Below are 114066 nucleotides of genomic sequence, written 5' to 3'. Positions count from 1 at the left end.
CTTCGTCTCGATCGCGGCGACCTTCCCCGGCTCGCTCTGGGCCATCGCCCAGGCCCGCGGCTTCGAGGTCTTCCTGCTCGTACTCGCCGTTGGCATCCTCGTCATGGCGCTCGTCGTCTACGTCGAGCAGTCCCAGCGACGCATCCCGGTGCAGTACGCCAAGCGCATGGTCGGTCGTCGCACGTACGGCGGCACCAACACGTACATCCCGATCAAGGTCAACCAGGCCGGTGTCGTCCCCGTCATCTTCGCCTCGTCGCTGCTGTACATCCCTGCGCTCATCGCGCAGTTCAACCAGCCGCAGCCGGGCCAGGACGTTCCGGCGTGGGTCACCTGGATCCAGCAGTACCTCGTCACGGGCGACCACCCGCTCTACATGGCGCTGTACTTCCTGCTCATCGTCGGGTTCACCTACTTCTACGTCGCGATCACGTTCAACCCCGTCGAGGTCGCCGACAACATGAAGAAGTACGGCGGCTTCATCCCGGGCATCCGCGCGGGTCGTCCCACCGCCGAGTACCTCGACTTCGTGCTCACCCGCATCACTGCTCCGGGCTCGATCTACCTGGGTCTCATCGCGCTCATCCCGCTCGTCGCGCTGTCGACGGTCGGAGCGAACCAGAACTTCCCGTTCGGCGGCGCCTCGATCCTCATCATCGTCGGTGTGGGTCTGGCTACGGTCAAGGACATCGACGCGCAGCTCCAGCAGCGGCACTACGAAGGGCTCCTCCGTTGAGCGGCGCGACGCAGCACCGCCAGCACGACCCCGCCGAAGAGGCGCCGGTCCAGCCCGCGCGCCTCGTGCTGGTCGGGCCGCAGGGTTCCGGCAAAGGCACGCAGGCCGCGCGCATCGCCGAGATGTTCGGCATCGCCGCCATCTCGACCGGCGACGTCTTCCGCGAGAACATCAAGAATGAGACCGAGCTGGGTCGTCAGGTCAAGACGGTCATCGAGGCAGGCGACCTGGTCTCGGACGCCCTCACCTTCGAGGTCGTGCGCGACCGGCTCGGCCAGCACGACGCCGCGACCGGATTCCTGCTCGACGGGTTCCCGCGCAACCTCGGTCAGCTCGGCATGCTCGATGAGTACCTCGAGACACGCGATGAGCCCCTCACCGCCGTCCTCGAGCTCGGTGTGCCACGTGCGGTGAGCGTCGATCGCCTGCGCCGGCGCGCTCTTGAGCAGGGCCGCACCGACGACACCGAAGAGGTCATCGAGAACCGTCTGGCGATCTACGAGCGCGAGACGGCGCCGATCCTCGAGGTCTACCGCGACCGGGGGATCGTCGACTCGATCGACGGCGTCGGCTCTCTCGACGAGGTGACCGAGCGCGTCATCCGCGCGCTCCGCGCCCGCGGTATCGTCCCCGCTGCTTCCTGACGTGCTCCGCCGCTCCATTTACAAGACCCCCGCCCAGCTGCGGGCGATGATCGAGCCCGGTCGCATCACCGCTGCCGCGCTTGAGGCCGTGCGCGGCCTGGTTGCGCCCGGCGTCACGACGGCAGAGCTCGACGCCGCGGCATCCGCTGTTATCACGCAGCGTGGCGCGGAATCGAACTTCCAGATGGTGCGCGGCTACCGCCACACGATCTGCGCCTCGGTCAACGAAGAGGTCGTGCACGGCATCCCGGGCGAGCGCGTGCTCGAACCGGGGGATATCCTCTCGGTCGACGCCGGCGCACAGTTCCGAGGCTGGAACGGCGATTCGGCGTTCAGCGTCGTGCTGCCCGACCCCTCCCGACCCGACGTCGTCGCCGAACGGCAGCGGCTGTCCGACGTGACGCAGGGCTCGCTCTGGGCCGGCATCGCCACGCTGGCGACGGCGAAGCACCTCGCCGAGATCGGCGCAGCGATCGAGGAGTACATCGAGGCGAACGCCCCCGAGGGCGGGTACGGGATCCTGCGCGACTACGTCGGTCACGGAATCGGCCGAAAGATGCATGAGTCCCCATCGGTCTTCAACTACCGCGTCGCCGACCCCGGGCCCGAGGTGCGCCCCGGGCTCGTGCTCGCCATCGAACCCATGGTCGTCATCGGCGACCAGGAGACCTTCATCGAAGACGATGGCTGGACCGTTTCGACAAGCGACGGCACCGCCGGCTCGCACTGGGAACACAGCGTCGCCGTCCACGATGGCGGCATCTGGGTGCTCACCGCACCCGACGGCGGCGCGGAGGGTCTCGCGCCGTTCGGCATCGTCCCCCGACCCATCGGCTGAGGCCGGAGAGGAAGTCATGGCACAGGCACGCAAGGTCAACCCGTTCGCGATCTGGATCAGCATCGGCGTCGTCGTGGCGCTCATCCTCGTGACGGTGCTCGTGGTCTGGATGAACAACACCGCCACCGCCCCCGGGCCCCGCCCCGAGAGCTCGGGAGTCAACTCCGAGACCGGTGCGATCCAGGTCGGCTCCGGATCGGACGAGCTCGACGTGTGGTTCGACTTCTACTGCTCGCACTGCCAGAGCTTCGAGGAGGCCTACGGATCGACGATCGACGACCTGCTCGAAGAGGGCACGATCACCGCGAACCTCTTCCCCGTCGCCCTCCCGAACCTCAACGCTGCGTCGGGCACCGACTTCTCGGAGCGCTCCGCCAACGCGATGTACTGCGTCGCAGAAGCCGCCCCCGAGGCGTCCTACCCGTTCATGCAGGCCATCTTCGACGCGCGGCCCTCGGGCGCCGGGCTCACCGACGAGGAGCTCATCGCGACGGCCGAGAAGGTCGGCGCGACCGGCATCGACACGTGCGTCCAGGAGCGCGAGTACGTCGACTTCGTCGCGGAGCAGACGAACGAGATCCCCGAGAGCCCGACCGGCGGCGCCGGTACCCCGACGGTCGTCCTCAACGGCGACTACGTCACCCTGTCTGGCGACCCCGAGGCCGACCTGGTCGCACCGCTGCGTTGATCGGAGTCGCCTCGCCGGGTTTGCCGCGCGGTCCTCTATCACGTATGCTTGAGTGTTGGTGCCTTGCGCCGCCATTGGCGTGTCGGTAACCACAATCCCATCCATCCGCAGACCGACCGGTCTGCAGCGAGTGTTAGCGAGCGTATGGCGAAGAAAGACGGTGTCATCGAGATCGAGGGCGTCATCTCCGAGGCCCTGCCCAATGCGATGTTTCGCGTTGAGCTGAGCAACGGACACAAGGTGCTCGCAACGATCTCGGGCAAGATGCGGCAGAACTACATCCGCATCATCCCGGAGGACCGTGTCGTCGTGGAGCTTTCGCCCTACGACCTCACGCGTGGTCGGATCGTTTACCGCTACCGCTAGACCGGTCGAGAAGTAACGAGCGGGTGCCGCGGCTTTGTGCCGCACATCTGTCTCGAAGACAGCGAAACAGGAAATCATGAAGGTCAATCCCTCCGTCAAGCCCATCTGCGAGCACTGCAAGGTCATCCGTCGCCACGGCCGCGTCATGGTCATCTGCAAGTCCAACCCGCGCCACAAGCAGCGCCAGGGCTGACAACTCAATACGTAGGACGCCTGGTCCCGAGACGTCGCTCTGCCGGCTGCTCGAGCGCAGGAACACACAAACGGCAGGATCAGAACCCGCAAGGGGGACACCTCGGGCGGAGGCCCGGGCACCGATCCTGCTCCACACCTCCACTTACTCCTTAGGAGAGCCGCATGGCACGTCTTGCCGGCGTTGACATTCCGCGCGATAAGCGCGTGGTGATCGCCCTTACATACATCTACGGCGTCGGCCGTACCCGCTCGAACGAGATTCTCGCTGCGACGGGTATCGACGAGAACATCCGCGTCAAGGACCTGAGTGACGAGCAGCTCGTCGCCCTCCGCGACTACATCGAGGGCACCTACAAGGTCGAGGGTGACCTCCGCCGTGAGGTGGCCGCCGACATCCGCCGCAAGGTCGAGATCGGCTCCTACGAGGGTCTGCGTCACCGCCGCGGCCTCCCGGTGCGCGGTCAGCGCACGAAGACCAACGCGCGTACCCGCAAGGGCCCCAAGCGCACCGTCGCCGGCAAGAAGAAGGCGCGCTAAGCGCGCGGCCCCTAGGTTCAGGAGAACACGCACATGGCACAGGCCAAGTCCGCCGCGCGCAAGCCGCGCCGCAAGGAGAAGAAGAACATCGCGCTGGGCCACGCCCACATCAAGTCGACGTTCAACAACACGATCGTCTCGATCACCGACCCCTCGGGCGCCGTCATCAGCTGGGCGTCCTCGGGTGGCGTGGGCTTCAAGGGCTCGCGCAAGTCGACCCCCTACGCCGCCGGCATGGCCGCAGAGGCTGCTGCCCGCCAGGCGCAGGAGCACGGCGTCAAGAAGGTCGACGTCTTCGTGAAGGGCCCCGGCTCAGGTCGCGAGACGGCTATCCGTTCGCTCACCGCCGCAGGCCTCGAGGTCGGTTCGATTCAGGACGTCACGCCCCAGGCGCACAACGGCTGCCGCCCGCCCAAGCGCCGCCGCGTCTGATCAGCTTCGCGCCCCGCGCGTGGTCTGCTCGCACCGTGCCCGTTGTCGAGTAGGCCGCGCGTTGGCCGCTTCGAGTCATCGGATGCCTGGGCCCCAGACATCCCCAGAGTAGAACTCAACACCTCACACACCGCACGTGTCATATAGCGGGCACGTGATCGAAAGGAACACATAGTGCTTATTGCACAGCGTCCCACCCTGACCGAGGAGAAGATCGGGGAGTTCCGCAGCCGCTTCATCATCGAGCCGTTGGAGCCCGGCTTCGGTTACACGATCGGCAACGCGCTGCGTCGCAGCCTCCTCTCGTCGATTCCCGGCGCCGCCGTCACGTCGATCCGCATCGACGGCGTGCTGCACGAGTTCAGCACCATCCCCGGGGTCAAGGAGGATGTCACCGAGATCATCCTCAACATCAAGCAGCTCGTCGTCTCGAGCGAGCGCGACGAGCCCATCACCGCTTACCTGCGCAAGACGGGTGCCGGTGAGGTCACGGCCGCCGACATCTCCGCCCCTGCAGGTGTCGAGGTGCACAACCCCGAGCTGGTCATCGCGACGCTCAACGACACGGCCAAGTTCGAGCTCGAGCTCACGATCGAGCGCGGCCGTGGATACGTTTCGGCGACGCAGAACCGCAACGAGTACGCCGAGGCCGGCCAGATTCCGGTCGACTCGATCTACTCGCCCGTGCTGAAGGTCTCGTACCGCGTCGACGCGACGCGTGCCGGGGAGCGCACGGACTTCGACAAGCTCGTCTTGGACGTCGAGGCCAAGCCGTCGATCGCCCCGCGTGACGCGGTCGCCTCGGCAGGTCGCACGCTGACCGAGCTGTTCGGCCTCGCCCGCGAGCTGAACGTCGAGGCTGAGGGCATCGAGATCGGCCCCGCGCCGGTGGAGACCGTCCTCTCGAACGAGCTGTCCATGCCGATCGAGGACCTCGATCTGTCTGTCCGCTCGTACAACTGCCTCAAGCGCGAGGGCATCAACACGGTGTCCGAGCTCGTCGCCCTGTCGGAGACGCAGCTCATGAACATCCGCAACTTCGGCCAGAAGTCGGTTGATGAGGTGCGCGACAAGCTCGTCTCACTCGGCCTGTCGCTCAAGGACTCGGTTCCCGGGTTCGACGGTGCGCACTTCTACGGCGGCTACGACGACGAAACCGTCTGATCGATCGACTTTCACCCTGGAGTAACTGAGAATGCCTAAGCCCACGAAGGGACCCCGCCTCGGAGGCGGACCCGCACACGAGCGCCTGCTGCTTGCGAACCTCGCCGCCGCGCTGTACACGCACAAGTCGATCAAGACGACCGAGACCAAGGCCAAGCGTCTTCGTCCGCTCGCTGAGCGTCTGATCACGTTCGCCAAGCGCGGCGACCTGCACGCCCGCCGTCGGGTGCTGTCGGTCATCGGTGACAAAGAGGTCGTGCACGTCCTCTTCGCCGAGATCGCGCCGCTGGTCGCTGACCGTGAGGGTGGCTACACCCGCATCACGAAGGTCGGCAACCGCAAGGGCGACAACGCGCCCATGGCCGTGATCGAGCTCGTCCTCGAGCCCGTCACGAAGAAGCCGAAGTCGGCGAAGAAGTCGGCCGCTGCGTCGTCCGCTGCTGAGGAGCCCGCCGTCGAGGCTGAGGCCACCGAAGCCGAGGTCGTCGACGAGGCGCCCGCCGAAGACGCCGCCGCCGAGGCCGGAGCGGAGTCGCCCGAAGAGGGCGCCGCGGCCGAAGCTGCTGCCGAAGACGCCGTCGAGGCTGACAAGGCCTGAGTCGACGACATCGCATCCCGAGACCCGTACGCCCCTGTGGGCGTGCGGGTCTCGGCGTTTCACGGGCGGATGCCGCAGCCCGGAGCCAGTTGTCGTGTCAGTCTGCGCGGACGCGGGGCAGCGGCGAGGCCGCGAGGTCGTCGTAGAGACGCTGCTTGATCGAGTAGCGGCGTTCGGCGCGCTCCTGCAGCGCGCGCTCGATCGTGTCGACAGCGACGTCGGCGAAGATCCGGCTGCCTTCGGCCCCGGGGTGCACGTTGTCGCCCGCGAGCAAGTCCGTCCGGTCGGCGATGGCCGCTGACCAATCCGCAACGACGACGTTGGAGCGCCCCACGGCGAAGGCCGCGAGGTCTTCGTTGACCCCGGGTATCCAGTCGCGGGGGGCGTAGGCGTTGACGAGCACGACGAGTCGGTCCTCGCCGGCTGTGTCGACCATGGCTTCGAGTGAGGACTGGTCGACGGGGCCGTTGGTGCCGAGCGCGATGACGACGTACGGACGCAGCGCGTCGGTCGCGGCGAGCGTGTCCAGGATGCCGGGCCCGGCCCACGCGGAGCGAGAGACCGCGGCGTCGATGTGGATTCCCGGCAGTCGTTCCAGCAGTGCCGGAGCTGAGGCGAGCATGACGGAGTCGCCGACGGCGGTCACCTGATCGCCGGTGACGGCCACCGGCGCGACGGTGGGCTGCGGCTCCGCCGTCAGAGGCGCAACCGGTCGGGGAGTCGCGCGTGGCGGGGTGCTCGACCCGTCGGCCGGCGCGGAGCTGGGTGTCGCCTGAGCACGTTCGAGGGCCTCGGCTCCCGCGGCGACGACGTCTTCGCCGGTGGCAGTGAGGGGCGAGACGGCGATCGCCGCGCCTGTGCCTCCGACGACCAGTGTGCCGGCCACGATCGTCACGACCGCCCCGAGACGTGCCGTGGTCGTGCCGCGCAGTCGGGCGAGCAGCATCCGGAACGACCCGCGGAACCCGTGCCGGCGCACCGGCGTCTCGACGAAGCGGTACGACAGTTCGCTCGTCACGAGCGTCAGGGCGAGGGCGCCGACGCCCAGCCAGGGTGAGAAGCCCGCGTCGGGAGCGGTGCCCTGCACCGCGGCGACGACGAGAACGAGAAGCGGCCAGTGCCACAGGTAGATGCCGTAGGAGCGGTCGCCGATCCAGCGCAGCACCGGCTGGTCGAGGGCGGGCCCGAAGACCGACCCCGGCCAGATGCCCGCCGCGATGGCCACGACGCTCAGAGCGCTTGCCGTGAGCAGGGCGCCCGGGAAGGTCGCGGTCGTCATCGTCGGGGGAACGACGGCGAGCACGCCGATCCCCACGAGCGCCGCCCCGCCCAGAACGGCAGTCACGATGGCGACGCGGCTGGGTGTGCGACGGTCGGCGATCCGGGGGTCGACGACCTTCCACCCGCCCGCCAGCACGACGTCAGCCGGCGTCTGCCTCTTGCGGTGCACGATCCCGAACAGGCCGAAGGCGAGCGCGACGCCCAGGAGGATGCCGAACGCGTGCGTGTCGGTTCCGAAGTATCCGCGGGTGATGCCGCCGGTCGAGGCGACGACGCCCATCCATGTCGCCGAGGCGGCCGCGAGGAAGAGGACGGCGGCGATGCGCCCCCAGGAGCGGGGTATGAGCAGGAACAGGGGCAGCAGGATCGGCCACAGCACGTAGAACTGCTCTTCGACGGCAAGCGACCAGAAGTTGCGGAACAGTTCGGGCGCTGCGGCGCTGAAGTAACCGTCGCCCCCGGCGATCGACAGCCAGTTGTAACTGAACGTGAAGGCCCCGAGCACCTGGGTGCCGAGGCGCACGAGCACGTCGCCGCCGATGAGCCATGCGGCGGAGGCGCACACGGTCACGACGAGGGTCAGAGCGGGCAGCAGGCGTCGCGCGCGTCGCCGCCAGAAGGCTCCCAGTCGGATGCGTCCCTCCGCGGCGTGCTCTCGCAGCAGCAGCGTCGTGATGAGGAATCCGCTGATGACGAAGAACACGTCGACGCCGATGAAACCGCCCGGCAGAAGGTGCGGGGGGAAGAGGTGATAAACCACGACGAGACCCACAGCGACGGCTCGAAGACCATCAAGACCCGCATAGCGGGTGGCGGTGGTTGCGGGCGCAGTGAACGTCATGACTTCTTCCGAGCGAGACAGATCAGTCTACGTCCGGCGGCAGACAGTCGACCGGGAGAACGGGGTGCGTCACTAGGCTGATCACGTGCGGATACGCCTGGACCTCGCCTATGACGGCACACACTTCCGCGGGTGGGCGCGGCAGCCGGGCCTGCGCACGGTGCAGGGCACGCTCGAAGACGGCCTCGCCCGCATCCTCGGCGGCGAACCCCGCCTCGTCGTCGCCGGCCGCACCGATGCCGGTGTCCACGCCAGGGCCCAGGTCGCTCACCTCGATCTCGACGACGCGCAGCGCGCGCGGCTCGAGGTGAGACGGGCATCGACGACACCCGTCGAGGCGCTCGCCGCGCGCATCACGGGTGTCATGGGTGCATACTCCGACGTCGCTGTGCACCGATCGACGCTCGCGCCCGCGGGGTTCGACGCGCGGTTCTCTGCCGTCTGGCGACGCTACGAGTACCGCATCGCCGATCGGGTCGCCGGGTACGACCCGATCGAACGGCTGCGCACGACGAGCGTGCGACCCGCGCTAGATGTGCAGCGGATGGATGCCGCGGCCCGATCTCTCATCGGGCTCCATGATTTCGCCGCCTACTGCAAGCCGCGCGACGAGTCCACGACGATCCGAACGCTGCTCGACTTCACCTGGCGGCGCGATGACGGCGGCGTGCTCATCGCGCACGTGCGGGCCGATGCGTTCTGTCACAGCATGGTGCGTGCGCTGGTGGGCGCGTGCGTCGCGGTCGGTGAAGGACGTCTCGACGTCGAGGATGTCGCGGCGATCCGCGACGCCGGTGCGCGGGTGCCCGAGGTCAAGGTGCTTGCGGCGCGGGGGCTCACGCTGACCGGGGTGGGGTATCCCGACGACGAGCTGCTGGCTTCTCGTGCCGAGCAGACTCGCGCGCGTCGCGACCGCGCATGAGCGCTCGATAGACTGACCAGACGTCGGCTGCTGGGAGCCATCCGCCGAATCGGAGACACATGAACGCCGCCGCTCGTGTAGCGCTTGCCAGCCTCAGCATCGCCGCCATCGGCGCCCTGTCCGCATGCGGACCCGCGCCTTGGCAACCCGGTGCTTCTGCGACACCCACGTCGACGGCTACGGTCCCGCCCCCGGTGCCGAACGATCTGTCCACGGGCGCGACCCAGCGCGACCTCACAGCAGGCCCCGTCACGGCGACCGTGGACTACTGGTCGACGCTGTCGATGGACCGCTGGTCCGCCGGTGCCGTGAAGCCGGTCAGCCTGAGCATGGTCACGACGGTGACACCCGCCGACGGTCAGAAGGTCTACCTCCAGCGCGCCCAGATGCTCGCCATCCCGGGTGCGGCGGGTGCAACCTTCGATCCGCTCGAGCCCCAGGTCGACGCCGCGACGGTCTCTCCGGGTTACCTCGTTCTGTCGCCGTACAGCTATTCGCAGACTTTCAACGTGGGCCCGACACCGGCTGAAGCGACGTTCGTCACCCTGCAGTTCACGTATGACTTCCTGGTGCAGACGACACCGACCTCGACCGAGTATGCGAAGCAGACCGTGACGGACGTCGTCACCGTCGCGCTGACGGATTGAGGATTCGGTCGGTGACGGTCGCGCCGACCCGTTCCCATCGGTCACCGCCTGCGTGCCCCGCCACGATCGCCGCTTCTCGGGCCATGTACGCCAGGGCATCGAACTCGAAACCCAGAATCGACGTCGGTGCCCATCCGATGCTCGCCGACGGCTGAATGGGCAGTCGCCCGCCGACATCGATCAGGGTGATCCGCTCGAGCAGCGCTTTGAGGATCTCGCGCACCGAAGCGTCGCCCCCGGGAACGAGAGCGGCGGCTACCCCGGGTGCGGGGGAGCTCAGGATCGCGTCGGTCGGCAACACCCCCCGCATCTCCTGCATCAGCTGAGCTGTCAGGTGCGTCACGGTGAATGGATCTGTGGCTCGGCGGATGTCGGAGAGGTCATCGAACTGGACGGAGATCAGCGACACGAAGCCGGAAACGCGCGACGCAGTGAGCAGGCGCTCTCGGGCGGCGATCTGAAACGCGGTCCAACCACCGGGAGTGGTCGCCCTCCGGGCACGAACTGCCTGGCGCAGCGAGATGCCGACGACGGCGATCGCCGCGCAGACGACGTACCCCAGCATTCCGATCGACGACACGAGTCGTGTCACGCCGAGCTCGGATGCCGCCTCTGCGGGGGCCAGCAGCCCCACGGCGAACACCGCGATGCCGAGCACGAGGAATGCGAGCGAAACGGCTGCCAGCGGGATCAGGGCCCGGTCGCGGCGTCTGGCGCGCGAGCGACTCCAGACCACGAAGAAAGCCCCGGCGAACAACGCTGCGACCAGGAACACGCAGTAGTACGCGAAGGTGTAGGCGTCGTCGGGCACGAGAACCAGGATCAGGGCGGATGCGGATGCGACGACGGCGCCCGTCCACGCGTGATCGCGGCGACCCCAATAGGAGAGGAACCCGGAGAGCAGGAAGGCCGGTGCTCCGATCAGCGCACCCAGTCCCAGGCGCCGCAGGGTCTCTTCGTCGGTCGCTTCGCCCGCGGCAGTGGCGAAGGTCGACGCCATGGCGAGGGTGAAGGCGAAGGCCCACAGGATCGTGGTCCGACCCGGCCGAAGGAGGAACGTGATGCCGATGGACGCGATCACCGCCAGTGTCGTCAAAGCGGCGAGGGTGATCGAGATCGTCCCCTTGATCGTCTCGGCGTCGATCATCGCGGGGTCCCTTCGTTCTCGACGGTCGCCGCGCGCCTGAGCGGCAGCCGTACCTCGATCGTGGTGCCCGCGCCGAGCTCGCTCGCGATCGTGAGAGTCCCGCTGTGCGCGGCCAGGATCTCCTTCGTGATGTTCAGCCCGAGACCCGTGCCCCGTGCGTGCCCCTGGGCAGGCTCGGTACGAAAGTACGGGGTGGCGATACGGGGAATGTCCTGCTCGGAGATCCCGATGCCGGTATCGCTCACGACGAGCACGGCGCTGGACCCGTCGATGCGGGCTTCGGCCTGCACCTGCCCGCCCGCAGGGGTGTATTTGATGGCATTGCTGATCAGGTTGTCGATCACCTGCCGCAGGCGGAAGCTGTCGCCGTGGACAGACGGCGCGTGCTCCGCTTCAAGGTGCAGCGCCACCTCCTGCGCCAGCGCCGCCGGCCGGAAGGATTCTGCCGACTCCCACAGGATCTGACGAAGGTCCACCTCTTCGAAGGGTGCTCGTGAAGAGAGCGTCGGCTGCGAGGTGCGGAGCATGCTCGACGTCATCGCGAGCATCCGCTCGCTCGCTCCCAGCATCGTCTCGAATCGTTCCCGGATCGCGGGGGTGAGCTCGTCGCTCTCGAGCGCGAGATCCGCAGTGGAGATCATGACGGTGAGCGGATGCTTGAGCTCGTGCGACGCGATCGCTGTGAGGCGGTCTCGTTCGCGCTGAGATTGCGTGATGGCCGTGATGTCGGTCACGACCAAGAGCATCGTCGTTCCCTCCGACGCCGTCTTGTTCAAGCGCTTCGACGTGATCGACAGGGCACGCCACTCGGTCTGTGCCGTGTACAACCACACGCGATCGTCGTTGAAGGTCTCGCCCCGTTGGGCGCGGGCGAACGGCCGCTGCGAAGGCGCGATCGGCATTCCTCGGAGGTCGTCGTACTCCACGGATTTCGCGGGCAGCTCGAGGTCGAAAGGGTCGAGGCCGTAGAGCTGCGCGTAGGTGTCGTTGACGGCGACGACGCCGCCGGCGAGGGAGAGGCGGGCGATTCCGGTGTCGATGCCGTTGAGGATCTCGGTCGTCTTCCGCTCCTGCTCGGACCGTCGTTCGACCGTGCGGTGCAGTCGCGTCGCCTGTCGCTGCAGAAGCCTGCGCAGCGCACGTGATTTCCGCGCGGCCAGACGAGCGGTGATCCCGATGAACGAGAGCGAGACGATGACGATGACCAGGCGCAAGAACGTGCCGACCCCGGGATAGAGAGCGGCGTCGATCACCAGGAGGACCGTGATCGTGGCAAGCGTGCCGACCAGTTCCCGCGTGGCGAAGTGCGTCGCCACCCACATCACGGGCAGAACCCAGAAGTAGCTGAAGCGGAGCTGTGTTCCGCTGGCGATCAGGCCGACCGCGACCACGTCCAACAGGGGAACGAGGACCACGTGTCGACGCGACAGTCGCGGCCAGGGAGCGACGAGTGTTGCCATCGTGATGAAGATCACGGCGAACACCCCCGCGCCGAGGGCGCTCTGCGAGAAGAGCTCCGGTTGCAGCGCGATCACGAGCACCGACGTGAGCACGACCGCTGCCGCGAGGACGAGCTGGTTCAACCAGATCGAACGCGTACGCGAGTCCGGCGGAGGGAGGTGATCGTCCAGCGCGCCGGCGTCGCGACGCGGCCCCGGGGAAACCTTGCGCGAATCTTGCGCTGACGGAGTGGCATTCTCAGCGGCCGCTTGCGGACCGTTCGACAGAGTGTTCTTCATCGCCTCACGCACCCCTGACAGGACCCGCATCATGGACCAGCGCTTCTCCGCACACGAGACAGCCATCGAACTCGCGTCGCCTCGCGCTGCCGGCTTCGCCGACGACTTCGAAGCGGTCCTCGACGTCTCGACCATCCATCGGTCGACCATCGGATGCGTCATCCCCGCGTACAACGAAGAAGAGTCGATCGAAGCCGTCATCCGATCGCTCCTCGACCAGACCCGGGTGCCCGACGTCATCCACGTCGTGGTCAACAACACCTCCGACGCCACGGTTCGGATCGCGTCGAAACTCGCCGGGCCCCACGAAGTGGTGACCGAGCTCGGTGAGCAGTTCACCGAGGTGTTCGTCCACGACATCGGCAAGAACCCCGACAAGAAGGTCGGCGCCCTGAACTACGGCTACACGCTCGTCGAAGGCTACGACTACCTGCTCGGCGTCGACGGTGACACCGTCGCCGATGCGCGGGCTGTGGAGTATCTCGAAGCCGAAGCGACGTCGGACACCCGCATCGGCGGGATCTCCGCCATCTACTCGATCGACGATGCGCCCATCAAGGGACCCGTCGCGAAGTTCCTCATCACGGGGCAGCGCTCGCAGTTCGCCGCCTTCAACCTGCACAACCTGCTTCGCGGTCGCAACATGGCGGTGCTGGGCGGACAGTTCTCGATCTTCTCGACCCATGCGCTGCGCGATGTCATGGAAGAGAACCACCAGTCGACGCCCTGGGTGAAGGACAGCGAGGTCGAAGACTCGCTGCTGTCGCTTCAGATCAAGAGCGCTGGATACCTGACGAAGATCAGTCCGTACGCCCGAGCCGATGTGGGTGGCATGACGACCCTGCGCGCCCTGGACGCGCAGCAGGTCAAGTGGACCTACGGCGCCATCGAGCTCATGTGGCCGGGGCAGCGGGGAGATACGAAGGGCCAGCCGTTCCACCCCAACCTGCGTGTGCGGTGGCTGGAGAACTTCGGAATGCTCTCGAACCTGTTCGTGCGGGTGGCCTTCGTGACGCTGCTGGCCGGTTCTCTGTCGATCAGTGCTTTCGTGTTCTCGCCGTGGTGGCTCATCCCGATCGGGATGGCGATGCTGCTGAACCTGCGCATGGCGCTGACGATGAAGAACCGCAATGCCCGCGACATCCTGTTCGCCGTCACTCTGATCCCGGCCGAGCTCTACATGTGGCTCCGCTTGAGCTACTTCGCGCGATCGTGGACCCGTTTCCTCTCGCGCAAGAAGGTCGACAACTGGGCGATGCAGGCCAAGGCGGAGCGTGGATCCGGCATCGGGCACTGGACTCCGCTCGTGGTCGTGGTCGGTGTCCTCATCGCGCTCGCCATGGTGTGGACCCTGCTCGACCCGATGGTGCAGTCCACGATCCTCTGGATCGGCTGGCCGATCGTCGGGTTCGTGACCATCGTGCAGACCCTGTCGATGTTCTTCAAGATGCTTCGTCGCCAGCACGGCTTCAAGGTCTGACGAAGAGGATTCCCTGAGGGCGAGGCCGGGGGGCATCGGGTGTGCTCGGCGTGGGGACCGGGCACGACGATGAGGCCTCGCCCTCAGGGAGCAGACGGAGATCGATCGGGGCGCTCCGGGGGGAACGGAGTGTCCCGATCGGAGTGTCATAGCGCGCCGCTCTCCGCGGTCAGTCGGTATCCGACACCTCGCACCGTCTCGATGTATCTCGGATTCACAGGATTGTCGCCCAGCTTGCGGCGAAGGTTCGTCATATGAGCCTCGACCGCACGCTTGTCCGCATCCCCGACGAAATAGCTCGTGACGTACGACTCGCCGCGCAGGACGAGGGTCAGGTCAGCCTTGCTGCGCACCCGGCGCTTGGACTCGAGCAGGGTCGCCAACAGGTCGAACTCGGTGCGGGTGAGCTCGAGTTCGTCACCGCGCACGGTCACGATCCGGTTCTCGGGGTGCAGCCTCAGATCGCGGTGCACCATCCACTCCTGCACGCTCGCATCCGCATCCGCCGGCGATGACGTGAGGTGCACGACATCGCCGCCGGTGTGCGGCGTGGCCGAGGCCGCGGAACTGCGGGACCGCGCGGCGGAGTCGAACGGGACAGAACGATCGACGTCGGGCTCACGCCGGGTCGGGATGCTGGCCGTCGCCGGACGCGCGCCCGGGAACGATGGCCCGACGCTTCCCTGAGACGGCTGCACGGGGGTCATGGGCGACGAAGGCCGCGCGCTGCGTCGCATCATCGCTTCGATCCGGGCACGGAGCTCGCGAGGGCGGAAAGGCTTGAGCAGGTAGTCATCGGCCCCCGCCCCGAGACCGGTCACCACGTCAGCCTCGTCGGAGAGCCCCGTCAGCATGATGATGTAGGTGTCCGATTGCGCCCGGATCCGGCGTGCCGCCTCGAAGCCGTCGATGCCCGGCATGTTCACATCGAGCGTGGTGAGCATGGGCTTATACGTCAGAACGGCACGCACGCCATCCAGGCCGTTTCCCACCGAGACGGTCGAGAACCCGGCGGCCTCGAGCACTTCCGAGATGATGCGTCGGATTTCGGGGTCATCCTCGATGATGACCGCGGTTTTCGGGGAATCGGCTGGGGCGATCATGTGCAGGTGCCTTCTCGAAGGGATGACGAAACCTGCGCGGCGCCTGACCCCAGCGGTCGTCCGCGCTTCGCGAGAGTATCGCGAGAGTATGGGCGGGGCAAAACCGGGGCGCTGGGCATCGCTTACCCGGGGAGCGCCCGACGGGTCAGGTCGATCGCCGCCTGCGGCCACCATTCGCCCGCGGGCGGCCCGCCGTTGCACGTGCCGTCGCTCTCGCCCGGCGGCTTCACCCACAGGTTCGTGTCGACGACAGCGTCGGAGATCGTCCCTCCTCGCTCGCCGATCAGCCTGCCCCCCGGATTGCACCATTCGCCGGTGGATCCCGCTCCGTTGCGCGACGTGTCGATGATGGCGTGCATGCCGTCGAGTTCATCCGCCAGCGCATGCGCGTACGCGATCTCGTCGGCCGTCGCGTTGTAGTTGGAGACGTTCGTCGCGAAGCCCCGCACGCTGTCGGTGCGCCCGATCCGATCGATGAGCGATGCCATTTCGCTCACCGGAAGCCACGAGGAGTGTCCGCCGTCGAGGTAGAGCCATGTGCTGTCGCCCGACAGGACCGCTGCGGCATCTGTCAACTGTTCGACGCGATCGTCGACATTGCCGCATTCGGGGGCGAGTGCCAGGCTGTCGGGTTCGAGGATCACGATCGGGCTGACATCTGCGGCATCGCGCAGAGCCTCGCCGATGGTGCGCGTCCACTCCGCGTATTCGGCGGGGGCGAGGCCGCCGGCGGAATGGCTGCCGCAATCACGGCCGGGGAGACCGTAGACGACGACCGCCAGTCGGGCCGACTGCTCGCGTGCCTCTCGCGCGAGGTCGGCGATGGTCGCGCCGACCCGGTCGCGCGGTTCGGCTTCGGGGGTCAGCCAGTACGCCGTCGGCTGCTCGCTCAGGTATGTCGCTGCGCCGTGCTCGGTCGAGCCCTCGGCGGTGACGGATGCGGCATGGTGCGCTTTCGAGAGGCTCGATGCGACCACCTCGGTGCCGGATCGAGGAGCGCTGGGAGCGGCCGATGCCCCTGCTCGCACCAGCGCGATGAGCAGCACCGCGGCGATGATGAGTCCCGCCACACCGAGACCGACCGCCGGCAGGAGGCGGGCGCGCTCACGAGGCGGTGTCGATGGGCTCACGGGGGGACTCTAGCGAAAAGGTCTGACGACCTCCGTGCGAATCTTCATGCCGCACTCAGGCGTCGGCCGTAGGCTGGGAATGTCATGAAGGTGATTTCGTACAACCTGCGTAAGCACCGCGCGGCGGGCGAGCTTGCGCATCTCGTCGAGCTGCACGGTGCCGATGTGATGTGTCTTCAAGAAGTCGACACGACAGACATTCCCGACACGGTCGGCGGTCTGCGCCTGGCGGACGCGACGGCCCGCAACCGTCTCGGTCTCGCCGTCTACTACAGCGAGAACACCTACCGTGCGCTCGAGGTGCGTTCGCTCGCGCTCAAGAAGTCGCTGCACGACCGCGTGCTCAAGCCGGCGGAAGAGCGGATGCTGGGCGTCAGGCTGCACGACATCGACGACGGCCGCGAGATCATCGTCGCGTCGTTCCACGCCGCGCCTCTCACGGCGCTCAACTCGTTGCGCCGTCACCAGATCCGAGCGGCGCTGACCGAACTCGGTCAGCTCGGCGCCGGGCTGCCTGCGCTGATGGTGGGGGACTTCAACTACCCCGTGTTCAAAGAGAATCTCGGTCAGCAGGTGCGCGAGCAGGGCTACGAGCTGACCCTCAGCGACTCGCGCACGTATACGCGCTACCGCTTCTTCCGTGGTCACTACGACTTCGCGACGTCGATCGGCTTCGAGATCGAGCACGTGCGCACGTTGCCGCAGGGTCTCAGCGACCACCTGCCGATCCTCGTGACAGCCAGGGTCGCCGAGCAGCAGCGTCGCGCCGACGTGGCCTGAGCGGGTTTCGCGCCCGAATCAGTCGGCGAACCGGCGTCGACGCGCGACGGCCGCGATCGCGAGCGTCGCGCCGGCTGCGACGAGTGCGCCGCCGCCGACCCACAAGCCGACCACGGCGCCGCTGCCGAGCCCCGTGCCGGCGAGGTCGTCTCCGGGCGGAGCGATCGAGACGGCTGTTGTGCCGCCTGCTGAGGATGCGGAGATCGCTGCGATGCGGTAGACGCCCGATGCGTTCGCGGGCAGTGTGACCGTGACGGCGCCCAGCGACCCGTCCGTCTCGGACCGAGCGAATCCGCTCGCTGTCGAGATGCCGAGGCGGACCATGCCGATTCGCGCTGCCGAGCCGTTCGCGCCCCTGACGGTGACGGTCACCCGCTCGTCGCTCGAGAACGTCGACGCCGCGCATCGAATCTCGATCTCGGATCCCGCCGACGCTGTCGCCGGCGCCGCGGTGCACGCATCCGAAGGAGGGTAGATCGTCCCGGCCTGCGCAGAGAGAGGAACCCCGACGACGAGCGCTCCGGCAAGAGCGACGATTGCTGGCATCCGTCGGATGCGGTTCGTCATGGTGTTCCTTGGGATCGCTGCTCCTTGCGTGGGGTCCTGTGCACCGAGTCTACGGTGACTCACAGGAGGCCAGTGCAGTGGTCGACGGACTCAGTGTCGGAGTCGTCCGGACCTCGAGATCCGGGGCGGACGGTGCCACGGGACGCGCACGAATCGTGACCGAGGCCGATTCGCCCGGCGCGAGCTCGGCGGTGAAGCTGAGAACCCGACGGCCTTCATGCATCCCGCCCGCGAAACCCTCGCCCGTGGAGGACTGCGCATCAACGAGCTCGAAGCCCTCGGGGAGGTACGCGTAGCCGACTGTCCGCGCGCTGCCCGGAGGGACCCCGTAGATGCCGCGGCCCGTGATGTAGCCCGGCAGCGAGGCCGCATCCGAGGGAGCATCGTTCTGCAAGCTGATCGTGAGGGTCGCATCGCCCATGGCTCCCTGCGCGCTGAGCGCGCAGGATTCCCAGGCGACGTCGATCGCGGAGGTCAGGTAGTAGTCCATCTTCGAGCCGGTGCCGTCGTTGAGGTAGACCCCGAAGCGCGCGGTCTCTCGATCGCTCGCGGGGAGCCCGCCTGCCAGTGTCGTGTCCGCCAGCAGCGACTGGTCCTCTTCGTGCGTGCTCCACAGCATCAGTCGGTGCTCGTCGGCGGCGCGCGTCAGCGCCGCGACGAGAGCAGCGGGATCGACATCGCTGCTCACCAGCGCCGCGAAGACCGCCGCCGCGGCATCCGCGAAGTACGCGTCCTGTGCGGCGGGCTCCTCGAAGCGCAGGTAGACCTCGTTGAGGAGCACACTCACGGCGTTGTCGGCGGTGAGCAGGTCGCCGGAACCCACCGTGACGGGGCCGGTCGCCTCGAGGATGTACGCCAGGGCCACGGGGTCGATCGACAGCACCCCGTCCACCTCCTGACCGTGCTGCCGCAGCCACATCTCGCCGGCGAGCTCTCCCGAGATGCTGAAGTCGGGGACTTGCGTCACGTTCTGCAGCCACAGTCCGGGACGGTTGCCGTAGACGGCGGTGACCTCCTCGCCGAGAGGAAGGACCGGCTCGTCATAACGGGGGAAGCTGCTCGTCGAATCCTGCGCACTGAGCGTCATCGTTCCGCCGTCGGTGCGGATCACAGCCATCGCGCCGGGGACGCCGCCGAGGGAGCGCCATTCGGCGTTGTTCTGGAAGAGGACGAGATAGTCCCGGGGGCCGTCGGCGCCGAGCATCGCAGGGAGCAGAGTCGTGACCGTTGCAATGGTGTCGGCGGCGATGAGGCTTTCATCGAACAGCTCGCCCACCTGGGTCACGGCATCGCGCAACGGCGCCAGCAGAAGGGAGCGTTCGATGCCCTCGACATCGGCCGCCGAGACGGCGAGCTCCCGCGCGGCGGTCGCGGCGGCCTCCTCGATCTCGGTGAAGCTTGCGAGATCGATGGTCCCCTCTTGCGGCCGCAGCGCATCGATCGAGAAGGAACCGGCGACGGCGACAAGGGGGGCGAGGGCGTGGCTCGCCACGTCGTCGGCTGACTGGGAGATCGTCGATACCGCGGAAAGCTGCGGGCCGATCCAGGGCAGGCCTTCGGCCAGGCGCCACACCGGATCGGACGTGAGCGAACGGGCCGCGGACGTCTCGGCGGAGATCTCGGTGATCATCGCTGCTGCGGCCTGCGGATCGTGCAGCTGAGCGCGCGCCTGCTTGGCGGCGTCCTGAACGGCGTTGAGGTGCCCGTAGGCGAGAACGCCACGCACGGCGATCCATGCAGAGGTCAGGACGACCATGATCAGCAGAACGCCGAGCGCCCAGGCGAACGTTTTGCCCGCAACGTGCATGGGCCGGGTTTTCGCAGACTCGGTCACCCATCCACCATATGCGGTGGGCTGGAGCCGAACCGTGAACGTGTTCGAGGGGACCAGGTCGAGGACCTCGGGTATCGTCGGTTGGAGCCTCGCCGACGATCGGCAGGTTGAGGAGTTGGTTGCTTGGGGGCGACCGGAGTTTCTTTCACGATCCCTTCCGATCTTCGAATCGGGAGGAGAGGACAGGACATTCTGTGACATCACCCCCACGTGTCTCTGTGGTCATCCCGACGATCGGGCGCCCAGAGCTGGCATCAGCGATCCACTCGGTGAGGGCGCAGGTCGGCGTCGAGACCCAGATCGTCGTCGTTGCCGACCTGGCGGAAGACGCGGCCGTGGCCGCCGGTGTGCTCGCGGCTGCCGGAGATGCCGAGGTCGTCTTCACGGGCGGCGGCAGACGCGGCGCGCACGGGCGGAACGTCGGTATCCAGGCGGCGACGTCGGAGTGGATCGCGTTCCTCGATGACGACGATCTGTGGCTCGAGGACAAGCTCGTCACGATGGTCGACGCTGCGGCCGCAACCGGCGCCACCGTGATCTCGTCGCGAGTGGACCAGCAGATGACGACGACGGGCGCGACGGTGGCCTCCGGCATTCCGGTGGGGCTGCTCCAAGCCGACCAGGATCCTGCTGAGTATCTGTTCCGCAAGCGCAGACCGGGTTCGGGGCGGGCGTCTCTGTTCACATCGACGCTCCTCGTCGCGCGCGAGCTCGCTGTTTCCGTGCCGTGGGATGCGTCGCTTTCGCGGCATCAGGACTGGGACTGGATCCTCCGCCTCTCGGAGCACCCGCAGTATCGGTTCCATCACGTTCCCGAGACGCTCACGATCATCAGGGTCGGGAGTTCTTCGTCGATCTCCGCGGGGAGCGATTGGGAGGCTTCGTTCGCCTGGGCCGAGCGTTCCCTCAGCGGACGGGACCCGCGTGTGTACGTCGACTTCCTGTTCGGTCAGACCCTGAGGTACGCGCTGCAGGCCCGTTCGGTGGGCGGGGTCCGGCGGGTCGTCGGTGAGGCGTGGCGAGTGAAAAGACTGCCGTCGGTCGGCCCCGTCATGATCGGCGCGGCCGGGATACTCGGACGCCGAGGAGTCGAGCGAGCGATGGCCAGCGTCCGATGACCTCGCAGACCGGATCCCGGCAGACGCGGAGCGTGAACATCGTCGCTTCCCATATCGCGCCGCGTCTGGGAATCGAGAAGGCGCTCATGGAACTGCGTCAGCTGCTGTCCGAATCGGGGTGGGAGACGAAGCTCATCTGTCTCGGAGGCGGCGCGCAGGACTTCGCCCTGGCACCGGATGCGATCGTCTGCGGCCCGCCTCTGCGCGGAGCGGCCCGATTCAATCTGCTCCGTGTGGTGAAGGCGCGCGCGCACGTGATCGAAGGTGCACCGACGATCCTCGTCGGGCTCTGGGCTGCGCTTCCGTACCTGTTCCTCGGGCGAGGGCGCGGACGCGTGATCGTGTGGGAGCACTCCCTCATGCGCCAGCAGCTGACGACGAATCGTTCCCTCCGCCTGCTCGCGCCGATCGCTGCTGTCCTCTACCGGCGCGCGGACGTCGTCGTCGCCGTCAGCGAACCGCTGGCAGACGACCTGCGGTCGGTGTTGCGCCTGAGCCGCGTGTCGGTGATTCCGAATGTCCTCGACTCCTCGCCGGAGCCTGAGCCTGAGAGCCGCTCCGCGCCGGGCGCTTCGACGCCCGGGAAGAGACTCTTCATGGCGGGGAGTCTTTCGACGACGAAGAACCAGCGTCTCGCGATCGAGGCGCTCGCCCTTCTCGCCGACCCCGACATGAAGCTCGTTATCGCCGGCGACGGCGCGACGCGTCGGGACCTCGAGGACCTCGCCGCCGCGCGAGGCGTCCGATCCCAGGTCGACTTTCTGGGGCACGTCTCACCGGATCGCGTCGCAGCGGAGTTCGCGCGCGCCGATCTACTCATCCACACCGCCGTGGGGGAGACCTTCGGTTACGTGTACTTCGAAGCCGCGAGCGCGGGCGTGCCGGTCGTCGCGGTGAGGAACCCCGTCGCCGAGCAGTTGGTTCCGGAGTACATCCCCGGTCGGGTCACCTCGGCGGATCCGCAGGCTATCGCGTACGCGATCAGGCGGTCTCTCGACGAGGAGCTGAGCGAGACCGAGATGTCGACGGCTGACCGGAAACGACAGACGAAGTTCGGGCGCGCGGCGACGGCCGTCGCGTGGAGCGAAACGGTCGGAGCCGCCTAGGTGCAGCAGATCGTCCTCACCCTCATCGTGCTCGCCGGGGCCGTCTGTGCGGTCGCGTGTGGGCGCACACTGTGGAGAGAGGCTCGGGGGGCGCCCACCGGCGTGCTCATGCTCGCGGCCACTCTGGTGATGCTCACGCTCTACGAAACGGGGTTGATCGGCAAGGGGTCGACCACTCAGTTCGCGATCATCGCCGTGGGCGCGACGATCGGCCTCGTAGGGCTTCTGCACGGAAGATCCCGGGCGACGCGCGCGATCAAGGGGGACTTCCTCCTTCCCGCACTCGTCACGTTCGTCCTCTTCTTCGCCAACGCCGTCGCCAACCCCACGCAGTCGATGCTCGAGATCTTCGCGCGGCTCGCCCCTCTGATGTTCTGGCTCCTCGTCGGCGTCGTCCTGTCGACCACTCCTGTCCCGGTCTCCGCGGTGGGCGCGGCGATGGGACTCAGTCTCGCCGTCGCGGCGGTGGCCTCCGCGTTCTCTGTGTCCTGGCGGGGATGCGATCAGTTCAAATGCGGGTTCTTCGGCGCCATCTTCCGGGGGCCCTTCCCCTCGGAGAACTACCTCGCGCAGATCGCCGGGCTCGCCGCGATCGCCGCGTTCGCCATCGGGGCCGCGCGGCTTCGCATCCTGATCCTGGGGCTTTCGGCCCTGGTGCTGCTGGCGGCGACGTCGCGCACAGCCATCGTCGCGCTCCTCGCGTCGCTCGTCGTCGGGTGGATTCTCGTCAAGGCGCGCCCGGCGGTACGTCGCGGCTCCGTGCTCGTGATCGTGGTCGCCGGCGCCCTCGCAAGCGTCTGGATCGTCTCGTCCGCGGCGCCGGATTCGTTCAGCAACCGAGGGTGGATCTGGATGCGGTCGATCCAGGCGGTGGGAGACGACGTGCTGTTGGGCGTCGGGATCGATCGCTGGGCGCAGCTGCAGGGCGTCGGCGCGCTTCCGGTCAACAACTTCCCGCACAACCAGCTGGTCCTGCTGTTCTTCGCGGGGGGTCTGGTCGCCTGCGCGGCGTACCTGTTCATGATCTGGCGCATCACCCGGCATACGGTGTCGCATCCCGCGACCGCGGCGGCCGGCTTCGCTCTGGTCGCCTACGTGCTCGTCGGAGGCATCACCGAGGTGATGTGGAATCCCGCCACGATCGACGGGCACTGCGTGCCGATCCTCTTGGTGTTGGCGCTCCGAGCGGCGTCGCTGGCCGGCCCGGATCAGGCGAACGATCGCGACCTTCACACACTTGACGCATCGCACACCAGGAGAACCCGCCGTTGACAACCACCGCACCCACAGACCCGCTCGTTTCCGTCATCCTGCCGGTCCACAACGCAGGAGCGCACCTCGACCAGACGTTCGCCGCGCTCGGAGCGCTGACCTACGCAGAGATCGAGATCATCTTGGTCGACGATGCGTCCGAGGACGACTCCCGGACCCGCATCGAGGGTTTCGTCGCGGATGAACCTCGGGCACGCCTTCTGCCGCTCGAGGACAACGTCGGCGCCGCGCAAGCACGCAATCTCGGACTGGAGCTCGCCCGAGGCGCGTACGTCTGGTTCGTGGACTGGGACGATCAGTGGTCGCCGACCATCCTGCGTCGTCTCGTGGACGAGGCCGTCGCCGAGGATGCGGATGTCGTGATCTGCACCGGCGTGTGGCGTTTGGCGTCGGGCCTCGACGTCGGGGTGACCGACGGGGTGCCGTACCGGGCCGCCGTCGATGGCGCGGCCGCGATGGACCTGCTGTTGGCGGATCGCATCAAGGGGTATCTGTGGAACAAGCTGATCCGGCGGACCGTCCTCCCTCCCGCCCCGTTTCCGCGCATCACGACGCAAGAGGATCTGTGTGCCGTCGCAGCGCTCCTGCCGCGCGCACGGAAGGTCGTGTGCCTGCCGGACCGTCTGTACTTTCACGTCGTCCGCGAGGGGTCGCTGTCGAATTCGCGTGACCCCGCACTCGAGAACTTCGACACGTCCCGCGCCGCGGTCCACCGCGCGGCCGCAGCCCTGCCGGCGACGCCGCGGCGCCGTCGCCTTCTTCGTCACTGGGACGTCGCCTGGTATGTGAGCCGCGCCGGCACGGCGCTGCGGCTCTCGGATGCGCAGAGCGCCGGCCGTGCACTGGATGACCTCCGGCGGCACGTGAGTCTGGCAGACATCGCCGACAGCGTGCGGATCGCTCCTCGCACCGCGCTGAAAGCGCTGACGATGAAGCTCATGGGGCGCAGCTACGTGCGGCTGCGCGCTCTTGTGGTGCGCGCTCGCACGGCGGTCCGCTCTCGGCGCTCGAGCTCGTCTGCGCGTCCGTCGGCCCCGCAAGCGCGCGTGCTCATCCGCACCCTGCCGCTCCGGCGGGGGAACTACGGCGGCATCCTGCAGGCTTTCGCGCTGCAGAAGGCGGTCCGCGGTCTCGGGTTCGCTGCGACGACCGATGTGTCGGAGAAGATGCCGCTCGGATCCACCGCGAAGAAGCATGTCCTGCGGATCCTGACCGTGGTCACCCGGCGCCCGGTCGGATTCGATGCGCGGAGCAGAATCTTGAACTCCCGCATCGAAGGGTTCATCACGCGGCACCTCTCGACGACGCGTCTCTATACTTTCGGTCGCTGGGTTCCGCGGCGGCGTTCGAACGCCTATCTGGCGATGATCACGGGCAGCGACCAGGTGTGGCGGACCGAGTACGGCGATGTGGAGTCGTACCTCTTCGACTGCCTTGCGGAGCATTCCCCCGTGCGGCGGATCGCGTTCGCCGCATCGTTCGGAACATCTGACCCCCATCTGGGCTCGCCGAAGGCGAAGGCACTGGCGGGGCGCTTCGATGCCATCTCCGTCCGCGAAGATGCGGCCGTCGCCATCTGTGAGCGCATGTGGGGCGTCCCGTCGGTCCGGATGCCGGATCCGACGTTCCTTCTGGACCGAGCCGACTACGAGCACCTCGTGGACCTTGCGCGACCAGAAGAGAAGACCGGGCCGGGCGTCTTCGTCTACGTTCTCGACACGTCCCCGAGCGTCCGTCAGTTGCTCGAGGAGCTTCCTTCCGTGCTCGGGAAGCCCGTTCGGACACTCGCGGTGCCCTCTGCCAAGGGCGCAGCGGGAAGCGGATTGGCTCCCCGCCCGTCCATCGAACAGTGGATAGCGTCGATACGGGATGCGGACGCGGTGATCACCGATTCGTTCCACGGAACGGTGTTCGCCCTGATCTTCAACCGTCCTTTCGTTGCGGTGGGCAACGTGGAGCGTGGGATGGCGCGGTTCGAGTCTCTGCTTGGTCGGTTCGGTCTCGAAAGCCAACTCGTGCAGACGGGGGATGACGCTGCGGCACACGCCCAGCGTGTGGCCGACGCGTTGCGGGGTGACCTGGACTGGCAGATGGTCAATGAGATGGTCGCCGACGAGCGCGAGCGCGGCCTGAGCTTTCTGCGATCCGAGTTGGGCAGCACGCGGACGTGAGAGCTGCCGTGGTCAGTTTCGGCGCAGAGCCGTGCGAACGAGACCCCAGGAACCACGCATCTCCCTGACGCCACCCGGGGTCAGGGCGATCGCCGCCCCGTAGACGATCGTCGAGATCACCGCACCGGTGAGGACGGCGAGGCCTGCGGCTTCGATGCTCAGCGCGTCGAGGAGCAGTGTCGTCACCGCGAAGCCGATGCCGCCCGCGAGCAGGAGACGACCTCCGTTGAGCCCGAACCGGACCGGGTCCTGACCTGCCGTGCGCCAGAGCCAGATCAGGTTGATCGGCCACGTGATCGCGCGGCCGAGCGCATACGCCCACGCGACGGCTTCCACGCTGATGAAGGCCGCGCCCACGATCAGCATGACCTGAAGGGGCTTCGTGACGGCGTTGCTCAGGAAGAGCTGACGCGACTGCTGATGCACGATGTACGCCCAGTAGTTCGGCTGGCTGAGCGCACGGAAAGCGCCTCCGACCGCCAGGATCTGGATGAGCGGAATCGTCAAGGACCATTGATCGCCCAGCAGCAACGGGATGAGCCAGGGCGCCGTCACCGCGGTGATCAGGAGCAGCCAGATCGAGAGCGCGCAGACCGCGGTCTGGAGTCTCATCAGTGCGGCAGAGGGGTTGCGCCCTTCTTCGATCGCCCGGTTGATCGTGGGGACCACGACGTTCGTGAGCGGACTGAACACCGCAGTGATCGGCAGCATGAAGAGCTGGAAGGCTCTGTTGTACTGGCCCAGGGGTGGGGCGCCCCACACCGCGCCGATCATCAGCGTGTCGGCATTGTCGGCCGCGAAGGTGAGAACCTGCGCTCCGCCGAAGTGCGCTCCGGACTTGACGAGGCGGAGCGAGTCGCTTCCTCGCCGTGGCCGGCTCGGCAACCAGCGGGTGAGGATGCCGCTGCCGAGGAGGAGGATGAGCGACTGGCCGACGAGTTGCGCGACGAGGGCCCAATAGCCCCACCCGGCGAGGGCACCCGTGATGCCGAGAGCCAAGCCCGCGAAGCGGGCGAAGACGTTGTTCCCCGCGAGCGCAGTGAAGCGCATCGAGCGGGCGAGGCGCACCTGGTACTGGGACTGCAGTCCGTTCAGCACCAGCACGCCGGCCATGACGGGCACGATGGAGGCGAGGCGCGGCTCGTCGTAGAGAGCCACGATCAGCGGCGTCGACAGCGCGAGGACGATCGCGACGATGAAGCTGAGCGCTCCGGTGATCCAGAACACATTCGAGGCCTGCTGGTTGCTCAGCTCGCGAGACTGGAGCGCGGCGGTGGGCATGCCGAAGTCGCGCAGCAGTTCGCCGATCCCGACGAAGATCGCGACCATGGCGATCAGCCCGAAGTCCCCAGGGGACAGCAGTCGCGAGAGAATGATCGTTCCCACGAACTGAACACCCATTGTGGCGACCTGGCCGGCGATCGTCGCTCCCGCACCGCGGGCGCCCCGGCTCAGCGTGTCATCGGTCATCGGGGCCCGAGCTTTCGACGGGTGCGAACGTGGCCTGCCTCACGCATCGCCGCGCAGTCCCAGGGAACGACCGCCGTCGACGGCGAGTTCCTGGCCCGTGATGAAGTCCGCCGCCGAGCTCGCGAAGAACGCGACGGCCTCCGCGACGTCTTCCGAGCGGCCGATCCTGTCGAGCACGTTGGTGCCGCGAAGACGATCCAGCTCGTTGAGGGTGGGCTCGCCGCGCTGGACGATGCCAGGGGACACGGTGTTGATCGTCACCCCGTGGGCGCCGAGCTCGATGGCCGCCGACTTGGTGTAGCCGACGAGGCCCGCCTTCGACGCGCCGTACTCCGCGAAGTTCGCCTTGCCGTGCGATCCCAGGACCGAGCCGACGTTGATGATCTTCCCGGAGTGGGCGGCGACCATCTTCGCGGCGGCTGCTCTGGTGCACGCGATGGCGGAACGGAGATTGCTGGACAGGACGCCGTCCACGACCTCCATCGACTGCTCCCACACGGGCTTGTTGGCGCCCCGGGCGCTTCCACCGGCGCAGTTGACGAGGATGTCGATTCGATCGAGAGCGCCGAAGAACGCATCGATCTGCACGATGTCGTCCAGATCGACCACGGCGGGATGGCACACCCCGCCCAATGCGCCGATCTCTTCGGTGACGGCGCTGAGTTTGTCCGCGTTCCGGCCGAGTGCGTAGATCTCGGCGCCGTCCGCAGCGAGCCGGATGGCGATGGCGCGGCCCACAGCTCCGCTGGCGCCGGTGACGACGGCAACGCGTCCGTCGAAGCGCAGAGCCTTCGACACCACGGTCACTTCATACGGCCGAGACATCCGCACTCGCGTCAGGCGATCGCGCACGGGTCCGAGCAGCCGCGACTTCCAGCGACGTCGTGTACTCATCGGCGCACTCCCTTTCCGGATGCTGCTCTGCCGGGCAGGTGCCCGATCCCGTCCTTCGCGTTCATCGCATGACTCCGAGCTTGCGCAGCACTCTTCGCGCGAATCGGATGGCGCGACGGTGCAGGGTATTGCTTCCGGGGCCTTCCGAGATGGTCGTGTAGTAGCCCTTGAGCTGGCGGATGTCGGACACTTTCTCGGTGAAGACCTCGAGAACGCGGGGGCCGGGTGTCGCGGGGTCTGTCAGCCAGGCGATTCCGTCCGGAAGGTGCTCCGCTGTTCCGACCGCGTTGTAGCCGATCGCCAGCGATTCGACCCATCCCTGCGCCGTGGCGGAGTGGCCTGCGGTGACATGCTTCTGCGCCGCGACGGTGTAGCTCGACGGCAGCGGGGAGTGCATGATCGCGCCCCCCTCGTTGTTCAGGAGGACGATGCGCAGGTTCGGGGGGAGGTCCCTGATCCAGAGGGAGTTCATGTCGTAGAAGAAGGTGAGGTCGCCGATGATCAGGTAGGTCGGGCGATCCGTCGACGCCGCGTAGCCGATCGCTGTCGACATGCACCCGTCGATCCCATTGACCCCACGGTTGCAGAACACATCGACAGAGGTATCCACGTCGTAGAGCTGCGCCATCCGGATCGGCGCGCTGTTGGCGATGTGGAGCGCGCTGTTCGCAGGCAGTGCGCGCAGCACGGCGCCGATCACCGCCAGCTCGCCGTGCGGAGGAGCCGGTGCCGGCACCGAGCTCGCCGCGCGAAGAACCTTGCCGGCGTACGGTGCCGCCGTGTGGACGCCCCCGTCGACGTCGACCAGTGACCGCAGGAATCGGCCGGGTTCGGTGGGGAACACATCGCTGAGGCGACGGAACGGGTCAGAGACGGTTCCGTCGGGATCGATCCGCCAGTGCTCGAACTCCGCTCCGTCGAGATAGTTCTTGAGCTCGTCCTTGAAGACGATGTTCCCTCCCAAGGTCAGAACAACGTCGGGTTTGAGCGCCCCGGGTCTGGACTCTTTGCTCTTCAGGAAGGCGAGAGGCAGCTCGACGCGGCGTGATTGATGGAGGTTGGAGAGATGGTCTGCCAGGACCACGCAGTCGAACGTGTCGAGGAAGGCTTCGAGGGCGTCCAACGTGTCCGCGGACGGCCTCGGTCCCTGACCCCAGACCAGCATCACGCGCTGGGAGCGGAGCCGTCGGGCTGCCTCGCCCCAGTCGGGTCCGTCGCCCTCGATCGGGTGCCGGGTGATGACCCTCGCGCGGGGGAGGGCGCGCACGTTGAACGCGATGCCCGTGTGGTTCGCGAGGGGGATGTTGATGTGCACGGGCCCGCCGCCCGCGCTCTCCGCCTCGATCAGCGCCTCATTGATGACGCGGTTGCAGTACCAGGCGTCCCGGGGATTGCCGATCGGCCGAAGATGGGCCGTGTAGCGGCAGAACCCCTCGAACAGACGCGTCTGATCGAACATCTGGTCCTCCATCTGATGGAGGAACTCAGGCAGACGATCGGTGGTCAGGACGACGAGAGGGAGCTTCTGGTAGTAGGCCTCCGCCATCGCAGAACCGTAGTTGACGGCAGCGGTCCCGGAGGTGCAGATCGTCGCAGCGGGCGCACCCGTCGCTTGGATCAGTCCCAGTGCGAAGAAAGCCGCCGAACGCTCGTCGACCACCGAGTGCAGCGTGAAGAAGCTGTCGTTCTCGAAGCTGCGGGTGAACGCATAATGACGGCTGCCCGGCGAGATGACGATATTGCGGACTCCGTGGGCTTTGAGGAGCGCGAGGAGTTCCAGCACGAGGGGATCGTTGGCGTACATGCAGTCCTGGGTGATCGGTGGGGCGGGGAGGTTTTCGGCGCGGAGCCGGGCGTGACGGAAGGCTAGATCGCAGAGTCGCCGGGGGCGGCGACCGCGCGGATCGTCTTGGCCAGGATCGCGATGTCACCCAGCAGCGACCAGTTCTCGACGTAGTACAGGTCCAGACGAACGGTCTGATCCCAGTCGAGTGTGCTGCGGCCGCTCACCTGCCAGAGCCCGGTTATCCCGGGACGGGCGAGCAGGCGACGGCGTGCGGCGTCGGTGTACAGGGCAACCTCGGCTGCGACCTGAGGTCGGGGACCGACGAGACTCATCGAGCCGGTGAGGACGTCGAAGAGCTGGGGCAACTCGTCGAGGGAGTACTTCCGGATGAACCGGCCGACGGGGGTGATGCGCGGATCATTCTGGATCTTGAAAAGCGGCTGCTTCGCGGTGCCCTGTGCCGTGAGAAGGGCGGCCAGTTCGTCGTCGGCACCGACGCGCATCGAGCGGAACTTGTGCATGCGGAATGGTTGGCCCTTGATGCCGATGCGTTCATGGCTGAAGAGCAGCGGGCCGCGGCTCGTGGTCTTCACGGCGATGGCGACCGCCAGGAGGACGGGCGAGAGGAGGAGGATGAGCACGGAGGACGATGCGATATCGAACGTCCTCTTGACGAAGCGCTGCCCTCGTGAAAAGCGCGGAGTCTCGACGTGGATCAGGGGCAGGCCCGCAACCGGTCGGGTATGGATGCGCGGGCCGGCGATGTCGACGATGTTCGGAGCGAGGACGAGGTGCTGACGACCCGCCTCGAGCGTCCAGGAGATCTCTTTCACCTTGTGCGGCGGCAGATCGTCCGTGCTCGTGACGGCGACGGTGTCTGCACCTGACGCCGCGATCGCGCTCTGGACAGAGTCGACGTCTCCCATGATGGGGATGTCGCTGCCCGGCACCGTCCCAGAGACGCGGCCGGAAGGAACACACGCACCGACGACGCGATATCCCGCAGCGGGTGTGCGGGCGAGTTCCTGCGAGACCTGCACCACGGATTCCACCGAGCCGACGAGGAGAACGTGGGCCGAGTACTCACCCATCCGTCGCTGAGCGTCCAACCAGCCGCGCCACAGCCATCGCGTCAGGACCAGAACGGCCACGCCCAGCGGGAGGCTGATGAGCAGGTAGCCTCGCGCGACATCCACGCGGAACAGGAACGCGAGGATGGCGATGACGCCGAAGAGTCGGAAGCTCGCATCGGCTACCCGCACGTACTCCGTCGTTCCGACGCCGATCACACGATCGCTCCGTGTGTCAGAGAGCGCGAGCGCCCCCATCCAGGCGGCCACGAGGACGAACGAGAAGACCCAGTAGGGGACGAGCGGGAGGCCCTCCACGTCGTCCGAAGAGGTTCCGAACCACAACACGTGCACCCCGAACACGACCCAGACGAGGACGAGGAGGTCGCTGAGCAGGAGACGCCTGGAATATCGCCGGCGCCACCCGATGCCGTCGGGCGAAGATTCGGTCGGCGATAATCCGGCGGCCGGCGAGCGCATCGATTCCGTCGTGAGAGATGCGCCGCTTGCCGAAATATCCACTGTTGAAACTGCGCCTTTCGCCGTCGGGAGTCATCGCCGGCTCGTAGCCGTGCCGTGTGCGATCGCGAGGAGATATCTCGGGCGCATTTCACAATCGCGATCGCGAAAGCAACGGTAGCAGGCGCCCGACATGCGGAGTGCAATATGCGAAAGGCGCATATCCGCGAGCCGATGAGGAATGCTCTTATGCGTCCGCATTACGCAAATACGTCCAATTTGCGCACATTTCAACGGCGACTATTGGGCGTCTTTCGGTATCACCGGCGGGAGCTGCGGCTGCGCCCCTCGGGGGTGGGCGGAGCGTCGATCCCGAAGGTCGCATCCAGCCAGTCCGTGTCCTCCTGCGTGTGCGGAGTGGTAGCCGTCTCGACCGGGGGCGTGGCCGAACCCGCGGTCGGCCGCGAACGCGCGGCGGCGCGCACCGCCGGGCGCTTCTCGGTCTCCTGTGCCTCGGCCTCCGGGGCGCTTCGGTATTCGTACCCGTACCCGTAGGAGTAGTGAGAGTCCGGCCCTCGCGTCGGCACCATGGTCAGGACCACGCCGGCGATCTTCGCGCCCACCGTGCCCAGGATCTCGACAGCGTCGGAGAGTTGGTGGCGGTTGGTCTTGCGCGTCGAGACGACGACGATGGCGCCGCTGGTGGCCCGCGCGAGGATGGCCGCGTCGGTCACGGGAAGAAGCGGCGGGGCGTCGCAGAGGACGATGTCGAACTCCGCTTCGAGCATCCCCAGCAGGGAATTCATCTGCTTCGATCCCAGCAGCTCGCTGGGGTTCGGTGGGATCTTCCCCGCCGGGAGCACATAGAGGCTCCGCTGCCCCCAGGTCTGCATGACGTCGGTCACGTCGGCTCGCCCGATGAGGACGTCGGTGAGGCCGGCGGCGCCCTCGAGCCCGAGGTGTTCGGCGATCTTCGGCTTGCGCAGGTCAGTGTCGATCAACGCGACGCGTTTTCCTGCGTCTGCCAGGGCGATCGCGAGATTGATGGTCGTCGTGGACTTTCCCTCATTGGGCAGGCTCGAAGTCACGACGAACGATGACCTGCCGCCCATGTCGAGGAACTGCAGATTCGTCCGCAGCGCACGGAATGACTCGGCTCGGGGGCTGAGCGGATCCGCGTGCACGATGAGCGGACGCTCCTTCGCCTTGGGGTCGAAGGCGATGGCGCCGATGAGCGGTCTGTCCGTGACCTGCTCGACGTCGCGAGGCGTGCGGATGCGGGTGTCGAGCGCCGTTCGAAGGACCGCGACCGCGAGGCCCCCGGCGAGTCCGACCAATCCTCCGAGTGCGAGATTCAGCGGAATGTTCGGGCTGGACGGGCTGAGAGGCGGCAGAGCGTCGCGCACCCTCGTGAGACGCACGGGGCTCTCCGCTTCGCCGACTGTCTCGATCGATTCGACGGCGGCGGTGAGACTGGCCCCCAGCGCGTTGGCGACCTCAGCCGCGAGCAGCGGATCGGAATCCGTCACGGTGATCGTGATGAGCGTCGTGTTCACGGCACTGGAAGCCTCGATCTGACTGGCCAGTTCGGTCGCCGTCACGCCGAGTTCGAGCTCGGCGATCACGGGGTTGATGACGATCGGGGTCGTGACAAGCGTGGCGTAGGTGATCACGCGCGACTGTGTGAAGTTCGACCCCTGCTGCAGCTCACCGATCGTCCCCCCGGTCTGCGTCGACACGAAGACCGTGCTCCGCGCCTCGTACTGCGGTGTTCTCGTCAGCGAGTAGCCCGCTGCAGCAGCGACCCCGAGAAGGGCAGCGACGACGATGATGATCCAGTTCTTTCGCAGGATCCGGATGTAGTCGGTGAGCTCCATGTCGCCTCTCGGTGTCGCGCGGTCGCGGCCAATACTTACACAGGAGCGAATGCGCGCATCATCGTCGGCTGGTTCGCCGTCAGCCGGCCAGAGCGGTTCGCAGGACGTGTGTCACGGTGAGAATCGCCGGTTGCAGCTGAGCTGCGGATCGCTGGTAAACCGCCCACGGGCGGCGATACGGATCGATGACGTCATCGTCTGCGGGGTCGGCCGGAGGCGCTGATTCTCCGCGCATCATCGCGGTGACCTCCGCCAGCGCCTGGACCTTCCGCGACGCTTCAGGCCCGCCCGCGGCGACCGCCTCTCGGACAGCGCCGACGGGCGCGGCCGCGGCCAGGCGAGCGAACTCGCGGATGGTGAACGTCGACCGCACGCGCGAGGGCGCGATCTCCGCGACCGCCCTGCGATGGTCGCGCGTCATGGTCAGAACGAGGCCGGAAGAGCGGAGAAGCTCCTCGGTGAGCAATCGCGCCCGGTGGCGATCGGCATCCGGTTCGGGCACACCGAGATTCACCGCGAGGTGTCGCGCTTCGGGGGTCATCGGGGACGCCTCGAGGGCGTGCGTTCCGGCGCTGGAGACCCTCGCGCCGAGGTCGCCGAGACGCGCGCGCAGCAACTGCTCGGCGAGAGGGGACCGGCAGACGTTGCCGGTGCAGACGGTGAGGATGTCGAACATCGGGCCCTTCGAAGTCGGGGCTAACGTGGACGGGTGGCTGACCACTCTAGCTATCAGGCCGTATCCGACGACGCCGGGCCGGTGAGCCCGCCGATGGCTCGCCCGCCACGAACGCCCCGAACCGACTGGCGGCTCGGCGGTCGCACGGTGCGGCACTGGCGGGAACCTCTGCTGGCCATCGCGCTGGGCGGGCTCGCGCTGTCGCTGCTGGCAGCTGCCGCCGTCACGCAGGTCTGGCCGGCGATGGCGGTGCTCTCGATGGTCGTGCTCTGGGTGGGGATGGCGGCCGTGTGCGTGTACGCGCTGTCGCTGTCGCGCCCGGTCGGTCTCTTCCGATTCCGCCCGGTCGACGTCATCTACGGCGTGGTGATCGCCGGGATGCTGCGCATCGTCCAGGGCTGGGTCGAGATCGCTCTGACCGGGCGGGCGCCGTTTCCCTCCTACCCGCTGATCGAGGGTCGGCTGGGCGTCGGGACCTGGCTCGTCGAGGGGGGAGGGGCCGTGCTCGTCGGACCCGTCGTCGAAGAGTTCTTCTTCCGCGTCGTGATCCTGGTGGCGGTCTACACCGTGCTGCGGCGGCCCTTCGGTCACCGTGCGGCCGGTGTGATCTCGGTGCTCGCGAGTGCGGGGGTGTTCGTTCTCGCCCACGCCGTTACGGCAGGTGGTGACCCCAGCGGAATCTTGGCTGTCGCCGGTCTGGGACTGGTCTGTGGTCTGCTCGTGGTGCTCACCGGTCGTGTCTGGGCGGCGGTGCTCACCCACGCCTGCTTCAACGCGTCGTACGTCGTGCTGGCCGCTGTCGGCACCGCCTGGGGCTGAGTGGTCAGACAGTATCCGCACGAGATTGACGTGAATTCTGGGGCCTTGGGGAGCCCCGTCGCGAATCCGAAACCTGTCCACCGTACGGTGGACATTATCCGAACTATTTGTCCCCCAAAGGGAGGACAAATAGTTCGGTCCTGTCCGTCGGATGGGGGACATTAGCGGAATCTTAATCCGCGATGTTCGGTGAGGGTGTTTTTCCGGAGCAGGGAATCTCCCCGGATACGGTAGGCGCAACTCGCATGGAGCGGACCCGGGCGATTTACGTAGCATCGGATAAACGAGAAATTCACCGGCGTTGGCGCGCTACCTCAGAATTTACGACTTACATCCGAGGGACAAGACACATGCTGAAGAAAACACTCGCCGCCGTCGGCCTCGCCGGCGCACTGCTCATCGGGACCGCTTCGGCGGCCGTTGCCGACGGCTATCCGCCCGCAGCCGTCATCACCGTTCCCACACCGACCATCGTGCCCGGCCAGTCCACGATCATCACGGCCACCGGCCTCGGCGACCGCTTCCAGGTCACGTTCGCCGTCGCCGGCAGCAGGGGTGCAACGCTCAGCTCGATCGTCATGGCAGCGAGCGCACCCTACGCGAGCGTCGTCAAGCCCGTCACCGACGGCACGGCCTCAGCCACTTTCACCGCCTCCACCCCGGGAAGCTTCACGATCACGGTCCGCGACGGTGACACGATCCTGAGCACGACCGTCATCTCGGTCGTCGATCCCGCCAGCGCCGGCGGCGTCGGCACGGGAGGCGGCCTTCCCCCGACCGGTGGCACGGTCCCCGCGACCGTCATCTGGGCCGGCGTCGGAGCGATCGGCCTCGGCGGCGTCGCCGTCGCCGCCGTCGCGGCGCGTCGCCGGACACAGATCAACTGAACGACCCGCACGCGACGCTGACCCCGGGGAAGCCCTCGGGGTCAGCGTCGTTGTATCGCCGGCCCATCCCGGCGCTGCTGGTTGCCTGTGCGGGCGTCGCGATGACGACTGTCGTCATCGTCCTCTTCCGTGGTGTCTCGCTGCCTGAATGGTGGGGTCAGCTCGTTCAGCTGGTGGCCGTCTCGACCCCGCCGCTGGTGGCATCCGTCGTGGCGATCCGCTGGTGTGCCCGCCGAGGGGCGCTGCGTCGCCTGCTTCAATGGCGCTGGCGTGACGTCGGGGTCGGGCTCGCCGTCGCACTCGTGCTGCGCGCTCTGCAGGAGGTCATCGCACCGACGACCGGCTCGCTGCTCGTCGGGTTCGGCGCAGCATCCGTTCCCACACTCATCGTGGTCGTGGTCGGGGCGGTCGCGATCACGCCCGTCGTCGAAGAGCTGTTCTTCCGTGGCGTTCTCCTCGCTGCTCTCTGGGATGCACCCCCGCATCGGCGGCGGGGACTGGCTTCTGGTGTCGCGGTCGTCGTGTCCACCCTCGTGTTCGCGGGTTTGCACGTCCTTCCGGTCGGGGTTCCGGGTGCCGGTCTCTGGCCGGGGGCGCTCGCACCGATCCTGGTCGGGCTGGCGTGCGGCGTGCTCTTCGTGCTCACACGCCGCCTCGCCCCGGGGATCGTGGTCCACGTCGTGTTCAACGCCTCCGGTGTGCTGCTCCTCTTTATATAGGCAGCGCTGCACCGCTATATACGACGTGCCGCGTGGTCCAGGCTCGACGTTTGAGTGTGGCTCCTGGATGCCGTAGAGTAGATCCTTGGTGTCGGCTCAGCTGACCTGACATCACGAACGTGAGCCCTCCACTGGCCCTTCGGCGCGATCAGGGTCCGGACCTTCACAGGACCGGACTGACGTCGAAGCACCCCGGAGTGGGATTCACGAACATCTCCGTTCGAATAAGAAAGCAGTACTACTGTGACGCGCACTTACACCCCCAAGGCTGGCGAAGCTCAGCGCGAGTGGCTTGTCATCGACGCCACCGACGTCGTTCTCGGCCGCCTCGCCTCGCACGCCGCCGCGCTTCTGCGTGGCAAGCACAAGGCCACCTTCGCCAACCACATGGACATGGGCGACTTCGTGATCATCATCAACGCCGACAAGGTGGCGCTGACGGGTCAGAAGCTCCAGAAGAAGAAGGCTTACCGTCACTCGGGCTACCCGGGCGGCCTCAAGTCGGTCACCTACGAAGAGCTGCTCACCAAGAACCCCGAGCGCGCTGTCGAGAAGGCCGTCCGCGGCATGCTGCCCAAGAACAGCCTCGGCGCGCAGCAGCTCTCCAAGCTCAAGGTCTACCGCGGCGCCGAGCACCCCCACAGTGCCCAGCAGCCCAAGACCTTCACCCTCGACCAGGTCGCCCAGTAAGCGCCGCTTCCAGATTTAAGGACATACTCGTGGCGAACATCGAAGAGACCACCACCAACTACTCCACCGAGACCCCGGTCGACGAGACCGTCGTCGCCGCCGAGCGCCCCGTGCTCTCGGTGTCGGGCGCAGCCGTCGGCCGTCGCAAGCAGGCCATCGCGCGCGTTCGCGTGATCCCCGGCTCGGGCACCATCACGGTCAACGGCCGTGCACTCGAGGAGTACTTCCCGAACAAGCTGCACCAGCAGCTGATCACCGACCCGTTCACGGTGCTCAACCTCACCGGCGCATACGACGTCATCGCCCGCATCTCGGGCGGCGGCGACTCGGGCCAGGCCGGCGCGCTGCGCCTGGGCATCGCCCGTGCGCTCAACGAGATCGACGTTGAGAACAACCGCCCCGTGCTCAAGAAGGCCGGCTTCCTCTCGCGCGACGCCCGCGTCATCGAGCGCAAGAAGGCGGGCCTCAAGAAGGCCCGCAAGGCGCCTCAGTACTCGAAGCGCTGATCGGCACCGCTCCGATGCCGCTGTTCGGCACGGACGGTGTGCGAGGACTGGCCAACGGCCCCGTCCTCACCGCCGACCTCGCTCTCACCCTGGCCCAGGCGACTGCTGTCGTCCTGGGCCAGGGCCGCACCGCAGAAGCGCGGCGTGCCGCCGGCAAGCGGCTCACAGCCGTCGTCGCGCGTGACCCCCGCGTCTCGGGGCACTTCCTCTCGGCCGCCGTTGAAGCGGGTCTCGCTTCGTCGGGCGTCGATGTGCTCGATGCCGGTGTCCTCCCGACCCCGGCCGCGGCGTTCCTCGTCGCCGACCGTGACGCCGACTTCGGCGTCATGATCTCGGCGTCGCACAACGAGGCGCCCGACAACGGCATCAAGATCTTCGCCCGGGGTGGCGTCAAGCTGCCCGACGTCGTCGAAGCGCGCATCGAAACAGCCATGCAGGGAACGAAGCTGCAGCCCACGGGTGCGCAGGTCGGACGCATCAGCCGGTTCTCGGATGCCGAGGACCGCTACGTCATCCACTTGCTCGCCTCGCTCCCGCACCGCCTGGACGGGCTCCATGTCGTGCTGGACTGCGCGCACGGTGCCGCATCCGGCGTTTCGCCGGAGACCTTCCGCGACGCAGGCGCGCGCGTCACCGTCATCGGCGCCGACCCCGACGGGCTCAACATCAACGACGGCGTCGGATCGACGCACCTCGACCAGCTGTCCGAGGCCGTCCTCGCGCACGGGGCCGACGTCGGCATCGCCCACGACGGCGACGCCGACCGCTGCCTCGCCGTGGACGCAGCAGGGCGGATCGTCGACGGTGACCAGATCATGGCGATCCTCGCGGTCGCGATGAAGCAGCGCGGCCGACTCAAAGACGACACTCTCGTGGCGACTGTCATGAGCAACCTCGGTCTGCATCGGGCGATGGCCGATCACGGCATCACCGTCGAGCAGACCCGGGTCGGCGACCGCTACGTGCTCGAGCGCATGACCGAAGGTGGCTACTCGCTCGGCGGCGAGCAGTCCGGCCACGTCATCATGAGCGACTACGCGACCACCGGCGACGGGCTGCTCACGGGGCTTCACCTCGTGGCCGAGATGGCGCGTCAGGGCAAGTCGATGTCCGAACTGGCATCGATCATGACGGTGTACCCGCAGGTTCTCGTCAACGTCAAGGGCGTCGATCGCACGCGCGTTGCCGATCCCGGTGTGGCCGAGGCTGTCGCCGAGGCCGAAGCGGAACTCGGCGACTCAGGACGCGTGCTGCTGCGCGCGTCGGGCACCGAACCTCTCGTGCGCGTCATGGTCGAGGCATCCGAAGCCCCTGTCGCACAGGAGATCGCCGACCGCCTCGCCGAGATCGTGCGGGAGCGCCTCGCGCTCTGATTTCGTGTCAGAGTCCGGGCGGCGTCCAGGACAGCGACTCGATGTAACGCAGCAGCACGCCTTCGCGCAGTGCCCACGGCGAGACCTCGAGCGAGTCGACGTCGAGCATCGTCATCGCGGTGTGCAGCACGACCGCAGCCGCGACGATCTGGTAGGTGCGGTCGGGGGTGATTCCGGGCAGCTCCTGGCGGGCGGCTGCGGGGATCCGGGCGAGCCGCGGAATCCACGACCCGAGCGCATCACGGGGGAGGAGCAGTCGTTCGTTGCCCGGCCATGCTGGCATGGGGCTGCCGACGAGCTTCGCGAGCGAGCGGATCGCCTTGGACGATCCGACGATGTGATCCGGGGTGGGCATCGTGCTGAGCGCCGTCGCGGCCGGCGCCAGAACCTTGCGCGCGTGCTCCCGCAGCCGTTCGACGGCTTCGTCGCCGGGCGGGTCGTCGGGGAAGAACTGCACCGTCATGCGCCCCGCGCCCAGAGGCACCGATGCGGCGGCCTCGGGCAGTTCGTCGGCCCCGGCTGCGAGTTCGAGCGAGCCGCCGCCGATGTCGAAGAGCAGGATCTGGCCCGCGGACCAGCCGAACCAGCGCCGCACGGCGAGGAAGGTGAAGCGCGCCTCGGTCTCGCCGCCCAGCACCTGCAGGTCCTGGCCGAGCGCCGCTTCGATGCGAGCGATGACGGACTTGCCGTTCGTGGCATCGCGCACCGCGCTCGTGGCGGTGGCGAGCAACTCGACGACGTTCTCGCCGGCGGCGATCTCGCGCGCCTGAGCGACGGCGGCGACGAGGGCTTCGACGCCCTCCTCGCTGATCGAACCGTCGGGCTCGAGGTAGCGCATGAGGCGCAGGATGGTCCGCTGGCTCGTCGTCGCGAGCGGTCGGCCGCCGGGGATGACGTCGGCCACGAGCAGATGGACGGTGTTCGAGCCGATGTCGAGGACTCCCAGGCGCACCTGTTCAGGTTAGTCGGCTCACGGCGGTGCTGCAGATCCGCGGCGGGTCATGCGGCGGCGGGTGGGTCTCAACAGGCACTAGCATGGGCGCGATGCAAGCCGAGGATGCCGTGACGACGACGCTCGCCGACTCGCTCTACCGTGAGATCGGGCGGGCCGAATGGTCGCGTCTTGCGGCGGGTGTCGAGCAGCCGCTGTCCGAGACCGAGGTCGTGCAGATCCGGGGCCTGGGCGACCGGCTCGATCTGACCGAGGTGCGCGAGGTGTACCTGCCGCTCAGTCGACTGCTGTCGCTCTACGCGTCATCGACGAAGCACCTCGGTGTCGACACGAGCACGTTCCTCGGCGAACCCGATGTCACGACACCCTTCGTCGTCGGTGTGGCAGGCTCGGTGGCCGTCGGGAAGTCGACGATCGCCCGGTTGCTGCGCGAGCTCATGAGTCGGTGGCCGAGCACGCCGCGGGTCGAACTCGTCACGACCGACGGCTTCCTCTACCCCAACGCCGAGCTCGAGCGCCGGGGGCTCATGCAGCGCAAGGGCTTTCCCGAGTCGTACGATCGGCGCGCGCTGGTCGAGTTCCTCAGCGACGTCAAGAGCGGAGCGCCCGAAGCGCGCGCGCCGTTCTACTCGCATCTGCGCTACGACATCGTGCCGGACGCCCACGTCACCGTGCGCCGACCCGACGTCGTCATCGTCGAGGGGCTCAATGTGCTGCAGCCTCCGCCCGCGCCCAACGATGTCGCCGTGAGCGACCTGTTCGACTTCTCGATCTATGTCGACGCCGACTCCGAGCACATCACCGAATGGTTCTTGAACCGATTCCTCGCCCTCAAGCGCGGAGCGTTCGCCAACCCGAGTTCGTACTTCAACAACTTCGCCCACCTCAGCGACGACGAGGCCGTGGAGTACGCGCGCGGCGTCTGGGGGGCGATCAACCTGCCCAACCTCGAGGAGAACGTGCTGCCGACCAAGCACCGCGCGACGCTCGTGCTGCAGAAGGCGGCCAACCACGCCGTGGAGCGCGTGCTGCTGCGCAAGCTCTGACGAGCCGTTCCCGCCTTCTCAGCGGGTTCGCACCCTCGCAAGCCTTACGATTGAGTCCATGTGTGGAATCGTCGGATACGTGGGCCCGCGGCAGAGCCAGGCCATCCTCATCGCCGGTCTGTCGCGACTGGAGTACCGCGGGTACGACTCCGCCGGGATCGCCGTCATCGACGGTGCGGGCGACCTCGACATGCGCAAGCGTGCGGGCAAGCTGCAGGTGCTGCGCGATGACCTCGCCGCGCACCCGCTTCCTGACGGGACGACCGGCATCGGACACACCCGCTGGGCGACCCATGGTGCGCCGACCGACGAGAACGCGCACCCGCACCTCGCCGACGACGACAAGCTCGCGGTCATCCACAACGGGATCATCGAGAACTTCTCCGAGTTGAAGGAGGAGCTGCTCGCTGACGGCTTCACCTTCCGCAGCGAGACCGACACCGAAGTCGCCGCCGCGATGCTCGGTCGCGAGTACCAGCGCACGGGAGACCTCTCGGCGGCGTTCCGCCACGTCGTGGCGCGCCTGGAAGGCGCCTTCACGCTCCTGGCGATGCACGAGGATCAGCCGGGCCTCGTCGTCGGCGCGCGCCGAAACTCGCCCCTGGTCATCGGCATCGGCGAGGGCGAGAACTTCCTCGGTTCCGACGTCGCGGCCTTCGTCGAGTACACCCGCAACGCCCTTGCCATCGGGCAGGACCAGATCGTCGCGATCACGCCCGGCGGAGTCACGGTGACCGACTTCGACGGCCAGCCGGTCGAGGTCGAGCCGTTCGAGGTGACGTGGGATGCCGCGGCCGCCGAAAAGGGCGGCTGGTCGTCGTTCATGGCGAAGGAGGTGTCGGAAGAGCCCGACGCCGTCGCCAACACGCTGCGCGGACGCATCCACGACGGCCAGGTCGCGATCCCCGAGCTCGACGGGCTCGACGATCTCTTCGCCGGCATCTCGCGCATCATCATCGTCGCGTGCGGCACGGCCGCTTACGCCGGCCAGGTCGGCAAGTACGCGATCGAGGAGTGGACCCGGATCCCCGTCGACGTCGAGCTGGCGCACGAGTTCCGCTACCGCAACCCCGTCATCGGCCCCGACACGCTCGTCGTCTCGATCAGCCAGTCCGGCGAGACCATGGACACGCTCATGGCCGTCAAGTACGCGCGCGAGCACGGCGCCAAGACGCTGTCGATCTGCAACACGCAGGGAGCGACGATCCCGCGCGAATCGGATGCGATCGTCTACACGCACGCCGGCCCCGAGGTCGCCGTCGCCTCGACGAAGGCGTTCGTCGCGCAGATCACCGCGCTGTATCTCATGGGCCTGCACATCGGTCGCATCCGCGGCGTGCTGGCACCCGCAGACGCCGCCGACCACGTGCGCGAGCTCGAGGCGATCCCCGGCAAGATCGCGCAGATCCTGGAACGCGAGCAGCCGCGCATCGAGCAGTTCGCGCACTGGATGGCAGACACGCGCTCCGTGCTGTTCCTCGGCCGTCACGTCGGCTACCCCATCGCCCTCGAGGGTGCGCTCAAGCTGAAGGAACTCGCCTACATCCACGCCGAGGGCTTCGCCGCCGGCGAGCTCAAGCACGGACCCATCGCGCTCATCGAACCCGGCCAGCCCGTCTTCGTGATCGTCCCGTCGCCTCGCGATTCGGCCGAGATGCACAAGAAGGTCGTCTCGGGCATCGAGGAGATCCGAGCGCGCGGCGCCCGCGTCATCGCGATCGCCGAAGAGGGCGACGTGGCCGTGCTGCCCAAGGCGGACGAGGTGCTGCGCATTCCGCTCGCCGGGCCGCTGTTCGAGCCGCTGCTCTCGGTCGTGCCGCTGCACATCTTCGCGATGGGCCTGGCCACGGCGAAGGGCCTCGACGTCGACCAGCCGCGCAACCTCGCGAAGTCCGTCACGGTCGAGTAGACGGCTCGCGCATGATCGTGGGGATCGGCGTCGACCTCGTCGACATCGAACGGTTCGAACGCTCGATCTCGCGCACGCCGCGCCTGCTCACGCGCCTGTTCGCCCCCGCCGAGCGGCCGCTCGCGGCCCGCTCGCTCGCGGCGCGCTACGCCGCGAAAGAAGCGCTCATCAAAGCGCTCGGCGGATCCGACGGGGTCTACTGGACCGAGATCGCGATAGAGCCCGAGCCGTCGGGGCGCCCGAGGTTCGCGCTGAGCGGGTCGACCGCCGAGACGGTCGCCGAGCGCGGGATCACGGCACTTCACCTGTCGATGTCGCACGACGCCGGGCTCGCGACCGCGTATGTCATCGCCGAGGCGACGCCCGGCGCGGGAGACGTCGCATGAGCGCCCTGCCCGCGGGCGTCGCCCGCGAAGCCACGATCGACGTCGGTGCGATCACGGCGAACGTGCGCCACCTGCGTCGCCTCACCGAAACCGCGGTGATCGCGGTCGTGAAGGCCGACGGCTACGGGCACGGCGCCGTGCGCTCGGCGGTCGCTGCCCTCGAGGGCGGGGCCGCCAGACTCGGCGTCGCCGAGATCGCCGAAGCGCTCGCCCTGCGGCGTGGGGGGATCACGGCCCCGATCATCGCCTGGCTCCACGCGCCGGGGGCCGACTTCCGCGAGGCTGCCGAGGCGGGGATCGAGCTCGGGATCTCGTCGTACGACCAGCTCGTACGGGCTGAGGCCGCCGCGACCGGTCCGCATCCGGTTCGCGTGCACCTCAAACTCGACACGGGCCTCTCCCGCAACGGCATCGCCCCCGCCGACTACGGGGTCGTGTTCGCCGAAGCAGCCCGTCTCGAGCGCATCGGTCGGCTCCGGGTCGAGGGAGTGTTCAGCCACCTCTCGAACGCATCCGACGATGAGGACCGCGCCGCCCTGCGTGTCTTCCTCGACGGCATCGCGGCGGCGGCCGCTCTGGGCCTGCGCCCCGCCGTCCGCCACCTCGCCGCGACGTACGCCGCCATCGCACTGCCCGAGACCCGACTGGACTGCGTGCGCATCGGGATCGGCATGTACGGACTCTCGCCGTTCGCCGACCGGACATCGGCCGAGCTCGGCCTGCAGCCCGCCATGACCCTGCGCGGTGCCGTCACGGCCGTTCGGCGCGTCCCGGCAGGCACGGGCGTGTCCTACGACTACGCCTACCGCACCGAGCGTGAGACGACGCTCGTGCTCGTGCCGCTCGGCTATGCGGACGGCGTCCCCCGCCAGGCATCCGAACGCGGCCCCGTCGTGATCGGCGGTCGCCAGTTCCGTGTCTCGGGCCGCATCGCGATGGACCAGTTCGTCGTCGACGTCGGCGACCACCCCGTCTCGCTCGGCGACGAGGTCGTGCTCTTCGGCGATCCCACGCTCGGCCAGCCCGCGGCATCGGACTGGAGCGACGCGGCGGGGACGATCAACTATGAGGTCGTCACGCGGATCGGGGCGCGCGTGCCGCGCCGGCAGGTCGCGTCGTGACGGGCTTGGATCCGCTCGTCGGCGTGCACGAGATCCTCGCGCCGGCGGACATGGAAGACCTCGGCGAACGCATGGGGCGGATGCTGCGCCCCGGCCAACTCGTCGTTCTGACGGGTCCGCTCGGTGCCGGCAAGACGACCCTGACCCGCGGCATCGCGGCGGGCCTGGGTGTGCGCGGCCCGATCCAGAGCCCGACGTTCGTGATCGCCCGGACGCACCCATCGCTCAGCGGCGGTGCCCCGCTCGTGCACGTCGATGCGTACCGCCTCGGCTCGGCGCCCGAGCTCGACGACCTCGACATCGACTACGAGGGGTCGGTCGTCGTGGCCGAGTGGGCCGCGCCGTTCGCGGCGTCGATCGCGGACCGGTGGTGGGAGGTCGAGCTCGACCGCGAGGCGGCCACGCAGCTCGAGGCTCCGCGCAACGCGTCCGTGGCCGGGGTCGCAGAGGACGTTCTCGACGATGACAGCCCGCGCCGCGTGACGATCTTCCGGCGCCCCTGACCCGGGTGGCCGGGGCGGTCTCTAAGGCTCCCCGCCGCGCGGCATCCCCGTGACCCGGCGGCAACGCCACGCCCTCGCTGTGGGTTCAGCCGCGGGCTCGGCGCGCGGTCGCCGTCTCGCGGTTTACCCTGGATGCGTGATCCTCGGCATCGACACCTCGCTCGGCACCGCCGTCGCCGTCGTCGAATCCGACGGCGTCGTCTGCGCGGATCTGGCCAGCCCGAATCCCCTCGGCCACGCCGAGGTGATCGGAGACCTGCTCGTCGCCGCGCTCGCCGCGGCCGAGCGCGGCCCCCTCGGCCAGACCGGGGCTGCCGCGCCCGTCGAGATCAGCCACGTCGCCGTGGGCATGGGGCCGGGGCCCTTCACGGGGCTGCGCGTCGGTATCGCCGCGGCACGGGCCTTCGCGCAGGGTCGGGGCGTGCCGGTCGTTCCCGTCGTGAGTCATGACGCCGCGGCGCTGGCGATCCTCCTCGCCGATCCGTTCGCCGCGCTTCCGCGCTTCGCCGTCGTGACCGACGCGCGGCGCCGCGAGTTCGCGTACACCGTGTACGACGGGCTCGACGACGACGGCCTGCCCATCCGAGTGACCGAGCCCGCTCTGACCCCGCGCGACGCGATCGACGCCGTGCTCGCCGAAACGGGGGCCGAGCGCCGCGACGTCGCTGCCGTCTCGGGGGCGATGGTCGGTCTCGCTGCGGCGCGCGCGCTCACCGCCGGCCGCACGATCGGGCCCGACGATGCGCTGTACCTGCGCGCGCCCGATGTGACCCCGCCCGCCGCCCGCAAGCGGGTGGGTGCATGAGTCTGCGACGCGCGACGGCCGGCGACCTCACTGCCATCATGGCGCTCGAGCGTGCCTCGTTCCCGTCGGATGCGTGGAGCGAAGGCATGATGAAGGAGGAACTCGCCTCGCGGCACGGCTATTACGTCGTCGACGAGACCGCGGGACATGTCTCGGGGTATGCCGGGCTGCGGGCGATCGCCGGGGCCAGGGATGCCGACGTGCAGACGATCACGATCGCGCAGGAGGCCCGGGGTCGTGGCCGCGGCCGCGCGCTGCTGCGCGCGCTGCTCGACGAAGCCGTGCGACGCGGCGTCCGCGACGTCTTCCTCGAGGTGCGCGCCGACAACCCGGTCGCGCAGGCTCTGTATGTCTCAGAAGGGTTCCTCGAGATGGGGCGACGTGCGCGCTACTACCAGCCCGACGACGTCGACGCCGTCGTGATGCGACTCGCCCTCGCCGGCTGGCAGGCCGCGCACGGAGCGGCACCCGCCGATGCGGGAGCACACGCGTGAACCGCCGCGAACCCCTCGTGCTGGGCATCGAGACGAGCTGCGACGAGACCGGAATCGGCATCGTGCGCGGCCGCACCCTGCTCAGCAACACGATCGCGAGTTCGATGGACGAGCACGCCCGCTTCGGCGGCGTGGTGCCCGAAGTGGCCGCTCGGGCGCACCTCGAAGCCCTGCAGCCCTCGATCGAGGCGGCCCTCGCCGAAGCACACGTCTCTCTGGACGAGATCGACGCCGTCGCCGTCACGAGCGGGCCCGGGCTCGCGGGCGCGCTCATGGTCGGCGTCGGGGCAGCGAAGGCTCTCGCCGTCTCGCTCGGCACGCCTCTCTACGCCGTCAATCACCTCGTCGGGCACATCGCCGCCGACATTCTGACGGGTGACGAGGTCGAGTACCCGACCGTCGCCCTGCTCGTCAGCGGCGGACACACCTCGCTTCTGCTGGTGCGCGATCTCACGAGCGACGTCGAGCTCCTCGGCGAGACCATGGACGACGCCGCGGGCGAGGCCTTCGACAAGATCGCCCGCATTCTCGGGCTGCCCTACCCCGGTGGGCCCGAGATCGACCGTGCCGCCGCCGAGGGCGACCCCACCGCGATCCGGTTCCCGCGCGGGCTGTCGCGCGCCTCGGACATGGCGCGCCACCGCTACGACTTCTCGTTCTCGGGGCTGAAGACCGCGGTCGCACGCTGGATCGAACAGCGCGAGGCGGCGGGGGAGCCCATTCCGGTCGCCGATGTCGCGGCATCCTTCCGCGAAGCGGTCGTCGACGTGCTGGTCACCAAGGCTCTCGCGGCATGCGCCGATCACGGCGTGCCGCGGCTTCTGCTGGGCGGGGGAGTCATCGCCAATCGCCGACTGCGCGACGTCGCGATCGAGAGGGCGGATGCCGCGGGTGTGCAGGTGCGCATTCCACCGCTGTCGCTGTGCACCGATAATGGCGCCATGATCGCCGCCCTCGCTTCCGAGCTCATCATGTCGGGTCGCCCGCCGTCGACGCTCTCCTTCGGTGCGGATTCGACCCTGCCCGTCACCGAGATCCAGGTTGCCGAGGAGGACGCGTGACCGACGCCGATGCCCGCCGGCCCGTTCCGGTCACGCCCGCCGTGGGGCCGGCGTCACCCGACGTCGAGCTCGCCGTCGACGCCGTGCCCCTGCCCGGTGCTCACCGCGGCGGGTTCTCGCGGCTGCCGACCGCTCCCGTCGACGTGACGACCGAGCTGCATCCGGCCGAGCCGGGCAGCGAGGACTACGCCGCAGCGACGGTGGAATGGCTCATGCCGCCGCCCGCATCGCGCGGGCTTGCGGGCTGGGCGCTCGGGTTCGCGATCGTGGGACTCATCGGCTCACTCCTGGTGGGCTGGGCTTTCCCCGTCGGGCTCGTCGGCGTCATCCTCGGCATCGTCGCGCTGCGCAACCCCGTCGAGAGTCGTGCCACGGCGGTCTGGGCGATCGTCCTGGGCTCGGTCTCGATCGTGTACAGCGCCGGGTGGCTGCTGTGGGCGGCCGGACAGCTGAACCTCTTCGCCTGACCGCGCCTGCCTGACCTCCGTCACGGGCCGCGCCGGGGTGTCGGGCACAGACCCGGCTGCTGCGCAGTGCTCAGAGCCGGTCGGCGAGGAGGGCGACGCGGCGGGTGCCGATGCGTGTGAGGAACAGCGTTGCGGCGGCGTCACCGCGCAGCTTGAGCGACCGACGCAGCACGGCCGGGTCGACGTCGACGCCGCGCTTCTTGATCTCGAGCCGGCCGATGCCGCGTTCACGCAGCGCCGCGCCGAGCTTGCGCACATCGGCGGGCAGCTCTTCGCGCACCCGGAACGTCGAGACGAAGGGCGAGGTGAGTGGTGAATCCGAGGTGAGATACGCGATGTGCTCGTCGAGCATGCCGGCATCCAGCGAACGGGCGACGTCGCCGATCAGGCGCGCGCGGATGACCGCTCCGTCGGGCTCGTGCAGGTACTCCCCGAGCGGCCGCGCCGGCTCATCGGCGGCATCGGCCCCGGCCGTCAGCTCATGCGCCGCGTCGCCGCGCATCACGAGCGCGGAGCGACGGATGCCGGGGCGCGCGAGCGCCCCCGACCACAGCACCAGCTCGATCGTCGATCCGTCGGCGCTGACCCACTGAGCCTCGACACCGGCAGGGATCATGTCGCGGTCGAGCCCCGGTCCGAGCTTGACCCCGGCGGGCATTCGCTCGGCCAGCGCGAAGACCCACTCGAGAGACGGCGACCAGTCCTCGGGCCGAGTGCGGGTCGTCTCGGTGCGGCCGGCTGTCCGGCGCGCGGGGTCGAGCCACACGGCATCCGTCGTGGCGAGATCGAACGTCTCGGCGGTGCCGTGTGCGACCGTCACGTCGTCGCCGAACGGTGCGAGGTTGTATGCGGCGATCGCGGCGGTGATCTCATCCGCGTCGACCGCCGACACCCGCAGCCCCAGGCCCGCGAATCCGAGCGCGTCCCCGCCGATGCCGCAGCCGAGATCGGCGACCCGCGTCAGACCCGCCTCGCGGAACCGAGCGGCATGGCGCACCGCGACGGGCAGTCGCGTCGCCTGCTCGAGGCCCGCCCGCGTGAACAGCATCCGCTCAGCGAGATCACCGAACTTGGCGCGCGCTCGCTCGCGCAGGCGCGCCTGCGAGACGACGGCCGAGACGAGGTCGGGGGCGTGCCCGGCACGGCGCAGGCGCGTGACGGTGCGGGCGACGTCATCGGTCGAGTGCGCGGCGGGCAGCTCGTCGAGCAGCCGCATCCCCTCGGGGGTGAGCAGCGCGGTGAGCTCAGCCGTGTTCACCCCGCCAGCCTAGGCTGAGACATCGAGCTGGCACTCACGTTGCGCGAGTGCTAGCGCTTTGCCTAGACTTGCGTTAGCACTCTCGCTGTGCGGGTGCTAACGAGTCTTCAGTCTCAAGGAAAGAAGAGGTAGACCGTGTCGGTTTCCATCAAGCCGCTCGAGGACCGCATCGTCATCAAGCAGGTCGAGGCCGAGCAGACCACGTCCAGCGGTCTGGTCATCCCTGACACCGCCAAGGAGAAGCCCCAGGAGGGCGAGGTCGTGGCGGTCGGCCCCGGCCGTATCGACGACAACGGCAACCGTATTCCGCTCGACGTCGCTGTCGGCGACCGTGTGATCTACAGCAAGTACGGCGGCACCGAGGTCAAGTTCGGCGGGGACGACCTGCTCGTTCTGTCGGCGCGCGACGTCCTCGCGGTCGTCGTCCGCTGAGAACCCCGCCTCACTGAGGCGATACGAAGGACTCGGATGCTCCGGCATCCGAGTCCTTCGTCGTTTTCCGGACGGTGCCGAGCCGGGGCTGTGGGCCGCGCTCACACACCGGCCGTCGCGGTGTTCCGCCGGCCCTAGGGTGGACTGGTGACCCGAGACCTGCCCGCCGCCGAGCCCGCTGACGTGACGGGCGGTGACCTCGGTGAAGCCGCCGTCATCACGGGCGGCGTACCGATCCCGGTCCGACGCAGTGCGGCCGAGCGTGAACGCCTTCTCGGTGGGATCTACGGCTTCGCGGCGTACCTGTGGTGGGGCTTTCTGCCGCTGTACTTCGTCTTGCTCGTTCCGACCGGTCCCTGGGAGATCGTCGCCTGGCGCATCGTGCTGTCGCTGATCTTCTGCGTGCTGCTGCTGTCGGTGACGCGCACATGGGGGCGGTTGGCGCGACTGTTCCGCCAGCCCAAGGTGCTCGGGCTCACCGCCCTCGCAGCCGTGTTCATCTACGTCAACTGGCAGGTCTTCATCATCGGGGCGCTGTCGGGCCACGTGATCGAGACGAGCCTCGGCTACTTCATCAACCCGATCGCCACCGTCCTGCTCGGGGTGCTCGTGCTGCACGAGAGGCTGCGCATCACGCAGTGGGTCGCGATCGGAATCGCCGGGGCGGCAGTCGTCGTCATCATCGTGGGATACGGTTCCGTGCCGTGGATCGCGCTGACGCTCGCGGCATCGTTCAGCCTCTACGGCCTGGTGAAGAAGAAGGTCGGTCCGGCGGTCGACGCCGTCAGCGGACTGACGCTCGAGACCTTGTGGCTCATGCCGATCGCGACGGTCATCTTGATCGTGGTCGCGACGACGACCGGTCTCACCTACGGCGCGAACGGCGCCGGACACACCGTGCTTCTGAGTCTTGCGGGGATCGTCACGGCCGTGCCGCTGCTGCTCTTCGCCGCAGGAACGCGCCGCACGTCTCTCACGGTGATCGGACTGCTGCAGTTCATCACCCCCTTCCTGCAGTTCATCTCGGGGGCGTGGATCCTCGGTGAGCCGATGCCTCTCGAACGATGGATCGGTTTCGCGCTCGTGTGGGTGGCGCTCGCCGTGCTCATGGCGGATTCGGTCCTGCACGTGCGCCGATCGCGGCGCCAGCGCGTGCGCTGACCGGGGCAGCACCCCGCGACGCGAGGCGGAATCCGCGGAATACCGGGGCCTGCGGCAGCCGATCGCGCTTCCGTTATAGATCGTTAACGAATGGCAACACTGCGGCGCCCATTGCGCCGTTAGGTTATGACCATTGGGACGGCACCCGAGCCGAGCCCCGTCACCCACAACAAGGAGAAACATGAGCGTCTTCACCCGCTCGCGCAAGTCCGCCATTCTCGGCGGCATCGCGCTCGCCGGTGCCAGTGCACTCGTTCTCGCCGGCTGCGCCGGCGGAGGAACGGGTGGCGACAGCACCGAATCACCCAACACGTCGGAAGAGCGTGACCTCACGCTCAGCATCGGAACCGTGCTGCCCCAGACCGGTGCGCTCGCGTTCCTCGGCCCGCCGGAAGAGGCCGGCGTCGGCCTCGCCGTCGCAGAGATCAACGAAGCAGCCAAGGGCATCACTGTCGATGTCGAGTACGGCGACTCGGGCGACCCCGACAACAAGGCCTACGAGACCACCGTCCCGCGCCTCCTCGGCAACGGCGTTCAGGCGATCATCGGTGCTGCGGCATCGGGCGTCACCAAGCTCTTCCTCGACCAGGCAGTCGGTGCCGGCGTCATCACGTTCTCGCCCGCCAACACGTCGCCCGACTTCACGACGTGGGACGACAACGGCCTCTACTTCCGCACCGCTCCCAGCGACCTGCTGCAGGGCGAGGTGCTGGGCAACCTGATCGCCGAAGACGGCGCATCGACGCTCGGCATCATCTACCTCAACGACGCGTACGGCACGGGCCTCGAGGCCGCGCTGACCGAGACGTTCGAGGCCACGGGTGGCCAGGTTGTGGCATCCGAGTCCTACAACGCCGGTGACACGAACTTCTCGGCTCAGGTGTCGTCGATCCTCGCGCAGAACCCGGAGGCCATCGCGGTCATCGGCTTCGAAGAGACCGCGACGATCGCTCCGTCGTTCGTCAACAGCGGCTTCGACGGCTCGAAGTTCTACTTCGTCGACGGCAACACCTCGCAGTGGGGTGCTGACATGCCCGTGGACATCACCGGCTCGAAGGGCACGCAGCCCGGCCCGGTGCTCTCGGACGACTTCCAGGACCGCCTCATGGCGCAGTGGCAGGAGCAGGCCGGCGAGGAACTCGTCGACTTCAACTACGCCGGTGAGTCCTACGACGCCGTCGTGCTCCTGGCGCTCGCTGCTCTGGCCGCGAACTCGACGGACGCCGCTGAGATCGCTGCGAAGCTGCAGGAGGTCTCGGGTGGTTCGGGTGACGGCGAGAAGTGCGACACCTTCGCCGCATGCGCCGACATCATCCTCGCGGGTGGCGTCGCCGACTACGACGGCTACTCCGGTGGCGTCGCGTTCGACGAGGCCGGCGACCCGACCGAGGCATCGATCGGTGTCTTCGAATACCAGGAGGGCAACGAGCACGTTCGCATCAACTAATTGATGCGCTGAGCTCTTCAGCCACTCAGGGCCCCGGTTCCTCACGGAACCGGGGCCCTTCTCGTTGTGTGCCGGCTGCGAGGGGCGCTGCGGCCCCGCAGGATCCGCAGGTCTGGGCCAGCGGATCCCGCGCATGCTCAGGGATACGCGCCCGCAGGAGGGTGTCTGCAGCCCGGGGGAGTATGCCGAGGGTGCACGAGCGGTGTCGCATCGAGCTCAGAGGCACGCGCCCAGGAGAAGACGCACGCGCCCAGGAGAGTGCTCCGGGTTCGGCAGGGGGCACGGGGGCGGGGAAGCGCTGGGGCCAGGGAGAGGGACGCAGGCGCGCAGGGAAGAAGCCCGTGCTCGGGGGAGATGCCCGTACACGAGAAGCCCGTACACAAGAGAAGAGGGGTGGATGCCGCGGCATCCACCCCTCTTCTCTTTACGGCGAGATCAGTCCTGCCCGAGCGAACCCAGGTACAGGCCGATGACCTTCGGGTCATTCAGCAGCTCGCGGCCCGTGCCGTGATACGCATCGCGGCCCTGGTCCAGGACGTAGCCGCGGTCACAGATCTGCAGGCACCGACGGGCGTTCTGCTCGACCATGATCGTCGTCACACCCGCCTTGTTGATGTCCGAGACGCGGATGAACGCGTCGTCCTGGCGCACGGGTGACAGACCAGCCGACGGCTCATCGAGCAGCAGCACGGCGGGGTCCATCATGAGTGCGCGCGACATCGCGACCATCTGGCGCTCACCGCCCGAGAGCGAGCCCGCGCGCTGCTTGAGGCGCTTGCCCAGCTCCGCGAAGATCCCGGTCACGAACTCGAGCCGCTCGGCGTATGCCTTGGGGTTCTGGTAGAGCCCCATCTGCAGGTTCTCCTCGATGGACAGCGAGGGGAACACGTTGTTCGTCTGCGGCACGAAGCCCACACCACGCGACACGAGCTTGTCGGAGTTGAGCCCGATGATGCTCTCGCCGTTGACCGTGATCTCGCCGGCGCGAACCTTGACCATGCCGAAGATCGACTTCAGCAACGTCGACTTTCCGGCACCGTTGGGTCCGATGATGCCGATCAGCTCACCCTTGCGGGCGATCAGGTTGGCACCGTTGATGATGTTGATGCCGGGGAGGTAACCCGCGTCGAGATCCTTGACCTCCACGACGATGCGGTCGCTCTTGGCAGCCTCGCCCGCGGGGGCTCCGGCCGTCGTCATCTTGGTCACTTGTTCTCCTCCTCGGCTTCGGCGATCGACTCGGCCTCGGCCTGCTCGATGTCCTCGAGCATCTCGATTGCGGAGGTGTTCAGTTCACCTTCGATGCGCCCGGTCACGATGCCGAGGTCGACGTCCTGGTGGGCGCCGAGGTACGCGTCGATGACCGCCTTGTTCTGCATCACGCTGTCCGGCGGCCCCTCGGCCACGACACGGCCTTCGGCCATGACGACGACCCAGTCGGCGATGTGCCGCACCATGTGCATATCGTGCTCGACGAAGAGCACGGTCATCCCGAGCTCCTTGAGGTCGAGGATGTGCTCAAGCAGCGACTCGGTCAACGCGGGGTTCACACCGGCCATCGGCTCGTCGAGCATGACGAGCGTCGGGTCGTTCATGAGGGCCCGCGCCATTTCGAGCAGCTTGCGCTGACCGCCCGACAGCGACGCCGCGTAGTCCGAGGACTTCGCGTCGAGCTTGAAGCGCTTGAGCAGGCTCCGCGCCTTGCCCTCGATCTCGGTCTCCTGCTTGCGCCAGACCGCCGGGATCATGCTCGTCCAGAAGCGCTCGCCCTTCTGCTTCGAGGCGCCGAGCTTCATGTTCTCGAGCACCGTCAGCAGCGACAGCGCCTTGGTGAGCTGGAACGTGCGCACCTGACCCAAGCGTGCGACCTTGAACGACGGCACACCGGCCAGCTGAGTCCCGTCGAAGCTCCACGTGCCCGAGTTGGGCTTGTCGAACCCGCACAGCAGGTTGAACAGCGTCGTCTTGCCGGCACCGTTGGGTCCGATGAGCGCCGTGATGGCGTTCCGCGGAACCTCGAGGTGCTGCACGTCGACAGCCGTGAGGCCACCGAAACGGCGGGTCACATTGTCGATGATGAGGATCGGGTCGGTCTTGGCGACGCCGGGGACGGCCTCGCCCTTTGCGAGCCCGGTCGCCTTGGGACGACGGATGTTGCCCGTTGTGGGGGCGACACCGCCCTCGGGAGTGATGTTATTTGACAAAGGTCAACTCCCTCTTGTTGCCGAGGATGCCCTGCGGGCGGAATATGACGAGCAGCATCAGCGCGATGCCCACGAGGACGAAGCGCAGCGTGCCCGCTTGGATCGGCGAGATCGGCAGGATCCCGATCGACGCGAGCGCCGGAAGGACCCCATCGAGGAACGCCATGATCACCCAGAAGACGACGGCACCCAGCGCCGGCCCGAAGACCGTCGCCGCACCGCCGAGCAGCAGGATCGTCCAGATGAAGAACGTCAGGCTCGTCGTGTAGGTGGCGGGAACGACCGCCGACGGAAGCGCGAAGACCACGCCGCCGAGCGCACCGAAGATGCCACCGAGCACGAGCGCCTGCATCTTGTAGGCGAAGACGTTCTTACCGAGCGAGCGCACGGCGTCTTCGTCTTCACGGATCCCCTTGAGGACGCGACCCCACGGGCTGCGCATGACCGCCCACACGATGTAGACCGCGATCGCCAGCAGGATGACGCCGAACACGCGCACCCACAGGGCGTCAGCCGTGTAGGTCCACGGACCGAAGCCGTACGTTCCGGGCGGGAACGGGTTCGCCGCGCGGAAGCCCGCGTGGTACCCGCCGAGGCCGTCGGCCGAGTTGGTGACCGCGTCGAACGCCGTCGTCGTGAACAGCAGTCGCACGATCTCGGCTGCCGCGATCGTCACGATGGCGAGATAGTCCGCTCGCAGTCGCAGCGTCGGGATACCCAGGATGAAGGCGAACACGGTCGCCGCCACCATCCCGATCAGGATGCCGACCCACCACGGGAGTCCGAACGACAGGATCGAGATCGCGTAGCTGTACGCGCCGATCGCCATGAAGCCCGCCATACCGAAGTTCAGCAGGCCGGCATAGCCGAAGTGGACAGCGAGGCCCGTCGCAGCGAGTGCGTAGGCGATCGTCGTCGGGCTGAACAGCCAACCCGCGGTGTTATTGAGAATTCCTCCCCAGTCCATGGTCGCCTCCTATCCGAGTCTCTCTTTACGGCCCAGGATGCCCTGTGGCCTGACCAGCAGAATCAAGATGAGCACGACGAGCGCACCCACGTACTTCAGGTCGGACGGCAGCCAGAGGGTCGAGACCTCCACGAGCAGACCGACGATGATCGCGCCGATGAGGGCGCCGAACGCCGTCCCCAGCCCGCCGAGTGTCACGGCAGCGAAGATGAGCAGCAGGATGTGCACACCCATGTCCCACCGCACGCCGGGGCGGAAGTAGCCCCAGAGGATGCCGCCGAGGGCCGCGAGTGCCGCCGACAGGACCCAGACGATCCGGATGACGCGATCGACGTTGATTCCGGATGCCGCGGCCAGGCCGGGGTTGTCCGAAATCGCCCGCGTCGCCTTGCCCACGCGGGTGCGCAGCAGCCAGAAGGCCACCAGGACGAGCACGACGATGCTGATGCCCATCGACATCAGGGCGACGGGCGACAGAGCGATCGCACCGAAGAGCTGAATCTTCGTCGATCCTGCGCCCGGCAGCTGCGACGTCGATCCACCCAGGAAGAACTGGTAGATGTAGCGCACCGCGAGCGACAGGCCGATGCTGACGATCATCAGCGGGACGAGCCCGATTCCCTTTCGGCGCAATGGCTTCCACAGCCCCGCATCCAATGTGTAGCCGAACAACCCGCCCGCGATGATCGTGAGGGGGATCGTCAGCCACATCGGGATCTGCAGGCCGACGCCCAGCGCGACCGCGATGACGGCACCGAAGGTGACGAGCTCGGCGTGCGCGAAGTTGGTCAGGCCCGTCGTTCCGAAGATGAGCGAGACACCGATCGCTGCAAGCGCGAGCAGCAGACCGAAGTTCAGTCCGTTGATGATGCGCTCGACCAGCTGGTCCACGAACGACGTCGTGACCCGCTCGCCCTCACCGAGGAAGAGGTTGATGATCTTCGACCCGGTAAGGCCGAATTCCACATCGAACGAACCCGAGGAGCCTTCCTTGAGAGCGATGCCGTCGCCCAGCTGTGCCGGGTCGACGATGACACCGTCGGGCAGCGAGGATTCGTCGACCGTGAGGACGTACGAGTCCTTCTCTGGAACGTACAGACGCCACTTGCCCTCGGTGTCGGTCACGGTTTCAGCGTCGAACCCGTTGCCTTCGATCGTCATGGTCACATCGGAAACAGGTTCGCCCTCGAACGTGATGATTCCACCGAAGTAGTAGTCGGTTACCTCTTGCTCCTCGGGTGGATCACCCGTATCGGCCCAGGCGCCTTGCGGCGTGTTGAAAACGAACAGCATGGCGGCGAACACCGCCGCGATAACTGTCAATATCCCGCGCCGCGATCGTGTCGCGGCCACAATCGTAGAACCCACAGAACCTCCAGTAAGGCACCACGGACACCGAAGGCTCGGGTCGCAATCGGCCGTGATGAACGACGGTTCGACCTTATTGCGTCGTCGGCGATTCGTACACAGCGCATTTTTGGACGTAATCGAATCGGAACACGGAAGGGTTGCTAAGAGCCGCAAAAGGCGGAACAAACCCGCCAGCCCGACACTTAGACTCGGTACGGCAGGTTCCGCGTGTGCACCGGCCGTCGCCGTTCACCCCCGAGCACTACGCGCCGTGCAAGACCTGCACCGCGCAGGAGACCCCATGGAGCACAACGATCCCTTCGGCTTCGTCGGACTGACCTATGACGACGTCCTGCTGCTGCCCGGCCACACCGACGTCATCCCCAGCGAGGCCGACACCTCCTCACGGGTGACGCGCCGCATCACCGTCGCGACACCGCTGCTGTCCAGCGCCATGGACACGGTGACCGAGTCGCGGATGGCGATCGCCATCGCTCGCGAGGGCGGGCTCGGCATCATCCACCGCAATATGTCCATCGACGAGCAGGCCGCGATGGTCGACCGGGTCAAGCGCAGCGAATCGGGCATGATCACCGACCCGATCACGACGACCCCCGACGCCACGATCGAAGAGGTCGACGCTCTGTGCTCGCAGTATCGGATCTCGGGGCTCCCCGTGATCGATGAAGAGGGGCGCCTGCTCGGCATCATCACCAATCGAGACATGCGGTTCGTCTCGGGCTTCGAACGGCAGACGACCCTTGTCAAGGACGTCATGACCAGTGAAGGGCTGGTGACCGGCAAGGTCGGCATCGGCGCGAACGACGTCATCGCGCTGTTCGCGCATCACCGCGTCGAGAAGCTGCCGCTCATCGACGACGACGGCAAGCTCGCCGGTCTCATCACGATCAAGGACTTCGACAAGAGCGAGAAGTACCCGCTCGCCACGAAGGACGAGCACGGGCGACTGCGCGTGGGCGCGGCGATCGGCTTCTTCGGCGATGCATGGCAGCGTGCCGAGGCCCTGCGCGACGCGGGTGTCGACGTCCTCGTCGTCGACACGGCCAATGGACAGTCGGCGGGCGTCATCGACATCGTGAAGCGCATCAAGGCTGACGCATCCTTCGATCACGTCGACGTCATCGGCGGCAACGTCGCGACGCGCGAGGGTGCGCAGGCGCTCATCGACGCGGGTGTCGACGCGGTGAAGGTGGGCGTCGGACCGGGTTCGATCTGCACGACACGCGTCGTCGCCGGCGTCGGCGTGCCGCAGGTGACGGCGATCTACGAGGCGTTCCTCGCGGCGCGCGAATCCGGCGTGCCGGTCATCGCCGACGGCGGGCTGCAGTACTCGGGCGACATCGCGAAGGCACTCGTCGCGGGCGCCGACACGGTCATGCTCGGGTCGCTCCTCGCGGGCACCGACGAGTCGCCCGGCGAGATCGTCTTCCAGGGCGGCAAGCAGTTCAAGCTGTACCGCGGCATGGGCTCGCTCGGAGCGCTGCAGACCCGCGGCAAGAAGACTTCGTACTCGAAGGACCGGTACTTCCAGGCCGACGTTCCCAGCGACGACAAGCTGATCCCCGAAGGCATCGAGGGCCAGGTCGCCTACCGCGGGCCGGTGTCGGCCGTCGCCTACCAGCTCATCGGAGGCCTGCGGCAGTCGATGTTCTACGTCGGCGCTCGCACGATCGACGAACTCAAGTCCAAGGGCAAGTTCGTGCGCATCACGGCGGCGGGTCTCAAGGAGTCCCACCCGCACGACGTGCAGATCGTCGTCGAGGCGCCCAACTACAAGAGGTGACCGGGCGGCGTCCGTCTCACGACGGGTGAGGGGTGACGGATGCCGCGCCCCGGCGTATCGTCGGCGGCATGTGCCGCAGCATCCACACGCTTCACAATTTCGAGCCCGCCGCCAGCACGGAGGAAGTGCATGCGGCGGCGCTGCAGTACGTCCGCAAGATCGCCGGGACGACGAAGCCGTCGCGGGCCAATCAGGACGCCTTCGCTCGGGCCGTGCACGCGATCGAGCATGCGACGCAGCACCTGCTCGATGAGCTCGTGACGGCGGCGCCGCCGAAGAACCGTGACGAAGAGGCCGCGAAGGCGCGGGCGCGCGCCGAGAGTTCGGGCCGCTACTCGGCCGCCTGAACGCCCGCAGCGGTGTCAGCCGTGGCGGGTAGGCTGGGGGCGTGAGCATGGACATCGAACTCGGTCGGGCCAAGCGCGCGCGTCGCGCGTATTCGTTCGACGACATCGCGGTCGTCCCCTCGCGGCGCACGCGAAATCCCGAAGACGTCTCGACGGCGTGGACGATCGACGCCTTCAGCTTCGACATCCCCGTCCTCGGCGCGCCGATGGACTCCGTGGTCAGCCCGCAGACGGCGATCATGCTCGGTCAGCTCGGCGGGCTCGGCGTGCTCGACCTCGAGGGCCTGTGGACCCGATACGACGACCCGGAGCCCCTGCTCGCCGAGATCGCGGGGCTCGAGAAGGCCGCCGCGACGCAGCGCATGCAAGAGCTCTACGACGAGCCGATCAAGCCCGAGCTGGTGCGTGATCGTCTCGCCGAGATCCGCGAGGCCGGTGTCACCGTGGCCGGCGCCCTCACGCCGCAGCGCACGCAAGATCTCTACGAGACCGTCGTCGCGGCCGGCGTCGACCTCTTCGTCATCCGCGGCACGACCGTCTCCGCCGAGCACGTCTCGAGCGTCGACGAGCCCCTCAACCTGAAGAAGTTCATCTACGACCTCGACGTGCCCGTCATCGTCGGCGGAGCGGCCACCTACACGGCGGCCCTGCACCTCATGCGCACGGGCGCCGCGGGCGTGCTCGTCGGCTTCGGCGGCGGAGCCGCCTCGACGACGCGCGCGACGCTCGGTCTGCACGCGCCGATGGCGACGGCTGTGGCCGATGTGGCCGGCGCTCGCCGCGACTACCTCGATGAGTCGGGCGGGCGATACGTGCACGTCATCGCCGACGGCGGAGTCGGCACGTCCGGCGACATCGTCAAGGCTCTCGCGATGGGCGCCGACGCCGTCATGCTCGGTGTCGCGCTCGCGCGCGCGACGGATGCGCCGGGGCGCGGCTACCACTGGGGCCCCGAAGCGCACCACTCCAAGCTTCCGCGCGGCCGCCGGGTGCGGGTGGACCAGGTCGCGAGCCTCGAAGAGATCCTTTACGGGCCCGCGCCCGTCGCCGACGGCACCGCCAACCTCATCGGCGCGCTGCGCAAGTCGATGGCCACGACCGGGTACTCCGACCTGAAGGAGTTCCAGCGCGTCGAGGTCGTCGTCGCGCCCTACACGGGCGGATGATGAGTCCGGCGGGGGGCGACCCCTCGGCGCGCTCAGGAACCGACGGCCGGGGTGCGGAGCCGGTGCCTGAGATCTTTCCGCCGACGCTTCGTGAGGTCATGCTGCGGCCGCGGTGGATCGGCATGCTGCTGCTGTGCCTCGTCGTGGCCGGTGTCTTCGCCTGGCTCGGCCAGTGGCAGCTGTCCAACGCGATCGACACCGATCCTCCGCCGCCGGGTGCGACCGAGGTGCAGCGCCCACTCGCCGACGTCGCCGCGCCGGGGGAGTACGTGCCCGAGCCGCTCGTCGGACAGCGCGTCGAGGTTGAGGGCGCCTGGGTCCCCGGCGACTTCCTGATCGTCGCTTCGCGGTTCAACGGCGGCGAAGAAGGCTTCTGGGTGACGGGCCAGCTGCGCATCGACGGCATCCTCGAGCCGACCTCGATCGCCGTCGCCGTGGGGTGGGCCCCGACCCTCGAGCAGGCGGAGTCCGCGGCCGCACAACTCGATGCCGAGGCCGCCGGCGGTGCGACGGTGACGGTTCAGGGCCGGCTGATCTCGGACGAAGGACCCACCTCACCGCGCAGCGAAGCCGACCCGTTGACGTTGACCCGCATGGCGAGTCCGGCGTTGCTGAGCCGCTGGCACGACACGGAGGGTCTCGACGTGTACCGGGGGTACATCGCCTCACCCGATGCTCCCGCGGGTCTTGTCGACATCGATTCGCCGCCGCCGGCCGAGCGCTCGCCCGTCAACTGGCTGAACATCTTCTACGCCGCTGAGTGGGTCATCTTCGCCGGCTTCGCGTTCTATCTCTGGTATCGCCTCGCGAAGGACGCGTGGGAGAAAGAGATCGAAGACCTCGAGGATGCGGCTGCCGAGGGGGAAAGAAGCCCTGCGTAGCCCGGGTAAACTGGACTCCATGCCCCGCCCCCCCAAACTCGCCAGTTTCCCGGCGATCCGCGGAGCCCTGAAGTTCTATGAGATCTGCTCGGTCATCACCGGCGTCGGCCTGCTGCTGCTGGTTGCCGAGATGATCCTCAAGTACACGCCGCTGCACCTCGAGCTGTTCGTGGGCGGATCCGGTGGCTTCCTGTGGCTCGCGCCCGTCATCGTCGGCCCCGGCTGTGAGTGGTGGTCGCTGTTCCTGCCGATGACCAACTCCTGCGAGATGATCTCGGTCGGCGACGGCTTCAACGTCTCGCTGGCGATCCTCGTCGTGCACGGCTGGTTCTATGTCGTGTACCTGTTCTCGTGCTTCCGCATCTGGAGCCTCATGCGCTGGCCTTTCCTGCGCTTCATCGTCCTCGCGCTCGGCGGCATCGTGCCGCTGCTGTCCTTCTTCATGGAGGCGCGTGTGTCTCGCGAAGTGCGCCAGTACCTCGCGGCGCGCGAAGCGGCCGAGGCTTCTCCCCCCACCATCCCCGCAACGGAAGGGTCACGTTGACCGAGCAGACCGAAACCTCGCAGCGACCCGTTCTGGTGGTCGACTTCGGGGCGCAGTACGCGCAGCTGATCGCCCGCCGCGTGCGCGAAGCCGGCGTCTACAGCGAGATCGTGCCGCACACCGTGACCGCTGCTGAGATCGCGGCGAAGAACCCCGTCGGCATCATCCTCTCGGGCGGCCCGTCGTCGGTGTACGCCGAGGGAGCGCCCGCGCTGGACGCCGACGTGTTCACGCTCGGCGTGCCGACGCTCGGCATCTGCTACGGCTTCCAAGTCATGGCCAAGACTCTCGGCGGCGAGGTCGAGAACACGGGCTTGCGCGAGTACGGTGCGACGGATGCGGCGATCGCGAACGACGGCGGCGTGCTGCTGGGTGGCCAGCCCGCGCAGCAGAACGTCTGGATGAGTCACGGTGACCAGGTCTCGCGCGCGCCCGAGGGCTTCGACGTGCTCGCCTCGACCGCCGTGACCCCGGTCGCCGCGTTCGGCAACGACGACAAGCGGCTCTACGGCGTGCAGTGGCACCCCGAGGTCAAGCACTCCGACCACGGGCAGCGGGTCATCGAGAACTTCCTGCACCGGGCGGCCGGGCTGCCCGCCGATTGGAACAGCGGCAACGTCATCGCCGAGCAGATCGAACGGATCCGCGCGCAGGTCGGCACGGGTCGCGTGCTGTCGGCGCTGTCCGGCGGGGTCGACTCGGCCGTCTCGACGGCGCTCGTGCACGAGGCCGTGGGCGACCAGCTCGTCGCGGTCTTCGTCGACCACGGCCTGCTGCGCAAGGGAGAGCGCGAGCAGGTCGAGAACGACTACGTCGCATCGACGGGCGTGCGTCTGGTGACCGTCGACGCGCGCGAGCAGTTCCTCTCGGCGCTGGCCGGTGTCAGCGACCCCGAGCAGAAGCGCAAGATCATCGGCCGCGAGTTCATCCGCTCCTTCGAGAAGGTGCAGGACGACCTCATCGCCGAAGCCGCCGCCGAAGGCGAGCCCATCCGGTTCCTCGTGCAGGGCACGCTCTACCCTGATGTCGTCGAGTCGGGCGGAGGCAGCGGCACGGCGAACATCAAGAGCCACCACAACGTGGGCGGCCTGCCCGAAGACCTGCAGTTCGAGCTCGTCGAGCCGCTGCGCACTCTGTTCAAGGACGAAGTGCGCGCGATCGGCCGCGAGCTCGGGCTGCCCGAAGCGATCGTGGGGCGCCAGCCGTTCCCCGGCCCCGGGCTCGGCATCCGCATCGTCGGCGAAGTGACCGCCGACCGACTCGAGATCCTGCGCGACGCCGACGCGATCGCGCGCGAAGAGCTCACGAACGCGGGCCTGGACGGCGAGATCTGGCAGTGCCCTGTCGTGCTCCTCGCCGACGTCCGCTCCGTGGGGGTGCAGGGCGATGGCCGCACCTACGGCCACCCCATCGTGCTGCGCCCCGTCTCGTCGGAAGACGCCATGACGGCGGACTGGACGCGGCTGCCGTACGACGTGCTCTCACGCATCTCGAACCGGATCACGAACGAGGTGCGCGACGTCAACCGCGTCGTCCTCGACGTCACGTCCAAGCCGCCCGGCACGATCGAATGGGAGTGATCCACGCGGCGCCCGAGCGCGCCACGTGCGACACTGGACGCCACCGGGCGTTCGCGCCCCGCCTCCTGTGAGGAGACCGATGTCAGCATCGGAGTTCGGCATCACGCCGCTGGAGATGCCACGCAGCATCCGCGAGTCGGTTGAGCGCGCCCTCGCCGCGGGCATCGTCTCGGGCGAGCTCGCCGAGGGAACGCTTGTCTCTGTGCCCACCCTGGCGGCGAAGTTCGACGTCTCGGCGACCCCCGTGCGAGAGGCGATGCTCGAGCTCGAGCGGCGCGGCTTCGTCGAAGCGGTCAAGAACAAGGGCTTCCGCGTCACCGAGGTCAGCCGAGACGGACTGAGGCAGATCGTCGAAGTGCGACAGCTGCTCGAGCCACCCGCGATGGAACAACTCGCGCGGCGTTTTCCCCGTGAGCGGATGCCGGAGTTCCAAGAGCTCGCCGGCGCCATCATCGCCGGGGCCGAAGCGGGCGACCTGCGCGCCTACCTCGAAGCCGACCGCGCCTTCCACCTCGAGCTGACCGCGATCCTCGGGAACGATCTGCTCGTGGACACCGTCGCCGAGTTGCGTTCTCGCACGCGGCTCGTGGGGTTGTCCGCACTGCTGGAATCGCGGCAGCTCGAAGAGTCCGCCGCCGAGCACCTCGAGCTGCTGAGCCTGCTCGACGCGGGAGACGCCGAGGGTGCGCGAGTGCTCATGCAGCGCCACATCTACCACACGCTGGGCTGGTGGTCGGGGCGCCCCGAGTGACCCGGTCAGTCGCCTGACGGCATCCGGTCGACGAGGATCGCGTCGACGGCGTCGTCGAGGTCGTTGATGACGCCGCGCCAGCCGCGCAGAAGCGTACCCCCGGCGCCGATGACGGCGAGGAACGGCGGCTCGGTCACGGCATAGGCCTGCCACGCCGCGCCGGCGGGATCACGGGCGATGAGGTGTTCCACGTCGTTGTCACGCGCATACGTCGTCATCTGCTCGACGTCGCTGCGTTCGGAGACGGCGATGACGGTCACGGCATCACCGTACGTCTCGACGACGTCGTTGAGCTCTGCCTGCGCATCGGCGCACAAGTCGCACCACGTCTCGGTGAACGCCAGCAGAACGGGGCGGTCGCTCCACAGGTCCGAGAGCGAGATGACCGTGCCGTCCAGGAGCGTCACCTCGGCATCGGGTGCCTGTGGCGCGGCATCCGTGTCGATCGCGCGGTATTGGACACCCGACGGCACGGGACCGGGCAGGGTCGACCCGGGTGAGGTCGCCGATGTGCAGGCGCTGAGTGCGAGCACGCAGACGAGAGCGGGGGCGGCGAGGAGGCGTCTCACGGGAGGATCGCCTCCCACACGCCGTCTTCGCGATGAGGCATCATGACGATGTCCGTTCTGTCACCCGTATCGAGGTAGGCGACCTCGATTCCCTCGGGGAGGGCGGCGTCGAGGAGGAAGACGCACGCGGTCGGTTCGGCGAGACCGTCGAAATCGACGTCGATCATCTTCTCGGCGGTTCCCTGGGGGATCGTGCCCTCGGCGATGACGTCGCCGTCATCGTCACGGACCGTGAAGGATGCCGTCGCGTGCACGTCGCGATACGGTCCCGACCCGTTGCACGGCTCACCCGCGACACGCTTCTCGCCGTCCTTGAGCAGCAGACGGGCGGTGGGGGCACCGCCCGGGGTGCCGGCGCAGCCGGAAAACACCACGACCGCCGCGGCGAGCGTCGTGGCAAGCGCGAGGCGTGCTCGGCTCATGAGTGCTCCTTCGGGAGCGAGGACGGCGGAGCGGCCCGCGGGAACACGGGCCGCTCCGTCGCGTCAATCGCAGGCGAACGCGGGATAGGTGACGGTCGAGCCGTGATCGGATCGCCCGTCGGCCGCGCCGCTGATCTGCACATCACCGGCGGACAACGTCGCCGTGCGCGTGTTGATCGAGACACTGGCCGTCGCTCCGGGCTGCACCGAGGCGAACGTCTTGTCGCCGTACGCGCTTCGGACGGTGACCGCGGAGGGAACGGTGTCTTCGTTCCGCACCGTGACGGAGGCGTACACCTTGCCGCCGAGGCAGCGAGGCGTCACCTGGGCGTCGAGTGCGACCTCGGGGTCGCTCTCGAGGAGCGCCGTGTCGACCGTGCACTCCGCCGTCGCCGTCTTCGACGGGTCGGACTCGCTCGTCGCGGTGAGCGTCACGACGGTCGAGTCGGCCGCGTCGCCCGTGGGATAGACGTAGACCGGCACCGATGCGGACTGGCCCGTGCGGGCCGCCGTGAGGGTGTTGGCCAGCTCGGCGTTCCAGCCCGCGCCATCGGCCGTGGCGGACAGGCGGTAGACGTCTCCGTCGACCTTCGCCGACACATCGCTGGGGTGAAGCGCCGCGTCGATCCCCGCGGTGCTGCCGGTGTTGGTCACGGGGAACGTGCACGTGGCGGCCTGGCGAGGCTCGTACAGCTTCGCCCGGACATCGGTCGTGCTCACGCCGCGGGTGTGCGGTCCCGCGCCGTCGAGGGAACGGACGGCGAGGGTGTAGCTGAGCACGCCCTCGTCATCGCGCTGCGTGTCGACGACGTAGAAGTGCAGCCGGTTGGCTTCGTCGATCCATTCCTTCTGCGAGCCGGACTTCTCGCCGGCCTTGAAGAGGGCGTCGTTGAGCTGGCGGTGATCGGCGATCGTCGCCATGACCGGTTCGCCGCCCGTGGCCCACTCGCCCGGGACGGTCGGCTTGTAGTAGTCGACCATCTGGATGTCCTCGGGGTTGGCGTCGATGACCCAGTTGAGGCAGTTGTGGCCGCACAGGGAGTCTTCGCCGTTGCGGTAGCCGAGGTGGCCACCACCGGCGGGATCCTGCGCATTGCCCCACTTGTTCTTCGCGATGAGCACGCCGCTGTCGGGGTTGAACGAGTCGAAGCCCATCCGGTCGATCACCTCGACGGTGTAGTTGTCCCACGAGCCGCCGTCACACATCGGGTCGGTGCTGATGTCGCACGCGGGGGTCTTGTCGTCGGCGTGCGGCCACTCGATCCACAGTCCCGATGTTCCCTCGACACCCGGGTCGACGGCGCGAGCGGTGACGGTGTCGAGGATCAGGCCGGTGTCGTCGAGTCCGTCGCGCGTGACCCGCACGAGGTTCTCTTCGGGGAGCAGGCCCATGTGCCGCTTGTTGCGCACCATGAGGCCCGACGGGCTCCAGCCGCCCTGGTTCGCCGGGACGACCCATCGCATGTGGTGGCCACCGGGACCGTTGAACGAACCGCGATCCATCATGTCCCACGGCGCCGAACCCACGCGGCGCAGCGGCGCGGGCGGGTTCTGCAGGTGCGAGAACGGGTTGTTGTTGTTGTCGCCGACTTGGAAGAAGAAGTGCCCGATCTCGTGCGTGATCGTGCCCGAGCTCTCGGCCTGGCGGATCGAGGAGAGGCCCCACTGCTGGGCGGCGGCGCGCCATGACGTCCACTCGACGTAGCGCGTGGGCGCCCAGTTGGGCATCGTGTTCTCGGGGTCGAACTCGGCGGGCGGGCCCCACGCGTCGGGCACCGACTCCTTGGTCGGGAACATCATCTGGCCGAACTCCTGCCAGATCGATGTCTCGTCATAGCCGGCGTAGATGCGCAGCAGCACGTCGTAGCCGCAGTTGCGCGCGTTGCCGCCGAGCTCGGCGGTCTTCGCGGCGCACCACGCGGCGGGCGTCATGCCGGCCTCGGCGGCCATCCCGGCTTGCCACTGCGTGACGACGTCGTTGTCCATCCGGCCGTTGCAGGTCTCGCCTGGGGGGCAGGAGTCGTTTTGACCCCACTCGTTGAGGCCGTACTCGAAGAGGTTGCGGGGCAGTTCGTACGGCCCGTACGCATCCATGAAGTCGATGCCGTAGGTCCCACGGCTCTGCTCCATCCAGTACTCATGGATCGTACGGCCCTTGTTGATCTCGTTCGGCTCCATGTAGTGCGAACGGTAGAACTCGGGAACGTCGTCACGCGGGATCGGGTCGATCTGCGGGTTGCCGAACGGATCGGAGCCCTTCGGCAGCGTCATCACGAAGGGCTGATCGGGGAAGTCCACCGCGATGAGTGCGACGCTGAGGCCGCCTTCGGACGGAGCGACGTCAGGGTCGTTCCACTGAGTGTCGGGGATATCGGTCCAGTCGTCCCATGTCATGTCGTACTGGTTCTGCCAGTCCTGCGCGTCCAGTGGTTCCACGACGAACGGGTCGGTGTTGGGCTGCTCGGAGGCCATGACGGCCGAATCGGTCACGGCCAGGCCCGCGACCAGCAATCCCGAGACTGCGACAATGGACCATTGACGACCCCTGCGCCGCGGCGCGAACCCATGATGCGTCATTGCGTACCTTCACTTCTTTGTGGGGGAGAGCGTCATACGGAGTTGGGGGAACCGCGATGACGCCTGTCTGCAATCTGTAACATATTACTGTGCCGGGCCGCCACTGCCGCCGAAACTCGCTGACGACTGAAATGACAGAGAAAGGCCCGGTCATGAGCGCTTCTGAGTACGCCGTACGTAATCTTCACATTCGCGACCACACCGTCGCCGTGCCGCTGGACTGGGCTGTCCCCGGCGGCCGCACGATCGACGTGTTCGCTCGCGAAGTCATCCGCCCCGGCGGCGAAGACCTGCCGGTCCTCGTCTTCCTGCAGGGTGGCCCCGGGGGCGCATCCCCCCGCCCCATGCCGCACGACACCGACTGGATCGCCGAGGCGCTCAAGACCCACCGCGTGCTGCTGCACGATCAGCGAGGCACGGGCCGGTCCACCCGCGTCGAGGCGGCGACGATCGCGGCGATGACCGACGAAGACGCCGCCGCGTACCTGCTCTGCTTTCGCGCCGACTCGATCGTCGCCGATCTCGAGCACATCCGCGAACATGTCTTCGGCGGCATGCGATGGGAGACGCTGGGACAGAGCTTCGGCGGGTTCATCACGCTGAGCTACCTTTCGACCCATCCCGAGGCGCTACGCGCGTGCTACGTCACGGGGGGGCTCACCTCGACGCGACCCGATGCCGTCGAGGTCTACCGCAGGACCTTCCCCCGCGTCGCCGGCAAGACGGCGCAGTTCTACCGCAGGTATCCCGCCGACGCCGCGATCACGGCCAGGGTCGCGGACCTCCTCGACGCAGAGGACGTGCGCCTTCCCGGAGGCGACCGGCTCACGACGCGGCGCCTGCAGACGATCGGCATCGATCTGGGAACGGGCACCGGTGCCGAGCGGATGCACTGGCTGTTCGACGAGGCCTTCTCGGCGCCGGAGCGGCTGTCCGAGGCATTTCTGCGCCGCATCGAAGCGCTCACTCAGTACGTCGACAATCCGCTGTTCGCCGTGCTCCAGGAATCGATCTACGCCGACGGCAGCGGTGCGACGAACTGGGCGGCGCAGCGCGTGCGCGACGGACTGCCCGCGTTCGACCCGAGTGTGCGGCCGCTGCCCTTCACGGGCGAGATGTTCTTTCCGTGGATGTTCGACGAGATCGCATCGCTGCGTCCGTTCCGCGGTGCGGCCGAGGTCATTGCGCGGAAGGAAGAGCACACGCGGCTGTACGACCGCGATGTGCTCGCCGCCAACGAGGTGCCCGTGGCGGCTGCCGTCTACTACGACGACATGTACGTCGACCTCTCGTTCTCGCAGGAGACGGCGGAGTTCCTTCCGAACTGCCACCTCTGGGTCACGAACGAGTTCGAGCACGACGGCATCCGTCAGGATGGCGGCATCCTGCGCCGGCTGATCGACCGCGTCGCCGACGAGGGTGGCGTGCGCTGACCCGCTGACGTGGGCGCGAGGCTGCGAGAGGATGAGGGGGTGACCGAGTTCCCCGATGCCGAGTACGTCATCCTCTCCAGCCGGCTCATTCCGGACCTGGACGGCGGCTACACGCTCGCGACCCTCGCCCGCGCGCGCCAGATGGCGGCCGCGGGGGTGCACGGCGGACGTGGACCGCTGCTGCTGACGGTCGACCCCGGGTCACCGAGCGAGCACGCACGACACCGCGCGACGTTCGCCGGGCGCGACCTCGTCGTCGCGCCCGATCGCATGCGCAACCTGTTCGACGAGGCGGCCGACCCCCGCGGGGGTGCGGCGGCGTGGCTGCGTCGCGCCGCGCGCACGGGTGAGCGTGACCCCGCTCTGCGCTACCGCCTCGTGGCAGACGAGGAGGGGCGGCCCGTGGTGAGCCTTCCGGTCATCGCGGGCGACCCGGATTGGCACATCAGCGATGCGCCGGTCGTCGTGCATGATGCCGCCGGCGCTGACATCGGCGTGCTCGACGGCTTCGGCGCCCTCTATCGCGCGTGGCTCGCCGAGGTCGTCGCGCAGCTGCGCACCGATGACCCCGCGCGCGGCGTCGTCGTCATCTGCGAGTCGCGCCAGCTCGGCGAACTGCTCGCGGGGTGGGACGACCCCGCGGTGCGCCTGCTGCACACGATCCACACGGTGCACCTCGAGCCCCCGTACACGGCGGATGCCCCCGTCAACGCGCTGTGGGAGCGGTGGTTCACCCTCGCCGAGCGGTTCGACGCCGTGCTGTGGCCCACTCACGCGCAGCGCGCCGACGTCGCCGAGCGTTTCGGCGACGCGGGCGTGCACGTCGTCGTTCCGCATGGGGTGCCCGCGGTGGCGTCTGTTCCGCCGGACAGCGAGCGCGTGCCCGGCCGGGTCATCATGCTCAACCGGCTGGCCCCGGGAAAGCGCGTCGACCATGCCGTGCGGGCTTTCGCCCGTGTCGTCGAACGCGTGCCGGAGGCCCAGCTCGACATCTACGGGGACGGCACCGAGCACGAGCGTCTTCAGGCTCTCATAGACGAGCTCGGCCTCGTCGCGAACGTCGTCCTGCGGGGGACGACATCCGACCCGGAGCGCGCCCTGCGCGCCGCGTCGGCGTACCTGTCGACGTCGGCGTACGAGGGTCAGGGCCTGTCGATCGTCGAGGCGCTCGCCGACGGCTGTCCCGTCGTCTCGTACGACGCGCCCTACGGACCGCGTGAGCTGCTCGGACGGGGAGGGGGAGTGCTCGTGCCCGACGGGGACGTCGATGCGCTCGCCGAGGCTCTGACCCAGGTGCTGACCGACCCCGAGCTGCACCACCGCCTCGCCGTCGAAGGCACGCAGTCCGCCCGCGCGGTCGACCCCGAGCACGCCATGGCCGCGCTCGCCCAGGCGGCTCGCGACGTCCTCTCCCGCCCGAGCCGACGAATCCGGCATGCAGAGGAGAACCCCGGCTCAGTCTGACGGCCGCCCGACGCCAGGACCGCGGCCCGCCCACGGATCGTAATCGGCGATGAGCTGTTCCTGCGGCGGACGCTCGGGCTCGGGAACGTGCTGCAGGTTGATGCGCACGCGGTACCACAGCGAGCTCGATCCGCGCATGCCGTCGATGAGCACGTCGGCGGGGTGCAGCGCCTCAGCGACCTCGGGGTGTCGCCGTCTCCACTCGTCGAGGGCTTCCAGCGACTCGGGCTTCGTCTTCGTCCTGGCCACCTCGATGAGGGGCATGATCGAGCGGCGCCGGCCGTCGTCGCTGTCGCGCTTCGGAGGCTTCTCGGTGGGGCCGAGCTCGTCGGCCAGCCTCAGCAGAGCATCGAGCGAACCGATGGCGTCATCGATCCCGTTGTGCGGGTCACCGTGCTCGGCCACGTGCCGAGGCACCGTGAGCACGGTGAAATCCTCGGGCCAGCAGTCGCGCAGCTGATCCCACGTGAGCGGTGTCGACACCCGCGCATCGGGCACGGGGCGCACCGAGTACGCCGACGCGACGGTGCGGTCCTTCGCGTTCTGGTTGAAGTCGACGAAAACCCTCTCGCCGCGCTCCTCCTTCCACCACCGCGCCGTCGCGAGCCCGGGCGCGCGGTTCTCGACTTCGCGCGCCAGGGTCTCGGCCGCGCGCCGCACGTGTGCGTAGTCCCATTCCGGTGCGATGCGCACGAGGATGTGCAGACCGCGCGACCCGCTCGTCTTGGGCCAGCCGACCAGCCCCACGGCATCGAGCACATCGCGCGCCACGAAGGCCGTGTCGACGATCTGCGACCATCCGACGCCGCGGTCGGGCCCCTCTGCCGAGTACGACGAGGGAGGGTCGAGATCGATGCGCAGCTCATCGGGCCGGTCGAGATCGTCGGCTCGCACAGGGTGGGGATTGAGGTCGATGCATCCGAGGTTGACGATCCACGCCAGGCCCGCCGCATCGCGGATCACTGCTTCTTCGGCCGATCTTCCCGATGCGTACTGCAGGACGGCGGTGTCGATGAAGTCCGGGTGGTTCTCGGGCACGCGCTTCTGGAAGAACGGCTCGTGGGTGATGCCTTTCGGAAAGCGCTTGAGCACCATGGGGCGTCCGCCGGCGCCGCGCAGGGCTCCGTCGGCGACGGAGAGGTAGTAGCGCACGAGATCGAGTTTGGTGAGGCCGACGTCGGGGAAGATGACCTTCTCGGGGCTCGAGATGCGCACGTCATGACCGGCGATCTCGAGCGTCTCGGCGGTGGAGGCGGAGGGCGTCATGCGCGTCACGGTAGCGACGGCGGATGCGGGCGACCAGGGGGTTGCGCAGGCGCCCCATCAGATCAGGAGCAGCCCGCGCACGATGAGCCATGCCGTGAAGCCGAGTGAGGCGGCGGCCGCCAACGACAGGGCGACGCGGTGTCCGGTCGATCCGTCACCCGCGTGCCACGCGCGCGCGAGCACGACCACGAGCAGAACCGCCGCGGCGATCCCGACCATCGGCAGGATCACGAGCGGCCACAGTGCCCCGGGCGCACCCCGCTCGATCGACAGTGGATCGACGCGGGAGAACAGCACGAGGATCGCCGCAGCGTAGGCGACGTTCGCGGCGGCGGAGAGGGTCGCCGCGAGCACAGCGCCCTCGGGCGCGCGCCCGCGACGACGGGCGAGCCAGCTCAGGCCGTAGACGACGCCGTAGCCGACGGTCGCGAGCAGCCCCGCCAGCAGCAGGCCTCCGAGCGCGAGCCGCACCGGTGCATCCCGCAGCTCGCTTGCGAGACGCTCGGCGGGTGCGACCACGGCACCGCTCGCCGCTTCGTACGACGCGGCGAAGGCTGTCGCGACGTCCGGTGCGCGTTCGACGACAGGGGACAGGAGCGCCGGCGCGAGTGCGATCGCCGCGGCCAGAAGCAGGCCGCACACCGCGCGCATCCGACGGGACGGATGCTGCAGCGCACTCATGCCGTCACTATAGGCCGATCGGCGCCAGGAACGACGAAGGGGCCGCCCAGTGGGCGACCCCTTCGATGATGCAGATGATGCGTGCTAGTTGCTGCCGCGGATGATCGCGATGATGCGCAGGATCTCGACGTAGAGCCACACGACGGTGACCATGATTCCGAAGGCGCCGAGCCAGCCGTACTTGCGGGGCGCGCCGTTGCGGACGCCGCGCTGGATCGAATCGAAGTCGAGCACGAGCGAGTACGCCGCCATGATGACGACGAAGACGCCGATGATGACACCCCACGGAATGCCCAGCGGGCCTTCCAGGCTGCGCAGGCCGAAGGCTCCGCCGGCGATCGGGGCGTTGAAGACCATGAGACCGAGGTTCAGGAGCGAGAAGACGAGGTAGCCGAGCATCGCGATCATGAAGATCTTCGTCGCGCGCTTGGAGGCACGGATCTTGCCGCTCGCGAAGAGCGCCAACGTGACGCCGACGACCGACAGGGTGGCCAGCGTCGCCTGCAGCACGATGCCTTCGAACATCATCTCGAAGTAGGCCGAGATGCCTCCGACGAACAGACCCTGGAACGCCGCGTAGGCAGCGATGAGCGGCGGGCGGATCGTCTTGCGCGACGTGAAGATGACGACCATCGCGAGAACGAAGCCGCCCAGTGCGCCGACGATCCACGGAACGATCGTGGGCGACGGGTTGGCGACCGTCACGGGCGCCATCGTCCAGACCCAGCCGACGACGGCGGTGACAAGCAGGATCCCGAAGAGGCCGACCGTCTTCCAGATGGTGTCTTCGTACGACATCCGGTCGGTTTCGAGGGCTCCCGCGGCGGGGGCGGCATACATGCCCTCGAGCTGAGCCTGGTTCGCGGCGTTCACGCCCGCCTGCTGGGCGGAAGAGAGGGTCGCGGCCTGCTGCCCGCCGGGATAGGTGCGCACAGCGCGCTCATCCTGGAAGGCCGGATTATTGAAGGCGGGATTGTTGAGGGCCATTGCTCTCACACTCCAAAGTCATGGGTGGCATCATCGTGCTGTCGATCCACGATATCGGACGTATGCCGGGCACTGACCGTTGCACGCTGTGAGACGGCTACGAGCCCGGGGCTAGCCTGGAATCGTGTCGCGCCCTCTTCCGCTCGTCATCGGGCACCGCGGGGCGCCCGGGTATCGCCCCGAGCACTCCCGCTCGTCGTACGACCTCGCGCTCGCGATGGGAGTCGACGCCGTCGAGCCCGACATCGTCGTGTCGCGCGACGGCGTGCTCGTCGTGCGACACGAGAACGAGATCTCGACGACGACCGACGTCGCCGACCGGCCGGAGTTCGCCGATCGGCATACGTCGAAAACGGTCGACGGCGTCGAGCTCTCGGGATGGTTCACCGAGGACTTCACCGCCGAGGAGATATCGACGCTGCGATGCCGCGAGCGGCTGCCCGCCCTGCGCCCCGCCAGCGCGACGTTCGATGACGAGCAGGCCGTGCTGCGGCTGCGTGACGTGCTCGATCTCGTTCGCGCCCGCTCGCTCGAGCAGGGGCGAGAGATAAGAGTGGTGCTCGAGATCAAGCACCCCACCTACTTCGGCTCACTCGGCTGGGATGTCGCGGAGCTCGTCGCGACGGAGCTCCGCGAAGCCGGGTGGGCCGGCGGTGAGCTGCCGCTCACGATCGAGTCGTTCGAGTCCACCGTGCTCGTGCGACTGCGCGAGTGGGGCATCCCGGCGACCTACATCTATCTTCTCGAGGCGACGGGCCGGCCCGTCGACCTCGTCGTCGCGGAGGGTGTGGACGCACCGACGTATCGGCAGACAGCCGCCCCCGACGGACTCGACCGGCTCGTCGGCGTCGTCGACGGCATCAGCGTGCACAAGCGCATGATCCTCGCGCCGGACAAGCTCGGGCGGCTGACAGGCCCCTCTCGCATCGTCTCGGATGCGCACGATCGCGGTCTGCGCGTCTATACGTGGACGTGCCGTCCCGAGAACGCCTTTCTCATCGGTCAGTTCAGGTCCGGTCCTCTGCGGTCCGCCTTCGGCGACTGGAGGGGGGAGTGGGCGGTGATCCGCGACGCCGGTGTCGACGGCGTCTTCGTGGACCACGCCGATCTCGGTGTCGACTTCTTCCGTGGCGGCGTGTCGACGGGTGGGCCGGGTGACTGATGGCGAGCGCAGGACCGCGCGGCCCCCGTTCGCACGGCCGCGGCTGATCCTGCTCGTCTTCGCCGGCGGCGTCATCGGCACGGCCGCGCGCGAAGCGATCGCCCTCGCGTTCCCGAGCGGGGGAGTGACGTGGGGTGTCCTGACCGTGAACCTGGTCGGGTCCTTCGCGCTCGGCTTCCTCGTGGCGTCGCTGGGTGCAGAAGAGACCGCGGCGCGGCGTGATGTGCGACTGTTCGTCGGCACCGGCGCGATCGGTGGTTTCACGACGTACAGCGCGCTCGCGACCGATGCCGTGCTGCTTGTGGAGACGCAGCCGCTCGTGGCGCTCGCGTACGCGCTCGGCAGCGTCGCGGCGGGTCTGGCGTGTGCTGCCGCGGGTCTCATGATCGCGGGGCGCATCTTCCGGGGGCGTCGGGCGTCGAACGAGGCGGCCGCATGACACCCGGACTGTTCCTGCTCGTGGCGGTCGGCGGAGGGCTCGGCGCGGCGTTGCGTTTCGTCGTCGACGGCCTCGTCATGCGTCGAGCGAGCGGACGGTTTCCCTGGGGCATCCTCGTCGTCAACTCCAGCGGATCACTGCTTCTGGGCCTTGCCACCGGGCTCGCAGATTCGGCGGTCCTTTCGACGCCGTGGCTGTTCATCCTGGGCGTGGGCGTGCTCGGGGGCTACACGACGTTCAGCACGGCGATGCTCGACACGGTGGCCCTGCTGCGACGGCGTGCCGCGTGGGGCGCCCTGCTCAACGCCGTCGGGATGCTCGCGATCACCGGGACGTTCGCCCTTGCGGGGCTCGTCCTCGGACGGGCCGTCTGACGGGCATCCCTTTCGAAGCAGCGCGATCAGGCGACGACCGCGGCGGACAGGGGGTGGATGCCGGCAGTCTGACGAGCTCGGATCGGTACAGGTCGGCAAGCGCTGCGGGACCTGCCGCGAGCGCGTGCCGCTGCAGGTCGGCGCCCGTGCGGCCGGACGTGGCGTGGATGAGCAGGTCCTCGACGCTCGCGCGATCGAGCGGATCGTCGATGTGGGGGAGCACCAGGCGGTACAGCCCGCGCACCACCTGGGGTGCGGGGGCGGGGCGCCCCGTCGCGGGATCGACCAGCGTGGCACTCGTGCCGTACCGCGACGCATGCCACAGCGCGGCATCGAGCGAGACGGCTTCGTTGTCGTGCAGCTCATGTGTCGCTGCGAGTTCGGTCAGCGCGCGCACGAGCACGGCCAGTCCGATCGTCGACCATGCGTCGAGCTGCCCGTCGCACACGCGCACTTCGACCGTGGGATAACCCGGTGACAGGCGCGCGTTCCAGTTGATCGTTGCAGGGTCGCTCGTGGCGCCGATGCCCTGCAGAGCCGCGACCGTGTCGTCGTGGTGCGCGGCGTCGCGGAAGCGCGGCGGGATGCCGTACGTCGTCCAGCGTCGGCTGTGCACAGCGCGCCAGCTCGCGAAGCCCGTGTCGAGGCCCCGCCAGAACGGAGAGTTCGCCGACAGGGCGAGCAGAACAGGAAGCCAGGGGCGCAGCGCGTTGGATACGCGCACGCGCTCCTCGCGGTCCGCGATGCCGACGTGCACGTGCAGACCGTTGATCTGGTGATCGGTCGTGAGTCCGCCGATGTCTTCGCCGATACGCACGTAGCGCTCGTCGGCGGTGGGGGGTGTGTCGGCGGCGACGTCGAACGGTGTGCCGGTCGCGGCGGCGAGCACGCCGGCATCCCTCGCCCACTCGCCGAGCCGGCGGCGGAATCCACCGATCGCCTCGAGCGCATCAGCCGATGTGCGGCAGATCGGACTCGAGTACTCGAGCTGCGACGAGGAGAACTCCCTGTGGACGGCGCCGCCCACGGTGGCGGGCGCGAGGTCTCGGACCGCATCGGCGCCCAGGGGGACAGGGCGCAGGGTCTTCGGATCCAGCAGGACGTATTCCTCTTCGACACCGAGCGTCGCGGGCACACGGGCTCCTCTCGTCGGGGTCGTGGTGTGAACAGCCAACACCACGGGTGTTGCCGGAACAGGAGGCTTGACAGGAGCGAGATGTTCGGACAAGCGCCGGCTCAGCTGGGATCGGGGCGGCATCCCGGGCAGACTGGAGGACGGCCATCGCAGTTCACCCGGGAGTCGTCCATGTTCAGAAGAGTCACGTCCGTCCTTGCTGTTGCGGCGCTCGCCGCCCTTGCGGCGTTCACGCCCGTCAGTGCGGCGGCGACGATCCTCGTCGACGTGACGGCGAGCCCCGAGACGATCACGGTCGGGCAGACCTCGACGATCACGGCCACGGACCTCGGTCGCCCGGACTCGGTCTCGTTCGAGCTCGGCACCCCGACGGGTGGCCTGCTGGCGGCGGGCGGTGCATCGGGTGTGTCGATCGAGGTCGCCGCGAGCGGGGGCACCGCGCAAGCGGAGTTCACCGCGACCGAGGCGGGGACGTTCGAGATCCTGGTGATCGAGGGCGGCACGACTCTGGCCGCGACGTCGGTCGTCGTGACGGCACCGATCGAGACCGGACCGGGTGCCGCGACGATCGTCGCATCGCCCGAGACGATCGGGGTGGGCGAACGTGCGACCGTGGCCGCCGAGGGGCTGGGCGCGCTCGCCGAGGCGACGTTCGGTCTCGACGGGACGCCGGGCGGGCTGCTGTCGTACGAGTCGACGAGCGCCACGATCGTCGCGGTGCCCGTGGCAGGGGGCGGAGCGGCCGCCGAATTCACCGCGACCGAGCCCGGTGTCTTCACGATCACGGTGGGCGACGGCGAGACGGTGCTCGCGATGACCACCGTGACCGTCGACGAAACGCGTGCGACGCCGTCGTCGACGCCGAGCGCGACGCCCGCGACGGACGACGCCGAAACGGGTGCGGACAGCGGGTTTCCGTGGATCATCGTCGTGATCGTCGGCGCGCTCGTTGCGATCGGTGCTGTGGTGGCGTTCATGCTGGCGCGGCGCCGAAAGAGGACGTGACCGGCCTTTACACGCCAGATCGCGACGTGTCGACCCCTGGAACAGGGGTCGGGGATGTGCATATCGTTTCCTGTGTACCGGCCCGCGACGTCAGGGGCCGCCGGGTGTCCCCAGCACCGATGCCCGCCCCCAGCGGGCGCGCGGCGACTCCGGGCCGGCACCGGTCGTCCCGGACGGTCAGCGCCAACTGACTCGTCCGGGACGTCCGCCGTTAGGCGAGAAGTTCAGTGACCCCCAGTCCCCAGGACTCCCCATGCGACGGGGCGAAGAACAGATCCGCCAAGATCCCCCAGTGCCTTCAACCTCGTCTGGGAATGACGCTAACCTGCCCGCCAGTTTGGGGACAAGACGATTCGCGCAGTCCTTGGCAATTCCTGAGGTTTGACTTTTTCTGATGCCGATGCCCCGCTGTTGCGCGGGATTTCGGGCTCTCGGCTCGTGTTCTGTGCCGCGGTCCGCCCTGCGGCAGACCGCGGCACAGTGCGCTCAGCGGGTGAGGATGAGGGCGTCGCCCTGACCGCCACCGCCGCAGAGCGCGACCGCGGCGGTGCCGCCGCCGCGGCGGATGAGGTCGTGCACCGCGTGTACGACGAGCCGGTTGCCCGACGCGCCGATCGGGTGGCCGATCGCGATGCCGCCGCCGTGCGGGTTGACGATGTCGTCGGGCAGACCGAGTTCGGTCTGCGAGCGGGCGACGACCGCGCCGAAGGCCTCGTTGATCTCGACGAGGTCGAGATCGGACGCCTCGATGCCCTGCTTGGCCAGGGCCTTCTCGATCGCCCGCGCGGGCTGAGCGTGCAGCGAGTTGTCGGGCCCGGCGACCTGGCCGGAGGCGCCGACGACGGCGAGCACGTCCCATCCGTTGGCATCGGCGTGCGAGCGGGTCGTGAGCACGACGGCGGATGCACCGTCCGAGATCTGCGATGCGTTCCCGGCCGTGATCGACCCGTCCTTGGCGAAGGCGGGGCGCAGACCCGCGAGCGATTCGACGGTCGTGTCGGGTCGGATGCCCTCGTCCTTCGTCACGACGATGGGCTCTCCGCGGCGCTGGGGGATCTCGACCGGAACGATTTCGGCCTCGAAGATCCCCTCGTCGTACGCGGCGGCGGCGCGCTGGTGCGAGCGCGCTGCGACGGTGTCCTGCGCTTCGCGCGTGACGTCGAAGCGCTCGTTGTGGCGCTCGGTCGACGTGCCCATGCTCTCGTTGTCGTACGCGTCGGTGAGGCCGTCGTGCGCCATGTGGTCGAGCACCTCGACCGAGCCGTAGGTCCATCCGTCGCGCGAGCCCATGAGCAGGTGCGGCGAGCGGGTCATCGACTCCATCCCGGCTGCGACGGCGACCGTCGCGTCGCCGACGCGCAGCATCCGCGCGGCGTCGATGACGGCCGTGAGTCCCGAAAGGCACACCTTGTTGACGCTGCCGGCGTGGGCGTCCCAGCCGATGCCGGCGCCGACGGCGGCCTGTCGGGCGGCATTCTGACCGGACCCGGCGGGCAGCACCTGCCCGACGAGGACGGCATCGACGGCCGTGGCGGGGATGCCGCTCTTCTCGAGTGCGCCATTGATCGCGAGCGATCCGAGCTGCGGGGCCGTGAGCGACGCGAGCTGGCCCTTGAGGCGGCCCTGCGGGGTGCGTGCGGCGGCGACGATGACGATGTCGTCGGTGTTCATGCGGGTGTCCCTTCGATCGCGATGGTGAGCTCGGGCTCGGTTGCAGCGACGACCTCGTCGACCGTGACGCCGGGGGCGGTCTCGATGAGCACGAGGCCGTCATCGGTCACATCGATGACGGCGAGGTCGGTGATGATGCGGTCGACGACGCCGCGACCGGTGAGGGGCAGCGAGCACTCCTCGACGATCTTGGCTGAGCCGTCGCGGGCGACGTGCTCCATGAGCACGATGACCTTACCCGCGCCGTGCACGAGATCCATCGCGCCGCCCGGGCCCTTCACCATCTTGCCGGGGATCATCCAGTTGGCGAGGTCTCCGCCGGCGGAGACCTGCATGGCGCCGAGGATGGCGGCGTCGATCTTGCCGCCGCGGATCATGCCGAAGCTCATCGCCGAGTCGAAGAACGCCGTGCCGGGAAGCGTCGTGACGGTCTCCTTGCCGGCGTTGATCAGGTCAGGGTCGACCTTGTCCTCCGTCGGGTAGGGGCCGACGCCGAGAATGCCGTTCTCGGACTGCAGGACGACCGTGATTCCCTCAGGGACGTAGTTCGGAACGAGCGTCGGAAGTCCGATCCCGAGGTTGACGTAGGCGCCGTCGGCGAGTTCGCGTGCCGCGCGGGCGGCCATTTCTTGACGAGTCAGTGCCATGTCAGTTTCCTTCGCTCACGGTCCGGCGCTCGATGCGCTTCTCGATGTCGGTGCCCACCTCGATGATGCGATGCACGTAGATGCCGGGGAGGTGGATGCTGTCGGGGTCGAGCTCGCCGGGCTCGACGAGCTCTTCGACCTGGGCGATGCAGACGCGACCGGCCATCGCGGCGAGCGGGTTGAAGTTGCGTGCCGCCTTGTTGAAGACGAGGTTGCCGTGCCGGTCGCCCTTGAGCGCGTGGACGAGCGAGTAGTCGGTCACGATCGCTTCTTCGAGCACGTACTCGCGCGGCTCGCCCGAGGTCTCGAACGTGCGGACATCCTTCGCGGGGGATGCCACGGCGATGCCGCCGTCGCCGTCGTACCGGCGGGGGAGCCCGCCCTCGGCGACCTGTGTGCCGACGCCCGTCTGTGTGTAGAACGCCGCGATGCCGGAGCCTCCGGCGCGGAGCTTCTCGGCGAGCGTTCCCTGCGGCGTGAGTTCGAGTTCGAGCTCACCCGAGAGGAACTGCCGCTCGAACTCCTTGTTCTCGCCGACGTACGACGAGGTCATCTTGCGGATGCGCTTGGCGTTCAGCAGCACGCCGAGCCCCCAGTCGTCGACGCCGCAGTTGTTGCTCACGATGCTGAGGTCGCCCGTGCCCTGCGCGAGCAGGGCCTCGATGAGGGCGATCGGGTTGCCCGAGAGGCCGAACCCGCCGACGGCGAGTGAGGCGCCGTCCGGGATGTCTGCGACCGCGGCTGCGGCCGATTCCCACGTCTTGTCGATCACGCGTGCTCCTTCGCTGTTGCCGTGCGTCCTTCCATCGTGCGTGCGCCCGCCCCGCTCCGTCGTGCCGTCGATTGTCATGTGGACCGTCGGCGGCGTATCGTCCATATCGTGGACATCGCGTCGAAGGCGTCGGTCCCGGGCGCGCAGTCCGTGGCTCGGGCAGCTCGCCTTCTGCGGCTCGTGACGCAGGCGGCGGACGAGGGGATGCCGGTGGCCGAGCTGGCGAGACGCGCAGACCTCACGCGTCCGACGACGCATCGGCTGCTCGTCGCCCTGAAGCAGGAAGGGCTCGTCGACCAGGACGAGCAGACGGGGCGGTGGACGCCGGGACCGGAGCTCTATCTCATGGGGCAGGCCGCGGCATCCCGATACGACATCACATCGATCGCGCGCGACATCGTCCGGTCGCTCGCCGTGCGCACCGAGGAGAGCGCCTTTCTCTCCGTGCGCCACGGTGATGAGACGGTGTGCCTGCTGCGCGAAGAGGGCAGCTTTCCGATCCGCTCCTTCGTGCTCTCCGAGGGCGTGCGGTTCCCGCTCGGGGTCGCGTCGGCGGGGCTGGCGATCCTGTCGTTCCTTCCGCCTCACGATGTGGACGCGTATCTCGAGCGCCACCCCGAGATCGGCGAGCAGTGGGGCGCCGCGCACGGCGAGCCGCGCATGCGCGCGCGGCTGCGAGAGACGCAGGAGCGCGGGTACGCGGTCAATCCGGGACTCATCGTCGAGGGCAGCTACGGCATGGGGGCCGCGGTCTTCGCGCGCGACGGCCAGCCGCAGTGGGCGCTGAGCCTGACCGGTGTGCAGTTCCGCTTCGGCCCCGATCGTCTCGCAACGCTCGGTCGCACCCTGCTCGCGCACGCTCATCAGCTCACGTCGCGCCTCGTCGCATCGGGTCGGTGATTCCGTCCGCCGGGGTGTTATGCCCCGCGCGCCGTCAGCCCTCGCCCCGCTCGTGCCGCGCGCGCGGTTCTCCGGGCGTCACCGGCTCGGTCCTAGCGAGGCGGCGCAGGCGCTCGCGGGCGAAGTCCTGCGCGCGCGGCCCCGACCCCAGCGCGCGGGCCGAGACCGCGAGCACGACGCGCGTGAGCGTGATGACGGGAAACGGCGAACGGCGCAGGCCCAGAAGCTTTCGGTAGCGGCGGGGCAGGCTCGCGACGGCGGCGGCGAACAGCACCCGGTAGGCGATGCGCATCGACCCGGGAAAGGGGATGTTGCGCAGGAACCGCACGACGTCGTCGACGCGTTCGTCGCGGCGCAGCTCTTGGCGGTCCAGGTATCCGTCCATGCGTCGGCGCAGCTCGGCCTCGGTCTCGGGCGGGTCGGCGACGTGCATGAGACGGCCGGCCGTCGCCCATTCGCGGACGTAGGCGTCGGGACCGCCCGGGATGGGGCCGCCCCACCGCTCGTGAGCGCCGAGGAACGCCTCGGTGAAAGCGAGGTGCACCCACTCGACGAGATCGGCGTCGGACGCAGCGTAGGCGCGCGGTCCCGTCGTCGTCTCGTACGCGCCGCTCACGCGCTCGTGCATGCGCCCGACTCGGGCTGTCTCGCGCTGTGCCTGCTCGGTCGAGCCGTAGGTGACGCAGATGATCCAGCGCACGGTGCCCGCGAGACGGCCGATCGGGTCTTCGCGATACCGCGAGTAGTCGTGCACCCCGGCCATCGCGCCCGGGTGGAGGGCCTGGATGAGCAGCGCGCGGATGCCGGCGACGAAGGTGCCCAGTCCCTCGTGCACCGTCCAGACCGCACCGCCGTCGGAGAAGTATCCCGCGTCGTCGCCGTCAGCCAGGGCCCGCACCCACCCGGGTGTCCCCTGGGGGTGGCCCGACAAGGCGGTGAGCAACCGGGCGCGCAGGGGGGAGTGCGGCGGAGAGTCGTTTCGCCTGCGCATGTTTTCAGGGTGCCACGGCTGCATTGGACGTTGCCTGATCGACGCACTAGCATTGCAATTGTACCTAGCGAAAAAGGAACGCACATGACCGAACGCAAGCCGTGGCACGGTGTCAACCTCGCCACCACGCTCCCCTTCAACTCCGACTTCTCGGTGGACCACGATGCCTATGCGGAGCTCATCCGTTTCACGACCGACAACGGCGTCACCGGCATCATTCCGAACGGGTCGCTCGGCGAGTACCAGACGCTCACGGAAGAGGAACGTCGCCAGGTCTTCCTGACCGCCGTGGAGGCCGCCCCCGAGGGCGTCGTCGTCATCCCCGGCGTCGGTGCGTACGGTGCCCTGGAGAGCGTGCGTCTTGCTGAGCACGCCGCCGAGCACGGTGCTCCCGCCGTCATGCTGCTGCCGCCCAACGCGTACCGCGCGAGCGACGAAGAGGTCATGGACCACTTCCGTCGCGTCGGTGCCGTGGGCCTGCCGATCCTCGCCTACAACAACCCGCTCGACACCAAGGTCGACCTGCGCCCCGACCTGCTCGCACGCCTCTACGACGAGAACCTCATCGTCTCGGTCAAGGAGTTCTCGGGCGACGTGCGCAACGCGTACGCGATCCGCGAGCTCGCGCCGGGGCTCGACATCTCGATCGGCACCGACGATGTCGTCTTCGAGCTCGGCATCAACGGCGCCCGCGGCTGGGTCGCCGGCTACCCCAACGCCATCCCGCAGGCGACCGTCGAGCTCTACAACCTGTCCACCTCGGACGACCCGCAGGACTGGGTCAAGGCGCGCGCGATCTACCGCGACCTGCACCCGCTGCTGCGCTGGGACTCCAAGCCGCTGTTCGTGCAGGCGATCAAGCTGTCGCAGCAGGTCGCCGGCGTGCTGTCGAACACCACGACCCGCCCGCCCCGTCTGGCGCTGCCCGAAGAGATCCGCCTGCAGATCATCGCCGACACCGAGGCCGTTCTGGCCAAGGGCTACCGTTGATCCGACTCTGATCCCGAAGGACCATCATGCGCACGCAGCGTGTCTTCCACGCCGTCGACTCGCACACCGAGGGCATGCCCACCCGCGTCATCGTCGGCGGGGTGGGCGTGCTCCCCGGAGCGACGATGGAGGAGCGCCGACAGCGCTTCATGGCCGATAACGACGACATCCGCACGTTCCTCATGAACGAGCCGAGGGGTCACTCGGCGATGAGCGGGGCGATCCTGCAGCCGCCGACGCGTCCTGACGCGGACTGGGGCGTGCTCTACATCGAGGTCTCCGGGTGCCTGCCGATGTGCGGGCACGGCACGATCGGCGTCGCGACGGTGCTCGTCGAGACGGGCATGGTCCCGGTGACAGAGCCCGTCACGACGATCCGGCTCGACACCCCCGCGGGGCTCGTCATCGCCGATGTCGCCGTGACCGACGGCCACGCCGAGCGCGTGACGATCCGAAATGTCCCGTCGTTCGTCGTGGGTCTGGACTTGTCGGTCGACGTGCCCGGACTCGGCACCGTGAGCTACGACCTCGCGTTCGGCGGCAACTTCTACGCCATCGTCAACCTCGACAGCATCGGCCTGCCTTTCGACCGCGCGCACAAGGATGACCTGCTGCGCGCCGGGTTGGCGATCATGGCCGCCGTCGACGAGGTGAACATGCCGGTGCATCCGGTCGATCCGACGATCCGCGGATGCCACCATGTCTATCTCGAGGCGCCGGGTTCGACGGCGCAGCACTCGCGCCACGCGATGGCGATCTACCCCGGGTGGTTCGATCGGTCGCCGTGCGGCACCGGCACGAGCGCGCGCATGGCGCAGTTGCACGCCCGAGGGCTGCTGCCGCTTCACACCGACTTCGTCAACGAGTCGTTCATCGGCACGTCGTTCACCGGTCGCCTCGTCGAGGAGACATCGGTCGCGGGCATCCCGGCCGTGATCCCGACGATCACGGGTCGTGCGTGGGTGACCGGCACGGCGCAGTACATGCTCGACCCGTCGGATCCCTTCCCGAGGGGATTCCAGCTGTGAGGCTCATCGACGCCGCCACGATCGACCGCACGCTCACCCGGCGTGACGCCGTCGCCGCGATCGAAGACGCCCTGCGCTCGGGTTGGGACATCGAGAACGACCACGAGCGGCTCTTCGCCCCCCTGGCGAAGGGCGAGTTCCTGCTCATGCCGTCGCAGTCCACGACGACGGCAGGCGTCAAGGTCGCCACGATCGCCCCCGACAACACCTCACTCGGCCTTCCGAAGATCCACGCGTGGTACCTGCTGTTCGATCGCGAGACGCTGCAGCCCATCGCCGTGCTCGACGGCACGCGTCTGACGACACTGCGCACCCCCGCCGCCACGGCGGTGGCGATCGCCCATCTGCTCGCCGCCGCACCCGGGGGCGCGCAGACCGGTCCCCTCCATCTCGCCGTCGTCGGGTCGGGACCACAGGCGATCGAGCACGTGCGGACGATCGCCGACACCGTCCCCGTCGGCCGCGTCTCGATCATCGGCCGCACGCCCGACCGCGTCGCCGCCGCCGTCGCCGACCTGCGCGCCGACGGTCTGATCGCGGATGCCGCCGAGCGCGGTGCGCTCCGCACCGCCGACGTCGTCGTGACCGCGACCTCGGCGACGAGCCCCGTCGTCGATCTCGCCGACGTGCGCGAGGACGCCGTCGTCGCTGCGATCGGCTCGCATGGCACCGAGAACCGTGAGCTCGGCGCCGACCTCGTGCGCGCTGCCGACCTCGTCGTCGAAGCGCGCGGCTCGGCCTTCCGTGAGAACGGCAACCTCGCCGCTGCGCGCAGCGCCGCGGAGTGGGCCGCGGGGGAGCAGCCGGTCGCGAACCTCGCCGAGCTCGTGCGCGGCCAGGTCCGCCGCCGCGCCGGAGCACCCGCCGTCTACACCGGCGTCGGCATGGCGTGGGAAGACCTCGCTGTCGTGGAGAAGATCATGGAGGCCGTCGGCGGGCGTGAGCAGGGGTCGGAGGAGACCTGACATGAGCCTTCCCGAGAACCGGAATGTCGTCCGACTGAACAAGCAGCCGAGCATCCGCGACACGGTCACCCGTGCCCTGCGCTCGGCGATCATCAGCGGCGAGATGCAGCCCGGCCGGGTGTACTCCGCCCCCAGCCTCGGCGACGAGTTCGGCGTCTCGGCGACCCCGATCCGTGAGGCGATGCTCGACCTCGCCCGTGAAGGGCTCGTCGTGGCGCTGCCCAATCGCGGGTTCCAGGTGACCGAGGTCTCATCGCGCGATCTGCACGAAGTCACCGAGCTGCGACTGCTGCTCGAGCCGCCGGCGATCGAGCGTGCGACGCCGTTCGTGCCCGAATCGGCTTTCCCCGAGCTGCGCGCGCAGTCCGCTGCGATCATCCGCGGAGCCGAGTCGGGGGATCTGATCGACTACCTCACGGCCGACAGCGACTTCCATCTCGCGCTGCTGCAGTACGCCGGCAACACCCGACTCACCGAACTCGTCGCCTCGCTGCGTTCGCAGACGCGCCTGTTCGGTCTCTCTGGTCTGCGGGAGCAGGGCCGACTCGTCGCCTCGGCCCGCGAGCACGACGCGATGCTCGACGCCATCGAGGCACGCGATGCCGTCCGCGCGCGAGAGCTCGTGCACGCCCATATCGAGCATGTTCTGACCGACTGGTCCGGTGACGGAACCGGTCCGGACCAGGGCGCCGCGGTGTCGGCTTCATGACCGCGCCCGCCGAACGCGCTGACGTCCTCATCATCGGAGCGGGGATCATCGGCGCCGCTGTCGCCTATTTCGCGGCATCCGCGGGCCTGTCCGTCACGGTCATCGAGCGCGGTTCGATCGCGTCGGGCACGACGAGCCGGTGCGAAGGCAACCTGCTCGTCTCTGACAAAGAGGTCGGCCCCGAGCTCGAGCTGTCGCTCTATTCGCAGACGCTGTGGCGCGGCGAGCTGGCCGCGCACGCCGCCGACTGGGAGTTCGAGTCGAAGGGCGGGCTCGTCGTCTCGTCGAGCGCACGGGGCAAGACCGCGCTCGACGCCCTGTGCGTGCATCAGCGCAGTCTGGGTATCCGCGTCGACGACGTGCCCGACATCGCCGGGCTGCACGGCATCGAGCCGTACCTCAACCCCGAGATGGTCGGCGGTGCGTTCTACCCCGACGACGCGCAGGTGCAGCCCATCCTCGCGGCGCATCACCTGCTGCGGCTCGCGCGCGATCGGGGGGCGCAGCTGCTGACCCACACCGAGGTCACCGGCATCCGTGTCGTGAGGGGCCGGGCGGTCGGCGTCGAGACCCCCGCGGGGCGGATCGACGGCGGTGCCGTCATCGTCTGCGCGGGACCCTGGAGCGGCGAGGTCGCTGCCCTCGCGGGCGTGCGGGTGCCGGTCCTGCCGCGTCGCGGGTTCGTGCTCGTGACCGAGCCGGTGCCCGTCACGGTGAACCACAAGGTCTATTCGGCGTCGTACGTCGAGAACGTCGCGAGCTCGGATGCGGGGCTGCAGGTCTCGTCGGTCGTCGAAGGCACGCCGAGCGGCACGATCCTGATGGGAGCAAGCCGCGAGCGGGTCGGGTTCGACACGTCGTTCTCGGCTGAGGCCGTCGGTCGCGTCGCCCGCGCGGGAACCGAGCTGTTCCCCGTGCTCGCCGACGTGCAGATCATGCGCACCTACTCGGGCTTTCGCCCGTACTGCCCCGACCACCTGCCGATCATCGGAGAGGACGCGCGGATGCCGGGACTGTGGCACGCCGCGGGCCACGAAGGCGCCGGGATCGGTCTCTCGGTGGGGACGGCGAAGCTGCTCGTGCAGTCGCTGTGCGGTGAGACGACCGACATGTCGCTCGAGCCCTTCCGCCCGCACCGCTTCGACGAGAGGAGCGCGGCATGACCGGGCCCGAGCTGACGTTCGACGGCGCACCCGTGCCCTTTCGGGAGGGACAGACGGTCGGCGCTGCTCTGACAGCCGCGGGCATCTCGTCGTGGCGGGCGACCCGCGGTCGCGGAGAGCCGCGCGGGCTCTTCTGCGGCATCGGCGTGTGCTTCGACTGCCTGCTCGCGGTCGACGAACGCCGTGCGCAGCGCGCCTGCGTCACGCCCGCCCGCGACGGACAGATCGTGCGCAGCGATGACCCGGCCCGGCCGCTTCCGGGAGCGAACCATGACTGACGCGATCTTCGATCTCGCCGTCATCGGGGCGGGGCCGGCGGGGCTGTCGGCCGCCGTCGCGGCCGCCGAGCGGGGTCTGCGCGTCGCCCTCATCGACGCGGGGGAGCAGACGGGCGGGCAGTACTGGCGCCACCCCGATGAGCGGCATCCGGAATCGTTCGCCCTTCCCGAATCGACCGGACACCACCACTGGGGTCACTACACCGACCTGCGTGCGCGGCTGGGACGCGCCGTCGCTGATGGCCGCATCGTCCACGTCGCGGGACGCCAGGTGTGGCGCGTCGATCGAGACGCGAGCTTCGTGCTGCGAACGACGCCCGTAGCGGGCGCAGACACCGTGCCGCCCGCCGAGCGCGAGGTGCGCGCACAGCGGATCGTGCTGGCGACGGGCGCCTACGACCGGCAGGTGCCGATTCCCGGCTGGACCCTGCCGGGAGTCATGGCCGCCGGCGGCGTGCAGGCTCTCGTGAAGGCGAACCAGGTCGTCGCGGGGCGTCGCGCCGTCGTCGCCGGTACGGGGCCTTTCCTGCTCTCCGTCGCGGCCGGCCTCGCCGAGGCCGGGGTCGAGGTCGTCGCGGTGTGCGACGCGAATGCCCTCTCGCGCTGGGCTCGCACGCCGTTGCGAGCGATGCAGGAGCCCGGCAAGCTGCTCGAGGGCGTCGCCTATGCGGCGACGTTCGTGCGCAACCGGATCCCCCTGCGCACCCGCACAGTCGTCACCGCCGTCCGCGGCGAAGGGCGCGCGCGCGAGGCGGTCCTCGCCCGCGTCGATGCGCGGGGACGGGTGCGTCCCGGCACGGAGCGCACGGTTGCCGCCGATCTCATCGCGGTCGGCTGGGGCTTCACGCCGCAGCTCGAACTCGCGGTCGGGCTGGGGCTCGCAACGCGCGTCGACGTCGATGCGTCGCTCGTGGCCGAAGCCGACGCAGACCAGCGTTCGAGCGTCGCCGGTGTCTACGTCGCTGGTGAGGTCACCGGCATCGGCGGCGCCGTGCAGTCGTGCGCCGAGGGTGAACTCGCCGCGCTCACGGCCGCGTGCGACGCGGGCCGCCCCGACGATTCCCGTGCGCGTCGCCGACTGCGCCGCCGCATCGCGCGCGGGCGCCGTTTCGCCGCGGGGATGCACCAGGCTTCGCCCGTGCCCGCCGACTGGGCGACGTGGCTCGCCGATGACACCCTCGTGTGCCGCTGCGAAGAGGTCGACGCCGCCGCAGTGCGCGCGACGGTGCACTCGCTCGGCGCCGACGATCCGCGCGACGTGCGGGTGACCGCTCGACCCGGCATGGGCATGTGTCAGGGTCGGGTGTGCGGCTTCGCGCTCTCGTGCCTCGTCGGTGCCGAGTCGGGCCGCACCCCGGCCGCCGCCGACCTCGAACATCTCGCCAAGCGCCCCGTGGGGATTCCCCTGCGGGTCGCCGACCTCGCCGAAATCGCCGACGCAAAGGACTCACACCCATGACCGTTCCCGTCACCGCCCCCGCCGACGTCGACTCCATCGTCGAGCGTGCCGCCGCGGCATCCGCCCTGTGGAAGAACTCGACGGTCGCCGAGCGCGTGCGCGCCCTAAACGCCGTCGCCGATGCCCTCGACGCGCACGCCGACGAGCTCGTGCCGATCGCGCAGAGCGAGACGAACCTCGCCGAGGCGCGTCTGCGCGGCGAGCTCAAGCGCACGACGTTCCAGCTGCGCCTGTTCGGCGAGGTGCTCGAAGAGGGCACGTGGCGGGATGCGCGCATCGACCACGCCGACGCCGACTGGCCCATGGGGGCTCCGCGCCCCGACCTGCGCCGCCAGCTCGAGGCCATCGGCCCCGTCGTGATGTTCGCGGCGAGCAACTTCCCCTTCGCGTTCTCGGTCGCCGGGGGTGACACCGCGAGCGCGCTCGCAGCGGGCAACGCGGTTGTCGTCAAGGCTCACCGCGGTCACCCGGCACTGTCGGTCGCGACGACGCGCGTCGTCCGTGACGCCCTCGCCTCCGTCGACGCCCCCGAGGGCCTGTTCGACACCGTCTACGGCACCGAAGCGGGTGTGCGGGCGCTCAAGGCGCCGCAGATCCAGGCGGCCGCATTCACCGGATCGATCGCGGGCGGGCGCACGCTGTTCGACATCGCGGCGGGGCGTGAGCAGCCGATCCCGTTCTTCGGTGAGCTCGGCAGCGTCAACCCGGCCTTCGTGACGCGGTCCGCCGCGCGCGACCGCGCCGAATCCATCGCGACGGAGTTCCTCGCCTCGGTCACCGGGAGCGCGGGTCAGCTGTGCACGAAGCCCGGCGTGCTGCTCGTGCCGGCAGACTCCGACCTCGAGTCGCTCTTCGCCGGCGCGTCGCTCCCTGCCCCCGCGGCCCTGCTGAACCCCGGCATCGCCGACGGCTTCCGCGCCGCCGTCGACCAGGCGGTCGGGCGCGACGACGTCTCGGTGCTCGTGGGCACGCCCTCCGCCGAGGGGGACCCGGCACCGGTGCTCCTCAAGACGACGGCAGCCGCCCTGCGCTCGGACCCCGAGGGACTCATCTCCGAGATGTTCGGCCCCGCCGCGCTCGTGGCAACGTACGACGACGAGTCCGAGCTCGTCGAGGTGGCTGCCGTGCTCGACGGTCAGCTGACGGCGACCATCATCGGCGAGCCCGACGACGCCGTCGCGGGCGAGCTCATCCCGATCCTCGCGACCAAGGCCGGACGCGTGCTGTGGAACCAGTGGCCGACCGGCGTCTCGGTGACGTGGGCGCAGCAGCACGGCGGTCCGTACCCCGCCACGACGGCCGTGGGCACGACCTCGGTCGGCGCCGCGGCGATCACGCGCTTCCTGCGCCCCGTGTCGTACCAGAACGTGCCCGACGCGCTTCTGCCCGCCGCTCTGCAGGAGGCCAACCCCCTCGGCATCCCGCGTCGCGTCGACGGAGTGTTCACGCCCGCGTCCTGACGCGGGCTGCGGGGGGCTGCGTCGCGGCGTTGGGGTCCGTGGCATCCGCTTCCTTTGCCTCCAACCGCTCGCCCGAGGCGCGTGGCGAGCAGTTCGGGGCAAGCGGGTGTCGGGCCCCGCGCCCGCGAGTAGGGTGAGCGCGATGGGCGAGAACGGATCCGACGCGTCTCGGCGCGGCCGCGTCGGCGTACGCGACGTCGCCCGGGTGGCAGGCGTATCGGCGCAGACGGTGTCGCGGGTGCTCAATGACCACGACCGGATCCGGCCCGAGACGCGCGAGCGCGTGCTCGCGGCGATGGCTGACCTCGGGTATCGCGTCAACAACGCCGCCCGCGCGCTCGGCACCCGCGAGACCCGCACGCTGGGGGTCATCGCGTCGGACGCGACGCTGTACGGGCCCTCGGTCGGCATCGCCGAACTCGAGGCCGCGGCCCGTGAAGCGGGCCGATGGATCGCGACGGCCTATGCGGATGCCGCCGACCCCGACTCCGTCGTCGCGGCAGCCGAACGCCTGCTGGCGCAGGGCGTCGACGGGCTCATCGCGCTGGCGCCGCACGCCGTGAGCCTGGCGGTGCTCGAGCGGGCGGTCGCCGGAACTCCGCTCACGGCCTTGCACTCCGGCCCGGGGGCCGAGCGGCAGGCCCAGGGGATGGCGCTCGCCGTCCACCACCTCGTCGAGCTCGGACATCGACGCATCGCCCGCCTCGCCGGGCCCCCCGCATGGCTCGAAGCCGCCGCACGAGACGACGGGATCGATCGTGCTCTCGCCGCCGCCGGCCTCTCTGCGGGTCCCCGCTGGAGCGGCGACTGGAGTGCGGCGTCGGGGGCTGTGCTGGCGGGAGAGATCGCGGGGATCGTGCGGGCCGGGGAGGGCCCGACGGCCGTTGCCGTCGCCAACGATCAGATGGCGCTCGGCCTCGTCGCGGGTCTGCGGCGCGCGGGAATCGAGGTGCCACGCGATGTCAGCGTGACGGGCTTCGACGACAACCCCGACGCCGCCTTCTACGCCCCCGCCCTCACGACCGTGCGACTGGACCTGCCGGGCGAAGCCCGGCGCGCGGTCGCCGTCGTGCGCGGTTGCGCCGAGCCCGAGGTGGCCGCCCCCGCGCTCGTCGCCCGGGCCTCGACCGCACCTCCCCGGTATCCGCTGTCCTGATCGCTCCTCCGCGGCATCCTCCGTCGGGCCCGCGCGACACGTCCCCGGCTGCGGGAGGGGTTGTTCGCGGCCGGATGTTACCGGTACCATCCCGAGCAGAAGCGGCGCCGGTTCGCCACCGCACCCCGAACCGGCCCGCAGCCAGAAACCGCACAGGTCCAATGGAGGACATCGTGACGACGCCCGACGCGCCGACCCCTGGTCGTAACCGGCCACCTGACGTCGAAGCCGCGGTCTCTGAGGCCCGCGCCGAGGTCGCGCGTCTGCACGGCGAGCTCGTGCGCTACGGCCTCGTCGTCTGGACGGGCGGCAACGTCTCGGGGCGCGTGCCGGGCGCCGATCTGTTCGTGATCAAGCCGTCCGGTGTCTCGTACGACGAGCTCACCGCCGACGACATGATCCTGTGCGACCTCGACGGCGTGGTCGTCCCCGGTTCACGCGGCAGTCATCGCAGTCCGTCGAGCGACACCGCCGCACACGCCTACGTCTACCGCGCCATGCCCGAGGTCGGGGGAGTCGTCCACACGCACTCCACCTACGCCGTCGCCTGGGCCGCCCGCGGCGAGGAGATCCCGTGCGTCATCACGGGGATGGCCGACGAGTTCGGCGGACCGATTCCCGTCGGCCCGTTCGCGGTCATCGGCGACGACTCGATCGGCCGCGGAATCGTCGAGACGCTGACCGGCCACCGCAGCCGGGCGGTGCTCATGCAGAACCACGGCCCGTTCACGATCGGGGTCACCGCGCGGGACGCCGTCAAAGCCGCCGTCATGTGCGAAGACGCCGCGCGAACCGTGCACCTGGCGCGCGAAGCAGGCCCGCTCATCCCGATCCCGCAAGAGACGATCGACCGCCTCTTCGAGCGCTATCAGCGCGTGTACGGCCAGAGCGGAGACGACCGTCGATGAGCGCCATCGCCGAAGGCCGCACGACGCTCGGCATCGAGCTCGGTTCGACCCGGATCAAGGCCTGCCTCGTCGACGCCGACGACCCGTCGCTCGTGCTCGCGACCGGTTCCCACGACTGGGAGAACCGGTTCGAGGACCGTATCTGGACGTATTCGCTCGATGACATCTGCGGTGGGATCCAGGCCTCCTACGCCGCGCTGACCGCCGACGTCCGCCAACGACACGGCGTCGCTCTCGAACGGGTCGGCGCGATCGGCGTCTCGGCGATGATGCACGGCTACCTCGCCTTCGACGACGCGGGTGAGCTCCTCGTGCCGTTCCGCACGTGGCGCAACACCACGACGGGCCCGGCCGCAGCCGAACTGACCGACCTGCTCGGGGTCAACATCCCCCTGCGCTGGTCGATCGCACACCTGCGACAGGCGGTGCTCGATGCCGAGCCGCACGTTGCGCGCATCCGATTTCTGACGACGCTCGCGGGCTACGTGCATTGGCGCTTGACCGGCCGCGCCGTGCTCGGCGTCGGCGACGCGTCGGGGATGTTCCCGATCGACGCGGCGACAGGCACGTACGACGCGGCCCTCACCGCCCGCTACGACGCGCTCGGGGGCGCAGTCCCGATCACCGCCCTGCTTCCCGAGGTGCTGACGGCGGGCGATCCGGCCGGGTGGCTCACCCTCGAGGGCGCGGCCCTGCTCGACCCGTCAGGCGCACTCGAACCCGGCGCCCTGTTCTGCGCGCCCGAGGGCGACGCGGGCACCGGGATGGTCGCGACCAACGCCGTGGCCCCGCGCACGGGCAACGTGAGCGCGGGCACCAGCATCTTCGCGATGGTCGTGCTCGAGCGCCCGCTCGCGAGCCTGCACCGTGAGCTCGATGTCGTCACGACTCCCGCCGGTGATCCGGTCGCGATGGTGCACTGCAACAACGGCGCGAGTGAGCTCGCGGCGTGGGTGGGGCTCTTCGCGAGGTTCGCCGAAGCCGCAGGCTCGTCGCTCGCCGCCGACACCGTGTTCGATGTGCTCTTCCGCGAAGCACTCGACGGCGCACCGGATGCGGGCGGAATCCTCGCCTACAACCATCTCGCCGGCGAGCCGATCGCCGGTCTGGCCGAGGGCCGGCCGCTCGTCGTCCGAACACCCGACAGTTCGCTCACCCTCGCCGACTTCATGCGGGCCCAGCTCTACGGCGTCTTCGGCACACTGGCGCTCGGCATGCGGCTGCTCACCGACGAAGGCGTCGCCCTCGACCGGATGTTCGCACACGGCGGCATGTTCCGCACGGCAGGTGTCGCGCAGCGCTTCCTCGCCGGCGCGTTGCACACCCCCGTCTCGGTGCGCAGCACCGCGTCAGAGGGAGGCGCGTGGGGTATCGCTGTGCTCGCCGCCTATGCCCGCACGACCGCACTGACGGATACCACGGCCCAGACCGCACCGTCGATTTCGTCCGGCCGCACTCGCGCGGGATCCTCCCTGTCGGCCTACCTCGATGACCGCGTCTTCGCCGATGCCGTCGTCGTGGCCGCCGACCCCGACCCGGCCGACACCGCCGGTTTCGACGCGTACCTCGGGCGCTACCGCGCCGGGCTCGCTGTCGAAGCCGCCGCCGTCGCGGCCCTCTGACCCGGTTCCGCCCGTCATGTCGCACGCGGCTTGGCTTCCGGCATCCGACCTCACCCTCACTCATGCCCCTCGAAGGACACGCTCATGACCCGCACACCCCTTTCCACCACCCTCGACGGCTACGAAGTCTGGTTCGTCACGGGCAGCCAGGGTCTCTACGGCGACGAGACGCTGCGCCAGGTCGCGGCGCAGTCGCGGGCCGTCGTCGAGGGCCTGTTGGATCTTCCCGTCACGGTCGTGTGGCAGCCCGTGCTGACGGACGCCGACAGCATCCGCCGCCTCGCGCTGGAGGCCAACGCGCGCGACGACGTCGTCGGCATCATCGCCTGGATGCACACGTTCAGCCCCGCAAAAATGTGGATCGCGGGCCTCGACTCGCTGCAGAAGCCGCTTCTGCACCTGCACACGCAGGCGAACGTCGAGCTGCCATGGGCCGACATCGACTTCGATTTCATGAACCTCAATCAGGCGGCGCACGGCGACCGCGAGTTCGGGTACATCCAGACGCGCCTGGGCGTGGCACGCAAGACGGTCGTCGGGCACGTGTCGAACTCCGCCGTGCGTCAGCAGATCGAGGATTGGCAGCGTGCCGCCGCCGGGTGGGCGGCATCCCGGACGCTCAAGCTCGCTCGATTCGGCGACAACATGCGCTACGTCGCCGTCACCGAAGGTGACAAGACCGAGGCCGAGCTGCGCTTCGGTGTGCAGGTCAACACGTGGGGCGTCAACGAGCTCGTCGAGGCAGTCGAGCAGGTGACGGATGCCGCTATCGACGACCTCGTCGCGGTCTACTGCGACGAGTACGACGTCGCGGACGAGCTGCTGCCCGGCGCCGAGCGCCACTCGTCGCTCCGCGACGGCGCGGCGATCGAGCTCGGCCTGCGCTCTTTCCTCGAGGAGGGCGGCTTCGGTGCCTTCACGACGTCGTTCGAAGATCTCGGCGCCCTGAAGCAGCTGCCGGGTCTGGCGGTTCAGCGGCTCATGGCCGGAGGTTACGGCTTCGGCGCGGAGGGAGACTGGAAGACGGCGATCCTCGTGCGCGTCGCCAACGTCATGGGTGCGGGCCTGCCGGGCGGGGCCAGCCTGATGGAGGACTACACGTACGACCTCGTCGCCGGCGATGAGAAGATCCTGGGCGCGCACATGCTCGAGGTGTCGCCCTCGCTCACGAGCGCTCGGCCGCGTCTCGAGGTGCATCCGCTCGGCATCGGCGGCAAGCACGACCCCGTCCGGCTCGTGTTCACCGCTGACCCCGGTGACGCGCTCGTGGTCGCGATGAGCGACATGCGCGACCGTTTCCGCCTCGTCGCCAACGTCGTCGAGAACATCGAAGCGCCCGACCTGCCGAAGCTCCCCGTCGGCCGCGCCGTGTGGAAGCCGGCCCCCGACTTCGCGACATCGGCGACCTGTTGGCTGATCGCGGGTGCGGCGCACCATACTGTGATGACGACCGCTGTCGGCGTGGAGGTTTTCCGCGACTTCGCCGAGATCGCGGCAACCGAGCTCGTCGTCATCGACGAGGACACGACCGTCCGGGGTTTCCAGCGCGAACTGCGATGGAACCAGGCGTATTACCGACTCGCTCAGGGAATCTGAATCCATGGCACGCACACCGACCTCGGGAACCCCGCACGTGCTCCGCGCGGGCGACTATGAGGCGCTCATCGCGAGCGTCGGCGCGACGCTGCGGTCGCTCACCCACCGCGGGCGCGACCTCGTCGTGCCGTTCGACGCCGACGAGGTGCGTCCCTCGTACCGGGGGGCCACGCTCGCCCCGTGGCCGAACCGCGTCGTCGACGGCACCTACTCCTTCGGGGGGCGGGACTTCCACCTGGCGCTCACCGAGCCCGCACGCGGCCATGCCCTGCACGGCCTGGCCGCGTGGCTCGACTTCGAGGCGATCGACAAGGGCCCCGACCACGTGACGCTCGCCGCCGCCATCCAGCCGCAGACCGCCTATCCGTGGCGCATCATCGTCTTCACGACGTATTCGCTCGGGCCCGACGGGCTGACCCAGACCGTGACGGCACGCAACGAATCGACCGAGCCCGCGCCGTGGGGCGTCGGGCCGCATCCCTATCTCGTGGCGGGCGGGGGTGCCGTCGACGACTGGACTCTCGAACTCCCCGCTGCCCAGGTGCTCACCGTGACAGACGACCGGCTCGTGCCCACCGGGCTCGTCGCGGTCGACGCCGACGACCCCGGCCGCTTCGACTTCCGCACGGCGCGTCGCATCGGCGACGTCGAGCTCGACCACGCCTACACGGACCTCGCCCGCGACAGCGACGGCGAGGTGACGGTCCGCGTGACGGATGCCGCCGGCTCCGGGGTCGCGATGACGTGGGGCGCCGCGTGCCCCTGGGTGCAGATCCACACGGCGGACAAGCCCGATCCGGCACTGAGTCGCCTGGGTCTCGCCGTCGAGCCGATGACGTGCGCACCGGACGCCTTCAACGCCGATCGCTATCCCTACGACGCCGGGCTGATCACGCTCGCGCCGGGAGAGACGACCGGAGCCGGCTGGCGTATCTCGGCGATCGACTGACGCGCTTCAAACGAAGATGCCCGTCGGGATGCATGGCATCCCGACGGGCGTCTTGCGCACTCATTCACCGGATGCCACAAGCCCCCCGAGTACTCTCCAAAGGCCTGCGCATGCTCGGCGACGGCGCAGTTCGTTCAGGGACTCAATCCCTGAAGTTCTCTTCGAACTCGTCGCGAGCGGATCCCCCGATACCGCTCCGCGTGGCCGTTACACACATCGGCCTTCATCTCATTGATCTGGTCTTACCCCGTGACAAAAACACTACGTCGCGCGCCGAAAAGGCCGATGGGGGTTGTGCTCGAGCGCGTGAATTGCTACGCGCGCGTGCGTATGCCGGGTCAGCAGCCTGTCGCATGTCGGCCCGGACGATAACCTCGGTGGGGGAGGTGCTGTGAGTAAAACCACGGATGCGATCGCCGAGGGCGTGTCCATCGCGTTCGCCGCAGCCAGGCTGGTGGTGCGCAACCACATCCTCGTCGAGACGATCGCACGCGGCGCCCCGTTCGACGTCGATCGGATCGCCCCCGTCGCCCGCGAGGCCTTGCTGTCGCTCGCTGCCGAGCAGGAGGCCGCCGCCGATCGCGCGAAGCAGCAGCGCCGGCGCGCGTGGGGCAAGTTCACCGATCCCGACGGCACCCATGACTACCGGGACCGCGACACCCGAAACCTCCGCAAGCGCGGCAAGCAATACATCGGAGTCGCGAAGGAGCTGCGCCGGCAGGCCGATGACCCCGAGGCCGTCCGTGCACTCGTCGAGGCATCGAGGGATGCCGCGTGGGGTGACGTCGAGGCGAACCTGCACCGCCGTCTCACGGTCGAGGGCATGCGCCCCGACCTCGACCCCGATTACGAGCGCATGCGCGCCGCGCGGATGCAGTCACTGCGCCTCATCGACCTGCCTCGTCTCGCGGCGAATCGGCGTCGTTCGGGCGTTCCGCAGGCCCACGAACCGGCAGAGTGACCTCGATTCGCGGCGACGCCCGGCGTGGGGTAATCTAGACGCTGGCCCGAGCGCAAGCGCGGGCCATGCGCCCGTAGCTCAATGGATAGAGCATCTGACTACGGATCAGAAGGTTAGGGGTTCGAGTCCCTTCGGGCGCACACTGTGTTGAGACAGTGAAACACCAAAAGACCCGCGGATTCCGCGGGTCTTTTGTGTTTCCGGCTGAGGCCCCACCGCTCACCGCCGCGCGTGAACGGCGGCGCGTCAGAAGACCGGCAGCCCGCCCGTCACGCCGACGACCGTGCCGCTGACGTAGCTCGCTTCGTCGGGCGACGCGAGGAAGACATAGGCGCCGGCCAGTTCGGCGGGTTGCCCGATGCGGCCCAGCGGCGTGTCCTTGCCCATGTTCGCGACGGCTTCGGGTTCTTTCGTGGCCGGCTGCAGGGGCGTCCACACGGGTCCCGGAGCGACGGCGTTTACGCGGATGCCGTCCGGTCCGAGTTCGCGCGCGAGATTCACCGTGAGGTTGTTGATGGCCGCTTTCGTGGCGGCGTAGTCGACCATCGTGACCGAGGGATCGTAGGCCTGCACGGAACTCGTGTTGATGATGCTGTCGCCCCGGCCGAGATGCTCCAGCGCCGCCTGGCTGATCCAGAGGGTCGCGTACAGGTTCGTCTCGACGGCGCGGCGCAGGTCTTCGGCTGCGAGTCCCTTGAGGCCCTCTTGGCCGCGCGCCCAGTGGAAGCCGGCGTTGTTGACGACGATGTTCAGCCCGCCGAGCTCCTCCGCGGCACGCGCGACGACGTCGCGGCAGGTCTGCTCTTCGCGAAGGTCGCCGGGCACGAGCACCGCCGTACGGCCGGCCTTCTCGATCCAGTCCGCCACTTCGCGTGCATCCTCTTCTTCTTCGGCCAGGTAGTTGATCGCGACATCGGCGCCCTCCCGGGCGAACGCGATCGCGATGGCTCGACCGATTCCCGAGTCGCCGCCCGTGATGAATGCCTTCAGCCCTTCGAGGCGCCCGCGGCCCTGCCAGGACTCCTCTCCGTGGTCCGGACGGGGATGCATCGGCCCGGTCAGCCCGGGAGGGGTCTGCTGCTGCTCGGGCATGCCCCCTTCGTCATCGGCGAGCGACTGGGCGTGCTTCGCGACGGGTGCTTCAGACATGGTGTGCTCCTTCACTCGCGGGATTCGACCCTCAGAGTAAGGAGCGCGGCGTGGCGCTGTCTGCCCCCTTTCGACCCGGGGGTGAGGGATGCTACGCGCGGGCGGCGCGGCTCAGGTCAGAGGCTCGGGAGCGGGTGCCGGCGGCGAGAAGTCGCCGGCTTCGAGTCGGAGCTTCGCGATCGACTGCGTCAGAGGCGGGATCACTTCTTCGCGGACCCGCGCGAAGACCTGCTCGTTGAGAGCGGCCGTGGCCGCCTCGGTGATCTCGTGTCCGGCGGGCGTGATGGTCAGCAGTGCGGCTCGGCCGTCGCGGGGGTGCGGGTCGCGACGCACGAGTCCGTCGCGTTCCAGGCGGGCGACCGTGTTGGTCACACTCGCGGGGTGCACCTGAAGCCGCGCCGTGGCGCTGGCCATCGGCATCGTGCCCTCTTTGCTGAACGCCAGCAGGCGCAGCATCTCGAACCGCGCGAACGACAGCGAGAACGGCCGCAGGGTCTTCTCGACCTCGGCGAGCATCAGCTGGTGCGCGCGCATGACCGATGTCACGGCCGCCATGCCGTCCGCCGCCTCGCCCCAGCCGTGCGCGATCCACTGGCGGCGCGCTTCGGCGATGGGGTCGACGTGCAACGGCTTCGGGGTCACGGGCGGGGCTCCTCTCTGGCACCTCACCGTACCGATCTTTTGATTGCAGATCAGATAGTTGAATGTCATAGTACTTTCATGACGCGAGAACTCACCCACTTCATCGGCGGCGCCCACGTCGCCGGCACCTCCGGCCGCTTCGGCGACGTCTTCGATCCGAGCACGGGTGAGGTGCAGGCTCGGGTGCCGCTAGCGACGACGGCAGAGGTGCAGGCGGCGATCGGCAACGCCGAGGCGGCGCAGGTCGAGTGGGCGGCGCAGAATCCGCAGAAGCGGGCGCGCGTCCTGCTGAAGTTCCTCGACCTCGTCGCGAAGGACACCCCATCCCTCGCGCGGTTGCTGTCGAGCGAGCACGGCAAGACCGTCCCCGATGCGATCGGAGACATCCAGCGCGGCGTCGAGGTCATCGAGTTCGCCGCGGGTGCACCCCACCTGCTGAAGGGCGAGTACTCCAGCGGCGCCGGCACGGGAATCGACGTGTACTCGATGCGTCAGCCGCTCGGCGTCGTCGCGGGGATCACACCGTTCAACTTCCCCGCCATGATCCCGCTGTGGAAGGCCGGCCCGGCTCTGGCTGCCGGTAACGCGTTCATCCTCAAGCCCAGCGAGCGCGACCCCTCGGTTCCGCTGCGGTTGGCCGAGCTCTTCCTCGAGGCGGGTCTGCCCGAGGGCGTGCTCAACGTCGTCAACGGCGACAAGGAGGCCGTCGACGCGATCCTGCACGACGACCGCGTCAAGGCCGTCGGGTTCGTGGGATCGACCCCGATCGCGCAGTACATCTACGAGACCGCCGCCGCCAACGGCAAGCGGGCGCAGTGCTTCGGCGGTGCGAAGAACCACATGATCGTCATGCCGGATGCCGACCTCGACCAGGTCGCCGATGCGCTCATCGGCGCCGGCTACGGGTCGGCAGGCGAACGCTGCATGGCGATCTCGGTCGCCGTGCCGGTCGGCAAGGCAACCGGCGACGCGCTCGCGGCGAAGCTCGCCGAGCGGGTGAAGACCCTGAAGGTCGGCCCCGCCCTCGACGAGAGCAACGACTACGGACCTCTCGTGACCGCCGAGGCGAAAAAGCGCGTCGAGCACTACATCCAGGTGGGTGTCGATGAGGGTGCGACCCTGCTCGCCGACGGGCGCGGCTACGAGGTTCCCGGCTACGAGAACGGCTTCTACCTCGGCCCGACACTGTTCGATCACGTGACGCCCGAGCACACGATCTACCGCGAGGAGATCTTCGGGCCCGTGCTGATCATCGTGCGCGCCGACGACTACGAAGAGGCACTGCGCCTTCCGTCGGAGCACGAATACGGCAACGGAGTGTCGATCTTCACGCGCGACGGCGACGCGGCCCGCGACTTCGCCGCTCGCGTCAACACCGGCATGGTGGGCGTCAACGTGCCGATTCCCGTTCCGATCGCGTACCACACGTTCGGCGGCTGGAAGAAGTCCGGGTTCGGCGACCTCAATCAGCACGGACCCGACGCGTTCCGCTTCTACACGAAGACGAAGACCGTGACGAGCCGCTGGCTGTCACACGATCTCAAGGAAGGCGCGAGCTTCGTCATCCCGACGATGCACTGATCATGAGCATGGCAATGACAGAGGAGCGCGCCGCCCTCGTCGAGGCGGTCCGCGATTTCGCCGAGGCAGCACTCGCCCCGCACGCGGGCACGTGGGATGCGGACAAGCATTTCCCGGTCGACACGCTGCGACAAGCCGGGCAGATGGGCCTGGGCGGCATCTACGCCAGCGAGGAGTTCGGCGGGTCGGGCCTGTCCCGGCAGGACGCCTTGGCGATCTTCGAAGAGCTCGCCAAGGGCGACACGACGATCGCCGCCTACATCTCGATCCACAACATGGTGGTGTGGATGATCGACACGTTCGGCACCCCCGAGCAGCGTGCGCGGTGGGTCCCCGGGCTCTCGACGATGGACGACCTCGGCAGCTACTGCCTCACCGAACCGGGTGCCGGATCGGATGCGGCCGCCATCACGACCAGCGCCCGGCGCGAGGGCGACGAGTACGTCCTCAACGGGGTGAAGCAGTTCATCTCGGGTGCCGGCTCATCGGCCGTCTACCTCGTGATGGCTCGCACGAACGGGCCCGGATCCCGGGGCATCAGCGCCATCGTCGTTCCCGCCGATACGCCCGGTCTGTCGTTCGGTCCGAATGAGAAGAAGATGGGCTGGAACGCCCAGCCGACCCGCCAGGTGATCCTCGAGGACGTGCGCGTGCCGGTCGCGAACCGACTCGGCGAAGAGGGCGACGGGTTCGGCATCGCCATGAAGGGCCTCAACGGCGGTCGCGTCAATATCGGCGCATGCTCGCTCGGCGGTGCCCAGTGGGCGCTGGACCGCGCCGTCGCATACGTGCACGACCGGCACGTGTTCGGGATGCCTCTCACGGCGAACCAGTCCGTCGTCTTCCGGCTCGCCCAGATGGAGACGGATCTGCAGGCCGCTCGGGCACTGCTCGAGCGGGCCGCCGAGAAGATGGACGCCGCCGCACCCGACGTCGCCGTCGCGTGCGCGCTCGCGAAGCGCTTCGCGACGGATGCCGCCTTCGACGTCGCCAACGCTGCGCTGCAGCTGCACGGCGGATACGGCTATCTGCACGAGTACGGCATCGAGCGGGTGGTGCGCGACCTGCGGGTGCATCAGATCCTCGAGGGAACGAATGAGATCATGCAGCTGATCGTCGGTCGAGCACTGATTGAGCAGGGCCGATGACCGTCGACGAAGGGAACCCCATGAGCACCATCGCATTCATCGGACTCGGCCATATGGGCGGTCCCATGGCCGCCAATCTCGTGACCGCAGGGCACCGTGTGCTCGGGTTCGACCTGGTGCCGGAGATCCGCGAGGCCGCCGCCGCCTCGGGCGTCGAACTCGTCGACGCGGGCACCGATGCCGCCGCAGCGGCGGACATCGTCATCACGATGCTTCCCGCCGGCCGGCACGTGCTCGCCGTCTACGGCACGCCTGACGCACCCGGGCTGCTCGCCGCCGCGCGCCCCGGCACGCTCTTCATCGACTCGTCGACGATCGCCGTCGACGAAGCGCGTCTCGCCGCCGACGCCGCGATCGCCGCGGGGCACCGTGCGCTCGACGCGCCCGTCTCGGGCGGCGTCGTCGGGGCAGAGAACGCGACGCTCGCGTTCATGGTCGGCGGCTCAGACGCCGACTTCGCCGAGGCGCTGCCCGTGCTCGAGGCGATGGGCAAGCGCATCGTGCACTGCGGAGGCTCCGGCCTCGGGCAGGCCGCCAAGGTGTGCAACAACATGATCCTCGGCATCTCGCAGATCGCCGTCGCCGAGGCCTTCGTCATCGGTGAGCGACTCGGGCTGTCGCATCAGGCGCTCTTCGACGTGTCATCCAACGCGTCGGGCCAGTGCTGGGCGCTGACGACGAACTGCCCCGTGCCCGGCCCTGTTCCGACCAGCCCGGCCAACCGCGACTACCAGCCGGGGTTCGCAGGCACCCTCATGGCGAAGGATCTTTCGCTCGCCGGTCAGGCGATCGACCTCACGGGGGTCGACGCGCGGCTCGGCACCCTCGCGCGCGACATCTACGTCGCGTTCGCCGAGGGTGACGGTGCGAACCAGGACTTCTCGGGGATCATCAACACGATCCGCCAGCACAGCGCGGCAGCACCCGTCGACGCGGACTGACGCCTACAGGCTCGGCCCCGCGCTCGCGCGCGGGGCCGGCCGAAATCACGCGTGGGGGACTGCCGCGATGATGGTCACCGTGATGTCCACGCCGTTCGGCGCGCGATAGGTGCGGCGGTCGCCGGGGTGCGAGCCGATGATCGCCTGACCCATCGGGGACTCCGGCGAGTACACGGCCATGTCGCCGACGGGACCCAGCAGAGCGCGGGCGCCGAGCAGGAAAGTCTCCTGCGATTTGTCGGATTCGAACTCGACCGTGACGCGCATGCCCGGTTCGACGAGTCCGTCGTCGGGCATCGATCCGACCTGCGCCCGGCGGATGAGGCCGCGCAGCTCGACGGCGCGAGCCGAAGAGAGGTCGTCGGCGATGGGGTTCTTGGTGAGTTCGTCCAGCTCCTGCTGCAACTGGTTCAGAGCATCCTGCGTCAGCCAGATCGGCTCTTCTGCAACAGACACGGCAACCTCCACGAGGGGAATGTATGAAGTTTCGAGCCTACCGTCGTCAGCGCGGAAACACCCCGTCGGTGATGCGACCACGTAGCCTGGTCACGTGAGCGCGTACGTCTCGGCGTTCGAGTTGTTCTCCATCGGAGTAGGACCCTCGAGTTCCCATACGGTCGGCCCCATGCGGGCGGCCCTCGATTTCGCGACCCGACTGCGTGTGCTCGGCCTGCTCGGCGATGTCGCGCGCATCACGTGCACGCTCTACGGGTCGCTGGGAGCGACGGGCATCGGCCACGGCACGCCCGACGCGATCGTCGCGGGGCTGCAGGGCCTCGAGCCGGAGACGGCGGATCCGGATGCCGTGCGGTCGGCGTGGAGCGATTGGGCCGACGGCGTTCACCTCGTGCTCGCGGGCGAGCGCCCCGTGTCCTTCGCGAAGGGCGACGTCGTCTTCGCTCCGCGCACGCGTCTGCCCGGCCACCCCAACGGCATGACGCTCGAGGCGTGGTCCCGCACGACGGCGGGGCCGATCACGGCCGAGGGTGCGGTCTTCCGCGAGACGGGGGCGGCCATGCTGCCGGCCGCGCCGGTGTCGGATGAGGGGCTCGTGCTGCGCGAGACGTACTACTCCATCGGGGGCGGGTTCATCCGCCGCGACGGTGAGCCGCCGCGCGTGCAGACACACGCGTATCCGCTGGACTTCTCGAGCGCCGACGAACTGCTCGCACTGTGTGACGAGCGCGGCATCACGATCGCCGAGGCGGCGCGCATCAACGAGCAGGCGCTGCGCAGCGACACCGAGGTCGCGGCGAAGCTCGATGCGATCTGGGACGCCATGGCCGGGTGCGTCGAGCAGGGACTGAGCGCCGAGGGCCTGCTGCCGGGCATCCTGAAGGTCAAGCGGCGTGCAGCGGTGATCCGGGCGCAGCTCGACGACGCGGAGTCCGCCGGCAACCGCGAACTGCCCGGTGAGTGGCTCGGGGCGTTCGCGCTGGCCGTCAACGAGGAGAACGCAGCGGGCGGCCGCGTCGTGACCGCACCGACGAACGGTGCGGCGGGGATCGTGCCGGCTGTCGCGATGTACTGGTGGCGCTTCCTCGCGGGGTCGGGCCTGGGCGCCGGCAACGCCGTCACCCCGTACGGCGAACTCGTCGGCAGCGCGCTGATGGGGTTCCATCCGCCCGTTCCCGAACTCGTCGAGGGGTCACCGGCCGCGCTCGCCGAGGCGAACAGACGCCGCGGCATCCGGCGCTATCTGCTCACCGCGACGGCCCTCGGGTCGCTGTTCAAGGCGAACGCGTCGATTTCGGGCGCCGAGGGCGGGTGCCAGGCCGAGGTCGGGTCGGCGTGCGCCATGGCCGCCGGTGGGCTGACCGCCGTGATGGGCGGCACGAACAGGCAGATCGAGAACGCCGCCGAGATCGCGATGGAGCACCACCTCGGTCTCACGTGCGACCCCGTCGGCGGGCTCGTGCAGATCCCGTGCATCGAGCGCAACGCGATCGCCGCGTCGACGGCTGTCACCGCGGCGCGACTCGCGCTGCGCGGCGATGGGTCGCACTTCGTGTCGCTCGACACCGTCGTCGAGACGATGCGGCAGACGGGAATCGACATGTCGACGAAGTACAAAGAGACGAGCGAGGGCGGTCTCGCCGTGAACGTCATCGAGTGCTGACGCGCTCGGGGGAATCCCACCCCTAGGATCAGACGCACTGCCGGAACGTGAGCAAGGATGCCGATGTCCCGAGATTCCCTTGCGCCCGCAGGCGCGCCCGCCCGGTCCCTCGCGCCGCTGTCCGGTCGCGTCTGGCTCACGATCGTCCTGCTGGGGCTCGTCGGGCAGCTCGCGTGGACCGTCGAGAACATGTACCTCAACGTGTTCGTGTACGACACGATCTCGACCGATCCGACCGTCATCGCGATCCTCGTCGCGGCGTCGGCGATCGCGGCGACCCTCGCCACGATGCTCGTGGGGGCGTGGTCGGACCGTGCGCGTACGCGTCGCCCGTTCATCGCGGTCGGCTACATCCTGTGGGGGCTCACGACGGCGACGTTCGGGTTCGTCCAGCCGGCGGCGGGAGCGGATGCCGCGCTCGTGGTCGGCGCGGCCGTCGTCGCCATCGTCGCGCTCGACTGCCTCATGTCGGTGTTCGGCTCGGGAGCCAACGACGCGGCCTTCAACGCCTGGGTGACCGAGTCGACCGAGCCCGGCAATCGCGGACGTGTCGACGGCGTCCTCGCGATCATGCCGCTGCTGGCGATGCTCCTCGTGTTCGGCGCGTTGGATGCACTGACCCAGGCGGGCGAGTGGCGCCTGTTCTTCGGGATCGTCGGCCTCGTGACGGCGGCCGTGGGCGCGCTCGCCTGGTTCCTCGTGCACGATCCGGCGCACATCGCACCCAGCGCCGACGGGTATCTGCGTTCGGTCGTCTACGGGCTGCGCCCCTCGTCGGTGCGGGCGAATCCGCGTCTGTATCTGCTGCTGCTCGCCTACGCGATCGTCGGCACGAGCACGCAGGTGTTCGTGCCCTACCTGATCATCTACATCCAGCGGTATCTGCGCATCGACGGCTACGCGATCGTGCTCGGCAGCGTGCTCATCATCGCCTCGATCGCGAGCGTCGTGGGCGGGCGCGTCATCGACCGGGTGGGCAAGGTCCGCGCCATCCTGCCCGCGACGGCGATCCTCGTGGCGGGTCTGATCGGGATGGTGTTCGCGCGCGACATGGTGAGTGTCATCGTCGTCGGGGCGGTCATGATGAGCGGCTTCATGCTGTCGGTCGCCGCCATCGCCGCGAGCGTGCGCGATGCGACCCCGCGTGACCGGGTCGGCGTCGTGCAGGGACTCCGCATGATCGCCGCGGTGCTCGTGCCGATGGTCATCGGTCCCTTCGTCGGTGCGGCCGTCATCATCGGTGCGAACGAGACCTACACGGATCTGGGCGTCGTCAAGCAAGTGCCCACGCCCTGGATCTTCGCAGCGGCCGCCATCGTCGCGGTGGTCGTCGTCGTTCCCGTGCTGCTGCTGCGACGCGTCCGCACGGCGGATGCCGAGGTCGCGGGATGAGTCTGCGCACACCGTGGGCGGACGCCCTCGACCCCGATGCGCCGCTGCCCGAGTACCCTCGCCCGCAGCTGATCCGGGGCGACTGGCGCAACCTCAACGGGCGCTGGCAGTACGCGTTCACACCCTTCGCGGCATCCGACCCCCTGGCCGTGGCCGACCCTGCCGCGCCGCCCTCGGCGTGGCAGGGCGAGATCACCGTGCCGTTCTCACCCGAGACGGCGCTCTCCGGCGTGGGGCGGGTGCTCGCTGCAGACGAGACGCTCTGGTATCGGCGGACCTTCGCGCCGCCGCGCCCCCTCGCCGAGGGAGAGCGCGTGATCCTGCACTTCGGCGCCGTCGATCAGTCGTGTCGTGTCGCGGTCGACGGGGTCGAGGTCGGTGCCCACACGGGCGGGTATCTGCCGTTCGCGCTCGATGTGACCGATGCGCTCGCCGAAACGAGCGAGCACGAGCTCGTCGTCGCGGTGCGTGACGTGACGGATGCCGCCTGGTTGTCCCGCGGCAAGCAGTCCGGCCGCCCAGGCGGGATCTGGTACTCGCCACAGTCAGGGATCTGGCAGACCGTGTGGGCCGAGATCGTGCCGCGGGTCGCCGTCGACACGCTCGTCCTCACCCCCGATCTGGCCGCCGGTGACCTCATCGTGAGGGTCGGCAGCATGCACGCGGCAGCCGAGGATCGGGCCGTCGTCGAGGTCAGAGCGGCGGACGAGCTCGTGGCGACGGCATCCGTCCCGGTGGGCGAATCGGTCCGCATCGCTCTGGCGGGAAGCATCCGTGCCTGGAGTCCCGAGGATCCCTTCCTCTACGACGTGCGTGTCGTGCTGGGCCGAGACCGCGTTGAGTCCTACGTCGGGATGCGCTCGTTCGGCGTCGGTGCGGACGCCTTCGGCACGCGGCGGCTTCTGCTGAACGGCGAGCCGTACGTGCACGTCGGGCTGCTCGATCAGGGCTACTGGCCCGACGGCGGGTATACGGCGCCCGCCGACGCGGCGCTCGAATACGACATCCGGCTCGCGAAGCGCATGGGCTTCACGATGCTCCGCAAGCACATCAAGATCGAGCCGCTGCGCTGGTACCACCATTGCGACCGGCTCGGCATGCTCGTGTGGCAGGACGCCGTCAACGGCGGCGAGCGCTACAACCCCCTTGTCATCACGGCGCCCGTCTTCGGCGCCCCCGCGCTTGACGACCACCGATACGCGAGGTTCGGGCGAGCGGATGCCTCGGGTCGGGACCACTACGAGACCGAATTGCGCGACATGATCGAACACCTGCGCAGTGTGCCGTCCATCGCGCTGTGGGTGCCGTTCAACGAGGGCTGGGGACAGTTCGATGCCGCCCGGATCGCGGAGGACGTGCGACGACTGGACCCGACGCGCCCGATCGATCACGCGAGCGGATGGCACGACCAGGGAGCAGGCGACGTGCGGAGCCTCCACGTGTACTTCCGCCCCGTTCGGGCTCCTCGCCGGGCGGACTCGCGCGTTCTCGCCGTCACCGAGTACGGCGGCTACAGCCTCGCCGTCCCCGGGCACACGGCGAGCGACCGCGTGTTCGGATACCGCCGCTATCGTTCGCGCGATCGTTTCGTCACCGCTCTCGAGCGTCTGCACGTGCGCGAGATCGAACCCGCGATGGCACGCGGAGTCGCGGCGACGGTGTACACGCAGCTGTCCGACGTCGAGGACGAAGTCAACGGGCTCGTCACCTACGATCGGCGGTTCGTGAAAGTGCCTGAACACGCGATGCGCCGCATCAACCACGGGCTGCGCGTCGCTGCCCGGTCCCACGAGGTGGAGAAGCCATGATCACGATTCCGCTGCCGGAACTGACCGAGCGCGTGCCGCTCACGCTGCCCAACGGCCGCCTCAACCGCGCCGCTGTGGGGTGGGCGCGCCAGCCGGTCGTCGACACCGCCGGGATCGGCCCGGGGTTCTGGGGGCGCAACAAGCGGTGGGAGTACTGGGGCATCACGACGCCGACGCACCTGCTCGCCCTCACGGTGTCCTCGATCGACTACGCCGCCGTGCACGAGGTGTGGGTCTTCGACCGCGCGACCGAGCGCCAGTGGCGTCACGGAGCGACGGTGCTGCCCGCTCGCGGCTTCACGCTGCCGCCATCGCTCGGCGAGGGCTCGGCGCGGGCTCGCGCCAAGGGCCTCGAGATCGACATCGACCCCGCGGATGCCGGGGGCACGCGCCTGCGCGCAGGCATCGCCGGCGCGGGCTTCGACGTGACGGCCGCGCTGCCGCCGGGACATGAGCGCCTCGCGGTCGTGGTTCCGTGGAGCGACACCCGGTTCCAGTACACGGTGAAGGACGTCGCGCGCCCCGCATCGGGGTCGGTGACGATCGAAGGCGTCACGTACGACGTGCCCGCGGGGGAGTCGTGGGCCGTTCTCGATCACGGCCGTGGCCGGTGGCCGTACGACATCCGCTGGAACTGGGGCGCGGGGTCGGGATTTTCACACGGTCGCCTCATCGGCATCCAGGTCGGCGCGAAGTGGACGGCGGGGACGGGATCGACCGAGAACGCGATCGTCATCGACGGGCGGCTGCACAAGATCCACGACGAGCTCGTGTGGGACTACGACATCGCCGATTGGCGACGCCCTTGGCGAATCGTCGGCGGTGGGCTGGCGGCATCCTTCACCCCTTTCCACAACAAGGTGACGCGCACGAATCTCGGGGTCGTCGCGAGCGCGACCGACCAGTGCTTCGGGTACTGGGACGGTACGTTCCGTACGCAGGCCGGAGAGTCGATCCCATTCGCCGGGGTGCTCGGATGGGCCGAAGAGGTGCACAACCGCTGGTGAGTCGTGCGCCCGGCGGTCAGCGGCGAGGGCGCCTGCGGAGCTTGGTCGTGATGGCGCGCAGCTGAGTCAGCTCGTCGTCGCTGAGCACCGACATGCGCGTCGCGATGGCAGATCCGTGCGTCGTCGCGATCCGACGGAACGCCGCGGCACCCTCATCGGTCGCGCGCACGAGCGAGCCCCGTCCGTCTTCGGGATCGGGCGCCTTCGACAGGAGGCCTCGCGCGACCATGCGGTCGACGAGGCGGGACACGCTCGGCTGGCTGATGAGCATGTTCGCCGTGACGTCACGCAGGCGCGCCGTGCGGTCGTTGCCGCGGGTCACGGTGAGAAGCACGTCATACTCCGCTTGCGTGAGACCGGTGTCCTCGAAGTCGCTGCTGATCTCGTTGAAGATCTCGTGCTGTGCGCGGAACAGGCTTTCCCAGGCGGCGATGGCGAGCCGGCGATCTGTCATGGCGTCAAGAGTACGACCTGCGCCTGCGCGCATAGGCTGGTCGGCATGACGCGAGCCGTCGGCACCTCTCTTGCTCGAATCCTCCTCATCGTCTGCGCGATGCTCACGGCGGCGGTGGTGTTCTTCTCTGCGGCGCCCGCGGCGGCGGACGCCGACGTCGAGGACTTCTCGTTCGAGAGCCTCGACGTCGACTACGCGCTGTCACGTGCGGACGACGGAACAAGCCGTCTGCGGGTGACCGAGACGTTCGTCGCGCTGTTCCCCGAACGCGACCAGAACCGCGGCATGCGCCGCATCATCCCCGACGAGTATCTCGGGGCCCCGCTGCTGCCTCACCTCATCTCGATCACGGATGAAGAGGGAGCCCCGCGCGCCGAGGAGACCTCGTCGGAAGACGGGTGGTTCTCGATGACGTCGCGCGCCGACGACTACGTGCACGGTCGGCAGACGTACGTCTTCACGTACGAGCTCGAGAACGTCACGCGGTTCTTCGACGACACGGGTGTCGATGAGTTCTACTGGAACGTCAACGGCACGGAATGGGCGCAGCCCTTCGGGCGGGTCACCGCCCGGCTGAACCTCGACCCGTCGCTCTTCGCCGCGACGACCGGCGACGCGTCGTGCTACGTCGGTGGCGCGGGCTCGACCGACACCTGCCGCATCGAGACGGATGCCGCCGCCGACGCGATCGTCGCGACGGCGGGGCCCCTCGCCCCGCATGAGACGATGACGATCGCGGTCGCTTTCGAAGCGGGCACCTTCACGGCGTTCGACGGTTCGTATCTCGCCTCGTCGTGGGGATGGCTGCAAGCAGTGGCGGGGCTCGGTGTGCTCGGTTCACTCATCGGCGCTGCCGTCGTGCGGCGTCGGCGACTGCGCGATGACCCGGGGCGGCCCACGATCATCGCCGAGTACACGCCACCACCGGGGCTGGATGCACTCGAGAGCGCTGTGCTGCTGCAGCGCACGTCGAAGGCGATTCCGGCCGAAGTGCTCGAGCAGGCGGTGGTCGGCAGCATCCGGATCGTCGAAGGTGCACCGAAGCGGTTCTCTTCGAGTACACCGCTCACCGCCGAGCTCATCGACCCATCGCGCGCGGACGGCGACGGAATCATGCTGCTGCACGGGCTCTTTCCCGACGGGCAGCCGGGGGACACGTTCCAGTTCGGCAAGTCGGACACGCGGCTCTCGTCGACGGCGCAGAAGATCATCGCGGCCGCGACCGCGCAGCTGACTGCCCGGGGGATGTGGCGGCGCGTGTCGCCGTCTCGATACGCGCCCCTCTTCGTGGCCCTGGTCGCGACCGTGCTCGTGTTCGTCTTCGGCTTCATCGCGCTCGACAACGGGGTGAACGAGGGGGTGCCGATCACGCTGATCGTCATGGCGGGGGTGGCCGTGTTCGTCACGTTCGCCCTCGTCGCCCGCAAACCGTTGACCTCGCGCGGTGCCGAGGCGCGGGATCACCTGCGAGGACTGCAGCAGTTCATCGAGTGGGCTGAGGCGGACCGGATCCGGATGCTGCAATCGCCCACCGGCGCCGAGCGGGTGGCCGTCGACACGAACGACCCCCGGCAGATGCTGAAGCTGTACGAGACGCTCCTGCCGTACGCCGTCGTGTTCGGGCAGGAGAAGGAGTGGGCGAAGCAGCTCGCCGTGCTCTACGGCGACGATCAATCGCCCGGCTGGTACTCGGGTGCAGCCGGATTCAACGCGGCCTCTTTCTCGGCGGGCATCTCGACTCTCTCGACGAGCGCCGTGTCGTCGTCGACGTCGGGCGGTTCGAGCGGCGGAGGCTCTGCCGGCGGGGGCGGCGGAGGAGGTGGCGGCGGGGGCGTGTGACGTGCTCATCCCGCCTGCTTTCGTCGCCGTTCGAACTCGACCGCGGCGGAGCGTCGCACGGGTCTCCGCCGCCGGAGCGGGTCGATATGGCGGGGCGCCTTCACCTCGGGTATTCCACCGATCATCCGAACCTGCCAGCCGCTCGTCTCGATGGTGCGGTGGTGATGCCAGCAGAGCAGAACGCCGAAGTCGACGTGGGTCGGCCCGCCGCGTGCGTGCTCGATGACGTGATGCACTTCGCACCATGCGGCTGCGACGTGGCATCCGGGAATGACGCAGTTGCCGTCTCGCGCGGTGATCGCGCGGCGCTGATGCCCTGTGAACACCCGCTGCGGTGATCCCAGCTCGATGACGCGGCCATCGTCTGAGAGGACGACACGCTGGATGCCGTGGGAGCACGCGAGGCGGCGGGCGACGGTCGCCGGAAGGTGGTGATCCGTGCCGTCGACGAAGGCGAAGCCGTTCTCGGCCTCAGGCTCGGCGGCCGAGATCGCGACGAGCAATGCCGGGGACGCGCCGCCGATCGACGGGCTCTCGGCCGACCGTGCGGCGACCCCGAGGATCGACGCGAGCGCGTCGTGCTGTTTCTGCGTGCGGGTGCGCATATCGACGTCGGCGACATCGTCAGGCTCACCGGAGTCGGCGAAACGAGGACCCGTGGCGGGACCGGGTGCTGCTGCGCCGTCGATCAGCGTGTGATGGGGATCAGTCCGTTGCGCGCCCGGCCCAGCGTCACGCCGCGCCGGCGCGCCGCGCGTTCGTCGTCGGGCAGCACTCGGTCGGAATCGAGGACGAGCGCCCAGACCTGCGCCTGACAGCGGACGGTGTGGGCGTCGCAGGGGACGGAGTCCGAAGGAGGCCCGGTCAGCGGGAGAAACCGTGAATAACTTCGATGTCATCACGCTGGGGAGGAGCGGGTGCGGCGGCGAGGCACAAGGGCAAGAGTAAGGGCCGGTCGGAGAGGCTCCCGACCGGCCCTTGTCCCTTGCACCAAGAGTGTCCTGCAATCACATGTCGGCAGCTGCCACAGCAAACAACTACCGCTGTCACTATATAACGACGAGGTAACGGAAGGGAAGAGTCGTCGTCGCTATCTGCTGCCGTGACCCCGTCGCGGCGTGGCGCGCTCGTCGAGTCGGCACCCCGAGCGTCGACGACCGGTTGTCGCGCATGTACCGCATCAGTCGGACGAGCCCGTCGGCCCAGCCCAGCTCTGCCGTGAACTCGCGCACCTGGCCGGCGATCTCGGTCTCGAGCACCCAGACCGCGAGGTGCGGCACGTCGGGGAAGTGGTAGTAGAAGGCCTGCCGCGTCAGTCCGCAGTCCCGTGTGAGCTGCGTCACGGTGACCCTGTCGAGCGGCGCGGTCCGCAGTCTCGCCTTCAGTGCGGCCGCGAGAGCATCACGTGCGCCCGCCCGCCCCCGCGGATCAGCGCTTTCGGGGCAGCACCGTGCCCACACGCTGGCGCTGTGGATGATGTTCACGATGGCGGTCCCGACCTTCATCGCGTCGTCGCCGTTCGCCGTGCAGTCCGCGCTGTTCGTCGTGTCGGCCCTGTCGCTCGCGGCCAACATCGCCGTCGCGGCCTACCAGCTGTTCACGATCGTCACGCGGCACCGCAACCCGCTGCGCGACGAGCTCTACACCGACCTGCCGCAGTACCGCGAGGTGCGTGGAGCGAACCTCCCCGCCGTCGAGGCGCCTGTGGTCCCGCAGGCCACCCGATTGGCGCGTCTTTGCTGCGACGTGGCCTACGTCGCAGCGTCGTCCGGGTTCGCCACGTCGCGTTCGTCACCGACGTCATCTCTCGTCGGACACAGCGCCGGGACCGACCCGTCATCGGTCAGATCCAGCCGCGTTCCTCTGCCATCAGGACGGCCTGCTGGCGGGTACGCACGGCGAGTTTCGCCAGGATCACCGAGACGTGGTTGCGCACGGTGCCCGGGGCGAGTGAGAGCGCGCGTGCGATCTGTCCCGTGGTCTCGCCCCGTCGCCCGGCCCGAAGAACATCGAGTTCGCGATCGGTCAGGGGGCTCCGCGCGTCGCTCAGTGCATCGGCGGCGACCTCGGGGTCGATGTATCGACCGCCAGCGGCCACCCGTCGGATGACGTCGGCCACCTCGCTCGCGCCGGAGGACTTCGGCAGGAATCCGGAGACGCCCGCCGCGAGGGCGCGCCGCAGCACGCCGGGTCGTGCGTGCCGCGTGACCACGACGCAGCGGGTCGGCAGCGTGCGAGTCACGCGCCCGGCCACCTCGACGCCGTCCAGGCCCGGCATCTCGAGGTCGAGCAGACACACATCGGGGCGTTCGCGTGCGGCTACCTCGACGGCTTCGAGTCCGTCGGCGCACTCCGCGACGACGTCGATGTCGGCTTCGAGTCGGAGCAATGCCGCCAGCGCGGATCGGATCATGACCTCGTCGTCGGCGATCAGCACGCGGATCATCGCTTGAGCCCCGTATTCGCCGGCACGGTCACGACGATCATGAACGAGCCGCGGTCCCGGCGCACCTCGACGGTGCCGCCTGCCTCCGCCGTTCGCCGACGGATGCCGTCCACGCCGGACCCGCCCGCTGACGGTGCGAGGTCGTCCCCGAGATCGTTCGTGAGCTCGAAGCGCCACGCCTCCGTGTCGGCCGCCAGGATCACCCGTGCCCACGTGCCTCCGCCGTGGCGCAGGACATTGGTCGTCGTCTCGCGCACGACCGGGGCCAGCACGTCGCCCGGGGCGGCGTCAGCATCTGCCGAGATCGAGGCTTCGACGTTCATGCCGGCCGCACGCAACAGATCGACGGCGTTGGCCAGCTCATCGTGCAGAGAGGCGGAGCGGAAGCGCAGAGCCAGATCTCGTGTGCCCTGCCGTGCGTCGTCGACGCTCGCGCGCGCCGCACGGACGTGTGCCAGCGCGGCATCCGGGTCCTGACCCATGAGCCGTTCGGCAAGCTCGAGCTGCAGGGCGATCACCTGCAGATGGTGACCCTGCAGATCATGCACGTCGGTCGCCATGCGCAGGCGTTCCTGCGTCGCGCCCAGCCTCGCCTCGGCGGCG

The 114066-nt window shown here is 68.8% G+C and carries 109 protein-coding genes, 1 tRNA gene and 1 pseudogene (2 of these 111 running past the window's edge); 74 read left to right on the top strand and 37 right to left on the bottom strand.

What is annotated here, in order from left to right:
- The 10 genes from secY to rplQ all read left to right on the top strand — a co-directional run.
- Positions 1 to 736, top strand: partial view of a preprotein translocase subunit SecY gene (gene secY, locus AC25Y0_RS02280; protein WP_488122729.1) — the 3' portion only. It extends 587 nt beyond the left edge of the window; the window shows 736 of its 1323 coding nt (coding positions 588-1323); the start codon falls outside the window, past its left edge; the stop codon is at positions 734 to 736.
- A complete protein-coding gene (locus AC25Y0_RS02275; RefSeq protein ID WP_488122728.1) occupies positions 733 to 1380 on the top strand; it encodes an adenylate kinase in 648 nt (215 codons plus the stop codon). Before secY ends, AC25Y0_RS02275 begins: the two co-directional genes overlap by 4 nt.
- Before the next feature lies 1 nt (position 1381).
- Positions 1382 to 2218, top strand: a complete 837-nt coding sequence (gene map, locus AC25Y0_RS02270; protein WP_488122727.1) for a type I methionyl aminopeptidase — start codon at positions 1382 to 1384, stop codon at positions 2216 to 2218.
- Between the two features lie 16 nt (positions 2219 to 2234).
- Positions 2235 to 2906, top strand: coding sequence for a DsbA family protein (locus tag AC25Y0_RS02265; RefSeq protein WP_488134117.1), 672 nt, complete (start codon positions 2235 to 2237; stop codon positions 2904 to 2906).
- Positions 2907 to 3050: 144 nt separating this feature from the next.
- Positions 3051 to 3272, top strand: coding sequence for a translation initiation factor IF-1 (gene infA, locus AC25Y0_RS02260; RefSeq protein ID WP_017201569.1), 222 nt, complete (start codon positions 3051 to 3053; stop codon positions 3270 to 3272).
- A gap of 76 nt (positions 3273 to 3348) precedes the next feature.
- Positions 3349 to 3465, top strand: coding sequence for a 50S ribosomal protein L36 (rpmJ, locus tag AC25Y0_RS02255; protein ID WP_292815000.1), 117 nt, complete (start codon positions 3349 to 3351; stop codon positions 3463 to 3465).
- A 164-nt stretch (positions 3466 to 3629) separates the two neighbouring features.
- On the top strand, positions 3630 to 4004 hold the full coding sequence (gene rpsM, locus AC25Y0_RS02250; RefSeq protein ID WP_488122725.1) for a 30S ribosomal protein S13: 375 nt from the start codon (positions 3630 to 3632) through the stop codon (positions 4002 to 4004).
- Positions 4005 to 4037: 33 nt separating this feature from the next.
- Positions 4038 to 4436 carry a 30S ribosomal protein S11 gene (gene rpsK, locus AC25Y0_RS02245; RefSeq protein WP_376129457.1) on the top strand — a complete coding sequence of 133 codons (399 nt, stop codon included), beginning with the start codon at positions 4038 to 4040 and terminating at the stop codon, positions 4434 to 4436.
- A 174-nt stretch (positions 4437 to 4610) separates the two neighbouring features.
- On the top strand, positions 4611 to 5600 hold the full coding sequence (locus tag AC25Y0_RS02240; protein WP_488122724.1) for a DNA-directed RNA polymerase subunit alpha: 990 nt from the start codon (positions 4611 to 4613) through the stop codon (positions 5598 to 5600).
- 31 nt (positions 5601 to 5631) lie between these two features.
- On the top strand, positions 5632 to 6198 hold the full coding sequence (rplQ, locus tag AC25Y0_RS02235) for a 50S ribosomal protein L17 (RefSeq protein WP_488122723.1): 567 nt from the start codon (positions 5632 to 5634) through the stop codon (positions 6196 to 6198).
- Between the two features lie 97 nt (positions 6199 to 6295).
- Here the strand turns inward: rplQ and AC25Y0_RS02230 are convergent, their stop codons facing one another.
- Positions 6296 to 8320 (bottom strand): acyltransferase family protein, encoded by a 2025-nt coding sequence (locus tag AC25Y0_RS02230; RefSeq protein ID WP_488134116.1) that lies wholly within the window; start codon positions 8318 to 8320, stop codon positions 6296 to 6298.
- A gap of 85 nt (positions 8321 to 8405) precedes the next feature.
- Here AC25Y0_RS02230 and truA point away from each other — a divergent pair, with 85 nt between their 5' ends.
- Positions 8406 to 9242, top strand: a complete 837-nt coding sequence (gene truA / locus AC25Y0_RS02225; protein WP_488134115.1) for a tRNA pseudouridine(38-40) synthase TruA — start codon at positions 8406 to 8408, stop codon at positions 9240 to 9242.
- Positions 9243 to 9436: 194 nt separating this feature from the next.
- Positions 9437 to 9889 (top strand): hypothetical protein, encoded by a 453-nt coding sequence (locus AC25Y0_RS02220; RefSeq protein ID WP_488122720.1) that lies wholly within the window; start codon positions 9437 to 9439, stop codon positions 9887 to 9889.
- Here the strand turns inward: AC25Y0_RS02220 and AC25Y0_RS02215 are convergent.
- Both AC25Y0_RS02215 and AC25Y0_RS02210 read right to left on the bottom strand, forming a co-directional pair.
- Entirely contained in the window at positions 9867 to 11036 is a 1170-nt protein-coding gene (locus tag AC25Y0_RS02215) for a hypothetical protein (RefSeq protein WP_488134114.1), read from the bottom strand. The genes AC25Y0_RS02220 and AC25Y0_RS02215 overlap by 23 nt on opposite strands.
- Positions 11033 to 12619 (bottom strand): sensor histidine kinase, encoded by a 1587-nt coding sequence (locus tag AC25Y0_RS02210; RefSeq protein ID WP_488122718.1) that lies wholly within the window; start codon positions 12617 to 12619, stop codon positions 11033 to 11035. Before AC25Y0_RS02210 ends, AC25Y0_RS02215 begins: the two co-directional genes overlap by 4 nt.
- Before the next feature lie 187 nt (positions 12620 to 12806).
- Between AC25Y0_RS02210 and AC25Y0_RS02205 the strand changes: the two genes are divergently transcribed.
- Positions 12807 to 14255: a glycosyltransferase family 2 protein gene (locus tag AC25Y0_RS02205; protein ID WP_488122717.1), complete on the top strand. Its 1449-nt coding sequence runs from the start codon at positions 12807 to 12809 to the stop codon at positions 14253 to 14255.
- A gap of 146 nt (positions 14256 to 14401) precedes the next feature.
- Here the strand turns inward: AC25Y0_RS02205 and AC25Y0_RS02200 are convergent, their stop codons facing one another.
- Entirely contained in the window at positions 14402 to 15358 is a 957-nt protein-coding gene (locus tag AC25Y0_RS02200; protein ID WP_488122716.1) for a response regulator transcription factor, read from the bottom strand.
- Between the two features lie 122 nt (positions 15359 to 15480).
- Positions 15481 to 16488, bottom strand: a complete 1008-nt coding sequence (locus AC25Y0_RS02195) for a glycoside hydrolase family 6 protein (protein WP_488122715.1) — start codon at positions 16486 to 16488, stop codon at positions 15481 to 15483.
- 84 nt (positions 16489 to 16572) lie between these two features.
- Between AC25Y0_RS02195 and AC25Y0_RS02190 the strand changes: the two genes are divergently transcribed.
- The gene (locus AC25Y0_RS02190) at positions 16573 to 17268 is read left to right on the top strand and encodes an endonuclease/exonuclease/phosphatase family protein (RefSeq protein ID WP_488122714.1); all 696 of its coding nucleotides are present in this window, start codon (positions 16573 to 16575) and stop codon (positions 17266 to 17268) included.
- A gap of 18 nt (positions 17269 to 17286) precedes the next feature.
- On the opposite strand, the gene AC25Y0_RS02185 is transcribed toward AC25Y0_RS02190, so the two are convergent.
- Together AC25Y0_RS02185 and AC25Y0_RS02180 are read right to left on the bottom strand one after the other, a co-directional pair.
- Positions 17287 to 17835, bottom strand: a complete 549-nt coding sequence (locus tag AC25Y0_RS02185) for a cell wall protein (RefSeq protein ID WP_488122713.1) — start codon at positions 17833 to 17835, stop codon at positions 17287 to 17289.
- 49 nt (positions 17836 to 17884) lie between these two features.
- A complete protein-coding gene (locus AC25Y0_RS02180) occupies positions 17885 to 19669 on the bottom strand; it encodes a DUF4012 domain-containing protein (RefSeq protein ID WP_488122712.1) in 1785 nt (594 codons plus the stop codon).
- 194 nt (positions 19670 to 19863) lie between these two features.
- Between AC25Y0_RS02180 and AC25Y0_RS02175 the strand changes: the two genes are divergently transcribed.
- From AC25Y0_RS02175 to AC25Y0_RS02160, 4 genes are read left to right on the top strand one after another with little or no spacing between them, the layout of a single operon-like run.
- The gene (locus AC25Y0_RS02175; protein ID WP_488122711.1) at positions 19864 to 20787 is read left to right on the top strand and encodes a glycosyltransferase family 2 protein; all 924 of its coding nucleotides are present in this window, start codon (positions 19864 to 19866) and stop codon (positions 20785 to 20787) included.
- A gap of 32 nt (positions 20788 to 20819) precedes the next feature.
- A complete protein-coding gene (locus tag AC25Y0_RS02170) occupies positions 20820 to 21893 on the top strand; it encodes a glycosyltransferase (protein WP_488122710.1) in 1074 nt (357 codons plus the stop codon).
- Positions 21894 to 23165, top strand: a complete 1272-nt coding sequence (locus tag AC25Y0_RS02165) for an O-antigen ligase family protein (protein ID WP_488122709.1) — start codon at positions 21894 to 21896, stop codon at positions 23163 to 23165. It begins immediately after the preceding gene.
- Positions 23162 to 25336 carry a polysaccharide pyruvyl transferase family protein gene (locus AC25Y0_RS02160; RefSeq protein WP_488134113.1) on the top strand — a complete coding sequence of 725 codons (2175 nt, stop codon included), beginning with the start codon at positions 23162 to 23164 and terminating at the stop codon, positions 25334 to 25336. The genes AC25Y0_RS02165 and AC25Y0_RS02160 overlap by 4 nt, the downstream gene beginning before the upstream one ends.
- A 12-nt stretch (positions 25337 to 25348) precedes the next feature.
- Here AC25Y0_RS02160 and AC25Y0_RS02155 read toward each other — a convergent pair whose 3' ends face one another.
- From AC25Y0_RS02155 to AC25Y0_RS02130, 6 genes are all read right to left on the bottom strand, one after another.
- Positions 25349 to 26806, bottom strand: a complete 1458-nt coding sequence (locus tag AC25Y0_RS02155) for a lipopolysaccharide biosynthesis protein (protein ID WP_488122707.1) — start codon at positions 26804 to 26806, stop codon at positions 25349 to 25351.
- Positions 26807 to 26845: 39 nt separating this feature from the next.
- A complete protein-coding gene (locus AC25Y0_RS02150) occupies positions 26846 to 27700 on the bottom strand; it encodes an SDR family NAD(P)-dependent oxidoreductase (protein WP_488122706.1) in 855 nt (284 codons plus the stop codon).
- Between the two features lie 61 nt (positions 27701 to 27761).
- A complete protein-coding gene (gene menD, locus AC25Y0_RS02145; RefSeq protein ID WP_488134112.1) occupies positions 27762 to 29504 on the bottom strand; it encodes a 2-succinyl-5-enolpyruvyl-6-hydroxy-3-cyclohexene-1-carboxylic-acid synthase in 1743 nt (580 codons plus the stop codon).
- Between the two features lie 62 nt (positions 29505 to 29566).
- Complete coding sequence (locus AC25Y0_RS02140; protein ID WP_488122704.1) at positions 29567 to 31036, bottom strand: sugar transferase; 1470 nt, start codon at positions 31034 to 31036, stop codon at positions 29567 to 29569.
- A 299-nt stretch (positions 31037 to 31335) separates the two neighbouring features.
- On the bottom strand, positions 31336 to 32892 hold the full coding sequence (locus tag AC25Y0_RS02135; RefSeq protein ID WP_488134111.1) for a tyrosine-protein kinase domain-containing protein: 1557 nt from the start codon (positions 32890 to 32892) through the stop codon (positions 31336 to 31338).
- Positions 32893 to 32971: 79 nt separating this feature from the next.
- Positions 32972 to 33568 (bottom strand): arsenate reductase/protein-tyrosine-phosphatase family protein, encoded by a 597-nt coding sequence (locus AC25Y0_RS02130; protein WP_488122702.1) that lies wholly within the window; start codon positions 33566 to 33568, stop codon positions 32972 to 32974.
- Between the two features lie 33 nt (positions 33569 to 33601).
- Here AC25Y0_RS02130 and AC25Y0_RS02125 point away from each other — a divergent pair, with 33 nt between their 5' ends.
- From AC25Y0_RS02125 to glmM, 6 genes are all read left to right on the top strand, one after another.
- Positions 33602 to 34387 (top strand): CPBP family intramembrane glutamic endopeptidase, encoded by a 786-nt coding sequence (locus AC25Y0_RS02125; RefSeq protein WP_488122701.1) that lies wholly within the window; start codon positions 33602 to 33604, stop codon positions 34385 to 34387.
- A gap of 350 nt (positions 34388 to 34737) precedes the next feature.
- Complete coding sequence (locus AC25Y0_RS02120) at positions 34738 to 35274, top strand: hypothetical protein (protein WP_488122700.1); 537 nt, start codon at positions 34738 to 34740, stop codon at positions 35272 to 35274.
- Between the two features lie 101 nt (positions 35275 to 35375).
- Positions 35376 to 35993, top strand: a complete 618-nt coding sequence (locus tag AC25Y0_RS02115; RefSeq protein ID WP_488122699.1) for a CPBP family intramembrane glutamic endopeptidase — start codon at positions 35376 to 35378, stop codon at positions 35991 to 35993.
- A gap of 243 nt (positions 35994 to 36236) precedes the next feature.
- The gene (rplM, locus tag AC25Y0_RS02110; protein WP_488122698.1) at positions 36237 to 36683 is read left to right on the top strand and encodes a 50S ribosomal protein L13; all 447 of its coding nucleotides are present in this window, start codon (positions 36237 to 36239) and stop codon (positions 36681 to 36683) included.
- A gap of 29 nt (positions 36684 to 36712) precedes the next feature.
- A complete protein-coding gene (rpsI, locus tag AC25Y0_RS02105) occupies positions 36713 to 37189 on the top strand; it encodes a 30S ribosomal protein S9 (protein ID WP_488122697.1) in 477 nt (158 codons plus the stop codon).
- 14 nt (positions 37190 to 37203) lie between these two features.
- Positions 37204 to 38562, top strand: a complete 1359-nt coding sequence (gene glmM / locus AC25Y0_RS02100; protein ID WP_488122696.1) for a phosphoglucosamine mutase — start codon at positions 37204 to 37206, stop codon at positions 38560 to 38562.
- Between the two features lie 7 nt (positions 38563 to 38569).
- Here the strand turns inward: glmM and AC25Y0_RS02095 are convergent, their stop codons facing one another.
- The gene (locus AC25Y0_RS02095) at positions 38570 to 39514 is read right to left on the bottom strand and encodes a Ppx/GppA phosphatase family protein (RefSeq protein ID WP_488122695.1); all 945 of its coding nucleotides are present in this window, start codon (positions 39512 to 39514) and stop codon (positions 38570 to 38572) included.
- A 92-nt stretch (positions 39515 to 39606) separates the two neighbouring features.
- Here AC25Y0_RS02095 and coaA point away from each other — a divergent pair, with 92 nt between their 5' ends.
- The 9 genes from coaA (at position 39607) to AC25Y0_RS02050 (ending at position 47306) form a co-directional block, all read left to right on the top strand.
- Complete coding sequence (gene coaA, locus AC25Y0_RS02090; protein ID WP_488122694.1) at positions 39607 to 40560, top strand: type I pantothenate kinase; 954 nt, start codon at positions 39607 to 39609, stop codon at positions 40558 to 40560.
- A 58-nt stretch (positions 40561 to 40618) separates the two neighbouring features.
- Positions 40619 to 42469, top strand: coding sequence for a glutamine--fructose-6-phosphate transaminase (isomerizing) (glmS, locus tag AC25Y0_RS02085; protein WP_488122693.1), 1851 nt, complete (start codon positions 40619 to 40621; stop codon positions 42467 to 42469).
- A gap of 11 nt (positions 42470 to 42480) precedes the next feature.
- Positions 42481 to 42855, top strand: a complete 375-nt coding sequence (locus tag AC25Y0_RS02080; protein ID WP_488122692.1) for a holo-ACP synthase — start codon at positions 42481 to 42483, stop codon at positions 42853 to 42855.
- Positions 42852 to 43976 carry an alanine racemase gene (gene alr, locus AC25Y0_RS02075; RefSeq protein ID WP_488122691.1) on the top strand — a complete coding sequence of 375 codons (1125 nt, stop codon included), beginning with the start codon at positions 42852 to 42854 and terminating at the stop codon, positions 43974 to 43976. The genes AC25Y0_RS02080 and alr overlap by 4 nt, the downstream gene beginning before the upstream one ends.
- Positions 43973 to 44479, top strand: coding sequence for a tRNA (adenosine(37)-N6)-threonylcarbamoyltransferase complex ATPase subunit type 1 TsaE (gene tsaE / locus AC25Y0_RS02070; RefSeq protein ID WP_488122690.1), 507 nt, complete (start codon positions 43973 to 43975; stop codon positions 44477 to 44479). Before alr ends, tsaE begins: the two co-directional genes overlap by 4 nt.
- Positions 44480 to 44615: 136 nt before the next feature.
- On the top strand, positions 44616 to 45284 hold the full coding sequence (tsaB, locus tag AC25Y0_RS02065; RefSeq protein ID WP_488134110.1) for a tRNA (adenosine(37)-N6)-threonylcarbamoyltransferase complex dimerization subunit type 1 TsaB: 669 nt from the start codon (positions 44616 to 44618) through the stop codon (positions 45282 to 45284).
- A complete protein-coding gene (gene rimI, locus AC25Y0_RS02060) occupies positions 45281 to 45778 on the top strand; it encodes a ribosomal protein S18-alanine N-acetyltransferase (RefSeq protein WP_488134109.1) in 498 nt (165 codons plus the stop codon). Before tsaB ends, rimI begins: the two co-directional genes overlap by 4 nt.
- Entirely contained in the window at positions 45775 to 46839 is a 1065-nt protein-coding gene (tsaD, locus tag AC25Y0_RS02055) for a tRNA (adenosine(37)-N6)-threonylcarbamoyltransferase complex transferase subunit TsaD (RefSeq protein ID WP_488134108.1), read from the top strand. The genes rimI and tsaD overlap by 4 nt, the downstream gene beginning before the upstream one ends.
- On the top strand, positions 46836 to 47306 hold the full coding sequence (locus AC25Y0_RS02050) for a hypothetical protein (RefSeq protein ID WP_488134107.1): 471 nt from the start codon (positions 46836 to 46838) through the stop codon (positions 47304 to 47306). Before tsaD ends, AC25Y0_RS02050 begins: the two co-directional genes overlap by 4 nt.
- Before the next feature lie 70 nt (positions 47307 to 47376).
- Here AC25Y0_RS02050 and AC25Y0_RS02045 read toward each other — a convergent pair whose 3' ends face one another.
- Positions 47377 to 48564, bottom strand: coding sequence for a class I SAM-dependent methyltransferase (locus AC25Y0_RS02045; protein ID WP_488122685.1), 1188 nt, complete (start codon positions 48562 to 48564; stop codon positions 47377 to 47379).
- Positions 48565 to 48699: 135 nt separating this feature from the next.
- On the opposite strand from AC25Y0_RS02045, the gene groES reads away from it, so the two are divergent.
- The 3 genes from groES to AC25Y0_RS02030 all read left to right on the top strand — a co-directional run bounded on the left by groES (position 48700) and on the right by AC25Y0_RS02030 (position 51604).
- Positions 48700 to 48996, top strand: coding sequence for a co-chaperone GroES (gene groES, locus AC25Y0_RS02040; protein WP_194414427.1), 297 nt, complete (start codon positions 48700 to 48702; stop codon positions 48994 to 48996).
- A gap of 216 nt (positions 48997 to 49212) precedes the next feature.
- Positions 49213 to 50157, top strand: a complete 945-nt coding sequence (gene rarD, locus AC25Y0_RS02035; RefSeq protein WP_488122876.1) for an EamA family transporter RarD — start codon at positions 49213 to 49215, stop codon at positions 50155 to 50157.
- A gap of 181 nt (positions 50158 to 50338) precedes the next feature.
- Positions 50339 to 51604 carry an ABC transporter substrate-binding protein gene (locus tag AC25Y0_RS02030; protein ID WP_488122684.1) on the top strand — a complete coding sequence of 422 codons (1266 nt, stop codon included), beginning with the start codon at positions 50339 to 50341 and terminating at the stop codon, positions 51602 to 51604.
- 435 nt (positions 51605 to 52039) lie between these two features.
- Here AC25Y0_RS02030 and AC25Y0_RS02025 read toward each other — a convergent pair whose 3' ends face one another.
- From AC25Y0_RS02025 to AC25Y0_RS02010, 4 genes are read right to left on the bottom strand one after another with little or no spacing between them, the layout of a single operon-like run.
- Complete coding sequence (locus AC25Y0_RS02025) at positions 52040 to 52804, bottom strand: ABC transporter ATP-binding protein (RefSeq protein ID WP_488122875.1); 765 nt, start codon at positions 52802 to 52804, stop codon at positions 52040 to 52042.
- 5 nt (positions 52805 to 52809) lie between these two features.
- Entirely contained in the window at positions 52810 to 53808 is a 999-nt protein-coding gene (locus AC25Y0_RS02020; RefSeq protein WP_488122683.1) for an ABC transporter ATP-binding protein, read from the bottom strand.
- Entirely contained in the window at positions 53798 to 54775 is a 978-nt protein-coding gene (locus AC25Y0_RS02015; protein ID WP_488122682.1) for a branched-chain amino acid ABC transporter permease, read from the bottom strand. The genes AC25Y0_RS02020 and AC25Y0_RS02015 overlap by 11 nt, the downstream gene beginning before the upstream one ends.
- Before the next feature lie 9 nt (positions 54776 to 54784).
- Positions 54785 to 56089: a branched-chain amino acid ABC transporter permease gene (locus tag AC25Y0_RS02010; protein ID WP_488122874.1), complete on the bottom strand. Its 1305-nt coding sequence runs from the start codon at positions 56087 to 56089 to the stop codon at positions 54785 to 54787.
- A 337-nt stretch (positions 56090 to 56426) separates the two neighbouring features.
- Here AC25Y0_RS02010 and guaB point away from each other — a divergent pair, with 337 nt between their 5' ends.
- From guaB to AC25Y0_RS01975, 7 genes are all read left to right on the top strand, one after another.
- Entirely contained in the window at positions 56427 to 57929 is a 1503-nt protein-coding gene (gene guaB / locus AC25Y0_RS02005) for an IMP dehydrogenase (RefSeq protein ID WP_488122681.1), read from the top strand.
- 68 nt (positions 57930 to 57997) lie between these two features.
- Complete coding sequence (locus tag AC25Y0_RS02000; protein WP_488122680.1) at positions 57998 to 58276, top strand: DUF2277 domain-containing protein; 279 nt, start codon at positions 57998 to 58000, stop codon at positions 58274 to 58276.
- A gap of 47 nt (positions 58277 to 58323) precedes the next feature.
- A complete protein-coding gene (locus AC25Y0_RS01995) occupies positions 58324 to 59442 on the top strand; it encodes a GuaB3 family IMP dehydrogenase-related protein (RefSeq protein ID WP_488122873.1) in 1119 nt (372 codons plus the stop codon).
- Between the two features lie 98 nt (positions 59443 to 59540).
- The gene (locus tag AC25Y0_RS01990) at positions 59541 to 60323 is read left to right on the top strand and encodes an SURF1 family protein (protein WP_488134167.1); all 783 of its coding nucleotides are present in this window, start codon (positions 59541 to 59543) and stop codon (positions 60321 to 60323) included.
- Between the two features lie 19 nt (positions 60324 to 60342).
- Positions 60343 to 60867: a DUF3817 domain-containing protein gene (locus AC25Y0_RS01985; RefSeq protein WP_488122679.1), complete on the top strand. Its 525-nt coding sequence runs from the start codon at positions 60343 to 60345 to the stop codon at positions 60865 to 60867.
- On the top strand, positions 60864 to 62447 hold the full coding sequence (gene guaA, locus AC25Y0_RS01980) for a glutamine-hydrolyzing GMP synthase (protein WP_488122678.1): 1584 nt from the start codon (positions 60864 to 60866) through the stop codon (positions 62445 to 62447). Before AC25Y0_RS01985 ends, guaA begins: the two co-directional genes overlap by 4 nt.
- A 79-nt stretch (positions 62448 to 62526) precedes the next feature.
- Positions 62527 to 63198: a GntR family transcriptional regulator gene (locus AC25Y0_RS01975; protein ID WP_488134106.1), complete on the top strand. Its 672-nt coding sequence runs from the start codon at positions 62527 to 62529 to the stop codon at positions 63196 to 63198.
- 5 nt (positions 63199 to 63203) lie between these two features.
- Here AC25Y0_RS01975 and AC25Y0_RS01970 read toward each other — a convergent pair whose 3' ends face one another.
- From AC25Y0_RS01970 to AC25Y0_RS01960, 3 genes are all read right to left on the bottom strand, one after another.
- The gene (locus tag AC25Y0_RS01970) at positions 63204 to 63767 is read right to left on the bottom strand and encodes a TlpA family protein disulfide reductase (RefSeq protein ID WP_488122676.1); all 564 of its coding nucleotides are present in this window, start codon (positions 63765 to 63767) and stop codon (positions 63204 to 63206) included.
- The gene (locus AC25Y0_RS01965; protein WP_488122675.1) at positions 63764 to 64189 is read right to left on the bottom strand and encodes a hypothetical protein; all 426 of its coding nucleotides are present in this window, start codon (positions 64187 to 64189) and stop codon (positions 63764 to 63766) included. Before AC25Y0_RS01965 ends, AC25Y0_RS01970 begins: the two co-directional genes overlap by 4 nt.
- A gap of 63 nt (positions 64190 to 64252) precedes the next feature.
- Positions 64253 to 66679: a hypothetical protein gene (locus tag AC25Y0_RS01960; RefSeq protein WP_488134105.1), complete on the bottom strand. Its 2427-nt coding sequence runs from the start codon at positions 66677 to 66679 to the stop codon at positions 64253 to 64255.
- 239 nt (positions 66680 to 66918) lie between these two features.
- Here AC25Y0_RS01960 and AC25Y0_RS01955 point away from each other — a divergent pair, with 239 nt between their 5' ends.
- Both AC25Y0_RS01955 and AC25Y0_RS01950 read left to right on the top strand, forming a co-directional pair.
- Positions 66919 to 68199: an alpha/beta fold hydrolase gene (locus AC25Y0_RS01955; protein WP_488134104.1), complete on the top strand. Its 1281-nt coding sequence runs from the start codon at positions 66919 to 66921 to the stop codon at positions 68197 to 68199.
- A gap of 39 nt (positions 68200 to 68238) precedes the next feature.
- Complete coding sequence (locus tag AC25Y0_RS01950; RefSeq protein WP_488134103.1) at positions 68239 to 69663, top strand: glycosyltransferase; 1425 nt, start codon at positions 68239 to 68241, stop codon at positions 69661 to 69663.
- On the opposite strand, the gene AC25Y0_RS01945 is transcribed toward AC25Y0_RS01950, so the two are convergent.
- From AC25Y0_RS01945 to AC25Y0_RS01935, 3 genes are all read right to left on the bottom strand, one after another.
- Positions 69655 to 70929 carry a DNA polymerase domain-containing protein gene (locus AC25Y0_RS01945; RefSeq protein WP_488134102.1) on the bottom strand — a complete coding sequence of 425 codons (1275 nt, stop codon included), beginning with the start codon at positions 70927 to 70929 and terminating at the stop codon, positions 69655 to 69657. The genes AC25Y0_RS01950 and AC25Y0_RS01945 overlap by 9 nt on opposite strands.
- 57 nt (positions 70930 to 70986) lie before the next feature.
- A complete protein-coding gene (locus AC25Y0_RS01940) occupies positions 70987 to 71610 on the bottom strand; it encodes a hypothetical protein (protein WP_488122670.1) in 624 nt (207 codons plus the stop codon).
- 84 nt (positions 71611 to 71694) lie between these two features.
- Positions 71695 to 72597, bottom strand: a complete 903-nt coding sequence (locus AC25Y0_RS01935) for a Bax inhibitor-1/YccA family protein (RefSeq protein ID WP_488134101.1) — start codon at positions 72595 to 72597, stop codon at positions 71695 to 71697.
- A gap of 124 nt (positions 72598 to 72721) precedes the next feature.
- Between AC25Y0_RS01935 and AC25Y0_RS01930 the strand changes: the two genes are divergently transcribed.
- The 3 genes from AC25Y0_RS01930 to AC25Y0_RS01920 are packed head-to-tail and all read left to right on the top strand — an operon-like array spanning position 72722 to position 74572.
- Positions 72722 to 73759, top strand: a complete 1038-nt coding sequence (locus tag AC25Y0_RS01930; RefSeq protein ID WP_488134100.1) for a glycerophosphodiester phosphodiesterase family protein — start codon at positions 72722 to 72724, stop codon at positions 73757 to 73759.
- On the top strand, positions 73752 to 74198 hold the full coding sequence (locus AC25Y0_RS01925) for a fluoride efflux transporter FluC (protein WP_488134099.1): 447 nt from the start codon (positions 73752 to 73754) through the stop codon (positions 74196 to 74198). The genes AC25Y0_RS01930 and AC25Y0_RS01925 overlap by 8 nt, the downstream gene beginning before the upstream one ends.
- Entirely contained in the window at positions 74195 to 74572 is a 378-nt protein-coding gene (locus tag AC25Y0_RS01920) for a fluoride efflux transporter FluC (RefSeq protein WP_488122666.1), read from the top strand. The genes AC25Y0_RS01925 and AC25Y0_RS01920 overlap by 4 nt, the downstream gene beginning before the upstream one ends.
- On the opposite strand, the gene AC25Y0_RS01915 is transcribed toward AC25Y0_RS01920, so the two are convergent.
- Positions 74523 to 75707, bottom strand: coding sequence for a carboxylate-amine ligase (locus tag AC25Y0_RS01915; protein WP_488134098.1), 1185 nt, complete (start codon positions 75705 to 75707; stop codon positions 74523 to 74525). The two genes, AC25Y0_RS01920 and AC25Y0_RS01915, sit on opposite strands and share 50 nt — an antisense overlap.
- 171 nt (positions 75708 to 75878) lie before the next feature.
- Here AC25Y0_RS01915 and AC25Y0_RS01910 point away from each other — a divergent pair, with 171 nt between their 5' ends.
- Entirely contained in the window at positions 75879 to 76712 is an 834-nt protein-coding gene (locus tag AC25Y0_RS01910; RefSeq protein ID WP_488122664.1) for a hypothetical protein, read from the top strand.
- A 486-nt stretch (positions 76713 to 77198) separates the two neighbouring features.
- Here AC25Y0_RS01910 and AC25Y0_RS01905 read toward each other — a convergent pair whose 3' ends face one another.
- The 3 genes from AC25Y0_RS01905 to AC25Y0_RS01895 are packed head-to-tail and all read right to left on the bottom strand — an operon-like array spanning position 77199 to position 79802.
- A complete protein-coding gene (locus tag AC25Y0_RS01905; RefSeq protein WP_488134097.1) occupies positions 77199 to 78383 on the bottom strand; it encodes an acetyl-CoA C-acetyltransferase in 1185 nt (394 codons plus the stop codon).
- Complete coding sequence (locus tag AC25Y0_RS01900; protein ID WP_488122662.1) at positions 78380 to 79030, bottom strand: CoA transferase subunit B; 651 nt, start codon at positions 79028 to 79030, stop codon at positions 78380 to 78382. Before AC25Y0_RS01900 ends, AC25Y0_RS01905 begins: the two co-directional genes overlap by 4 nt.
- Before the next feature lies 1 nt (position 79031).
- A complete protein-coding gene (locus AC25Y0_RS01895; RefSeq protein WP_488134096.1) occupies positions 79032 to 79802 on the bottom strand; it encodes a CoA transferase subunit A in 771 nt (256 codons plus the stop codon).
- Between the two features lie 108 nt (positions 79803 to 79910).
- Here AC25Y0_RS01895 and AC25Y0_RS01890 point away from each other — a divergent pair, with 108 nt between their 5' ends.
- Positions 79911 to 80702, top strand: a complete 792-nt coding sequence (locus AC25Y0_RS01890) for an IclR family transcriptional regulator (protein ID WP_488134095.1) — start codon at positions 79911 to 79913, stop codon at positions 80700 to 80702.
- Between the two features lie 34 nt (positions 80703 to 80736).
- Here AC25Y0_RS01890 and AC25Y0_RS01885 read toward each other — a convergent pair whose 3' ends face one another.
- The gene (locus AC25Y0_RS01885) at positions 80737 to 81693 is read right to left on the bottom strand and encodes an oxygenase MpaB family protein (protein WP_488122659.1); all 957 of its coding nucleotides are present in this window, start codon (positions 81691 to 81693) and stop codon (positions 80737 to 80739) included.
- An 84-nt stretch (positions 81694 to 81777) separates the two neighbouring features.
- Between AC25Y0_RS01885 and AC25Y0_RS01880 the strand changes: the two genes are divergently transcribed.
- The 15 genes from AC25Y0_RS01880 to AC25Y0_RS01810 all read left to right on the top strand — a co-directional run bounded on the left by AC25Y0_RS01880 (position 81778) and on the right by AC25Y0_RS01810 (position 97077).
- Positions 81778 to 82683, top strand: coding sequence for a dihydrodipicolinate synthase family protein (locus AC25Y0_RS01880; RefSeq protein WP_488134094.1), 906 nt, complete (start codon positions 81778 to 81780; stop codon positions 82681 to 82683).
- Positions 82684 to 82709: 26 nt separating this feature from the next.
- Complete coding sequence (locus AC25Y0_RS01875) at positions 82710 to 83711, top strand: proline racemase family protein (RefSeq protein ID WP_488122657.1); 1002 nt, start codon at positions 82710 to 82712, stop codon at positions 83709 to 83711.
- Positions 83708 to 84676 (top strand): ornithine cyclodeaminase family protein, encoded by a 969-nt coding sequence (locus AC25Y0_RS01870; protein WP_488134093.1) that lies wholly within the window; start codon positions 83708 to 83710, stop codon positions 84674 to 84676. The genes AC25Y0_RS01875 and AC25Y0_RS01870 overlap by 4 nt, the downstream gene beginning before the upstream one ends.
- Before the next feature lies 1 nt (position 84677).
- Entirely contained in the window at positions 84678 to 85385 is a 708-nt protein-coding gene (locus AC25Y0_RS01865) for a GntR family transcriptional regulator (protein WP_488122655.1), read from the top strand.
- Complete coding sequence (locus tag AC25Y0_RS01860) at positions 85382 to 86548, top strand: NAD(P)/FAD-dependent oxidoreductase (protein ID WP_488134092.1); 1167 nt, start codon at positions 85382 to 85384, stop codon at positions 86546 to 86548. The genes AC25Y0_RS01865 and AC25Y0_RS01860 overlap by 4 nt, the downstream gene beginning before the upstream one ends.
- Positions 86545 to 86826 (top strand): (2Fe-2S)-binding protein, encoded by a 282-nt coding sequence (locus AC25Y0_RS01855; protein ID WP_488134091.1) that lies wholly within the window; start codon positions 86545 to 86547, stop codon positions 86824 to 86826. Before AC25Y0_RS01860 ends, AC25Y0_RS01855 begins: the two co-directional genes overlap by 4 nt.
- Positions 86819 to 88285, top strand: a complete 1467-nt coding sequence (locus AC25Y0_RS01850) for an FAD-dependent oxidoreductase (RefSeq protein WP_488122652.1) — start codon at positions 86819 to 86821, stop codon at positions 88283 to 88285. The genes AC25Y0_RS01855 and AC25Y0_RS01850 overlap by 8 nt, the downstream gene beginning before the upstream one ends.
- A complete protein-coding gene (locus tag AC25Y0_RS01845) occupies positions 88282 to 89745 on the top strand; it encodes an aldehyde dehydrogenase (NADP(+)) (protein ID WP_488122651.1) in 1464 nt (487 codons plus the stop codon). Before AC25Y0_RS01850 ends, AC25Y0_RS01845 begins: the two co-directional genes overlap by 4 nt.
- Positions 89746 to 89887: 142 nt before the next feature.
- The gene (locus AC25Y0_RS01840; RefSeq protein ID WP_488122650.1) at positions 89888 to 90901 is read left to right on the top strand and encodes a LacI family DNA-binding transcriptional regulator; all 1014 of its coding nucleotides are present in this window, start codon (positions 89888 to 89890) and stop codon (positions 90899 to 90901) included.
- Between the two features lie 161 nt (positions 90902 to 91062).
- On the top strand, positions 91063 to 91809 hold the full coding sequence (locus AC25Y0_RS01835; RefSeq protein ID WP_488134090.1) for an L-ribulose-5-phosphate 4-epimerase: 747 nt from the start codon (positions 91063 to 91065) through the stop codon (positions 91807 to 91809).
- On the top strand, positions 91806 to 93431 hold the full coding sequence (locus AC25Y0_RS01830) for a xylulokinase (RefSeq protein WP_488122648.1): 1626 nt from the start codon (positions 91806 to 91808) through the stop codon (positions 93429 to 93431). Before AC25Y0_RS01835 ends, AC25Y0_RS01830 begins: the two co-directional genes overlap by 4 nt.
- Positions 93432 to 93515: 84 nt before the next feature.
- Complete coding sequence (gene araA, locus AC25Y0_RS01825) at positions 93516 to 95027, top strand: L-arabinose isomerase (protein WP_488122647.1); 1512 nt, start codon at positions 93516 to 93518, stop codon at positions 95025 to 95027.
- A 4-nt stretch (positions 95028 to 95031) separates the two neighbouring features.
- Positions 95032 to 95976, top strand: a complete 945-nt coding sequence (locus AC25Y0_RS01820) for an aldose 1-epimerase family protein (RefSeq protein WP_488122646.1) — start codon at positions 95032 to 95034, stop codon at positions 95974 to 95976.
- Between the two features lie 391 nt (positions 95977 to 96367).
- A complete protein-coding gene (locus AC25Y0_RS01815) occupies positions 96368 to 96937 on the top strand; it encodes an asparagine synthase (protein WP_488122645.1) in 570 nt (189 codons plus the stop codon).
- Between the two features lie 67 nt (positions 96938 to 97004).
- A tRNA-Arg gene (locus tag AC25Y0_RS01810) sits at positions 97005 to 97077 on the top strand.
- Positions 97078 to 97183: 106 nt separating this feature from the next.
- On the opposite strand, the gene AC25Y0_RS01805 is transcribed toward AC25Y0_RS01810, so the two are convergent.
- Entirely contained in the window at positions 97184 to 98086 is a 903-nt protein-coding gene (locus tag AC25Y0_RS01805) for an SDR family oxidoreductase (protein WP_488134089.1), read from the bottom strand.
- A 111-nt stretch (positions 98087 to 98197) separates the two neighbouring features.
- Entirely contained in the window at positions 98198 to 98728 is a 531-nt protein-coding gene (locus AC25Y0_RS01800; RefSeq protein WP_488122643.1) for a MarR family winged helix-turn-helix transcriptional regulator, read from the bottom strand.
- Positions 98729 to 98806: 78 nt separating this feature from the next.
- Between AC25Y0_RS01800 and AC25Y0_RS01795 the strand changes: the two genes are divergently transcribed.
- Genes AC25Y0_RS01795 through mmsB form a run of 3 tightly spaced genes read left to right on the top strand, consistent with a single transcriptional unit; the run spans position 98807 to position 102398 of the window.
- Entirely contained in the window at positions 98807 to 100309 is a 1503-nt protein-coding gene (locus tag AC25Y0_RS01795) for a CoA-acylating methylmalonate-semialdehyde dehydrogenase (RefSeq protein ID WP_488122642.1), read from the top strand.
- Positions 100310 to 100317: 8 nt separating this feature from the next.
- A complete protein-coding gene (locus AC25Y0_RS01790) occupies positions 100318 to 101457 on the top strand; it encodes an acyl-CoA dehydrogenase family protein (RefSeq protein ID WP_488134088.1) in 1140 nt (379 codons plus the stop codon).
- A gap of 20 nt (positions 101458 to 101477) precedes the next feature.
- Positions 101478 to 102398 (top strand): 3-hydroxyisobutyrate dehydrogenase, encoded by a 921-nt coding sequence (gene mmsB / locus AC25Y0_RS01785; protein WP_488122640.1) that lies wholly within the window; start codon positions 101478 to 101480, stop codon positions 102396 to 102398.
- Between the two features lie 45 nt (positions 102399 to 102443).
- On the opposite strand, the gene AC25Y0_RS01780 is transcribed toward mmsB, so the two are convergent.
- A complete protein-coding gene (locus tag AC25Y0_RS01780) occupies positions 102444 to 102854 on the bottom strand; it encodes a GreA/GreB family elongation factor (protein WP_488134087.1) in 411 nt (136 codons plus the stop codon).
- 94 nt (positions 102855 to 102948) lie between these two features.
- Between AC25Y0_RS01780 and AC25Y0_RS01775 the strand changes: the two genes are divergently transcribed.
- From AC25Y0_RS01775 to AC25Y0_RS01760, 4 genes are all read left to right on the top strand, one after another.
- Positions 102949 to 104517 carry an L-serine ammonia-lyase, iron-sulfur-dependent, subunit alpha gene (locus AC25Y0_RS01775; protein ID WP_488122638.1) on the top strand — a complete coding sequence of 523 codons (1569 nt, stop codon included), beginning with the start codon at positions 102949 to 102951 and terminating at the stop codon, positions 104515 to 104517.
- A 63-nt stretch (positions 104518 to 104580) separates the two neighbouring features.
- The gene (locus tag AC25Y0_RS01770) at positions 104581 to 105909 is read left to right on the top strand and encodes an MFS transporter (RefSeq protein WP_488134086.1); all 1329 of its coding nucleotides are present in this window, start codon (positions 104581 to 104583) and stop codon (positions 105907 to 105909) included.
- A complete protein-coding gene (locus AC25Y0_RS01765) occupies positions 105906 to 107717 on the top strand; it encodes a glycoside hydrolase family 2 protein (protein WP_488134085.1) in 1812 nt (603 codons plus the stop codon). The genes AC25Y0_RS01770 and AC25Y0_RS01765 overlap by 4 nt, the downstream gene beginning before the upstream one ends.
- On the top strand, positions 107714 to 108724 hold the full coding sequence (locus AC25Y0_RS01760; RefSeq protein WP_488122635.1) for a DUF2804 domain-containing protein: 1011 nt from the start codon (positions 107714 to 107716) through the stop codon (positions 108722 to 108724). The genes AC25Y0_RS01765 and AC25Y0_RS01760 overlap by 4 nt, the downstream gene beginning before the upstream one ends.
- A gap of 16 nt (positions 108725 to 108740) precedes the next feature.
- On the opposite strand, the gene AC25Y0_RS01755 is transcribed toward AC25Y0_RS01760, so the two are convergent.
- Complete coding sequence (locus AC25Y0_RS01755; RefSeq protein ID WP_488122634.1) at positions 108741 to 109178, bottom strand: MarR family winged helix-turn-helix transcriptional regulator; 438 nt, start codon at positions 109176 to 109178, stop codon at positions 108741 to 108743.
- Between the two features lie 45 nt (positions 109179 to 109223).
- On the opposite strand from AC25Y0_RS01755, the gene AC25Y0_RS01750 reads away from it, so the two are divergent.
- The gene (locus tag AC25Y0_RS01750) at positions 109224 to 111017 is read left to right on the top strand and encodes a DUF2207 domain-containing protein (protein WP_488134084.1); all 1794 of its coding nucleotides are present in this window, start codon (positions 109224 to 109226) and stop codon (positions 111015 to 111017) included.
- 5 nt (positions 111018 to 111022) lie between these two features.
- Here the strand turns inward: AC25Y0_RS01750 and AC25Y0_RS01745 are convergent, their stop codons facing one another.
- Positions 111023 to 111916, bottom strand: a complete 894-nt coding sequence (locus AC25Y0_RS01745) for an HNH endonuclease signature motif containing protein (protein WP_488134083.1) — start codon at positions 111914 to 111916, stop codon at positions 111023 to 111025.
- Between the two features lie 574 nt (positions 111917 to 112490).
- Here AC25Y0_RS01745 and AC25Y0_RS01740 point away from each other — a divergent pair.
- Positions 112491 to 112631: pseudogene (locus tag AC25Y0_RS01740) on the top strand (DUF5692 family protein); the annotation flags it as partial.
- 229 nt (positions 112632 to 112860) lie between these two features.
- Here AC25Y0_RS01740 and AC25Y0_RS01735 read toward each other — a convergent pair.
- The gene (locus AC25Y0_RS01735) at positions 112861 to 113463 is read right to left on the bottom strand and encodes a response regulator (protein WP_488122631.1); all 603 of its coding nucleotides are present in this window, start codon (positions 113461 to 113463) and stop codon (positions 112861 to 112863) included.
- On the bottom strand, positions 113460 to 114066 hold the 3' portion of the coding sequence (locus AC25Y0_RS01730; protein ID WP_488134082.1) for a sensor histidine kinase. The gene runs 605 nt beyond the window's last position; the window shows 607 of its 1212 coding nt (coding positions 606-1212); its start codon lies beyond the right edge, outside the window — the gene reads right to left on this strand; it ends in the stop codon at positions 113460 to 113462. Before AC25Y0_RS01730 ends, AC25Y0_RS01735 begins: the two co-directional genes overlap by 4 nt.

Source organism: Microbacterium sp. Y547 (assembly GCF_057669785.1).
The sequence above is the reverse complement of the archived record's forward strand: the minus strand, read 5'-3'. Positions and strand labels throughout refer to the sequence as shown.

Bases quoted from the DNA above. Each gene is read 5' to 3' on its own strand.
- AC25Y0_RS01920 (WP_488122666.1), top strand. From the start codon at position 74,195: ATGACACCCGGACTGTTCCTGCTCGTGGCGGTCGGCGGAGGGCTCGGC.
- rplQ (WP_488122723.1), top strand. From the start codon at position 5,632: ATGCCTAAGCCCACGAAGGGACCCCGCCTCGGAGGCGGACCCGCACAC.
- AC25Y0_RS01835 (WP_488134090.1), top strand. From the start codon at position 91,063: ATGGAGGACATCGTGACGACGCCCGACGCGCCGACCCCTGGTCGTAAC.
- glmS (WP_488122693.1), top strand. From the start codon at position 40,619: ATGTGTGGAATCGTCGGATACGTGGGCCCGCGGCAGAGCCAGGCCATC.
- AC25Y0_RS02215 (WP_488134114.1), bottom strand. From the start codon at position 11,036: ATGATCGACGCCGAGACGATCAAGGGGACGATCTCGATCACCCTCGCC.
- AC25Y0_RS01900 (WP_488122662.1), bottom strand. From the start codon at position 79,030: ATGGCACTGACTCGTCAAGAAATGGCCGCCCGCGCGGCACGCGAACTC.
- AC25Y0_RS01885 (WP_488122659.1), bottom strand. From the start codon at position 81,693: ATGCGCAGGCGAAACGACTCTCCGCCGCACTCCCCCCTGCGCGCCCGG.
- alr (WP_488122691.1), top strand. From the start codon at position 42,852: ATGAGCGCCCTGCCCGCGGGCGTCGCCCGCGAAGCCACGATCGACGTC.
- AC25Y0_RS01855 (WP_488134091.1), top strand. From the start codon at position 86,545: ATGACCGGGCCCGAGCTGACGTTCGACGGCGCACCCGTGCCCTTTCGG.
- AC25Y0_RS01955 (WP_488134104.1), top strand. From the start codon at position 66,919: ATGAGCGCTTCTGAGTACGCCGTACGTAATCTTCACATTCGCGACCAC.
- AC25Y0_RS02200 (WP_488122716.1), bottom strand. From the start codon at position 15,358: ATGATCGCCCCAGCCGATTCCCCGAAAACCGCGGTCATCATCGAGGAT.
- AC25Y0_RS01945 (WP_488134102.1), bottom strand. From the start codon at position 70,929: ATGACGCCCTCCGCCTCCACCGCCGAGACGCTCGAGATCGCCGGTCAT.
- AC25Y0_RS01805 (WP_488134089.1), bottom strand. From the start codon at position 98,086: ATGTCTGAAGCACCCGTCGCGAAGCACGCCCAGTCGCTCGCCGATGAC.
- AC25Y0_RS01745 (WP_488134083.1), bottom strand. From the start codon at position 111,916: ATGACATCGAAGTTATTCACGGTTTCTCCCGCTGACCGGGCCTCCTTC.
- guaB (WP_488122681.1), top strand. From the start codon at position 56,427: ATGGAGCACAACGATCCCTTCGGCTTCGTCGGACTGACCTATGACGAC.
- AC25Y0_RS01940 (WP_488122670.1), bottom strand. From the start codon at position 71,610: ATGAGTGCGCTGCAGCATCCGTCCCGTCGGATGCGCGCGGTGTGCGGC.
- AC25Y0_RS02150 (WP_488122706.1), bottom strand. From the start codon at position 27,700: ATGAGTACACGACGTCGCTGGAAGTCGCGGCTGCTCGGACCCGTGCGC.
- mmsB (WP_488122640.1), top strand. From the start codon at position 101,478: ATGAGCACCATCGCATTCATCGGACTCGGCCATATGGGCGGTCCCATG.
- araA (WP_488122647.1), top strand. From the start codon at position 93,516: ATGACCCGCACACCCCTTTCCACCACCCTCGACGGCTACGAAGTCTGG.
- AC25Y0_RS02155 (WP_488122707.1), bottom strand. From the start codon at position 26,806: ATGACCGATGACACGCTGAGCCGGGGCGCCCGCGGTGCGGGAGCGACG.
- AC25Y0_RS01850 (WP_488122652.1), top strand. From the start codon at position 86,819: ATGACTGACGCGATCTTCGATCTCGCCGTCATCGGGGCGGGGCCGGCG.
- AC25Y0_RS01770 (WP_488134086.1), top strand. From the start codon at position 104,581: ATGTCCCGAGATTCCCTTGCGCCCGCAGGCGCGCCCGCCCGGTCCCTC.
- AC25Y0_RS01995 (WP_488122873.1), top strand. From the start codon at position 58,324: ATGGACATCGAACTCGGTCGGGCCAAGCGCGCGCGTCGCGCGTATTCG.
- AC25Y0_RS02120 (WP_488122700.1), top strand. From the start codon at position 34,738: ATGCTGAAGAAAACACTCGCCGCCGTCGGCCTCGCCGGCGCACTGCTC.
- AC25Y0_RS02265 (WP_488134117.1), top strand. From the start codon at position 2,235: ATGGCACAGGCACGCAAGGTCAACCCGTTCGCGATCTGGATCAGCATC.
- glmM (WP_488122696.1), top strand. From the start codon at position 37,204: ATGCCGCTGTTCGGCACGGACGGTGTGCGAGGACTGGCCAACGGCCCC.
- AC25Y0_RS01750 (WP_488134084.1), top strand. From the start codon at position 109,224: ATGACGCGAGCCGTCGGCACCTCTCTTGCTCGAATCCTCCTCATCGTC.
- AC25Y0_RS02030 (WP_488122684.1), top strand. From the start codon at position 50,339: ATGAGCGTCTTCACCCGCTCGCGCAAGTCCGCCATTCTCGGCGGCATC.
- AC25Y0_RS02190 (WP_488122714.1), top strand. From the start codon at position 16,573: ATGAAGGTGATTTCGTACAACCTGCGTAAGCACCGCGCGGCGGGCGAG.
- AC25Y0_RS02115 (WP_488122699.1), top strand. From the start codon at position 35,376: ATGACGACTGTCGTCATCGTCCTCTTCCGTGGTGTCTCGCTGCCTGAA.
- AC25Y0_RS01840 (WP_488122650.1), top strand. From the start codon at position 89,888: ATGGGCGAGAACGGATCCGACGCGTCTCGGCGCGGCCGCGTCGGCGTA.
- AC25Y0_RS01735 (WP_488122631.1), bottom strand. From the start codon at position 113,463: ATGATCCGCGTGCTGATCGCCGACGACGAGGTCATGATCCGATCCGCG.
- AC25Y0_RS01985 (WP_488122679.1), top strand. From the start codon at position 60,343: ATGCCCCGCCCCCCCAAACTCGCCAGTTTCCCGGCGATCCGCGGAGCC.
- coaA (WP_488122694.1), top strand. From the start codon at position 39,607: ATGCAAGCCGAGGATGCCGTGACGACGACGCTCGCCGACTCGCTCTAC.
- rpsM (WP_488122725.1), top strand. From the start codon at position 3,630: ATGGCACGTCTTGCCGGCGTTGACATTCCGCGCGATAAGCGCGTGGTG.
- AC25Y0_RS01760 (WP_488122635.1), top strand. From the start codon at position 107,714: ATGATCACGATTCCGCTGCCGGAACTGACCGAGCGCGTGCCGCTCACG.
- AC25Y0_RS01990 (WP_488134167.1), top strand. From the start codon at position 59,541: ATGCTGCGGCCGCGGTGGATCGGCATGCTGCTGCTGTGCCTCGTCGTG.
- AC25Y0_RS01875 (WP_488122657.1), top strand. From the start codon at position 82,710: ATGCGCACGCAGCGTGTCTTCCACGCCGTCGACTCGCACACCGAGGGC.
- AC25Y0_RS01830 (WP_488122648.1), top strand. From the start codon at position 91,806: ATGAGCGCCATCGCCGAAGGCCGCACGACGCTCGGCATCGAGCTCGGT.
- AC25Y0_RS01845 (WP_488122651.1), top strand. From the start codon at position 88,282: ATGACCGTTCCCGTCACCGCCCCCGCCGACGTCGACTCCATCGTCGAG.
- AC25Y0_RS02025 (WP_488122875.1), bottom strand. From the start codon at position 52,804: ATGACGACGGCCGGAGCCCCCGCGGGCGAGGCTGCCAAGAGCGACCGC.
- AC25Y0_RS01905 (WP_488134097.1), bottom strand. From the start codon at position 78,383: ATGAACACCGACGACATCGTCATCGTCGCCGCCGCACGCACCCCGCAG.
- rpmJ (WP_292815000.1), top strand. From the start codon at position 3,349: ATGAAGGTCAATCCCTCCGTCAAGCCCATCTGCGAGCACTGCAAGGTC.
- AC25Y0_RS01755 (WP_488122634.1), bottom strand. From the start codon at position 109,178: ATGACAGATCGCCGGCTCGCCATCGCCGCCTGGGAAAGCCTGTTCCGC.
- AC25Y0_RS01795 (WP_488122642.1), top strand. From the start codon at position 98,807: ATGACGCGAGAACTCACCCACTTCATCGGCGGCGCCCACGTCGCCGGC.
- AC25Y0_RS01790 (WP_488134088.1), top strand. From the start codon at position 100,318: ATGGCAATGACAGAGGAGCGCGCCGCCCTCGTCGAGGCGGTCCGCGAT.
- menD (WP_488134112.1), bottom strand. From the start codon at position 29,504: ATGTACGCCAACGATCCCCTCGTGCTGGAACTCCTCGCGCTCCTCAAA.
- AC25Y0_RS01880 (WP_488134094.1), top strand. From the start codon at position 81,778: ATGACCGAACGCAAGCCGTGGCACGGTGTCAACCTCGCCACCACGCTC.
- rpsK (WP_376129457.1), top strand. From the start codon at position 4,038: ATGGCACAGGCCAAGTCCGCCGCGCGCAAGCCGCGCCGCAAGGAGAAG.
- AC25Y0_RS01865 (WP_488122655.1), top strand. From the start codon at position 84,678: ATGAGCCTTCCCGAGAACCGGAATGTCGTCCGACTGAACAAGCAGCCG.
- AC25Y0_RS02230 (WP_488134116.1), bottom strand. From the start codon at position 8,320: ATGACGTTCACTGCGCCCGCAACCACCGCCACCCGCTATGCGGGTCTT.
- AC25Y0_RS01820 (WP_488122646.1), top strand. From the start codon at position 95,032: ATGGCACGCACACCGACCTCGGGAACCCCGCACGTGCTCCGCGCGGGC.
- AC25Y0_RS02000 (WP_488122680.1), top strand. From the start codon at position 57,998: ATGTGCCGCAGCATCCACACGCTTCACAATTTCGAGCCCGCCGCCAGC.
- AC25Y0_RS02140 (WP_488122704.1), bottom strand. From the start codon at position 31,036: ATGCGCTCGCCGGCCGCCGGATTATCGCCGACCGAATCTTCGCCCGAC.
- rimI (WP_488134109.1), top strand. From the start codon at position 45,281: ATGAGTCTGCGACGCGCGACGGCCGGCGACCTCACTGCCATCATGGCG.
- AC25Y0_RS01765 (WP_488134085.1), top strand. From the start codon at position 105,906: ATGAGTCTGCGCACACCGTGGGCGGACGCCCTCGACCCCGATGCGCCG.
- AC25Y0_RS01975 (WP_488134106.1), top strand. From the start codon at position 62,527: ATGTCAGCATCGGAGTTCGGCATCACGCCGCTGGAGATGCCACGCAGC.
- AC25Y0_RS01965 (WP_488122675.1), bottom strand. From the start codon at position 64,189: ATGAGCCGAGCACGCCTCGCGCTTGCCACGACGCTCGCCGCGGCGGTC.
- AC25Y0_RS02080 (WP_488122692.1), top strand. From the start codon at position 42,481: ATGATCGTGGGGATCGGCGTCGACCTCGTCGACATCGAACGGTTCGAA.
- AC25Y0_RS01935 (WP_488134101.1), bottom strand. From the start codon at position 72,597: ATGGCCCTCAACAATCCCGCCTTCAATAATCCGGCCTTCCAGGATGAG.
- infA (WP_017201569.1), top strand. From the start codon at position 3,051: ATGGCGAAGAAAGACGGTGTCATCGAGATCGAGGGCGTCATCTCCGAG.
- AC25Y0_RS02130 (WP_488122702.1), bottom strand. From the start codon at position 33,568: ATGTTCGACATCCTCACCGTCTGCACCGGCAACGTCTGCCGGTCCCCT.
- AC25Y0_RS02135 (WP_488134111.1), bottom strand. From the start codon at position 32,892: ATGGAGCTCACCGACTACATCCGGATCCTGCGAAAGAACTGGATCATC.
- AC25Y0_RS02205 (WP_488122717.1), top strand. From the start codon at position 12,807: ATGGACCAGCGCTTCTCCGCACACGAGACAGCCATCGAACTCGCGTCG.
- AC25Y0_RS01910 (WP_488122664.1), top strand. From the start codon at position 75,879: ATGTTCAGAAGAGTCACGTCCGTCCTTGCTGTTGCGGCGCTCGCCGCC.
- AC25Y0_RS02015 (WP_488122682.1), bottom strand. From the start codon at position 54,775: ATGGACTGGGGAGGAATTCTCAATAACACCGCGGGTTGGCTGTTCAGC.
- AC25Y0_RS02185 (WP_488122713.1), bottom strand. From the start codon at position 17,835: ATGACGAACCGCATCCGACGGATGCCAGCAATCGTCGCTCTTGCCGGA.
- AC25Y0_RS01860 (WP_488134092.1), top strand. From the start codon at position 85,382: ATGACCGCGCCCGCCGAACGCGCTGACGTCCTCATCATCGGAGCGGGG.